The 112,208-nt window shown below is 61.6% G+C and carries 113 protein-coding genes and 5 pseudogenes (2 of these 118 cut by a window edge); 66 read left to right on the top strand and 52 right to left on the bottom strand.

Going from position 1 to position 112,208, the window contains the following annotated elements; translation table 11 throughout:
* On the bottom strand, positions 1 to 104 hold the 5' portion of the coding sequence (locus HYH08_RS11285) for a hypothetical protein (protein ID WP_220010121.1). Its footprint begins 82 nt before the window's first position; 104 of the gene's 186 nt are visible here — the first part of the coding sequence; its start codon is at positions 102 to 104; the stop codon falls past the left edge of the window.
* Positions 105 to 364: 260 nt separating this feature from the next.
* On the opposite strand from HYH08_RS11285, the gene HYH08_RS11290 reads away from it, so the two are divergent.
* From HYH08_RS11290 to HYH08_RS11300, 3 genes are all read left to right on the top strand, one after another.
* Entirely contained in the window at positions 365 to 709 is a 345-nt protein-coding gene (locus HYH08_RS11290; protein WP_220009868.1) for a response regulator, read from the top strand.
* Positions 710 to 956: 247 nt separating this feature from the next.
* The gene (locus HYH08_RS11295) at positions 957 to 1,205 is read left to right on the top strand and encodes a hypothetical protein (protein ID WP_220009869.1); all 249 of its coding nucleotides are present in this window, start codon (positions 957 to 959) and stop codon (positions 1,203 to 1,205) included.
* A 235-nt stretch (positions 1,206 to 1,440) separates the two neighbouring features.
* Positions 1,441 to 1,698 carry a hypothetical protein gene (locus HYH08_RS11300; RefSeq protein ID WP_220009870.1) on the top strand — a complete coding sequence of 86 codons (258 nt, stop codon included), beginning with the start codon at positions 1,441 to 1,443 and terminating at the stop codon, positions 1,696 to 1,698.
* A 44-nt stretch (positions 1,699 to 1,742) separates the two neighbouring features.
* On the opposite strand, the gene HYH08_RS11305 is transcribed toward HYH08_RS11300, so the two are convergent.
* Together HYH08_RS11305 and HYH08_RS11310 are read right to left on the bottom strand one after the other, a co-directional pair.
* Complete coding sequence (locus HYH08_RS11305; protein WP_220009871.1) at positions 1,743 to 1,934, bottom strand: hypothetical protein; 192 nt, start codon at positions 1,932 to 1,934, stop codon at positions 1,743 to 1,745.
* Positions 1,931 to 2,131, bottom strand: a complete 201-nt coding sequence (locus HYH08_RS11310; protein WP_220009872.1) for a hypothetical protein — start codon at positions 2,129 to 2,131, stop codon at positions 1,931 to 1,933. Before HYH08_RS11310 ends, HYH08_RS11305 begins: the two co-directional genes overlap by 4 nt.
* 346 nt (positions 2,132 to 2,477) lie before the next feature.
* Here HYH08_RS11310 and HYH08_RS11315 point away from each other — a divergent pair, with 346 nt between their 5' ends.
* Positions 2,478 to 2,669, top strand: a complete 192-nt coding sequence (locus tag HYH08_RS11315) for a hypothetical protein (RefSeq protein ID WP_220010151.1) — start codon at positions 2,478 to 2,480, stop codon at positions 2,667 to 2,669.
* On the opposite strand, the gene HYH08_RS11320 is transcribed toward HYH08_RS11315, so the two are convergent.
* A complete protein-coding gene (locus tag HYH08_RS11320; protein ID WP_220009873.1) occupies positions 2,647 to 2,850 on the bottom strand; it encodes a hypothetical protein in 204 nt (67 codons plus the stop codon). The genes HYH08_RS11315 and HYH08_RS11320 overlap by 23 nt on opposite strands.
* Before the next feature lie 115 nt (positions 2,851 to 2,965).
* Here HYH08_RS11320 and HYH08_RS11325 point away from each other — a divergent pair, with 115 nt between their 5' ends.
* The 3 genes from HYH08_RS11325 to HYH08_RS11335 all read left to right on the top strand — a co-directional run bounded on the left by HYH08_RS11325 (position 2,966) and on the right by HYH08_RS11335 (position 4,189).
* Complete coding sequence (locus HYH08_RS11325) at positions 2,966 to 3,142, top strand: DUF2934 domain-containing protein (protein WP_220009874.1); 177 nt, start codon at positions 2,966 to 2,968, stop codon at positions 3,140 to 3,142.
* A gap of 187 nt (positions 3,143 to 3,329) precedes the next feature.
* Positions 3,330 to 3,659 (top strand): hypothetical protein, encoded by a 330-nt coding sequence (locus HYH08_RS11330; protein WP_220009875.1) that lies wholly within the window; start codon positions 3,330 to 3,332, stop codon positions 3,657 to 3,659.
* Positions 3,660 to 3,814: 155 nt separating this feature from the next.
* Positions 3,815 to 4,189, top strand: coding sequence for a VOC family protein (locus HYH08_RS11335; protein ID WP_220009876.1), 375 nt, complete (start codon positions 3,815 to 3,817; stop codon positions 4,187 to 4,189).
* A gap of 126 nt (positions 4,190 to 4,315) precedes the next feature.
* Here HYH08_RS11335 and HYH08_RS11340 read toward each other — a convergent pair whose 3' ends face one another.
* From HYH08_RS11340 to ligD, 5 genes are all read right to left on the bottom strand, one after another.
* Positions 4,316 to 5,635: a hypothetical protein gene (locus HYH08_RS11340; RefSeq protein ID WP_220009877.1), complete on the bottom strand. Its 1,320-nt coding sequence runs from the start codon at positions 5,633 to 5,635 to the stop codon at positions 4,316 to 4,318.
* Positions 5,636 to 5,694: 59 nt separating this feature from the next.
* A complete protein-coding gene (locus HYH08_RS11345; protein WP_220009878.1) occupies positions 5,695 to 6,369 on the bottom strand; it encodes an SOS response-associated peptidase in 675 nt (224 codons plus the stop codon).
* A 9-nt stretch (positions 6,370 to 6,378) separates the two neighbouring features.
* Positions 6,379 to 6,792 (bottom strand): hypothetical protein, encoded by a 414-nt coding sequence (locus HYH08_RS11350; protein ID WP_220009879.1) that lies wholly within the window; start codon positions 6,790 to 6,792, stop codon positions 6,379 to 6,381.
* 267 nt (positions 6,793 to 7,059) lie between these two features.
* Positions 7,060 to 7,230 (bottom strand): hypothetical protein, encoded by a 171-nt coding sequence (locus tag HYH08_RS11355; protein ID WP_220009880.1) that lies wholly within the window; start codon positions 7,228 to 7,230, stop codon positions 7,060 to 7,062.
* Positions 7,230 to 8,153 carry a non-homologous end-joining DNA ligase gene (gene ligD / locus HYH08_RS11360; RefSeq protein ID WP_220009881.1) on the bottom strand — a complete coding sequence of 308 codons (924 nt, stop codon included), beginning with the start codon at positions 8,151 to 8,153 and terminating at the stop codon, positions 7,230 to 7,232. Before ligD ends, HYH08_RS11355 begins: the two co-directional genes overlap by 1 nt.
* A 136-nt stretch (positions 8,154 to 8,289) precedes the next feature.
* Here ligD and HYH08_RS11365 point away from each other — a divergent pair, with 136 nt between their 5' ends.
* Together HYH08_RS11365 and HYH08_RS11370 are read left to right on the top strand one after the other, a co-directional pair.
* A complete protein-coding gene (locus HYH08_RS11365; RefSeq protein WP_220009882.1) occupies positions 8,290 to 8,475 on the top strand; it encodes a DUF3606 domain-containing protein in 186 nt (61 codons plus the stop codon).
* 221 nt (positions 8,476 to 8,696) lie between these two features.
* Complete coding sequence (locus HYH08_RS11370) at positions 8,697 to 9,056, top strand: hypothetical protein (protein ID WP_220009883.1); 360 nt, start codon at positions 8,697 to 8,699, stop codon at positions 9,054 to 9,056.
* Positions 9,057 to 9,072: 16 nt separating this feature from the next.
* Here HYH08_RS11370 and HYH08_RS11375 read toward each other — a convergent pair whose 3' ends face one another.
* Both HYH08_RS11375 and HYH08_RS11380 read right to left on the bottom strand, forming a co-directional pair.
* Positions 9,073 to 9,873: a hypothetical protein gene (locus tag HYH08_RS11375; RefSeq protein ID WP_220009884.1), complete on the bottom strand. Its 801-nt coding sequence runs from the start codon at positions 9,871 to 9,873 to the stop codon at positions 9,073 to 9,075.
* Positions 9,874 to 10,136: 263 nt separating this feature from the next.
* On the bottom strand, positions 10,137 to 10,520 hold the full coding sequence (locus tag HYH08_RS11380) for a hypothetical protein (protein ID WP_220009885.1): 384 nt from the start codon (positions 10,518 to 10,520) through the stop codon (positions 10,137 to 10,139).
* Between the two features lie 429 nt (positions 10,521 to 10,949).
* On the opposite strand from HYH08_RS11380, the gene HYH08_RS11385 reads away from it, so the two are divergent.
* From HYH08_RS11385 to HYH08_RS11415, 7 genes and pseudogenes are all read left to right on the top strand, one after another.
* Positions 10,950 to 11,390, top strand: a complete 441-nt coding sequence (locus HYH08_RS11385) for a hypothetical protein (RefSeq protein ID WP_349631415.1) — start codon at positions 10,950 to 10,952, stop codon at positions 11,388 to 11,390.
* A gap of 396 nt (positions 11,391 to 11,786) precedes the next feature.
* Positions 11,787 to 11,984: pseudogene (locus HYH08_RS37875) on the top strand (hypothetical protein); the annotation flags it as partial.
* Complete coding sequence (locus HYH08_RS11395) at positions 11,981 to 12,280, top strand: hypothetical protein (protein WP_220009886.1); 300 nt, start codon at positions 11,981 to 11,983, stop codon at positions 12,278 to 12,280. The pseudogene HYH08_RS37875 and the gene HYH08_RS11395, both read left to right, overlap by 4 nt.
* A 63-nt stretch (positions 12,281 to 12,343) precedes the next feature.
* Complete coding sequence (locus tag HYH08_RS11400) at positions 12,344 to 12,772, top strand: GNAT family N-acetyltransferase (protein ID WP_220009887.1); 429 nt, start codon at positions 12,344 to 12,346, stop codon at positions 12,770 to 12,772.
* A 174-nt stretch (positions 12,773 to 12,946) separates the two neighbouring features.
* A complete protein-coding gene (locus HYH08_RS11405; protein WP_220009888.1) occupies positions 12,947 to 14,221 on the top strand; it encodes a CaiB/BaiF CoA transferase family protein in 1,275 nt (424 codons plus the stop codon).
* A gap of 85 nt (positions 14,222 to 14,306) precedes the next feature.
* A complete protein-coding gene (locus HYH08_RS11410; RefSeq protein ID WP_220009889.1) occupies positions 14,307 to 15,536 on the top strand; it encodes an acyl-CoA dehydrogenase family protein in 1,230 nt (409 codons plus the stop codon).
* A 9-nt stretch (positions 15,537 to 15,545) separates the two neighbouring features.
* Entirely contained in the window at positions 15,546 to 16,103 is a 558-nt protein-coding gene (locus HYH08_RS11415; RefSeq protein ID WP_220009890.1) for a flavin reductase family protein, read from the top strand.
* A gap of 28 nt (positions 16,104 to 16,131) precedes the next feature.
* On the opposite strand, the gene HYH08_RS11420 is transcribed toward HYH08_RS11415, so the two are convergent.
* Positions 16,132 to 17,040 (bottom strand): NAD(P)-dependent oxidoreductase, encoded by a 909-nt coding sequence (locus HYH08_RS11420; RefSeq protein ID WP_220009891.1) that lies wholly within the window; start codon positions 17,038 to 17,040, stop codon positions 16,132 to 16,134.
* 175 nt (positions 17,041 to 17,215) lie between these two features.
* Between HYH08_RS11420 and HYH08_RS11425 the strand changes: the two genes are divergently transcribed.
* From HYH08_RS11425 to HYH08_RS11450, 6 genes are all read left to right on the top strand, one after another.
* Complete coding sequence (locus HYH08_RS11425; RefSeq protein WP_220010123.1) at positions 17,216 to 18,199, top strand: ABC transporter substrate-binding protein; 984 nt, start codon at positions 17,216 to 17,218, stop codon at positions 18,197 to 18,199.
* Between the two features lie 78 nt (positions 18,200 to 18,277).
* The gene (gene ilvD / locus HYH08_RS11430; RefSeq protein ID WP_220009892.1) at positions 18,278 to 19,972 is read left to right on the top strand and encodes a dihydroxy-acid dehydratase; all 1,695 of its coding nucleotides are present in this window, start codon (positions 18,278 to 18,280) and stop codon (positions 19,970 to 19,972) included.
* A 111-nt stretch (positions 19,973 to 20,083) separates the two neighbouring features.
* Positions 20,084 to 20,929: an ABC transporter ATP-binding protein gene (locus tag HYH08_RS11435; RefSeq protein WP_220009893.1), complete on the top strand. Its 846-nt coding sequence runs from the start codon at positions 20,084 to 20,086 to the stop codon at positions 20,927 to 20,929.
* Positions 20,926 to 21,711, top strand: a complete 786-nt coding sequence (locus HYH08_RS11440; RefSeq protein WP_220009894.1) for an ABC transporter permease — start codon at positions 20,926 to 20,928, stop codon at positions 21,709 to 21,711. The genes HYH08_RS11435 and HYH08_RS11440 overlap by 4 nt, the downstream gene beginning before the upstream one ends.
* Entirely contained in the window at positions 21,708 to 22,475 is a 768-nt protein-coding gene (locus HYH08_RS11445; RefSeq protein WP_220009895.1) for an ABC transporter permease, read from the top strand. Before HYH08_RS11440 ends, HYH08_RS11445 begins: the two co-directional genes overlap by 4 nt.
* Positions 22,476 to 22,511: 36 nt before the next feature.
* Positions 22,512 to 23,558, top strand: coding sequence for a 2,5-dihydroxypyridine 5,6-dioxygenase NicX family protein (locus HYH08_RS11450; RefSeq protein ID WP_220009896.1), 1,047 nt, complete (start codon positions 22,512 to 22,514; stop codon positions 23,556 to 23,558).
* On the opposite strand, the gene HYH08_RS11455 is transcribed toward HYH08_RS11450, so the two are convergent.
* Genes HYH08_RS11455 through HYH08_RS11475 form a run of 5 tightly spaced genes read right to left on the bottom strand, consistent with a single transcriptional unit; the run spans position 23,555 to position 29,289 of the window.
* Positions 23,555 to 24,547, bottom strand: coding sequence for a 3-hydroxybutyryl-CoA dehydrogenase (locus HYH08_RS11455; protein ID WP_220009897.1), 993 nt, complete (start codon positions 24,545 to 24,547; stop codon positions 23,555 to 23,557). The two genes, HYH08_RS11450 and HYH08_RS11455, sit on opposite strands and share 4 nt — an antisense overlap.
* A gap of 3 nt (positions 24,548 to 24,550) precedes the next feature.
* The gene (locus tag HYH08_RS11460; RefSeq protein ID WP_220009898.1) at positions 24,551 to 25,639 is read right to left on the bottom strand and encodes an NAD/NADP-dependent octopine/nopaline dehydrogenase family protein; all 1,089 of its coding nucleotides are present in this window, start codon (positions 25,637 to 25,639) and stop codon (positions 24,551 to 24,553) included.
* Positions 25,636 to 27,171 carry a class I adenylate-forming enzyme family protein gene (locus tag HYH08_RS11465; protein WP_220009899.1) on the bottom strand — a complete coding sequence of 512 codons (1,536 nt, stop codon included), beginning with the start codon at positions 27,169 to 27,171 and terminating at the stop codon, positions 25,636 to 25,638. The genes HYH08_RS11460 and HYH08_RS11465 overlap by 4 nt, the downstream gene beginning before the upstream one ends.
* 2 nt (positions 27,172 to 27,173) lie before the next feature.
* A complete protein-coding gene (locus HYH08_RS11470) occupies positions 27,174 to 28,463 on the bottom strand; it encodes an acyl-CoA dehydrogenase family protein (protein WP_220009900.1) in 1,290 nt (429 codons plus the stop codon).
* 7 nt (positions 28,464 to 28,470) lie between these two features.
* Positions 28,471 to 29,289, bottom strand: coding sequence for an alpha/beta fold hydrolase (locus HYH08_RS11475; protein WP_220009901.1), 819 nt, complete (start codon positions 29,287 to 29,289; stop codon positions 28,471 to 28,473).
* Positions 29,290 to 29,489: 200 nt separating this feature from the next.
* Between HYH08_RS11475 and HYH08_RS11480 the strand changes: the two genes are divergently transcribed.
* The 3 genes from HYH08_RS11480 (at position 29,490) to HYH08_RS11490 (ending at position 32,518) form a co-directional block, all read left to right on the top strand.
* Positions 29,490 to 30,251, top strand: coding sequence for an SDR family NAD(P)-dependent oxidoreductase (locus tag HYH08_RS11480; RefSeq protein ID WP_220009902.1), 762 nt, complete (start codon positions 29,490 to 29,492; stop codon positions 30,249 to 30,251).
* A 29-nt stretch (positions 30,252 to 30,280) separates the two neighbouring features.
* Entirely contained in the window at positions 30,281 to 31,117 is an 837-nt protein-coding gene (locus HYH08_RS11485; protein WP_220009903.1) for an enoyl-CoA hydratase family protein, read from the top strand.
* Between the two features lie 150 nt (positions 31,118 to 31,267).
* Positions 31,268 to 32,518 (top strand): flavin-dependent oxidoreductase, encoded by a 1,251-nt coding sequence (locus HYH08_RS11490; RefSeq protein ID WP_220009904.1) that lies wholly within the window; start codon positions 31,268 to 31,270, stop codon positions 32,516 to 32,518.
* A gap of 9 nt (positions 32,519 to 32,527) precedes the next feature.
* Here the strand turns inward: HYH08_RS11490 and HYH08_RS11495 are convergent, their stop codons facing one another.
* Entirely contained in the window at positions 32,528 to 32,986 is a 459-nt protein-coding gene (locus tag HYH08_RS11495; protein ID WP_220009905.1) for a cupin domain-containing protein, read from the bottom strand.
* A gap of 29 nt (positions 32,987 to 33,015) precedes the next feature.
* Complete coding sequence (locus tag HYH08_RS11500) at positions 33,016 to 34,188, bottom strand: ABC transporter substrate-binding protein (protein WP_220009906.1); 1,173 nt, start codon at positions 34,186 to 34,188, stop codon at positions 33,016 to 33,018.
* A 251-nt stretch (positions 34,189 to 34,439) separates the two neighbouring features.
* On the opposite strand from HYH08_RS11500, the gene HYH08_RS11505 reads away from it, so the two are divergent.
* The 3 genes from HYH08_RS11505 to HYH08_RS11515 all read left to right on the top strand — a co-directional run bounded on the left by HYH08_RS11505 (position 34,440) and on the right by HYH08_RS11515 (position 37,278).
* Entirely contained in the window at positions 34,440 to 34,958 is a 519-nt protein-coding gene (locus tag HYH08_RS11505; protein WP_220010124.1) for a MarR family winged helix-turn-helix transcriptional regulator, read from the top strand.
* 148 nt (positions 34,959 to 35,106) lie between these two features.
* Positions 35,107 to 36,798, top strand: coding sequence for a benzoate-CoA ligase family protein (locus HYH08_RS11510; RefSeq protein WP_220009907.1), 1,692 nt, complete (start codon positions 35,107 to 35,109; stop codon positions 36,796 to 36,798).
* Positions 36,799 to 36,819: 21 nt separating this feature from the next.
* On the top strand, positions 36,820 to 37,278 hold the full coding sequence (locus tag HYH08_RS11515; RefSeq protein ID WP_502787823.1) for a RidA family protein: 459 nt from the start codon (positions 36,820 to 36,822) through the stop codon (positions 37,276 to 37,278).
* A 24-nt stretch (positions 37,279 to 37,302) separates the two neighbouring features.
* Here the strand turns inward: HYH08_RS11515 and HYH08_RS11520 are convergent, their stop codons facing one another.
* A complete protein-coding gene (locus tag HYH08_RS11520; protein WP_220009909.1) occupies positions 37,303 to 38,031 on the bottom strand; it encodes a CBS domain-containing protein in 729 nt (242 codons plus the stop codon).
* Between the two features lie 209 nt (positions 38,032 to 38,240).
* Between HYH08_RS11520 and HYH08_RS11525 the strand changes: the two genes are divergently transcribed.
* Complete coding sequence (locus HYH08_RS11525) at positions 38,241 to 40,067, top strand: PHA/PHB synthase family protein (RefSeq protein WP_220009910.1); 1,827 nt, start codon at positions 38,241 to 38,243, stop codon at positions 40,065 to 40,067.
* Here the strand turns inward: HYH08_RS11525 and HYH08_RS11530 are convergent.
* Complete coding sequence (locus tag HYH08_RS11530) at positions 40,064 to 41,038, bottom strand: CHAD domain-containing protein (RefSeq protein WP_220009911.1); 975 nt, start codon at positions 41,036 to 41,038, stop codon at positions 40,064 to 40,066. The genes HYH08_RS11525 and HYH08_RS11530 overlap by 4 nt on opposite strands.
* Positions 41,039 to 41,053: 15 nt before the next feature.
* Complete coding sequence (locus HYH08_RS11535; RefSeq protein ID WP_220009912.1) at positions 41,054 to 42,595, bottom strand: bifunctional aminoglycoside phosphotransferase/ATP-binding protein; 1,542 nt, start codon at positions 42,593 to 42,595, stop codon at positions 41,054 to 41,056.
* Between the two features lie 193 nt (positions 42,596 to 42,788).
* On the opposite strand from HYH08_RS11535, the gene HYH08_RS11540 reads away from it, so the two are divergent.
* Together HYH08_RS11540 and HYH08_RS11545 are read left to right on the top strand one after the other, a co-directional pair.
* Positions 42,789 to 43,622 (top strand): universal stress protein, encoded by an 834-nt coding sequence (locus HYH08_RS11540; RefSeq protein ID WP_220009913.1) that lies wholly within the window; start codon positions 42,789 to 42,791, stop codon positions 43,620 to 43,622.
* A gap of 53 nt (positions 43,623 to 43,675) precedes the next feature.
* The gene (locus tag HYH08_RS11545; RefSeq protein WP_220009914.1) at positions 43,676 to 46,369 is read left to right on the top strand and encodes a bifunctional acetate--CoA ligase family protein/GNAT family N-acetyltransferase; all 2,694 of its coding nucleotides are present in this window, start codon (positions 43,676 to 43,678) and stop codon (positions 46,367 to 46,369) included.
* 9 nt (positions 46,370 to 46,378) lie between these two features.
* On the opposite strand, the gene HYH08_RS11550 is transcribed toward HYH08_RS11545, so the two are convergent.
* Together HYH08_RS11550 and HYH08_RS11555 are read right to left on the bottom strand one after the other, a co-directional pair.
* Complete coding sequence (locus tag HYH08_RS11550) at positions 46,379 to 46,867, bottom strand: phage holin family protein (RefSeq protein WP_220009915.1); 489 nt, start codon at positions 46,865 to 46,867, stop codon at positions 46,379 to 46,381.
* Positions 46,868 to 47,143 (bottom strand): hypothetical protein, encoded by a 276-nt coding sequence (locus HYH08_RS11555; protein WP_220009916.1) that lies wholly within the window; start codon positions 47,141 to 47,143, stop codon positions 46,868 to 46,870.
* 175 nt (positions 47,144 to 47,318) lie between these two features.
* Here HYH08_RS11555 and HYH08_RS11560 point away from each other — a divergent pair, with 175 nt between their 5' ends.
* The 3 genes from HYH08_RS11560 to HYH08_RS11570 are packed head-to-tail and all read left to right on the top strand — an operon-like array spanning position 47,319 to position 50,332.
* Positions 47,319 to 48,455, top strand: a complete 1,137-nt coding sequence (locus tag HYH08_RS11560) for an ABC transporter permease (protein WP_220009917.1) — start codon at positions 47,319 to 47,321, stop codon at positions 48,453 to 48,455.
* A 2-nt stretch (positions 48,456 to 48,457) separates the two neighbouring features.
* Complete coding sequence (locus HYH08_RS11565) at positions 48,458 to 49,225, top strand: ABC transporter ATP-binding protein (RefSeq protein ID WP_220009918.1); 768 nt, start codon at positions 48,458 to 48,460, stop codon at positions 49,223 to 49,225.
* 3 nt (positions 49,226 to 49,228) lie between these two features.
* Positions 49,229 to 50,332 (top strand): ABC-type transport auxiliary lipoprotein family protein, encoded by a 1,104-nt coding sequence (locus HYH08_RS11570; protein WP_220009919.1) that lies wholly within the window; start codon positions 49,229 to 49,231, stop codon positions 50,330 to 50,332.
* A 6-nt stretch (positions 50,333 to 50,338) separates the two neighbouring features.
* On the opposite strand, the gene HYH08_RS11575 is transcribed toward HYH08_RS11570, so the two are convergent.
* Positions 50,339 to 50,656 (bottom strand): c-type cytochrome, encoded by a 318-nt coding sequence (locus tag HYH08_RS11575; RefSeq protein ID WP_220009920.1) that lies wholly within the window; start codon positions 50,654 to 50,656, stop codon positions 50,339 to 50,341.
* 152 nt (positions 50,657 to 50,808) lie between these two features.
* On the opposite strand from HYH08_RS11575, the gene HYH08_RS11580 reads away from it, so the two are divergent.
* From HYH08_RS11580 to HYH08_RS11585, 3 genes are all read left to right on the top strand, one after another.
* On the top strand, positions 50,809 to 51,522 hold the full coding sequence (locus HYH08_RS11580) for a helix-turn-helix domain-containing protein (protein ID WP_220010125.1): 714 nt from the start codon (positions 50,809 to 50,811) through the stop codon (positions 51,520 to 51,522).
* Between the two features lie 97 nt (positions 51,523 to 51,619).
* A complete protein-coding gene (locus HYH08_RS37670) occupies positions 51,620 to 51,754 on the top strand; it encodes a hypothetical protein (protein ID WP_283844124.1) in 135 nt (44 codons plus the stop codon).
* 278 nt (positions 51,755 to 52,032) lie between these two features.
* Positions 52,033 to 52,761, top strand: coding sequence for a Crp/Fnr family transcriptional regulator (locus tag HYH08_RS11585; protein WP_220009921.1), 729 nt, complete (start codon positions 52,033 to 52,035; stop codon positions 52,759 to 52,761).
* 10 nt (positions 52,762 to 52,771) lie between these two features.
* Here HYH08_RS11585 and HYH08_RS11590 read toward each other — a convergent pair whose 3' ends face one another.
* Positions 52,772 to 53,548, bottom strand: a complete 777-nt coding sequence (locus HYH08_RS11590) for a cyclase family protein (protein WP_220009922.1) — start codon at positions 53,546 to 53,548, stop codon at positions 52,772 to 52,774.
* A gap of 299 nt (positions 53,549 to 53,847) precedes the next feature.
* On the opposite strand from HYH08_RS11590, the gene HYH08_RS11595 reads away from it, so the two are divergent.
* From HYH08_RS11595 to HYH08_RS11610, 4 genes are all read left to right on the top strand, one after another.
* Positions 53,848 to 54,819 carry a TRAP transporter substrate-binding protein gene (locus tag HYH08_RS11595; protein ID WP_220009923.1) on the top strand — a complete coding sequence of 324 codons (972 nt, stop codon included), beginning with the start codon at positions 53,848 to 53,850 and terminating at the stop codon, positions 54,817 to 54,819.
* 64 nt (positions 54,820 to 54,883) lie between these two features.
* Positions 54,884 to 55,432 (top strand): TRAP transporter small permease, encoded by a 549-nt coding sequence (locus HYH08_RS11600; protein WP_220009924.1) that lies wholly within the window; start codon positions 54,884 to 54,886, stop codon positions 55,430 to 55,432.
* Entirely contained in the window at positions 55,423 to 56,715 is a 1,293-nt protein-coding gene (locus HYH08_RS11605; RefSeq protein WP_220009925.1) for a TRAP transporter large permease, read from the top strand. Before HYH08_RS11600 ends, HYH08_RS11605 begins: the two co-directional genes overlap by 10 nt.
* 24 nt (positions 56,716 to 56,739) lie before the next feature.
* Positions 56,740 to 57,546, top strand: coding sequence for an SDR family NAD(P)-dependent oxidoreductase (locus HYH08_RS11610; protein ID WP_220009926.1), 807 nt, complete (start codon positions 56,740 to 56,742; stop codon positions 57,544 to 57,546).
* A 15-nt stretch (positions 57,547 to 57,561) separates the two neighbouring features.
* Here the strand turns inward: HYH08_RS11610 and HYH08_RS11615 are convergent, their stop codons facing one another.
* Genes HYH08_RS11615 through HYH08_RS11630 form a run of 4 tightly spaced genes read right to left on the bottom strand, consistent with a single transcriptional unit; the run spans position 57,562 to position 61,846 of the window.
* A complete protein-coding gene (locus tag HYH08_RS11615; protein ID WP_220009927.1) occupies positions 57,562 to 58,260 on the bottom strand; it encodes a molybdate ABC transporter substrate-binding protein in 699 nt (232 codons plus the stop codon).
* On the bottom strand, positions 58,257 to 60,389 hold the full coding sequence (locus HYH08_RS11620) for a xanthine dehydrogenase family protein molybdopterin-binding subunit (protein WP_220009928.1): 2,133 nt from the start codon (positions 60,387 to 60,389) through the stop codon (positions 58,257 to 58,259). Before HYH08_RS11620 ends, HYH08_RS11615 begins: the two co-directional genes overlap by 4 nt.
* A complete protein-coding gene (locus tag HYH08_RS11625; RefSeq protein WP_220009929.1) occupies positions 60,386 to 60,856 on the bottom strand; it encodes a (2Fe-2S)-binding protein in 471 nt (156 codons plus the stop codon). The genes HYH08_RS11620 and HYH08_RS11625 overlap by 4 nt, the downstream gene beginning before the upstream one ends.
* Before the next feature lie 15 nt (positions 60,857 to 60,871).
* Entirely contained in the window at positions 60,872 to 61,846 is a 975-nt protein-coding gene (locus HYH08_RS11630) for a tripartite tricarboxylate transporter substrate binding protein (RefSeq protein ID WP_220009930.1), read from the bottom strand.
* 233 nt (positions 61,847 to 62,079) lie between these two features.
* On the opposite strand from HYH08_RS11630, the gene HYH08_RS11635 reads away from it, so the two are divergent.
* Together HYH08_RS11635 and HYH08_RS11640 are read left to right on the top strand one after the other, a co-directional pair.
* Positions 62,080 to 64,212, top strand: coding sequence for a molybdopterin oxidoreductase family protein (locus HYH08_RS11635; RefSeq protein ID WP_220010126.1), 2,133 nt, complete (start codon positions 62,080 to 62,082; stop codon positions 64,210 to 64,212).
* Positions 64,213 to 64,329: 117 nt separating this feature from the next.
* Positions 64,330 to 65,112 (top strand): enoyl-CoA hydratase/isomerase family protein, encoded by a 783-nt coding sequence (locus HYH08_RS11640; RefSeq protein ID WP_220009931.1) that lies wholly within the window; start codon positions 64,330 to 64,332, stop codon positions 65,110 to 65,112.
* A 46-nt stretch (positions 65,113 to 65,158) separates the two neighbouring features.
* On the opposite strand, the gene HYH08_RS11645 is transcribed toward HYH08_RS11640, so the two are convergent.
* The 3 genes and pseudogenes from HYH08_RS11645 to HYH08_RS11655 form a co-directional block, all read right to left on the bottom strand.
* A complete protein-coding gene (locus HYH08_RS11645) occupies positions 65,159 to 66,454 on the bottom strand; it encodes a site-specific integrase (protein ID WP_220009932.1) in 1,296 nt (431 codons plus the stop codon).
* Positions 66,455 to 67,253: 799 nt separating this feature from the next.
* Positions 67,254 to 67,617: pseudogene (locus HYH08_RS11650) on the bottom strand (SOS response-associated peptidase family protein); the annotation flags it as partial.
* Positions 67,618 to 67,687: 70 nt separating this feature from the next.
* Positions 67,688 to 68,098 (bottom strand): hypothetical protein, encoded by a 411-nt coding sequence (locus HYH08_RS11655; RefSeq protein WP_220009933.1) that lies wholly within the window; start codon positions 68,096 to 68,098, stop codon positions 67,688 to 67,690.
* Between the two features lie 185 nt (positions 68,099 to 68,283).
* Here HYH08_RS11655 and HYH08_RS11660 point away from each other — a divergent pair, with 185 nt between their 5' ends.
* A complete protein-coding gene (locus HYH08_RS11660; RefSeq protein ID WP_220009934.1) occupies positions 68,284 to 68,514 on the top strand; it encodes a hypothetical protein in 231 nt (76 codons plus the stop codon).
* Between the two features lie 255 nt (positions 68,515 to 68,769).
* A complete protein-coding gene (locus HYH08_RS11665) occupies positions 68,770 to 69,093 on the top strand; it encodes a hypothetical protein (protein ID WP_228747752.1) in 324 nt (107 codons plus the stop codon).
* A gap of 1,008 nt (positions 69,094 to 70,101) precedes the next feature.
* On the opposite strand, the gene HYH08_RS11670 is transcribed toward HYH08_RS11665, so the two are convergent.
* Both HYH08_RS11670 and HYH08_RS11675 read right to left on the bottom strand, forming a co-directional pair.
* A complete protein-coding gene (locus HYH08_RS11670) occupies positions 70,102 to 70,389 on the bottom strand; it encodes a hypothetical protein (protein ID WP_220009935.1) in 288 nt (95 codons plus the stop codon).
* A 152-nt stretch (positions 70,390 to 70,541) separates the two neighbouring features.
* Positions 70,542 to 70,772, bottom strand: a complete 231-nt coding sequence (locus HYH08_RS11675) for a hypothetical protein (protein ID WP_220009936.1) — start codon at positions 70,770 to 70,772, stop codon at positions 70,542 to 70,544.
* 380 nt (positions 70,773 to 71,152) lie between these two features.
* Between HYH08_RS11675 and HYH08_RS11680 the strand changes: the two genes are divergently transcribed.
* The gene (locus HYH08_RS11680) at positions 71,153 to 71,362 is read left to right on the top strand and encodes a hypothetical protein (RefSeq protein ID WP_220009937.1); all 210 of its coding nucleotides are present in this window, start codon (positions 71,153 to 71,155) and stop codon (positions 71,360 to 71,362) included.
* A 791-nt stretch (positions 71,363 to 72,153) separates the two neighbouring features.
* Here the strand turns inward: HYH08_RS11680 and HYH08_RS11685 are convergent.
* Positions 72,154 to 72,744 carry a hypothetical protein gene (locus tag HYH08_RS11685; RefSeq protein ID WP_220009938.1) on the bottom strand — a complete coding sequence of 197 codons (591 nt, stop codon included), beginning with the start codon at positions 72,742 to 72,744 and terminating at the stop codon, positions 72,154 to 72,156.
* Between the two features lie 266 nt (positions 72,745 to 73,010).
* On the opposite strand from HYH08_RS11685, the gene HYH08_RS11690 reads away from it, so the two are divergent.
* A complete protein-coding gene (locus HYH08_RS11690; RefSeq protein WP_220009939.1) occupies positions 73,011 to 73,232 on the top strand; it encodes a hypothetical protein in 222 nt (73 codons plus the stop codon).
* Here the strand turns inward: HYH08_RS11690 and HYH08_RS11695 are convergent.
* The 4 genes from HYH08_RS11695 to HYH08_RS11710 form a co-directional block, all read right to left on the bottom strand.
* Positions 73,222 to 73,455 (bottom strand): hypothetical protein, encoded by a 234-nt coding sequence (locus HYH08_RS11695; RefSeq protein WP_220009940.1) that lies wholly within the window; start codon positions 73,453 to 73,455, stop codon positions 73,222 to 73,224. The genes HYH08_RS11690 and HYH08_RS11695 overlap by 11 nt on opposite strands.
* Positions 73,456 to 73,778: 323 nt before the next feature.
* Positions 73,779 to 74,006: a DUF6894 family protein gene (locus HYH08_RS11700; RefSeq protein WP_220009941.1), complete on the bottom strand. Its 228-nt coding sequence runs from the start codon at positions 74,004 to 74,006 to the stop codon at positions 73,779 to 73,781.
* A gap of 621 nt (positions 74,007 to 74,627) precedes the next feature.
* The gene (locus HYH08_RS11705) at positions 74,628 to 75,035 is read right to left on the bottom strand and encodes a coiled-coil domain-containing protein (protein WP_220009942.1); all 408 of its coding nucleotides are present in this window, start codon (positions 75,033 to 75,035) and stop codon (positions 74,628 to 74,630) included.
* Positions 75,036 to 75,402: 367 nt separating this feature from the next.
* Entirely contained in the window at positions 75,403 to 76,389 is a 987-nt protein-coding gene (locus HYH08_RS11710) for a hypothetical protein (RefSeq protein ID WP_220009943.1), read from the bottom strand.
* A gap of 383 nt (positions 76,390 to 76,772) precedes the next feature.
* On the opposite strand from HYH08_RS11710, the gene HYH08_RS11715 reads away from it, so the two are divergent.
* Together HYH08_RS11715 and HYH08_RS11720 are read left to right on the top strand one after the other, a co-directional pair.
* Positions 76,773 to 76,967: a hypothetical protein gene (locus HYH08_RS11715; RefSeq protein ID WP_220009944.1), complete on the top strand. Its 195-nt coding sequence runs from the start codon at positions 76,773 to 76,775 to the stop codon at positions 76,965 to 76,967.
* 168 nt (positions 76,968 to 77,135) lie between these two features.
* A complete protein-coding gene (locus HYH08_RS11720; protein WP_349631416.1) occupies positions 77,136 to 77,342 on the top strand; it encodes a cold-shock protein in 207 nt (68 codons plus the stop codon).
* A gap of 81 nt (positions 77,343 to 77,423) precedes the next feature.
* Here HYH08_RS11720 and HYH08_RS11725 read toward each other — a convergent pair whose 3' ends face one another.
* Positions 77,424 to 77,570 (bottom strand): hypothetical protein, encoded by a 147-nt coding sequence (locus HYH08_RS11725; protein ID WP_220009945.1) that lies wholly within the window; start codon positions 77,568 to 77,570, stop codon positions 77,424 to 77,426.
* 1,025 nt (positions 77,571 to 78,595) lie between these two features.
* Here HYH08_RS11725 and HYH08_RS11730 point away from each other — a divergent pair.
* The 6 genes and pseudogenes from HYH08_RS11730 to HYH08_RS11745 all read left to right on the top strand — a co-directional run.
* Positions 78,596 to 78,862: pseudogene (locus tag HYH08_RS11730) on the top strand (non-homologous end joining protein Ku); the annotation flags it as partial.
* 89 nt (positions 78,863 to 78,951) lie between these two features.
* The gene (locus tag HYH08_RS11735) at positions 78,952 to 79,788 is read left to right on the top strand and encodes a hypothetical protein (protein ID WP_220009946.1); all 837 of its coding nucleotides are present in this window, start codon (positions 78,952 to 78,954) and stop codon (positions 79,786 to 79,788) included.
* Positions 79,789 to 79,852: 64 nt separating this feature from the next.
* Positions 79,853 to 80,053, top strand: a complete 201-nt coding sequence (locus tag HYH08_RS37395; protein ID WP_228747753.1) for a hypothetical protein — start codon at positions 79,853 to 79,855, stop codon at positions 80,051 to 80,053.
* Between the two features lie 16 nt (positions 80,054 to 80,069).
* Positions 80,070 to 80,490, top strand: a pseudogene (locus tag HYH08_RS37400) (hypothetical protein).
* A gap of 268 nt (positions 80,491 to 80,758) precedes the next feature.
* Positions 80,759 to 82,660 carry a putative bifunctional diguanylate cyclase/phosphodiesterase gene (locus HYH08_RS11740; protein WP_220009947.1) on the top strand — a complete coding sequence of 634 codons (1,902 nt, stop codon included), beginning with the start codon at positions 80,759 to 80,761 and terminating at the stop codon, positions 82,658 to 82,660.
* A 109-nt stretch (positions 82,661 to 82,769) separates the two neighbouring features.
* Positions 82,770 to 82,947, top strand: a pseudogene (locus tag HYH08_RS11745) (DUF3606 domain-containing protein).
* Positions 82,948 to 82,972: 25 nt separating this feature from the next.
* Here HYH08_RS11745 and HYH08_RS11750 read toward each other — a convergent pair.
* Entirely contained in the window at positions 82,973 to 83,251 is a 279-nt protein-coding gene (locus HYH08_RS11750) for a hypothetical protein (RefSeq protein ID WP_220010129.1), read from the bottom strand.
* Between the two features lie 1,394 nt (positions 83,252 to 84,645).
* Here HYH08_RS11750 and HYH08_RS11755 point away from each other — a divergent pair.
* The 7 genes from HYH08_RS11755 to HYH08_RS11785 all read left to right on the top strand — a co-directional run bounded on the left by HYH08_RS11755 (position 84,646) and on the right by HYH08_RS11785 (position 96,116).
* Complete coding sequence (locus HYH08_RS11755) at positions 84,646 to 85,608, top strand: ArdC family protein (protein ID WP_220009949.1); 963 nt, start codon at positions 84,646 to 84,648, stop codon at positions 85,606 to 85,608.
* Between the two features lie 97 nt (positions 85,609 to 85,705).
* The gene (locus HYH08_RS11760) at positions 85,706 to 87,817 is read left to right on the top strand and encodes a ParB/RepB/Spo0J family partition protein (RefSeq protein WP_220009950.1); all 2,112 of its coding nucleotides are present in this window, start codon (positions 85,706 to 85,708) and stop codon (positions 87,815 to 87,817) included.
* A 181-nt stretch (positions 87,818 to 87,998) separates the two neighbouring features.
* Entirely contained in the window at positions 87,999 to 92,315 is a 4,317-nt protein-coding gene (locus HYH08_RS11765) for a strawberry notch-like NTP hydrolase domain-containing protein (protein ID WP_220009951.1), read from the top strand.
* Positions 92,315 to 93,376 (top strand): DUF7146 domain-containing protein, encoded by a 1,062-nt coding sequence (locus HYH08_RS11770; protein ID WP_220009952.1) that lies wholly within the window; start codon positions 92,315 to 92,317, stop codon positions 93,374 to 93,376. The genes HYH08_RS11765 and HYH08_RS11770 overlap by 1 nt, the downstream gene beginning before the upstream one ends.
* A 329-nt stretch (positions 93,377 to 93,705) precedes the next feature.
* Positions 93,706 to 94,629: a DUF2493 domain-containing protein gene (locus tag HYH08_RS11775; RefSeq protein WP_220009953.1), complete on the top strand. Its 924-nt coding sequence runs from the start codon at positions 93,706 to 93,708 to the stop codon at positions 94,627 to 94,629.
* Entirely contained in the window at positions 94,626 to 95,219 is a 594-nt protein-coding gene (locus HYH08_RS11780; protein WP_349631417.1) for a hypothetical protein, read from the top strand. Before HYH08_RS11775 ends, HYH08_RS11780 begins: the two co-directional genes overlap by 4 nt.
* 576 nt (positions 95,220 to 95,795) lie before the next feature.
* Complete coding sequence (locus HYH08_RS11785; RefSeq protein ID WP_006018714.1) at positions 95,796 to 96,116, top strand: DUF736 domain-containing protein; 321 nt, start codon at positions 95,796 to 95,798, stop codon at positions 96,114 to 96,116.
* A 272-nt stretch (positions 96,117 to 96,388) separates the two neighbouring features.
* Here HYH08_RS11785 and HYH08_RS11790 read toward each other — a convergent pair whose 3' ends face one another.
* From HYH08_RS11790 to HYH08_RS11835, 10 genes are all read right to left on the bottom strand, one after another.
* Positions 96,389 to 97,030 (bottom strand): HD domain-containing protein, encoded by a 642-nt coding sequence (locus HYH08_RS11790; protein WP_220009954.1) that lies wholly within the window; start codon positions 97,028 to 97,030, stop codon positions 96,389 to 96,391.
* A 182-nt stretch (positions 97,031 to 97,212) separates the two neighbouring features.
* On the bottom strand, positions 97,213 to 98,187 hold the full coding sequence (locus HYH08_RS11795; RefSeq protein ID WP_220009955.1) for a GlxA family transcriptional regulator: 975 nt from the start codon (positions 98,185 to 98,187) through the stop codon (positions 97,213 to 97,215).
* A gap of 220 nt (positions 98,188 to 98,407) precedes the next feature.
* Positions 98,408 to 98,857 carry a cupin domain-containing protein gene (locus HYH08_RS11800; protein WP_220010131.1) on the bottom strand — a complete coding sequence of 150 codons (450 nt, stop codon included), beginning with the start codon at positions 98,855 to 98,857 and terminating at the stop codon, positions 98,408 to 98,410.
* A 399-nt stretch (positions 98,858 to 99,256) separates the two neighbouring features.
* Positions 99,257 to 99,928 carry an HD domain-containing protein gene (locus tag HYH08_RS11805; protein ID WP_220009956.1) on the bottom strand — a complete coding sequence of 224 codons (672 nt, stop codon included), beginning with the start codon at positions 99,926 to 99,928 and terminating at the stop codon, positions 99,257 to 99,259.
* A gap of 75 nt (positions 99,929 to 100,003) precedes the next feature.
* Positions 100,004 to 100,939, bottom strand: coding sequence for an NADP-dependent oxidoreductase (locus HYH08_RS11810; RefSeq protein WP_220010132.1), 936 nt, complete (start codon positions 100,937 to 100,939; stop codon positions 100,004 to 100,006).
* A 126-nt stretch (positions 100,940 to 101,065) separates the two neighbouring features.
* Positions 101,066 to 101,233 (bottom strand): hypothetical protein, encoded by a 168-nt coding sequence (locus HYH08_RS11815; RefSeq protein ID WP_220009957.1) that lies wholly within the window; start codon positions 101,231 to 101,233, stop codon positions 101,066 to 101,068.
* A gap of 121 nt (positions 101,234 to 101,354) precedes the next feature.
* Entirely contained in the window at positions 101,355 to 102,272 is a 918-nt protein-coding gene (locus tag HYH08_RS11820) for an NADP-dependent oxidoreductase (RefSeq protein ID WP_220009958.1), read from the bottom strand.
* A gap of 53 nt (positions 102,273 to 102,325) precedes the next feature.
* Positions 102,326 to 102,871, bottom strand: coding sequence for a carboxymuconolactone decarboxylase family protein (locus tag HYH08_RS11825; protein ID WP_220009959.1), 546 nt, complete (start codon positions 102,869 to 102,871; stop codon positions 102,326 to 102,328).
* A gap of 30 nt (positions 102,872 to 102,901) precedes the next feature.
* Positions 102,902 to 103,582 (bottom strand): nitroreductase family protein, encoded by a 681-nt coding sequence (locus HYH08_RS11830; protein WP_228747754.1) that lies wholly within the window; start codon positions 103,580 to 103,582, stop codon positions 102,902 to 102,904.
* 121 nt (positions 103,583 to 103,703) lie between these two features.
* Positions 103,704 to 104,660, bottom strand: a complete 957-nt coding sequence (locus tag HYH08_RS11835; RefSeq protein ID WP_220009960.1) for an AraC family transcriptional regulator — start codon at positions 104,658 to 104,660, stop codon at positions 103,704 to 103,706.
* Between the two features lie 755 nt (positions 104,661 to 105,415).
* Between HYH08_RS11835 and HYH08_RS11840 the strand changes: the two genes are divergently transcribed.
* From HYH08_RS11840 to HYH08_RS11855, 4 genes are all read left to right on the top strand, one after another.
* Complete coding sequence (locus HYH08_RS11840; protein WP_220009961.1) at positions 105,416 to 106,126, top strand: TetR/AcrR family transcriptional regulator; 711 nt, start codon at positions 105,416 to 105,418, stop codon at positions 106,124 to 106,126.
* 525 nt (positions 106,127 to 106,651) lie between these two features.
* Complete coding sequence (locus HYH08_RS11845; RefSeq protein ID WP_220009962.1) at positions 106,652 to 108,262, top strand: ABC transporter substrate-binding protein; 1,611 nt, start codon at positions 106,652 to 106,654, stop codon at positions 108,260 to 108,262.
* 83 nt (positions 108,263 to 108,345) lie between these two features.
* A complete protein-coding gene (locus HYH08_RS11850) occupies positions 108,346 to 109,746 on the top strand; it encodes an amidase (RefSeq protein ID WP_220009963.1) in 1,401 nt (466 codons plus the stop codon).
* A gap of 291 nt (positions 109,747 to 110,037) precedes the next feature.
* Positions 110,038 to 112,208 carry the 5' portion of a xanthine dehydrogenase family protein molybdopterin-binding subunit gene (locus HYH08_RS11855; RefSeq protein WP_228747755.1) on the top strand. 235 nt of this gene lie beyond the right edge of the window, so 2,171 of the gene's 2,406 nt are visible here — the first part of the coding sequence; the start codon lies at positions 110,038 to 110,040; its stop codon lies off the right edge, out of view.

The following is a 112,208-nucleotide window of genomic DNA, read 5'->3' on the forward strand; positions in this document are numbered from 1 at the left end:
CTGCCATATCTGCAGACGTCCGAACCGAACTGGCCGAGTTCGTGGTGGCCGGAGGAGTAGAACAGTCCCGACAGCACCAGCAATGCGGCGGCGACGTAGTACATCGAAGATCTCTCCGAAGCTTTCGACTTGAGCTTTCGACCTGCGCCCGTGCGGGCGACATGTGCCAGCTTGGCGCGAACAGATTTCATTCCGCCGAATCCCGCTCGTTGCATTTGAATCAAGTTTGCGCCGCCGGCTGAAACATCGCCATCGGCGAGCGCGCTTCGGTGATCCCGTTTGTCCAAAATCGAAAAACCGTTCGCGCAAAAGCCGTGGAACATCCGAAATACGCCTTGGTTAAAAACCGAAAGAGGTTCTTTCGATGAGTCACACCGTTCTGGTTGTTGACGACGACGCCGATGTGCGCGAGGTCGTCGCAAACATGCTGGAAGAGCTCGGGTGCGAGGTCGTCACCGCCGGCAGCGGCGCGGCCGCTTTGGATATGCTGGGCCGCGAGGAAAAAATCTCCACGCTGATCACCGACATCAACATGCCCGGCATGGACGGCCACGAACTCGCCGAGCGCGCGGCGCGGCTTCGTCCCGGGTTGAAGGTTCTTCAGCTCTCGGGCCGCGAACGGAGGCGGGACGGATTTCCGATGATCCGCAAGCCGTTCTCCATGGATGACCTCGCGGAGGTCATGCGGCGGACGACGGGCATTTGTTAGCGCAAGGCGATGCCGTTCGCGCGGCGCGCCCTCGGCCGGCGCGACGAAACACGCCTGAAACGATCCTGAAACCCGATTGTCCTGAACGGCTTGTGCGCTCGCCTCGACCAAACAAGCGAAAAGGAGATCATCATGATCCAGGTCGGTTCGAAGGAAGAAATCGCGTTTTTGCTCATGCTGTTCGGCACCCACACTCAGCCGGTCAAGCGGCCGAAGCCGAAGTCGCGCCAGGGCTGAGGCCACACCCATGCCCGGCTTGGCCGAATGCCAGAGCCTGCTCAGGCTGCTGATCGCACGGGGCGATCCGAAGGCCATCCCGCAGGCCAAGGGGGCCATCGATCAATATCTGAACACTGCGCCGGCCTGCCTGCGCGGGCGCGGACTGCGCGTACTCCAGCGCGACACGCTGGAGCAGCACGGCGCCGCGGTCGGCGTGCAGCGCTCGTTCGCCGAAACGGTCGACGCCTATCTCGCGCACAAGCTCGCGGAGGAGTGAGGCGTCTCACCGGGACGCCGCGCGCAATAGGAACGCTGCGCCGGATTGCTCCATTGTCATGCGTCGGCCCGCCGCCGGGCCGGCGGAGCGGCCCCGGCCACACTGCAGCCCCAAGCCCCCCAGCCGGGGCCGTTTTCCTTGAGCTCCAGTCCCGCAGATCTCTGGCATCGCTCTTGCTGCAAGACGTCTTAATCCCGGCCCGGCCGTTCGGGCTGACCCAGATTGAGGCGATCCCATGCAGTCACCGTCCCGTTTCGAAGCGACCGCGTCCCTGAAGCTCCACGCCCTGATTTCCGACCTGAACTGGCGGATCCAGATGCTCGAGGCCGACATTGCCGAGGAGGAACGCAATGCGGGAAATGCCGACCCTGCGAGCCCCACTTATCCCATGCTGGCCCTGACGCTGCGGGCGCGCCGGGACAATCTGCGCACCTCGATCGCTTTGCTGGAAGGACAGATCAAGCGGACGCCGGAATTGTCGCGGGCGGCGTAGCGCGAGCTTTGCGCGGCGCGAAAGCGGGGCCGTCGCCGAAGCCGTCAGGCCGCGGGCGGCTGCGGCCCCCTCAGCAAGCCGATCTTGCGCGCGAGCTGCCAGACCTCGACGTCGCCGCGCCGCGTCAACTGCTGTGCAAGGTCGAGGGCCGAGGTATCTGACGGCGCCTCGAAGGCGTCGGCGGATCGGAAGACGCCGTCCTCCCCGACAAGGTATGCGCGATATTGGCGGGTCATGTCGGTGCCCTCAGGCCGGGCGAATAGAGCCAGGCGTCGATCTGCATCGCCGTCTCGTTCTGCCGCGCCCGGCGCAGCAGCAAGTCGCGGCGGCGGCTCGGCGCCAGCGCGCGGGCCTCGTCGCGACATCGCGTCGCTTCCTCTGCAAGCCGTTCCTGGAGTGTCCTGATCTGCTTGAAACGACGCCGCTTCAACATGGCGTGCTCCCCTGTTCGAGAGGGGCGGGAGCGCTTCGATGCGTTCTCATCACCGATGGATGCCGGGGGCCTTGCGGTGATGGTTGAATGTACGCCGCATCAGCCGGAGATACCCCATCTTTTGTTAGGCCGGCGGACACATTTTCGCGTTGAGGATGCAACGCGGTTTGCGCCTTTTGAGCCGCTTACTCATTGTTCGGCCCGCCGGCCGATTCGAATGTCCACTTTTGAACCTTCGCGACCTGTGGTAGTTTACCGGGCATCACCGGCCAAGGCTCTGTCCGTAGGCGTCGGTGGCTGAGAGACCCATTGTGCTCCCGCCTGCATTGAGCAAGGGAGCACCGCCATGGCGGGCGACAACGCGCATATCCGGCGCGTCCACGACGAAGCATCCATGATTGCAGAGCAGACCGCGCGGATGCGCGAGATGACGGTGAAGGCTTTCGAGATCCTGAAGATGGCGACGCCCGATACGTTCCTGGGCCGCAAGACCCAGGAGCCGTTTCCCGTCGAGCCTAGCCGCGATCGGAATCCCTGACCGCGAGCGCGATCGCCGCGGCCGGCACGAGGCCGCCGCGCAGCGTCTGCACGCGACCGGCCCGCCGCAGGATCGCCGCGGCCTCGTCGGCGAGGCGGAAGCGCTCCCGCCGCAGCCGCGCCGCCTCCAGCAGCGCGGCATCGGCGCGCTCCAGCAGCGGGTCCGTCGCGGCGTGTGTCATCGGGAGAAAACGGCAACGGGGCCTTCCCGTTCCCGCGGCGTCGTGACGCCGCACAGGAACGAGGCCGCGCGTCCGCGCCTTGTCCGATGCAAGCAACCCGCGAAGGAGACCATCGATGGCGGATGAAGCGCTGATCCGGACCTATGCCTATCAGCTCTGGGAAAAGGCGGGGCGGCCGCAAGGCCGCGACCAGGAGTTCTGGGACGCCGCCAAAGCGGAGGTCGATGCCGAGAGCGAGATCCCCGATCCGTCTGCCGAGCAGCAGCCCAACAAGGACACCCTGCCGGGCTGATGCTGCGCGGGTCGTGCGCAGCGATCGTGCCGCGTGCGCGGCGTCGCGGACCGAATCTGCCGCGGAGAGCTTGCAACCCTCCCGGTCAATTCGCACCGATCCGGCTTCCGCGAATTCACGTCGATGTCAGGCAACCGCCGCGATGCGCGTGCGTTGCCTCCTCATACCCATCAGGAAAGATTGAAAAATGAAAGCGACAGCAATCATCTGCACGACCGTCGGCGCCCTCGCGGCGATCGGCATGGCGACCACGATGCCCGCGCAGGCCCGGCACTGGGGCCCGGGATGGGGCCCGGGTCTGGCGGGCGGCCTCATCGCCGGCGCCGCCATCGGCGCCGCGGCGTCGTCGGCCTACGCCTACGCGCCCGGCCCGGGCTATGCCACTGACGACGGCTACGCCTATGGCGGCTATGCGCCGGGCTATCACCGCTGGGGCCGCAACCGCGCCTACGAGACCTACGGCGTCTACGACGAATCCCAGCACGGCGGGCAGCCGTCTTCCGAGCGGCCGTATTGATCCGGCTGCTCGTGCGCGGCGGGTCAATTTCGGTTTTTCAAAATATCGCTTGACCCGTCGGGCAAAACAGGGCTAGAGTGGCATCGTTGAAGAAGCCCGCGCGGAGCGATCCGGCGCGGGTTTTCTCGTCCTGCGGCCCTTAGCGGAGTGCATCCATGAGCCCGTCCGGAGCCTTGATCGCCATCCTGCCGTGCAACGACCTCGATGCGTCCGAGCGATTCTACAATCGCCTGGGATTTGCGCGCCCGGACAGCGAACGGCCCGCGCGAGGGGAGGAGGACAGCTATCGCATGCTGTCGAACGGGCAGGGCGGCTATCTTCATTTGACCGACGCCGTCGAGGGCTGGCTGATCCCTGGCCGTAATCCCTTCGGGCTCTACCTTTACCTCGAGGACGTCGACGCTGCGGCACGTGAGTTTCAGCAGGTCCCCGAGGACAAGCCGTGGGGGATGTACGAGTTCGCGCTATCCGATCCCGACGAAACGTTGGTGCGGGTGGGATGGCCGACGCGGCTGCGGACGGGGCGATGATCGGCGCGCCGGCGCAGGCGCTCGTTCAAGCCTGCACCGGCGGCTCGCTTCGGTTTTCCTCAGGTTGGTCAGTAACAGAGCGGCATCCCTATAAAATCTATAGTCCTCCTTCGGCCGGACGATGCCTCAGAGTGCAAGTCTTGACGACCCGTCTTCATTCAACGTCGGCAATCCTACCATTTCCAATAATGTTCCTCGATCTTGGGCAGCCAACCAGATCAAGAATCCTTTGTCGACAACACTTAGGCGCAAGTTGCTTCGGTCATAGTCTAAAACGAAGGGCTTAATGTTCTTTTTGGCCTGGAGCGCGGGCACTGACTGCAATGCTTGCGTTAAATTCCCCGGATTTAGAGTGTTGCCTTGAGGGTGCTTGCTCTCAATTCGTGTCCTGATTTGGCGATAGGTAAGCCCGGTTGTTAGCTCGTCGATGGTCGATGTGAGCACCGGATAAAGTAGCCATTTGTACATCTCTAACTGCGTTTCGCCGAAGCCTGCAGCGAAGTTTGTGACGAAAGCTCCATACCGGGCGCTCTGCTCTTGGATGACCTCAGCCACGAGCTTCTGCGCATCAAGTGCCTCGGGAAAGTAGTAGGTTGCATCTTTTGTGGAATGCACATCGTGAAGCTTGCACGCTTTGTAGCAACATTCTTGCACGACGTAGACGCTGTTCAAGCTGTCGGTTATTAGCTGCGCTTTGAAGGCTGCTGGAAACTGAACATTTAGCAATTCTTCTCCACTTTTGATAACACGCTGCAAATCGACTGAAGACCACGCGTCCGCATCAACTGAGATCACCCGACCAGCCAGATCTCCATTGTATACGATCAGCCGGTTTTCTTCGCGCCATACTGCGACAATGATGAAAGTGATCTTGGAGGCCTCGTGAACCGTTTTTAGCGCAAACGCGAATTGTTCCTGGGTTTCTTGCGGAAGGTAGTGAAAATCTTCAAGTACAATCAATTTTTGAAATTCAATGCCCTTTAAGGCTCGTACTAAATCGTTTGGGTCGCTAGCATCCAATTCGATCGGCTCCGTGCGGACTTCTGATTTGCTACCCTTCTCGCCTTCACTTCCACCTTCGACTTCGGTGCCGATGCCGAAGATTTTGAACCCTCCCTTTGCCTTCACACTCAGCTTTGCTTTGCCCTCTACCGTTTTGGTATTCGATATTTCAACCTCACACCCAGCCGCTTTCAATATTGCTTCGCAAAGTTTCGCGATATCCCAATTGTTTTGGCATTGCACTACGATGTAGTCATCGTCGTGTAGGCAGTGACGACGAAGACAGGTTTTGCCTTGCTTGGAACTGCCGAAAATGATGATGTGCTTGTTGCGGGTAATGTTTTCTAACAGCTTGTCGTCGACGTGTTTCCGCTCGACATAGCTAATAGGAATGTCGCGGCTGACGCCGAACACATCGTCAGTCTGATGCTTTTCTAAAGCCATTCCCTTCGTCCCCCGCTAGCTAACACAGGCGTATTTATGAAGGGCGCAACTAATGCTTGTCAAATGTTTGAATTGGGAGCGGGGTCTTCTTTGTTGTTGCCCCGGCGGACGACCTTTAGTGCGTCATCGCGGAGCGGTGTTTGGAGCCGTTTTGCTTCATCCCAAGGCGCCCGAAGCCAGACGTCACGCTCTTCTTTCGTGGTAAGGACCACCGGCATCGCCTTCGGATGAATCGGCTCAACCACCGCATTCGGCGCCGTCGTAAGAAACCCATAGACCTGATGCGGCCCCGGCACCGGTTTTGACTTCGTCCCTCGATCACCATTGAACGTCGTCCAGATGCCAGCAAACGCAAACAGCGGCCGTGACTCCGCCAGCGCGAACCAGATCACGTCTTTTTTCTTCGTTTCCGGATTCGGCTCCGGCGCATATTCGGCGAAGCTGTTGGCGGGCACGAGGCAGCGGTGCTCCGGCTTCAGCCAGGCGCGCCAGTGCGGGGAGGAGGTGTTGCGAATGTTGGTCACGGGCGGGCCGCCGGTGCGGGGCGGGGGCGGCATGCCCCATCGCATCATCACCATCTCGCGTTCGCCGTCCTCGCCATTGCGAATGACGGGCGCCGGATAATCAGGAAACACGCCGGGCATTGGCGCGAGATTGCCTTCGTAGCGGCGGACGATGCGGAAGAGCTCGGCGATGGCGGCCTGGTTTGTCGTGATCGAATAGAGATTGCACATTGCAGTTCCTCAACGCTCGCCCGGCCACCAGGTTGAGGGCGGACTCCCAGTTGAAATCTTCGTCGGCCTGAGCGCGACGAGCGTACTTCGCTTGTAGGGATATCGTCGTATCTCGGAGCAGCTTTTGCACCGCATATAACGTTCCAGTTCGTGGACAGGCGTCGTCTTTGGACGCCTGACAATATCGAGCGCGACAGTCTGATTGGTATTGCACCCGTGACACCGGACCTCAAGGTAGAGGTAGCCGCCATTGATGGCGTCGCCGATCGTCGGCGACGGCTGCGCCGGACCCTTGTAGCCAAGCATGCGATAGTTCCAAGCTTCGCAGGCGAGCCGATCGGCCTCCTTGCGCGCTTGCTTGGCGCGTTCCGCCGACATCTTGATCTGAGTGCCGTAGAGATATTCGCGCGACTTCGTGGTCATGGAAGCATCAAAGCCAAACCGTTGCGGTTGGCAAATTATCGATCCGTAGTGGTGCCCAATGCGAATGCCATACTGGCTGTCGTAGGTGTGGAAAACTTTTCGGCGCACGCCAAAAGCTAATGTTGTGTCGGCTCCTCTTCGACAGGTTCACCGTGTTGGTGCTCCAGCGCCTCGCCAAGGTCGCGACAGTCAAACCGCTCCCCGCAAGTTGGGCAATCCATGAAGTGATCTTCCTCGCTCGTCGGCTGCCAGCCCACAGTACGGAATTTAAACCTCGTCACGAGCCTCTGCCTCTTTTGCCGCCGCATTTACCTTTGCTCGATCGCGTCGTTCTTCCGGTGCGAGCATAATCACCGCTTCGTGCAGCCATGAAGGTATTGTCATCGAGCTGTCGCGCGGCTTTTGCGCCCAGGCCCACCACTGATCAAACGCGTCCATCAGAGGTCCTCCCTCAAGCCCTTGAAAAACGGATGCCGCAATTTGCCCTCGGCGGACTTGGCGCGATACTCGATCTCCGCGAGCAGCTTCGGCTCCACCCAGATGCCCTTATGCGCAATGCGCTTGGCATAGGGTTGCGTCTTCCGAACGAGCGGCTTCAACTTTTTCTGGAGTTCGGCTGCCGACGTCTTGTCGAAGCCGTGATCAACCCTGCCGGCGTAGATCAGGTCATCGCCCTTGCGGCGTCCGAGATACATGCCATCCCATTTGCCTTCGTCGAGCACGAAGCCGGCAATGGTCAGCGTCTCGCGTTGCGCGCAGGTTGTCTTGACCCAGTAGTTGCCGCGCCCGCTTGTATAAGGGCTATTCCGTACCTTCGAGACAACGCCTTCAAGGCCGATCTTGCAGGCGTGGGTGAACATCTCTCGCCCGTCGATCTCGAAACTTTCGCTGAACTGCACATCGGTGCCGGAGACGATCTTCTTGAGCGCGGCCTTGCGCTCGATCAGCGGCAGCTTGCGAAGGTCGCGGCCGTCCAGATAGAGCAGGTCGAATGCAACGAGCACGATCTTTGAGGATGTGCCTTTTGTTTCGTTCTGAAGCACCGCGAAGTCGGTCGTACCATCAGCGGCAGGGACGACGACTTCGCCATCGATGATCGCCGAGCCCGCCTTGATGTGCCAGGCATCAGCGGCGACCTTCTTGAAGCGCTTGGTCCAGTCAAGGCCGCTGCGGGTGAAAACTTTGACGGACTCGTTGGCGAGGTGCACCTGCACGCGATAGCCGTCGAACTTGATTTCGTGAATCCATCTTTCCCCGGACGGCACCCTCTCGATCGAGGTTGCCATGGCCGGTTTGATAAAGCCGGGGAAGGGCGCCTTGACGCCGATCGCCACTGACTTCCGATGACGCTGCGACGCCACTGAACAACTCCACGCAACAAACACTTCGATTCGAATCTTTGCGGCGGGATTCGTTCCGCCGTCTCATGAGGTGCCGGAAGAGCAGAGGGAACCAATTGAATCCCATAGCGTTTCTCACATGCATGGAGGTGCAGCTATGGCGAAAGCGAAAAAGCAGACTGCTCGCGGTCGAAAGCAGGACCGCGCGCGCGTGGCGGGCGGGCAGAAGTACGAAGTCGCGTACGAAGCAAAGAAGACCGGCCGCTCGGCCTCGGCCGTGAAGAAGGCCGTCAAGAAGGTGGGCAGCAGCCGGAAGAAGGTCGAGCGCAAGCTGAGCCGCTGATACCTTGAGTTCGTGAGAGTGGTGGAAGCCGGCCGCGTGAGCGACCGGCTTTTTTGCGCCGTCTTCGCCAAGAATCTCCCCAGCTCAGGAACTGAGTCAGTCACGATGGCATTGGTGCCTGCCGGCTCGCCGCCGAGCTGGCGGAGCGGCCCCGGCCATACCCCCAGCCCCCCTGCAAGCCGGGGCCTGCTCTCGCCACTGCGTAGTTGTGGGAGTAGTGTATGCGTTCATCGCCCTCGATCATCCCGACCGACCGCCTCGACCGGGAGATTTATCTGGTGCTTGAGGACTTTGGCGCGCGCGCCGGCTGCGCCTGGCGCGAGACCGACGAACAGGACACCGACCGCGACACCATCATTCGCGATTTGCTCTCCGGCCAGTACACCTATCCCGTGCGGATCGTCGCCTTCAACGCCATCGAGGGCCACGCACGCGATGCGACCAGCGAGATCGCAGATGCGCTGGCGGAAGCGGCCGCCGATAATGCGGAGATCACTCCGGCACTACAGGCGTTCATCACCGCGAATGCGCAACAGCCTTTCTACTTTCAATTGGCACTCCCTCTGCGTGAATCTGCCTGAGCGATCTTGCATGAGTTTAACGACTGCAGGCCGACGGATCGCGCACCGCTGAGGGAGGAATGAACTCAAGCTTCTTGGTGTCTTTTGCTTCCAGCCAGTAAAATCGGCTCGCTGGATTGACGACGAGCGATCCCGAACTAAAGCTACGAATAATCGCGACGGGGGTACGCGACTGAGTGCCGTCCTCCTTCAAGCAAGCCAATGGAACTTGCACGCGTGCGTTGAGGATATCCTCCCCATCCTGACCGCCGAGGAAATGTGCAAACAATACTGCGCAAGCTACCATTGAAAGATAGAGACCGACTTTTCCCAAAGGCACATTCACTTCGAAGATTGGAGAAGAGACGAACATCAGAAGGACGACAACGATTGAATAAGCCGACACCCTACTGGGATCATCGCCGATCTCTGGATGGGTTTCTCGGAACCCAGGCACGAACATCATGGCGATGGCAAGAAACGACACGATCCCAAACCCCACCCACCCGAACCCGGAAATGCCACTCTTCCGTAACTTCTGCGCCCATTCAGGATACCCGGACATATCGCCCCAAAATGGAATGAGAAGTCGACCCGCGAAAATCGAGATAACAATCGGCCATAGCACCCGCCATTCCGACGCTCTATCCGCCACGGTTGTCGTCGAGATTACGTCAAAGCCGATCGCGTCGCCGTATCCCCATTCGTATGCATAGGCGGCTATCGCTGCGGTCGACACAGCAAACCCTGAGAAGACTGCCCACTCTTTTCCTGGAAAGATGCTGTCAAAAGCACCCGTGCTTTTTGCGGCAGAGTTGGTTTCAGCGGGTTCTGTCACATCAGCCCTCGCGACGCGGGGAGATAGCGTTTCAGAAAAACACAACTAAACTCTATGCGTGATTTGGCAGTTGGTCAAAGAGTTGCTTCTAGCGATCAGCAACCGATTGCGGCGCAGTGTTGAGCGGCAATCTCGGGCTGGCTTGGCGAGCATATTCGTTTTTTCGCAAAAAGTGCTTGACCCGTCGGGCAAAACAGTGCCATAGTGACATCATCGAAAGAGTTCGGTTCAGCCCGCGCGGAGCGATCCGCTAGCGGGTTTTTTCATTTTGGCGACGGAGTAGAACTGGCTTCCTTGGCGCCTTCCGCCGCCATTACCTGGAACGGGGATGCGGGATCGCGCGAGCAGCGGTGATACATCAGAAAGGCGTCGGGAACGTCGACGCGCCGGAGGCCGATCTCGGATTCCGAGACGATCCTGAACTTCGGATCCCCCGCGATCGGCGTGTGCGGAATGAACGCCGGGCTGCCGCAGCTGGTCACGACGCAAAACGTGACCGAGAACTGATCGTCCTCGTTGCGCCAGATCTTCAGGCCATAGCTCTTCGCGCAGTCGCGCTTCCAGACACCGGAGAAATCCGGGGCCTCTTCGGCGAGTGCCGGGCTGGAGATGACGAGCAGGGAGAGCAGAAGGGCGAAGGTTCGCATGGGAATTCCTCGGGCAGACGCGATGGCTCAGGCTTAAGGCCATTCGCGTCGTCCCGGCGTGATGGCCCGCACATGCCGGCGCCGCGAGCAGATGTTGCCGCGGTCGGTGGCGGCGACCGATCGACCGAAGAAAAATTCGCAAAAAACGAAATAGAGCTTGACCCGTCGGGCAAAACAGTGGCATAGTGGCATCATCGAAAAGTTCGTAACACCCGCGCGGAGAGATCCGCCGCGGGTTTTTTCTTACCCCATTTCCGGAATCGGACGGCGCCCCACCCATCGCGGCCACGCTCTTAGCTGATACGCGTTCAGGAAGCGCCGATCGGCGTGCCGCCGTCCGAACCATTCAACGCGTCCGTGCCGAATATTTCCGGCCCTGCGACTTTTTAATACAGAACGAATGACCTTGTTTGTTGAAGGAATTTCCAGATGGATGAACCTGTCTACAAACTCGTTTCCGAAGCCGCTCTCGCAAGAGCCGCAGCTCGTCGAACTTTGAAGCAGCGAACGATTACTGAAATCAAATCCCTGGCGCGGACTCATACTGGTCTTGCGGTCAAAACCCTCGTGCAGATCATGCGCGACACGAACGCGCCCGCCTATGCGCGTGTTACCGCTGCAAACGCGATTCTTGATCGCGGGTGGGGCAAGCCGTTCCAGCCGCTGGCGAGCGAGGAGGGCAAACCCCTGGAGCTCATTCACCGGATCGAACGGGTCATCGTGCATCCCGGCGACAATGTGGTGATGGAAGCTCACATCGAGGAGAGCGTGGAGCGTGCGTCGATCAGCGTTCTCGGTAGCCTCGGGGCGGCACGGAACTTCGAGGACTCACACGACGAGCTTTGGCTAGCCGCGCAAGAGCACGCATAAAAGTTCGCAAAAAGCGAAATAGCACTTGACCCGTCGGGCAAAACAGTGGCATAGTGGCATCATCGAAAAGTTCGTAACAACCCGCGCGGAGAGATCCGCTGCGGGTTTTTTCGTACCCCGTTTTCCCGAATCGGACGGCGGCCCACGCATTGCGGCCACGCACTCGCTTGTACGCGTTGAGGGAGCGCCGATCGGCGTGCCGCCGTCCGAACCATTGCTGGCCGTGCACGCGCGAACGTGCCGGCCTTGCGGCGCCGGGCCCTGTTCGCCCGCGCCGCTGCGGTCTCCGGGCTTGACGGAGATAGGGTTCGCGCCCGAAACGATCGCGCCTCAGTCGCGATCTGCCGCGCATTTTCTTTTTCGTGGAGAGACGATGACCGCCTATCTGATATCGCTCGCGGGTACGAGCCGGACAAGTTGATGGGATATTGCGTGGCGTTCTATTTCGCAAAGCTTCTCGTCTGGGACAAGGTCCTTGGCCTCGGCTCCACGGACGCGCTGGCGGGATTCGCGGCGATCACGGCCAATCTCGTCGTCTCGTTCTACTTCGCCAAGCGCGGTTTCGAGAATGTTGCAAGGATCATCAAGCGGTGAAGATGCCAGACGATGAAATCAGGGCGATCGTTGCAGAGACGCTGGCCGAGCAGCACAGGCTCCAGCAAGACAGCATCGATGCGATCGTCTTGAAGGCGGTGGCGTCAGTGCTGGCCTCTTTCGGAATCGAAGATGACGACCGGAAGGAGCTGCGGGCTGACTTCCAACATTTGCGCCGGTGGCGCAAGAGCGTGGAGCAAGCGCAAAGCTACACTTTCAAGGCCGTCATTACCGTCATCGCCACCGGCCTGATGGGCGCCGTTTGGCTGGGCGTCAAGGTCGTGCTGGGCAAGTGAGTCTTCACTGCGGCAACACCGTTGCGCTTGCTCTCTCGTCATTCCTCACCGCCGGACCGTCTCATGTACAGAATTCGCATCGTTGATCCGTCCGATGACGATATCGCGGACACCTTGGCCGAGCTGCATCAGCTGACGTTCTTCGATGCAGCGGCCATGCCGCGATTCGATCTGGGGGCGTGGTGGCTCGCCTATCACGGCGATGACGCGGTGGCGTTTGCCGGCGCTATGCCATCGACGCACGTCCGAAACGGCGGCTACTTCTCCAGAGTCGGGGTGTTGCAACGGCATTGGGGACGGGGACTTCAACGCAGGTTGATGCGCGCGGTCGAGGCGAGGGGACGGCGTGTCGGATGGGATAGTATCGTCTCGGATACGACCGACAATCCGGTGTCGGCCAATAATTTCATTCAGGCGGGCTATCGGCTTTACGATCCCGAGGTCCCCTGGGCTTGGGCGCATACGCTTTACTGGCGAAAGCAGCTTCGCTGAGCGAGGTTTCCCTCGGCGCGGAACGCAAGGGCCCGGCAGCCTGATGGCTGCTGGGCCCTTTTTGCGTATTGAGGCGATGCCGGCGAAGCACTTGCGAAGTCGGCGGCGCCGCGCTTTAAGTTCACTCTTGCAGGAAATTCGGCAACCATAAGCCGATGTAAGGGAGCGCTGTCCATGCCCACCAAGCCTCAATTGCCGGAACGTTCGCCGCGGGCGACGGGAGGGCCGACCGCGCTCGATGGTCTGCTGGTCGTCGACTTCACGCGGGTCGTCGCGGGACCGGCCTGCACGCAGACGCTTGCCGATTTTGGCGCGCATGTCATCAAGATCGAGAACCCGGACGGCGGCGACGACACGCGCGCTTATGAGCACGCTGAGATTGGCGGCGAGAGCGCCGCTTATCTCAGCTTGAATCGTAACAAGCATGGCATCGTGCTCGATCTCGCCGTGCCCGAAGCCCGCGGGGTCGCGTTGGATCTGATCCGCAAGGCGGATGTGGTCGTCGAGAATTTCTCCAGCGGCGTGATGAAGAAATTCGGCCTCGACTATGATGCTGTTGCGCCGCTCAATCCGCGGCTCGTCTATTGCTCGATCTCGGCTTACGGGCGCACCGGACCATTCGCCTCACGCCCCGGCTTCGATCCCATCACGCAGGCGGAGAGCGGCTTCATGTCGCTCAACGGCTTTGCTGACGGCCCCGCGGTTCGTACCGGCCCGCCCATCGTGGACATGGCGACCGGCATGTCGGCGTGCAACGCCATCCTGCTGGCGCTATTGGCGCGTGATCGGCTCGGCCGCGGACAGCATGTCGAGGTCGCCCTGTTCGATGTTGCCATGGGGATGACCGGTTTCTACGGCATGGCGTATCTGATCAATGGCGAGAACCCGGGCCGCTTCGGTAACTCTCCGAGCGGTACTCCCACCGTGGGCGTCTACGAGGCCTCCGATGGGCCGCTCTATATGGCCTGCGCCAACGAACGGCTCTATCGCCGGCTGGTGGTCGAGGTGCTCAACAGGCCCGATCTCATCACCGATCCGCAATTCGCGACGCGCAAGGCGCGCTCGGAGAACAAGGAGCTCTTGCGAGCCGCCATCGCGGAAGTCTTTGCCAGCGATACCCTCGAGAACTGGATGGCGAAGATGAAGCTGGCCAATGTCCCGGTCGGCTATCTCCGGACGGTTGAGGAGGGGTTCAATGCGCCGGAGGCTCGCGAGCGCCACCGCCTGAGCCGGATTCCCCATCGCACAGCGGAATGGGTGCCTAACATCGAGCCGCCGATCAGCATGAGCGTAACGGCAGCGGTGGATCCCGTAGCCGCCCCTCTGCTGGGCGAGCATACGGAATGCGTCTTGCGAGACACGCTCGGTTACGACGAGCGTCGTATTTCGGAGTTCGCAGAGAAAGGTGTCTTTGGATCCCGAACGCCTTCGACGCCGATGCGGGCCTGAGGGCGTAGAGGGTGGCCTGAGGGGCCGCCTCGGCTTGATTTGGCTGGGTTCCCGCCGCATAAAGAAGTGAACGCGAGGGACTTGAATGTCACCTGGTCAAGAGCCGAGCACAGGTCAGCCGACGGCACGGCAAGCAGCCGATCGCTCCTATGCGGCGATGATGGCGAATGCCCGAGCGCTGATGCCGCGGTTGCGGGAGCGGGCAGCGCGGACGGAGGAGTTGCGGCAGCTTCCTCCAGAGACCGAAAAGGATCTTCACGACGCCGGTCTGTTCCGAATGCTCCAGCCGATGCGCGTCGGCGGTGCCGAGCTTGATTATGTCGCCCTTGTCGACTGCGCTGAGTTGCTAGGCCGGGCAGACGCCTCAGTGGCATGGAACCTCGCTAATCTGGCGAGCCATCACTGGATGCTCGGAATGTTCGAGCAGAAAGCGCAGGATCTGGTGTGGGGGCGCGATCCCGACACGCTGATCGCGTCCTCGTTCATTTTTCCCGCGGGGCGCGCTACGAAGGCAGAGGGTGGGTACCGGCTGCACGGCAGCTGGCCGTTCTCCTCCGGCGTTGCCTCTTGCGAATGGAACATGCTTGCAAGCGTCGTTTACTCCGACGACGAGGCTGACGGCATCGAGTATCGAATCTTCTTGCTGCCGAAAGGCGACTACAAGGTGCTGGACACCTGGAATGTCGCGGGGCTGCGCGGGACAGGCTCCTGCGACGTCGAGGTCAAGGATGCCTTTGTAGCCGATCACATGACGGTTGCCGTCGGCGATCTTGCTGGCGGCCCGACGCCCGGGAGCAGGGTCAATCCCAATCCGTCGTATCAACTGCCGGTGTTTTCGCTGTTTCCCTACGTCCTGTCGGGGGTCGCGCTCGGAAATGCGCAAGCGTGCCTTGACGATTATGCCGAGGTTGCACGTCATCGTATCTCGACCTACAACCGCGCCAAGCTCAGCGATTTCCAGAGCACGCAGATCAAAATCGCGGAGGCTTCGGCCAAGATCGACGCTGCGCGCCTGATCATGCGTTCGGCCTGCATCGACGCCATGGAAGACGCGCGGCGAGGTCATATTCCAGACATGGCCCGCAAGACCAGGTACCGGCGCGACGGAGCCTTCTCGGTCAATCTTTGCACAGACGCGGTCTCGATGCTGTTTGCAGCGAGCGGGGCTCGCGGCCTATTCACTACGGGTGTGCTGCAGCGGCAATTCCGGGATGCCCACGCGATCAACTCGCATCTCGCCTTCAATTTCGATACGGCCGGAACCAATTATGGACGCGTGGCGCTGGGCCTGCCGTCCGAAAATCTCACGCTGTGAGGCCGGCCGATGAATGACCTGCAGAAGCAGCCAGCCGTCCCCGATCCCGCCAACGAGCTCGCAAGCGACAGCTCGTCAATCGACCCGCGCGATTTTCGCAACGCACTTGGCGCATACGGAACGGGCGTCACGATCATCACCGCGACCGCTGCGGACGGAAAGCCTTACGGCATCACCTGCAATTCGTTTGCCTCGGTCTCCCTGAATCCGCCCTTGGTGCTCTGGAGTCTTGGAATCTATTCATCGAGCCTGACGGTGTTTCAGAACGCCAGCCATTTCACCGTCCATGTGCTCGGCACCTCACAGCAGGCGCTCGCCAACAGGTTTGCAAAATCGTCCGAGGACAAGTTCGCCGGCGTCGGCTGGACGCCCGGCCTCGGCAACGCTCCGGTGCTCGCCCAAAGCGTCGCCAACTTTCAATGCCGCTCCGTCAACCGCTATTATGGCGGCGATCATGTGATCTTTCTCGGCGCGGTCGAGGCCTATGCTTACAACACCGGGGAACCGCTCCTGTTCGCGCGTGGGACATACGGCCGCTTCCTGGCCGACGATGAACGCAAGAAATAGCTGTAACCCTGCGGGTCGGCTCGACAGTTCAGCGCTCTGCCGCTGAAAGCTTGTAGATCTCCAGCGCATCCGCTTCCGCCCCTCGTGCGGCTTTGGCCAACCTGAAGATTTGTCCCGCAAGAGACGCCATCGGTACCGGCGTCGAGGTCGACTGCGCGACGTCGGCAACCGTATCGAGGTCCTTCAGCATCGTGGCGATGTGCCCCAGCGGCGGCGAGTGAATGCTCTGGGCCATCCGCGGCACGAACAGCTGAAGCGGAATGGAATCCGCAAAGCCGCCGGCGAGCGCTTCGGGCAACCGGTTGGCGTCAATTCCTGCGTTCACGGCGAGGCGCGTTGCTTCCGCGAGGACGGCCATTGCACATCCGACGATCACCTGATTGCAGAGCTTTGTTGTCTGGCCAGCGCCGGTCGGGCCCATGTGGGTGAACCGGCGGGCCATGGCGAGAACGTAAGGGCGCACTCTCTCGATATCGGCGGCATCGCCGCCGGCCATGATGGCAAGCGTGCCTTCCTCGGCACCCTTTGTGCCACCTGACACGGGTGCATCAATCCAGCCTGCGCCGTTCGCGTCTTTCAGTCGCGTCGCGAGGGCGCGTGCGGCGTCAGGATGGATCGACGAGAAATCGACGACGAGCTTGCCTGCACCGGCGGCCGTCGAAAGTCCTTCGGCTCCGAAGATCACCTCTTCCACGGCGGCAGCATCCGTCACGCACATGAAGACGATGTCGGACCCAGCCAAAATCTCGCGGGGGCTAGCTGCGCGTCTGGCACCGGCCTCGACGAGCGGCGCGACCTTGCCTTCCGAGCGATTCCAGACGCTGACCTGATAGCCGGCCTTGAGCAGGCGCCGGGTCATGGGTGTTCCCATCAGTCCCAAGCCGATATAGCCGAGTCGCTCTGCGCCTTGCGGGTTTGCCTTGCTCGCGTCAGCCATAGGTTGCCTCCTCCTGTCGCAGCGCAACGGCGCGACCACCGCCTCACCATACATGGCGCATCCTGCGGCGAAACCTGCCTGCTTGCATGGCTTGCCTGATTGTTTGAACCATGAAACATTTAGGTTAGCCGGGTTGGGTGGCGCCGGTCGGCGCCGGAGCAACGGAGTGGGCGCGATGCGAACGGTTTCGAGATGGATGCTGGCAATAGGGGCGGTTGCGGCCGTGATTGCCGGAGCAAGTCCCTCACGGGCGCAGCAGACGATCCGCGTCGGCTGGACCATCCCGGCTGAGGAATCCAAATATTGGATGATGCGTCGCCCGGCCGAATTTCCCAATATCGGCAAAACCTACAACATCGAATGGACGCAGTTTCAGGGCACGGCGCCAATGACGCAGGCACTGGCGGCCGGCGCCCTGGATTGCGCGACGCAGGCGCCGCTGTCGCTCTCGAACGGTGTGGTTGGCGGCAATCTCAAGGCCTACATCGTGGCGCAGCACGTCTTCGAGAAGCCCGGCGGTTTCTCGGTCTATTGGGCCGTCATGGACGACTCGCCGATCAAGACGATTGCGGATCTCAAGGGCAAGACGGTCGGCATTTCCGTGATCGGCGGCGGCACGCAGGGGCCGTTCAACTTGCTCCTCAAGCAGAATGGTGTCGATCCCGCCAAGGATATCAAGCTGGTCGAGGTTGGCTTTGCCGTTTCCGAAGATGCCTTGCGCCAGGGCCGTGTCGACGCGGTCAACATGAACCAGCCGTTTGCCGCGCGCGCAGAAGCCAAGGGTGGCACACGGAAACTGTTCTCGCTGTCCCAGGCCATGCCGAACATCGTGCACATCCTCGAAGCCTGCCGTGCCGATTTCGTCGACAAGAACCCGGAGCTGGTCAAAGCTTATGTCCGCGACATCACGTCAGGCATGAAGAAGGCGCTGGCGAACCGCGAAGAGACCTTGAAGGTGGTCAATGAAGTTCTGAAGGCACCAATTCCGGTACTCGAGACCTACTTGCTCAAGGACAATGACTTCGGTCGAGACCCCGGTGCTGCGCCGAACTTCACTGCAATCCAGAAGATGTTGGACATCTACGCGGAGACCGGGATGTTGCCGAAGCTGGACGTTGCGCAGTTCAAGCATCCTACGATCGTTGCGCCGCTGGAATAGGCGACAGAGTGAAGTATCCGAACGAAGAGATCGCGGCGTCCTGGATCATTCGGGACGTTGCATGAAGAAGATGCACGTATGAAGAAATTGCGATCACGGGTCACGACGGACGGCCTCGACCGGGCTCCGCACCGCGCGTTCATGCGCGCCATGGGTCTCGACGATGCTGCTATTGCAAGGCCAATGGTCGGCGTCGTCAGCATGAAGGGCGAGCAGACGCCGTGCAACATGACCCACGATTTCCAGGTGGCCGCGGCCAAGACGGGAATCGAGGAGGCCGGCGGTACGCCGCGTGAGTTCTCGACCGTGTCGGTCTCCGACGGGATCAGCATGAATCACGAGGGAATGAAGTTTTCCCTGTTTTCGCGCGAGCTGATCGCCGACTCGATCGAAGCCGTGGTTCATGGGCTCGCTTATGACGCGCTGATCGGATACGGCGGGTGCGACAAGACGCTTCCCGGCGTGATGATGGGCATGGTCCGATGCAACGTGCCGTCCATCTTTATCTATGGCGGAAGTTCGCTGCCCGGACGGGTGGATGGGCGAACCCTCACGGTGCTCGACTCCTACGAGGCCGTCGGCAGCTTCATGACCGGCGAGATCGACGGCGCCACGCTCGAGCGGATCGAGCGCGCCTGCCTGCCGACCATCGGCGCGTGCGCCGGTCAGTTCACCGCGAACACGATGGGGATGGTATCGGAGGCGATGGGGCTGACCATTCCCAACGTTTCGATGGTCCCCGGTGTTTATGCCGAACGCGCGCAGATCTCGCGCCGAGCCGGCCGACTGATCATGGAGATGCTGGCGCGCGGCGGGCCGCTGCCGCGCGACATCGTGACGCGAAAATCCCTGGAGAACGGTGCCGCGATCGTGGCAGCCACTGGCGGTTCGACGAATGCGGCGCTGCATCTGCCGGCAATTGCGAACGAGGCCGGCATTGCCTTTACGATCGACGACGTCGGGGAGGTTTTCGCGAGGACGCCGTTGATTGGGAACTTGCGGCCCGGAGGCAAGTACACGGCGAAAGATGTCTACGATATCGGTGGCGCGGCCGTTGTGATCCGTGAGTTGATCCAGAGCGGCCATATCGACGGCAGTTGCCTGACGATTACAGGGCGCACGCTTGCCGAGGAGTATGGCGCGGCCAATGCCCCCGACGGAGAGATCGTTTACGCGGTGAGCGCGCCGATCATGCCGGATGGCGGCGTGGCGGTGCTGAAGGGCAACCTCTGCCCGGACGGTGCGGTCATCAAGGTCGCAGGTTTGAAGAGCCAGTTTTTCGAAGGCGTGGCGCGTGTTTTCGAAGACGAGGAAGCTTGTGTCAAAGCGGTTCGGGACCGCAGCTACAAGGCGGGCGAGGTTCTCGTGATCCGCAATGAGGGCCCGGTTGGCGGCCCCGGCATGCGCGAGATGCTTGGTGTCACGGCCCTGATCTACGGGCAGGGTATGGGAGAGAAAGTCGCCCTGATCACCGACGGTCGATTCTCCGGCGCCACCCGCGGCATGTGCATCGGCTATGTGTCGCCCGAAGCGTTCGTTGGCGGCCCGCTTGCGCTTGTTCGTGACGGAGACAGGATCCGGATTGACGCGGCGGCCCGTCGCATGGACGTGCTGATCGACGAGCAGGAACTCATGACGCGCCGCCGTGACTGGACACCACGTGCGCCGCGCCATCGGGCAGGCGCACTTGCCAAATACGCGCGACTGGTCGGCCAGGCGCCGGGTGGCGCAGTGACGCATGAGGGCCCCGCTGAATGGCCCTGGTTCGAATGATGAGCCGCTGGGGGCGAAAGCGACCGCCGGTCTGGCAAGTTTCTTGCTAAGCTCGTGTCGCTGATACGGACATTCAGCAATGGCTTGCGCGCGAGTGAATTGAGAGGCGGAATGAAGGTAGTACCTTCGAGGTCGAACGAATGGGTGAGATCGGTGACGCCACCAAAGCCGGCTTCCGCGATCATCGAGATCGACCGTGTCTCGCAGGTCTTTCAGACCTCGGCCCGCAAGCATCATTTGGCGCTATCGGAGATCTCGCTGACGATCGAGGAGGGGGCCTTCGTCTCCATTCTTGGTCCATCCGGCTGCGGCAAGTCGACACTGCTTTACATCGTCGGAGGTTTCGTTAGCCCGACCAGCGGTGCAGCGAGGATCAAGGGGCAGGCCATCACGAGGCCGGGTCCGGATCGCGGACCGGTATTCCAGGAATTTGCGCTGTTTCCCTGGAAGACCGTGCTCGGCAATGTGATGTACGGGCCGCTTCAGCAGGGTGTGAGAGCCAGCGAGGCCGACGCGCAGAGCCGTGCGCTGATCGAGATGGTCGGGCTCAAGGGCTACGAAAACTTCTATCCCAAGGAACTGTCGGGCGGCATGAAGCAGCGCGTGGCGCTGGCCCGGACGCTCGCCTACCATCCCGAAGTCCTGCTCATGGACGAGCCGTTCGGTGCGCTCGACGCTCACACAAGGACGCGCTTGCAGAACGATCTCCTGAACATCTGGGAACGCGACCGCAAGACGGTGCTGTTCGTCACCCATTCCGTCGACGAGGCTGTCTTCCTGTCGGATAAGGTCGTGATGATGTCGAAGTCGCCCGGCCGCATCCGGCAGGTGATCGACATCGATCTGCCGCGGCCGCGGCGCCGCAATGAGTTGCTGCTCGACCCGCGCTATCAGAAATACGTCGTCGACATCGAGCGCATGTTCGACGAGAGCGACAAGGCCGGTTCTCCTTCATGATGTCGCCGGCGACCTTGACCCGACGGATTGCTCCGGCGCTGGCCTGCGTGGGGCTGCTAATGGTGTGGCAGGTCGCTTCGCTCGCGCTGAAGAACGACAGCTTTCCAACCGCCATTGAGGCGATCCGCGCGATCCCGGACATCCTTGGTGACAAGGAATCCTTGATCAACATCCTGGCCTCGCTGCGCCGTATGGCAATCGGGTTTGGCGTGGCGGTGCTCTTCTCGATCCCCTTGGGCCTGTTAATGGGCCGTAGCCGAGCGGTCGCGGCCTTCTTCAATCCGCTTCTGATGATCATCTATCCGGTGCCAAAGGCAGCGCTGATGCCGATCATCATGCTGTGGCTGGGCGTCGGTGACGTCACCAAGACGCTGGTCATCTTTCTCGGCGTGAGCCTGCCCGTGATCTATCACAGCTTCGAGGGCGCCAAGGCGGTCGAAGAGAAGATGCTGTGGTCGGGCGCCGCCATGGGGCTCTCGCCGTTGCAACGTCTGGTCCGGATCGTATTGCCGGCGGCGCTGCCGGAGATATTGACCGGTTGCCGAACCGGTCTGGTGCTGGCGCTGATCACGATGATCACCAGCGAAATGATCGCCCGCCAGTCCGGCGCCGGAAACATCCTCTTCAATGCGCTCGACATGGGCCAGTACGACACCGTCTTCGCGATGATCATCATCGTGGGAGCCATGGGCATTTGCCTCGATGCGCTCTTCGATCAGGTCCGTGCCAGGCTCGTGCGCTGGTCCGAGCCGCAATTCGACATGCCGCTGAGCTTCTCATGACATCGCGTCTGCTCCCAACGAATGTCCTCCTCGGGCTCGCGCCGATCGCGCTGGTAATCGCGTTGTGGCAGGGCCTCGTATCGTTCGGCTTTGCGCCAGCCGCTTTGCTGCCGCCGCCGGGATTCGTCTTCGGCCGGCTGCTCCAGCAACTCGTGACCTGGACGTTCCAGCAGGAGATCGTGGCAACACTGATCCGCTTGTTTGCGGGCTTTGCAATTGCGGTCGTGCTTGGCGTGGGTATCGGCATTGCGGCTGCTGCCAGTCCCGCAATCAACGCCGTGGTCCGGCCGATCGTCCGAGTCCTGGCGCCGCTGCCCAAGGTCGCGCTCTATCCGGCGCTGCTGTTGCTGCTCGGCTTCGGTCACGGCTCCAAGATCACATTGGTCGCCGCGGATGCGCTGTTTCCCATTCTGTTGTCCACCTACTATGGCGCCTCGACCGTCGAGCAAAAGCTGATCTGGTCGGCGATGGCCGCGGGAACACCGCGCTATGAAATCCTCTTCAAGGTGGTGTTGCCGGCGGCGATGCCGTCGATTCTGACCGGATGCCGGATCGGCCTTGTCATTTCCTGCATCGTGGTGTTTCTGGCCGAGATGATCACCTCGACGGACGGGTTGGGGCACGCGCTGGTCACGGCGGCGCGCACCTTCCAGGCCGTCGACATGTTCGTGCCACTGATCACGATCTCGCTGCTGGGTTTGATCCTCAACGGCCTGCTCGGGGCGGTGCGCTCGTACCTGTTACGGGGTTTTCCCGAAGCGTGAACTGACCAAAAAGAAACAAGACCGGGAGTGGACACCATGCTGGCTGATCGCATCGAGGCAAAATGGATCGACGCGTTTTGCGAGATCTTCGAGCGTTGCGCCGTCAAGGCCGGGGATACCGCCGCGATCCTCTCGGAAACGCAATCGCGCGCACTGAACGTGCATCTGGCGGAGCTCGCATTGCTGCGGATGGGCGCGCGGCCGTTTCATGTGGTGATGCCGACCCCGCGCAATCGCAACATCGTTCCGGTTCGCTCGACGGGAGCGAGTGAAGCGATCCAGAAGCTTGGTCCGGTGATCAGTGCGCTTCAGCAGGCCGGCTTTGTGGTGGATTGCACCATCGAGGGCTTGATGCACGCCGTGGAGACGCCCGAGATCCTCAAGGCGGGTGCGCGCATCCTGGTGATCTCCAACGAACATCCCGAGGCGCTGGAGCGGATGGTGCCCGATCCCGCGCTCGAAAAGCGCGTTCGCGCTGCGGCGAAGATGTTGCGCGGGACCAAGCGGATGCGTGTGACCTCAAGAGCCGGTACGGCGCTCGATGTCGACATGGTGGGCGCATCGACGGTCGGCGTGTGGGGCTGGACCGACAAGCCCGGCACGCTGGCTCATTGGCCGGGCGGCATCGTCGTCAGCTTTCCCAAGAGCGGAACGATCAACGGCACGCTGGTGATGGCCCCGGGCGACATCAATTTGACATTCAAACGCTATCTGACGTCGCCAGTGAAGATGACTTTGAAGGACGATTACGTCGTCGAGCTGGATGGCGAGGGCACGGATGCCGCGATGATGCGTGCCTATCTCGCCGCCTGGGGAGATCGTGAAGCCTACGCCGTGTCGCATGTCGGATTCGGTATGAACCCTGCTGCGCGCTACGAAGCGCTGTCGATGTACGACCAACGTGACACCAACGGTACGGAGATTCGCGCCGTCTCCGGCAACTTCCTGTTCTCGACCGGCGCGAACGAATTTGCCGGCCGCTACACCGCGGGCCATTTTGATCTGCCGATGATGGGAACCACCATCGAGCTCGATGGCGTCGCGGTGGTGCGGGACGGCGTGCTCCAGGACGTCTTCGGCTAGTTGCCGTCGAGCACCGGCGGGCGCGCCAGCTCGAAGTGCCGAAGCAGATCGACCATGGCCTGGAGCCGCTTGACCCGATAGGCATCGACATCAAGGCCGGAATAATCGAGAAAGCCTGCGCCCGTTCGCAGGCCGATCCGCCCCTCGTGCATGTTGCGCGAAATGACATCCGGCGCACGATAGCGATCGCTGCCGAGTGCGCCTTCGAGATAGCGGCTGGCGTAGTACAAGATATCGCCGCCGCCCCAGTCGATGAATTCAAGCAGACCGAGCACGGCGTAGCGGAAGCCGAATCCGTAGCGGATCGCCTTGTCGATCTCCTCCGCGCTGGCGACGCCTTCCTCGACCATGCGCGCGGCCTCGTTCATCGCCAGCGCCTGGATGCGCGGGACGATGAAGCCGGGTGTCGCCGCGCAGACAACCGGCACCTTGCCGATGCCCTCCAGCAGCGCCTTGACCTCGTCGATGACGGGGGGATCGGTGGCCTTGCCGGGCGAAACCTCAACCAGCGGGATCAGATAGGCCGGGTTGAGCCAGTGCACGTTGAGGAAGCGGCGGGGATTCACGATCGCGCTGGACAGATCGTCAACAAGAATGGTCGATGTGGTCGAGGCGATGATCGTATCGGGGCCGACCTGCTTCGAGGCGGCCCCTAGCACCTCGCGTTTGAGCTCGACGACTTCAGGGACGCCTTCGAACACCATGCCGGCATCGGCCAAGGCGGAGCCACTTTGGTTGGCGGGCACCACCGAGACCCGGGCGATGAGCGGGTCAACATCTGCCTCGGTCAGCAGTCCCAGCTTCGACAGACTTGCAAAAGTCTTCCTGACCTCACCGAGCGCATCCGCCTCCAGTTTGATGAAGTCTTCTGCCGAGCGGGTCTTGATATCGATCATCGTGACCGTGTGGCCCGCATAAGCAAACGCGACGGCAATGCCGCGCCCCATGCGGCCGGCTCCGAGACAGGCGATCTTGGCGCGACCGGTCATCGATCAGAATCCGTTGCGAAGCAGTGTCTGCAATTCGGCCTTGCCCAGGTTGCCAAGACCAAGCGTGTCGAGCATCCGGCCGCCTCGCGTAAAATCGTCGTCGCAGATCGCGCCGCCGATGGCCAGGAAAGCCTTCGCCAGGGGCGTCGCAACGCCCGCTACGCGGGCGACGGATACCAGCAACGATAGCCCAAGCCGCAAATCTTCCCGCATGTAGCGGTGCTCGGTCAGAACAATGCGTTCGCGCCAGTCGCCGGAATCCGTCAGCCGGTCATGCGAGCCGCGACCATACATCCAGATCTCGCCTTCCTTGGCATAGTGATGGGCAAGCGGAAAGTGCGGCGCGCCGTATCCGAGCGCCTCGCGCACGGCGATCCGTTCGGCGTCGAGCGCGTCGGTGACCCGGCGGATCGCGGCTTGCGTTCCTTCCTTGTGGATATCCCAACGCTCGAAATGTTCGATCGGCCCCGCATTCATCACGATCAACGGCGGGTGGATGATGGGACCAGCGTTCATCAGCGCGCCGGATAGCGCGTCTCCACAGGGCTCGATCGCATCGGGGAAGGCGCGACCGATCACTTCGAGCGCGTGCGGCGCCTGATCGAGCGGGAAGACGCCGACCGGAAGCCGTTTGGCGCGGATCGTGATCGCAACCTCGAACGGCCCATGCTTGCGGGTGAGCCACGGTAGCGTGCCAGTTTCGGCAAAGCTCACCTTGGCACGGTTGCCGGCATCGCGTGCGGCCTGCGCGAAAATCATCGAGCCGAACGTCGCCGGTGGCAGGAACACCACCTGGCCATCCCGCAAATGCGGAGCAAGCCCGCGGGCGATGTCTGCTTGCGCGAAGGCCGGGGCAGGGCACAGGATCAGCTCGGCGCCGCTGGCGGCCTCGCCGATATCGGTCGTGACAGACGCGAGCTTCACCTCGTGACGGCCGTTATGATCCTTGACCAGGATGCGCGAGCCCGCGGCACGATGTGCCGCGACCTGCTCCGCGTCGCGACGCCACAGCCGGACCTCATGTCCCGACAGCGCAAAATCGCCTGCGGCCGCGAAAGAGCCGTTTCCCCCACCCAGAACTGCAATCTTCAAGACGCGTCTCCTTGCGTGCGCGACTGCGCATCAAGCTGCTTCAGCAGAAAATGCTGAACCTTGCCCAGCGCGGTGCGCGGCAGGTCGGTGACGAAGACGATGTCGCGCGGCACCTTGTAGCGCGCGAGCTGTGCCTGAATGTGCGCTCTCAGCTCATCCGCCTCGAGCCGGCATCCGGGCCGCCCGATGACATAGGCGATCGGCACTTCGTCCCAGCGCGGGTCTGGTCGGCCGATCACGGCGCATTCGCTGACATCGGGATGCTCGAGCAGGACGCGCTCGAGCTCGGCCGGATAGATGTTCTCCCCACCGGAAATGATCAGGTTCTTCTTGCGGTCCCGGACCCAGAAATAGCCGTCAGCATCGGACAAGCCGATGTCCCCGGTGCGATACCAGCCGTCGTGCAGCGCATCGCGCGTGGCGTCCGCATTGCCCCAATATTCGAAAAATACGTTGGGACCGCGCACCGCGATCTCACCCGGTGCGCCCGGCGGCACTTCTGCGCCGGTCTGATCAATCACCTTCGCTTCGCAGCACAGGCCGGCAAGACCGGTCGATCCTATACGGGAGCGATCTCCACCAAGGCGCGTGTAGACCGCAATGGGACAGGTCTCGGTCGAGCCGTAGACCTGAAGCACCGGCACGCCGCGAGCGACAAAGCGGTCGATCAGGTGCTGCGGCACGATAGTCGAACCGGTGGCGAGCGCCTTCAGCGATGACAGATCGGTGAAGGCCCAGTCGGGATGCTCGCTGAGGGCCTGGATGATCGCCGGCACCATCACGGTCAATGTTGGCCGCTCCCGTTCGATGGCTGCCAGCGCAGAATCCGGCGTGAAGCGGGCCTGGATTGTGACAGTCGCGCCAAGCTGAAGCGCCGGCGTGGTCTGGATGTTGAGACCGCCGACGTGGAAGAACGGCAGCACGGTCAGCACATGATCGTCCGACGTCATGTTGTGCATGTGCTGGCTCATGACGCCGTTCCAGAACAGCGCTTCCTGGCGCAGCACTGCCCCCTTGGGACGTCCGGTCGTCCCCGACGTGTAGACGATGAGAAGCGGGCAGGCGAGATCGGTGTGCGGATTGCGGCCGCTGCCCTCACTGCGCTCCAGCAGCGCTTCGAATGTCGTGCCGTGCGGCGGCGCGAAATCGAAGCCGACGATGGCGGTCCCAGGTGCTGCTTGCGCAAGCTCCGGGAGGACTCTCGCAAAAGCTTGCTCGAGCACCAGCACCTTGGCGCCCGCATCGTCGAGAATGAAGAGTTGCTCGGCAACGGCCAGCCGCCAGTTCAAGGGCACCAGCATCGCCCCCAGCCGCGCGCAGGCATAGAGCAGAACGAGATAATCCGGCCGGTTCAGGCTCAGGATCGCAACGCGGTCGCCCCGACCGACGCCGAGTTCCTGCTTCAGGGCCGTCGCGGTCCGCTCGATCCGCGCGGCGAATGCCGCATAGCTCAGCCGCTTCCCCTCGAAGGCAATGGCCGTCTTGTCTGGCGTGAACGCCGCGTTGCGGTCGATCAGACTACAGAGGTCCACCGTCAGTCGTCCGTTTCGCCGGCCTCGTACAACGCCTCGCGTCCGATCCGGTCGAGGCACAGCTCGGCCGTCCAGGGCAGCATCAGCGAGCCGCAGCGGCTGTCACGATAGATGCGCTCCAGGGGGAGCGATCGAAGCATGGCCTGGCCGCCGCAGGTGCGGATCGAGAGTGCTGCGAGCTCATTGGCGCCTTCCATGACGGAATATTGCGCAGCATAGGCGCGCAGCACCTGCTCTTTGCTTGGATTGGCGCGAGCCTCGGTTACGGCCTGGAACCAGATCGCCTTGATCTGCTCGAGCTTGATCTGCATTTGGGCGACCGCGATCTGCTTGGTCGGATACATCCGCCGCTTGACCGGCGGCACGCCCGGGACCTCGCCGCGCAGATAGCGCACGGTGAAATCATAGGCGGCCTGGGCGAGGCCCATATAGGTCGGCGACAGCGTCAGGAACATGTGCGGCCAGCGCATCGCGGCCTGGAAATAGACCCCGCGCGGCATGAGTGCCGAATCCTCGGGCACGAACACGTCCTTGAACAGGAGCGTCCGTGAGACGGTGCCGCGCATTCCGAGCGGGTCCCAGTCGCCGACGACGGAAACGCCTTGCGACTTCGCGGAAATGGCGAGGTAAAGCGTATTGCGGCGGGAGGCCTTCTCGCCTTCGCCGATCTCGGTGCAGAGCACGCCGTAATAGTCGGCGTGACCGGAGAGCGATGCAAAAATCTTCTTGCCGTTGACGATCCAGCCGCCCGCGACGGGCTTTGCCTCGGTGCCGAAAGCAACGCCGCCAGCGGCTGCCGCGCCACCTTCCGAGAAGGGCTGCGAGTAGATCGCTCCGTCTTCGATGATGCGCTTGTAGTGGACGGCGCGCCGCCGCTCGTGCTCGGCGCGGGTCTCCCCATCCATGTCGAGATCGTCGGCGAGCGGGCCCGACCATAGCGTCGAGCAGACATGCATGTTCCAGGTCAACGCCGTCGCGCCGCAATAGCGGCCGATCTCGGCGGCTGCCAGCGCATAGGTCTGGTAGTTCGCGCCGAGCCCGCCGTGCTTCTTGGGAACGGCGATGCCGAGCAGGCCGACGCGATGCAGGTCGCGATAATTCTCCGTCGGAAAGATCGCCTCGCGATCGTAAGTCGCTGCGCGGGCCGCGAACACGCTCTGTCCGATCTCGCGGGCGCGGGCGATGATGCCGGCTTGTTCGTCGCTCAGGCGAAATGCGACCGGATCGAAGATCGGAGCATCAAGCGCAACCTGGCCTGCTGCACCGATGGTCTTGCTGACTGGTATGGTCATCGCTCGTTCATCCCAGTTTTGCGGCGACGGAATCCAGGAACCCGCCGAGAGCCTGATCGAAGGCGTCAGGTCGTTCAAGGTTTGCCAGATGACCGGTGCCGGCCAGCTCGACATATCGGGCCGCAGGAATGTAGGTCGCGGTCTTGGCCATCATGGGAGCGGGCGCATTGTTGTCCTTGGAGCCGGACAGCAACAGTGTCGGCACCGAAATGTCCTTGAGCGTGCTGCGCTGGTCGAACCCGATCAAGGCCAGCATCATGGCGCGATAGCTCGCCTCCGGCACGCTTGCCATGCACTCGCGCGCGAGTTCCATTCCTTTCGGATCGGGGTCGTCACCGACCAGCTCTTTCACCAGCGATGGCGCCAACGATTTCATCGTCTCACCGCGGTCGAGCGGCCCGAGCCGCGCCGCGATGAACGATTTCTGCCAATCGCCGTCGGCCTTGCCGAAGGCCGGGCTGGTCTGCGCCAGGACGATCGCACGTGCCAGTTTCGGCGATTGCACCAGCCATTTCTGCACGATCATGCCGCCGATCGAGTGGCCGACCAGAATGGGGTTCGCCGCACCGATTTGCGCGATAAATTGCTGGAGCGCATCAGCCAGGGCAGCGATGCTGACGCTGGCGAGCGGGGCCGATCCGCCATAGCCCGGCATGTCCCACGCGATCGCGCGAAAACGGTTGCCGAATGTGGCAAGCTGTTGCCGCCAGGCCCGCGCGGCGCCGCCGATGCCGTGCAGGAAAATCAAGGGTGTCGCGCCAGGATCGCCGGCGGCTTCATAGGCGAAGCGTCCGTCGTTTGTTATCATCGGCGCAGGCTGCGACACGCGACATCCTCTTGCTTGGCCCTGTGATGCTAACAGGCCTGTCGGCGATGGGAAGCGATAATTTTATACTTAAAGCAATTTTCGGGCCGGTCGTCACGGCGCAGCTGCTTGCGATGGCCCCAGCGGACGCTTCGTTGCAAAAGCTTGAAGTTTAAAATATATCGAAGCACAGGCCAGCAGCCAATTCAGGGAGATGATGCATGTCCGGTTTGCCGCACTCGCCCCACGCGCTGGTGACCGGAGGCGGCCGCGGCATCGGTCGCGCGATCGCGGCATCACTCGTCGGCGCCGGCGCAACCGTGACGGTGCTCGGACGGAATGCTGCGACTCTCGAACAGGCCGTCAGCGCCGGGGCGGCGCATTTTTACGCCGTTGCCGATGTTTCAGACGAAGCTGCGCTCAAAGCCGCCGTCGCTGAGGCGAGCGCGCGAAAGCCGATCGACATCCTGGTTGCGAACGCCGGCAGTGCCGAGTCCGCGCCATTCGCGAAATCGGACAGCGCGATTTTTACGCGCATGATGGACGTCAATTTCATGGGCGTTGTCCATGCCGTCCGTGCCGTGCTGCCGGGAATGAAGGACCGCCCGTATGGCCGCATCGTCGCGGTTGCATCGACGGCCGGGCTCAAGGGCTATGCCTATGTAAGTGCCTACGTCGCTGCCAAGCACGCCGTGGTTGGCCTTGTGCGTTCGCTTGCGCTCGAGATGGCGAGCAGCAACGTGACGGTGAATGCGGTCTGCCCCGGATTCACTGACACCGATCTGGTCGCCGGGAGCATCGAGAATATCATGAAAAAGACGGGGCGAACCCGCGAGCAGGCGATCGCCGAACTCGCCAAGCATAATCCGCAGGGGCGGCTGATCTCGCCTCAGGAGGTGGCCGACGCCGTGCTGTGGCTGTGCGGCGAGGGCGCAGGTGCGATCACCGGTCAGGCGATTGCCGTTGCAGGCGGCGAAATCTAGCGGCCAGGAACCAAGGAAAAGGACATCGCATGAGCAGACCAGCCAATCCCGTCACGGTGCCGCTTGTGGACTATTCACCGCAGCATTTCCTGCTGGCGGTGGTCGACGGTGTTGCGACCGTGACGCTCAATCGCCCTGAAAGAAAGAATCCGCTGACCTTCGAGAGCTACCGTGAGCTCACCGATTTCTTCCGCGCCTGCGCATTCGACGACGAGGTCAAGGCCATCGTCGTCACCGGCGCCGGCGGCAATTTCTCCTCGGGCGGCGATGTGTTCGAGATCATCGGCCCGCTCGTGAAGATGGACACGAAGGGGCTGACCGCCTTCACTCGAATGACCGGCGATCTCGTCAAGGCGATGCGGACGTGCCCACAGCCGGTCGTGGCCGCCGTCGAGGGCATCTGCGCCGGCGCGGGCGCGATCATCGCCATGGCATCCGACATGCGCCTTGCGGCGAGCGGGGCCAAGGTGGCATTCCTGTTCAACAAGGTGGGTCTTGCCGGCTGCGATATGGGCGCCTGCGCGATCCTGCCGCGGATCATCGGGCAGTCCCGCGCCTCCGAATTGCTATACACCGGCCGGTTTATGACCGCGGAGGAGGGCGAGCGGTGGGGCTTCTTCAGCCGCATCGTGACACCCGAACAGGTGCTGCCTCAGGCGCAATTGCTGGCAAAGCAAATCGCCGAAGGGCCTAACTTCGCAAACACCATGACCAAGCGGATGCTGGCGATGGAATGGGCAATGTCGGTGGAGGAAGCCATCGAGGCCGAAGCGGTCGCTCAAGCCCTCTGCATGACTACGGCGGATTTCGAGCGTGCCTTCGAGGCCTTTGCCAACAAGGTCAAGCCGGTGTTCCGGGGCGACTGAGCCCGGCTTTGCGCCCAATTAAGGCTAAGCCTAAAAGCTGGGCCGAGACCGGGCCGAGGACAGGGCGGAGGCGACAAAGCCGCTTGCGGCGGAGTGACCGCCCGTGCGACGTTAACCCCGTTGCCTGTGTATTGAGTGGAGTTGAGGGCGATGAAGGCGATTATCGTCGGTGGCGGTATCGGAGGTCTCACGACGGCGTTGATGCTGCGTGCGCGCGGCATCGGATGCGAGATTTTCGAACAGGCGGATACGATCCGCGAGCTCGGCGTCGGCATCAACACGCTGCCACATGCCATGCGCGAGCTTGCCGGTCTCGGCCTGCTCCAGAAGCTCGACGACGTCGCGATCCGCACCGATCAGCTCTACTACCTTAATCGTCACGGCCAGGAGGTCTGGCGTGAGGCCCGGGGTGTCGACGCCGGTCACGACGTGCCGCAGTTCTCGATCCACCGCGGCCGCCTGCAAGGCGTCATCCATCGTGCCGTCGAGGAGCGGCTCGGAGTGGAGGCAATCCACACCGGTTGCCGCCTCGGCGCGTTCACGCAGGATGAGGGCGGGGTCACGGCGTACTTCTTCGATCGTGCCGGGGCGCATATCCACACCGCGCGGGGCGATATTCTGATCGGGGCGGACGGCATCCATTCGCGCGTGCGCGACACGCTGTTTCCGAACGAAGGGCCGCCGTGCTGGAACGGCCTGATGCTGTGGCGCGGTGCGCGCGATTGGCCGCTGTTCCTCACCGGCAAGTCGATGATCGTGGCCGGCGGCCTCAATGCCAAGGTGGTGATCTATCCGATCGCGGAGGGATCGAGCCCCGCGAGCCGCCTCACCAATTGGGCGGTGCTGGTGAAGGTCGGCGAAGGCAATGCGCCGCCGCCACGAAAAGAGGACTGGTCGCGGCCGGGACGGCGCGAGGAGCTGATGCCGCATGTGGCGCGCTTCTCGGTGCCCCATATCGACGTGAGGAGCCTGATCTCGGCAACGCCCGAATTCTACGAGTATCCGACCTGCGATCGCGATCCCTTGCCCTATTGGTCGTCGGGGCGCGTCACGCTGCTCGGCGATGCCGCGCATCCCATGTATCCCGTCGGCTCCAATGGTGCCTCGCAGGCGATCCTCGACGCACGCTGCCTCGCCGATGCGCTTGTGCGCGCCGAGCATCCGCGCCAGGCTCTGGTCGAATATGAGAAGAAGCGCCTACCGATGACCGCGGACATCGTCCGCTCGAACCGGCGCGGCGGCCCCGAGGGCGTCATCGATGCCGTCGAGCAACTCGCCCCCGACGGCTTCGACAATGTCGACAACGTGCTGAGCTATTCCCAGCGCGAAGCGATCGTGCGCGGCTACGCCACCAAGGCCGGCTTCGCCGCGGTGCCGGGCCTTGCCGCGGTGCGCGCTTAGCCCTCGCCGCTAGCCGGCGCCGGGAGGCGGCGGCAGGAAGTGGATGTTGAACTCGGCGGCCATGGCCACCACGTCCTCGGGCTTCTGCTCCTTCATGTTGTGCAGGCCCCAGAACAGGTCGAACAGCTTTTTGGTCGGTGAGACCCAGAACAGCACCTTGGCGGTCTGGTCCGACTTGTTGAAGATGCCGTGCGGCACACCCATGCCGAGGCGGATCAGGTCGCCCGGCGTCGCCTGCGCCTCGGAATTGCCGAGCACGAAGTCGAGCTTTCCTTCCAGCATGTAGAGATACTCATCCTGGTCGGGATGAATGTGCGGCGGCACGAATGTGCCCGGCGGGAGCGTCGCATGCCAGGAGAAGCTGTGCTCAGTATTGCTCTTTGGCACATAGGTCTGGCCAAGGATGTTCCAGGAGATTCCCTGGATGCCCTCGTTGGCCCGGGTGATACCCGTGATTTCGCTCTTCATTGCACTCCTCCCTTGACGCGACGCGCGCCTTAGTTCGCCTTGCAGTCCTTGGCGTAGCGGTCGCCGTAACTCTCGAAAACCTTCTGGACGATCTCGGTCTGGAACTTGCCGTCCGGACGCTTGGCGACCTTGGTCAGGTAAAAGTCCTGGATCGGATAGCCGTTGTTGTTGAATTTGAACGAGCCACGGAGCGAGGTGAAGTCCGCTTTCTTCAGTGCTGCGCCAACCGCGTCCTTGTTGGAAAGGTCGCCCTTCACGCCTTTGATGGCGCTGTCGATCAGCATGGCGGCGTCGTAGGCCTGGAACGCATAGGTGCCGGGCACAACGTTGTAGGCGGCTTCATAGGCCGCGACGAACTTCTTGTTCTGGGGATTGTCGAGATTGGGCGCCCAGTTCGCGCCACCGAACATGCCGACGGCCGCGTCCTGCTGCGCCGGCAGGGTCGATTCATCCACGGTGAAGGCTGAGAGCACCGGAATGCTGTCGGCAAGGCCGGCCTGCTTGTACTGTTTGACGAGATTGACGCCGAGGCCGCCTGGCATGAACGTGAAGAGAGCATCGGGCTTCTGCGAAGAAATCTTGGACAGCTCCGGCTGAAAATCCAGCGTGTTGAGCGGCATGTAGGATTCTTCGACGATCTCGCCCTTGTAGTCGAGCTTGAAGCCCGCCACCGAGTCCTTGCCGGCCTGATAGTTCGGCACCATCAGGTACATGCGCTTGTAGCCGCGATCCTGCGCCACCTTGCCGAGGATCTCATGGACCTGGTCGTTCTGGTACGACGTCACATAGAAGAACGGGTTGCAGTCCTTGCCGGCAAAGGTCGACGGGCCGGCGTTGGGGCTGATCAGAAAAGTTTTCGATTCTGTCACGGGCCGATGGATGGCCTGGAGGATGTTGGAGAAGATCGGGCCGACCACGAAGTCGACCTTGTCGCGCTCCAGAAGGCCCTTGACCTTGGTCACCGCCGCATCCGGTTTGAGTTCGTCGTCGACGACGACGACCTCGACATCGCGGCCGCCCATCTTGCTGCCGAGGTCCTTGACCCCGAGTGCAAAACCGTCGCGAACCTGCTGGCCGAGCGCCGCGGCTGGGCCCGACAGGGTCACGATCACGCCGAGCTTGATCTTGTCCTCGGCGAGGGCAGGGCTCATTGCGGTGCCGAGCAGTAACGCGGCTGCGGCCAAGGTCGATTGCGTCTTCATGATCTGTCCCTCGTAACATCAGGGCTTGCACTGCAAGCCGCGTACTCCAATCCGAGCTTATGCCGATGATGGCCGCCGCGGCAAGCAAGGCCGGCGCATCGCGTCATCGCTGGCGGCGTGCATGCAAACGTCGCGCCAATTGCTTGAAGCTTAAAGAATTTGGCCTGCGGTCGATTGTTGCAGCTTTAGGCTTGCGGCCAGCGCGGATTTATTTGAAGCTCAAAACGTTGGGGGAATCCGTGCCGGCGCCAATGCCGGCCGTGAGTGATTGCACCGAAATGCTCGATTCCGAGACCAAGGCCGTCGAAACGCCGGAAGACCATGCCGAAGAGCTTCGGCTGTGGTTGCGCCTGCTCACGTGCACCACCCTTGTCGAAGGCGAAGTGCGTGGCCGGCTGCGGCAGCGCTTCGACGTCACGCTGCCTCGTTTCGACCTGATGGCGCAGCTCGACAAGGCGCCCGACGGCATGACCTTGTCCGACGTTTCCAAGCGCATGATGGTGTCCAATGGCAATGTCACGGGACTTGTCGAGCGTCTGGTGGAATCCGGCCATCTCGATCGGCGCACCTCGGAGACGGATCGCCGGGTCCAGGTGATCCGCCTCACGAAACTCGGCCGTGCCGAGTTCCGCAGGATGGCCGCAGAGCACGAGACATGGATCGCCGATCTCTTCGCCGACCTGACGCCTAAGGACGTGCGCGAGCTGATGCGTCTCCTCGCCAAGACCAAGGCGTCGGCGCAAAAATCGGCGGCGCGCCGCCGGCCTTAGACCCGCAGTCGGAGTGGTCGCCGATCCCTCCTTGCCGCAGGAAAAAGCATGGGATGCCCAAAATCCGCTATTGCGCCAAATTGTTTTAAGCCTAAAATGTTTCCCTGTGAGTGCTGCCGGGTGCTTTCCATGCGCAAAGGAGCGTGCGATGGCCAACGCCGCCAAGGTTCAGGTGACGGGCTCATGTGGCGATGACGCTGCAACAGCCCACGTCGACACATTCGCACGGCAGAATCTGCCGCCGCGCGAGCTCTGGCCCGAGTTTCGTTTCACGCGGCCTGAGCTGCAATATCCGCTGCGATTGAACTGCGTCAGCTATTTCCTCGATCGCTGGGTCGACGAGGGCCATGGCGATGCGCCCTGCGTCATCAGTCCTGCCGTCAGCTACAGCTATCGCGAGCTGCAGGCGCTCGTGAATCGTATTGCCAACGTTCTTGTCGGCAAGCTGGGCCTCGTGACCGGTGGACGTGTGCTGCTGCGCTCGGCCAACAGCCCGATGATGGTCGCGACCTATCTCGCGGTGATCAAGGCCGGCGGCATCTGCGTGGCGACGATGCCGTTGCTGCGCGCCAAGGAACTATCCTACCCGATCCAGAAGGCGGAGATCACGCTGGCGCTCTGCGACGGCAAGCTTTCCGACGAGATGGAGAAGGCGAGGCTGGCTGCGCCCGGTCTCAGGCACGTGGTCTATTGGGGCAATGGCGCCGCCGACTCGCTCGAAGCCTTGATCGCGGATGCGAGCCCGGAGTTCAAAGCTGTCGACACCGCCTCCGACGATATTTGCCTGATTGCCTTTACGTCGGGCACGACAGGCGACCCCAAGGGCACCATGCATTTCCATCGCGACATGCTGGCTGTGTGCGACGGCTACGCGCGCAACATCCTGCGCGCCGAGCAGAAGGACCGCTTCGTCGGCTCGGCACCGCTCGCCTTCACCTTCGGATTCGGCGGCGTGCTGTTTCCGATGCACATCGGCGCCTCTTTCGTCGTGCTGGAGAAGACGACACCGGACGATATTCTGAACGCGATCGAGCAGTACAAGACCACGGTCTGCTTCACCGCGCCGACGGCATATCGCGCCATGATCGGCAAGCTTGCCGGCCGCGACATTTCCTCGCTACGGAAGTGCGTCTCCGCCGGCGAGACGCTGCCCAAGCCGACGTTCGACGCCTGGCTCAAGGCTACCGGCATCAAGTTGATGGACGGCATCGGCTCGACCGAGATGCTGCACATCTTCATCAGCGCGACCGAGGACGAGATCCGTCCGGGCGCCACCGGCAAGCCGGTGCCGGGCTACGAGGCAAAGATCGTCGATGACGCCGGCAACGACGTGCCGCCGGGCACGATGGGCCGGCTCGCGGTTCGAGGCCCGACCGGTTGCCGCTACCTCGCCGACGAGCGGCAGCGCAAATACGTTCAGAATGGCTGGAACATCACCGGCGACACCTACCTGATGGATGCCGATGGCTATTTCTGGTACCAGTCGCGCTCCGACGACATGATCGTGTCGGCCGGCTACAATATCGCGGGTACCGATGTCGAGGCGGCGCTGCTGACACATCCGTCCGTGGTCGAGTGCGGGGTGGTTGGTGCACCGGACGAGGCGCGGGGGATGATCGTGAAGGCCTATGTCATTGCCGCGCCTGGCGTGACGCCTGATGCGAAGCTTGCAACCGAGTTGCAGGACTATGTCAAACGCGAGATCGCGCCGTACAAATACCCCCGCGCGATCGAGTTCGTGACGCAACTCCCGAAGACCGAGACGGGCAAATTGAAGCGCTTCGCCTTGCGGCAGATGGCGCAGGCTGCCGCGACGTCACCGGGCGTTGCCGCAGAATGAGGGAAGGGTGGTGAATTGTCCGTGACGACGCCGAAAGGTCCGCTGCTCGCGGTGCTACCGACCGGAGCCGAGAATGACGCGGGTTCGACCGTGAAGGTTCTTCAGCCGTCCGGCTGGCCCGCCCCGAAAGGCTATGCCAACGGGATGGCTGCGGAGGGGCGGATCGTCGTCACAGGGGGGGTGATCGGCTGGGACGCCCAGGAGCGCCTGGCGGACGGCTTTGTCGCGCAGGTGCGTCAGACCCTGAGCAATATCGCTGAAATCCTGGCCGAGGCCGGCGCACGTCCCGAGCACCTGGTGCGCCTGACCTGGTACGTCGTCGACATGGACGAGTACCTGGTGAATTTGAAGGAGCTCGGTAAGATTTATCGAGCCGTCTTCGGTGCACATTATCCGGCAATGGCGCTGGTTCAGGTCGTCCGTCTCGTCGAGAAGGCGGCGCGCGTCGAGATCGAAGCCACCGCCGTCATTCCCCGCTGATCCATATTCGGCCTGCGGCTCGCCCTAGCTTGCTTTGGCGAGGTCATCGTCCTCGGGCGAGTTCAGATAGACGCCCGACATGGTGTCGACCCAGCAGAGATGGTCGTGCACCTTCTTCACGCCTTCGACATTCTCCGCCGCGACGACCGCAGCCTGGCGCGCCCGCTCTTCGGTGATGACGCCGCTGAGATGAACGATGCCGTCGCGGACGATCACGTTCAGTCCGAACGGGCACCAGTCGTTCTTCTCCATGGTGTCGATGATGCGGCTGCGAATGTGATCGTCGTCGGCCGTTGGATCCGGCACCTCGCGGGCAAGGCCGGCCACCGCCTGGAGCAAATTGGCGCGGGATACGATCCCGACAACCTGGTTGCCGCGCACTACCGGCAGGCGCTTCACGTTGTTCCGTTCCATGAGATCGACGATCTCCGCGAGCGCAGTATCCTCGGTAATGGTGACGGGCGAAACGGTCATCACCTCCGAGACCTTGCGGCCGTGCTCGTGGACGAAGTCGCTGGCCGATTTGCCCGGGCCGAGAATGAACCGCAGCCAGCGTCCCCGCTTGCGCCCGGTGCCGATCTCGCTGCGGCGGATGAAATCCCCTTCCGAAACGACGCCGACCAGCTTGCCGGTGCCGTCGACCACCGTGAGGCCGCTGATATGCCGCTTCAACATGATGTTCGCGGCCTCGACGATGCTGGTGTCGGGAGTGACCGAGATGACCGACCGGGTCATGATCTGATGGGCGCGCATGGAGAACTCCGCTGGCTTTCGAATTTCGATACGTGAAGCCTAGCTCTGTGGCCGGCGGCCGGCTTGACTCAAATCAAGCGAACCAGGCCGCTTTGTCCCGGTTGCGCAAATTGTGACGCGAGCTGGATTTGATGCAGCTCAACGCATATCGGAAGCGTCGCCATATCCTGCTGCCAACTTGGAACAGAAGCCTGCAGGAACGGTCAGCCATGAGCGTCGTGAAGATTTTGCCACGGGCAGAGGAGCAGCCGCAGCCTTTGGCCGCCAGCCCGGCCGTGGAAGCCGCTCCGGCGAGTGTCGAAAAGATCCCGGAGAGGCCGGGCAACACCGATGCCCTGCCAGCACCAGAACCCTATTCCCTCGACCGGGCGTTCCACGCGATGCTGGCCCGCTTCACGGGCGGGATTTCGCCCGTGGCTTTATCGCTCGCCTGGCTCGACTGGAGCGCACATCTCGCCGCGGCCCCGCAGCGCCGGATGGAGATTTCCCGGAACGTGCTTCGCGACGCCGGCCAATTCGTGGAAGCCGCCGCGCATGCGACGTCCCGGAAACCATGGTCCGTGATTCAGCCGCAAAGGCGCGATCGTCGCTTCAGGGAGCCGCAATGGGAGCTCGCGCCGTTCAATCTTCTGGCGCAGGCGTTTCTCCTCACGGAGCGCTGGTGGCACGATGCCACGACCGGCGTGCGTGGCGTGTCGCACGCAAATGAAGCTATCGTCGAGTTCTCGGTGCGCCAGATGCTCGACATGATGGCGCCGTCGAATTTCGCGGCCACCAATCCGCAGGTTCTGGAAAAAGCCTTCCAGAGCGGCGGAGAGAATTTCGTGTTCGGTTGGCAGAACTGGTGCAGCGATCTGATGCGCATGCTCTCGATCTCGAAACCTGCGGGCGACGGGCAGTTCATCGTCGGCGAGACCGTGGCGGTTTCGCCCGGGAAGGTCGTCTATCGCAACGATCTGATCGAGCTGATCCAATACCATCCGACCACCGCGCAGGTACGGCCCGAGCCGATCCTGATCGTGCCGGCCTGGATCATGAAGTACTACATCCTCGATCTGTCGCCGCAGAATTCCCTGGTCAGATATCTGACCTCCCAAGGTTTTACCGTGTTCGCGATCTCCTGGCGCAATCCGGATACGAAGGACCGGGATGTTGCCTTCGACGATTATCGCAGGCTCGGCGTCATGGCCGCGCTCGATACAATCGGCCGGATTGTGCCCGGCCGGAAGGTTCATGCGCTCGGCTACTGCTTGGGCGGCACGCTGCTGTCGATCGCTGCCGCGGCCATGGCGCGCGACGGCGATGACCGTCTCGAGACAATTACGCTCCTTGCCTCTCAGACCGACTTTACCGAAGCCGGCGAATTGACGCTCTTCATCAACGAGAGCCAGGTCGCCTTCCTTGAAGACATGATGTGGCAGCGCGGCTATCTCGACACCACACAAATGGCCGGTGCGTTTGCGCTCCTGCGCTCCAACGATCTGGTCTGGTCGCGTCTGTCGCGAGATTATCTGATGGGCGAGAGCGCGCCGTTGAGCGACCTGATGGCCTGGAACGCCGACGCCACGCGGCTGCCTTACCGCATGCACTCGGAGTATTTGCGCAAGCTGTTCCTGGACAACGATCTGGCCGAGGGCCGCTATCGCGTCGAAGACCGCAGCGTCTCGCTGTCCGACATTCATACGCCGATGTTCGTTGTTGGCACGCTCGTCGATCACGTTGCACCGTGGCGGTCCGTCTACAAGATCCATTATCAGGTCGACGCGGACGTGACCTTCCTGTTGACCAGCGGTGGCCACAATGCGGGCGTCGTCGCGCCCCCTGACGAGCTTGGGCACAGCTATCAGGTCATGACCAAGGCTGCGGATGCACCTTATGTCGGCCCCGACGAGTGGCTGAAGCTGGCGCCGCAGGTCGAGGGATCATGGTGGCTGAAATGGGCCGAATGGCTGGCGGCACGTTCAGGCGAGCCCTGTGTCCCGCCCCGGATCGCCGACGATCTGCCCGACGCGCCGGGAGACTACGTCCACACCTAGTCTTCGGGCTCCGTATTTGGCGCAAGGTCCGACGAGCGGAACGGCTTGGCCTTGTCCAGCTTCCGGTAAGCTTTCGAGGCGGTTCGCAGCAGCTTGTTTTCCCGCTTGCGGTTGAGGAAGCGAATGTGAGCCCCCGGAACGGCTTCGTTCAATGACGCCGCCAGCGTCTGTCCGCGCGCATCGTCGTTCAACTGGCCGAGCGACTTTTGCGCTTTACGTAATTGCTTGAGGATCGACTTCTGCTTGGCCAGGGATTCGTCGGCAAACAGTTCCTCCAGCGACTCGACCGAATAGGTGAGCCGCTTGTTGAGAAGACGCAGCTTGTGCCGTTTCTCGACGTCGAGCTTGCGGAGTTTCCGTGCCTTCTTGAGCAGCGTCGCTTCCCATTCGGCGAGCTGGGCCGCCGCGTGGTCGGCGAGCGAGCAGCGGCGCAGCCTGATGGCCTCCTTGCTGCGCCGGGTCGACCAGGGGCCGCTTTCAATCCAGGCCGACGTCTGCTCGACCAGGCGGCGATAGCGCGCCGATTGCAGCGCACGTGTCAGCAGGCGGTGGCTCTCCGCGCGCTTCTCGTCCCAGTGCCGGAGCTCGGCGATCACGTCGAGCTCGCCGCCGCTCTCGGCGATGACCCGGTCGATCGCCACGTCGAGGTCGCGGACCATGCCGAGCTGGCCGTTCAGCCATTTCAGCTCGGTCCAGACCGTCGGCCGTAAGGCGTCATCGACCATGGGCGAGAAGAAGCGGATGGCGGTGCGCAAATGTGTCAGTGCGATCCGGATCTGATGCAGCGCCTCCGGGTCGCCGCGACACGTGCCGTCGTGCTGGGCGAGGACGGCGTCGAGGTGGCGGCGGGCGATGATCCGGAACGCCGTATCGCAGGCCATGCCGGGGCTGAGCCGGACGGGCAGCGCGTTGCGCCGCCTCGGTGGCTTGGCGCGCGCGGCCGCCGTCGAGCTCGTGGTGGGTCGCGACATCCTGGTCCGCGTCAATCAGATTGCCTTATTGCCCTCGGAGATCGCGTCCCGGCAGCTCCGGAGCGTCTGCTCTTGCGTCCCGGATGCATCGATGCTTGCCCAACCGATGTGGCCGATATTATAGTGCTCCTGCTGCGCGGCAACCTCTTGCGTGGCGTCGGATGCGTCTCCCCGACGGCTTCCGATTCGCGCCTGGCGCGTGGCGAGGTCCGCAATCAGGAATAATCCACGCAGTGGCACGTTGCATTCGCGGGCCAGGTCGGCAAGTTCGTCCCGTTCGGACTCGCGTGCAAAGACAGCGTCGACGATTGCGGAATGGCCTTGTGCCAGCACCTCTCGGGCGCGATGCAACAGCACCTCGTAGACCTGTGCCGTCACCTCGGGCCGGTACGTGGAGGGTGGCAGCCGGTCGGTGTGTGCCACCCGAAACAGCTGCTTGCGAATGACGTCGCTGCGTAGCACGACGGCTCCTGGTTGCGGCGCGATGTCGGGTGCGAGCGCACGGGCGAGGACGGATTTGCCGGTGCCGGATAGTCCGCCAACCGCGATCAGGCGCGGCGCGGGTGGGCGGATCAGATCCAAGGCGAGATCGAAATAGCGGCGTGCGTGGCGAGCAACACGGGTTTGGTCGGCATCGGGCCGGGCCAGGCGTGCCAGCGTCACCTGGGCGCGGATGCCGGCGCGAAGCGACATGAACAGCGGCAGGACGGAGAGCGCGTCGAGATTTTCGGCCGGTGTGCAGGCCAGATATTGGTTCAGGACGATGTTGGCTGCGACGCGCTGGTCGTGATGCAGCAGGTCCATCAGCATGAAAGCGAGGTCGTAGAGCACGTCGACGGTTGCGATTCGCGGGTCGAACTCGATGGCATCGAACAGGACGGGCTGATCGCCGATCGACACGATGTTGGCGAGATGCAAGTCGCCATGGCAGCGGCGCACGAAGCCCTGACGGCCGCGATCTTCGAGCAGTGGCTGCAGGCGCAGCAACATCGCGTGCGAGGCTTCGGTGAGCCGCTCGATCTCTTTAGCCTCGATATGGTTGCCCATTAGGAGGCCGTCGCTGTTCGCGACGATGAGGCCGGGGATGGAGGCAACCCATGCCTTGGCGTCGGCATGGGGCGCCGCCGCATGCGCCGCCGCGATGGCGTCAGCAGCAGCCGAGGCAAGGTTCGGATCCAGCGGGCCTGCTTTCGCCAGATGGTCCAGCGTGCGGCTTTCGTCAAAGCGCGACATCTCGACCGCATACTCGACCGGCCGGCCGCTTCCGTCGACCTTCAGCGACCCGTCCGCTTCTTCGGTGATGGCGACCACGCGGTGGTAGATCTGCGGCGCCAGCGGCCGGTTGATCCTGATCTCCTCCTCGCAGGCAGCCTTGCGTTTCTCCAGCGTCGAATAATCGAGGAACGGAAACCGGACGGCCCGCTTGATCTTCAGCGCGCGGGGCCCGTCGAGAAAGACCGAAGCCGCATGCGTATCGATCCGCCTCACTTCCGGATGGTTGTCGGAATCGGTGAGCGCCGCAAAGATCCGGTTCTGGGTCGCGGAATCGTCTGTCATCCCTGCTGGCACGTCCCAATGCGTCGGAAGGCGATGCGGCCGCCAACCCAATTTAATGCTTAGAATGCTGTCGCCGCCAGTCCTTGACTTCGATCAATGCGCATCTCCCGGCCGGCAGAGTTGCCCGGGCTTGATGAGGATCAAGCATCCCCGAGAAAAGCCGGCCTATGCTGGTCGTTAAGGAGAACCCCCGATGCCCATCAAGGATGTCTTTCTGCCGCTCGTCGGCCAGCCCCGGGGGCCAGCCCTTGCCGCGATCGAGAAATGCGTGGCTGTTGCCGCCGACCTCGGCGCCAGGATTTCTGCGCTCGCCCTCGAGGACGAGGTTTTCGTGCGTCCGAAGGTGATGCTCCCTGATGATGCGGCTTCCGTTGCGACCGACGCCGCGGTTGCGGATATGCAGGTGCTCCTGAATACATTCACCGGTGCCACCGCCCGCGCCAACATTCGCGCTCAAAGCCGATCGGCCAAGGTTCCTGCAGACCAGATCGCAGCGATCCTGGCCGAGCATGCGCGCTTCAGTGATCTCACACTGTTCCCTGTGAAGCCGCATGACAGCCAAACGGAGCACATCGTCGAAACGTTCCTGTTTGAATCCGGGCGGCCGGTGCTGCTGTGCCCGGAGCAGCATGCGGATGCGCTGCGTCCGGAATTCGAGACCATCATGATCGCCTGGGACCACTCCGCGCGCGCGGCACGCGCCGTTGGCGATGCGATGCCGATCCTTCAGGCGGCAGCATCGGTTCGCGTGCTGACCGTGACGGACGACAAGACCGACGCGATCGTGCAATCCGGAGCGGCTCTCATCAGCCATCTGAGGGAACACGGCGTCTACGCGTCGTTTGAGACGGCGAAGGGCAGCGGCAGCTCGATCGGCAAGGTGCTCGGAAGCTGGGCAAATTCCAATGCCGTCGACGCGATCGTGATGGGCGCCTATCATCATTCGCGTCTGAATGAGATCGTCTGGGGTGGTGTGACAAAGACCGTCATTGGCCAGCCACCGTGCTGGGTTATGATCTCGCACTAGGCCTGTCGCGGCCTGATCGCCCAACCACCGGAACCGCCAGCGCGCATTTGTTCATGTCCACTTATCGTTTGAAGAACCTGCTGTCGCCGCGTTCCGTGGCGCTCGTCGGGGCGAGCGCCCGTCCGGTCTCGGTGGGACGCGCCGTTCTGGAGAATATTCGCAACGCCGGATTCAAGGGACAGTTCGGCTTGGTCAATCCACGCCATGCCGAGATCGGCGGCGTCGCTTCGGTGAAGAGCCTGGACTGGCTGGGCTTCGTGCCCGAGCTCGTGGTCATCACCGCGCCGGCGCGGGAAGTTCCCGACATCATCGACCAAGCCGGGCGACGCGGGTCGGCCGGTGCCCTGATTGTCTCGGCAGGGCTCGGTCATGGACCGGGATCCCTGCAAGAGCAAGCCATCGCCGCAGCCCGCAAATACGGCATGCGACTGATCGGGCCGAATTGCCTCGGCATCATGATGCCCGGCGTCAGCCTCAATGCCAGTTTTGCCGCGCATATGCCGGGGGCGGGCAATCTCGCGCTGATCTCGCAATCCGGCGCGATCGCCGCCGGCATGGTGGACTGGGCCGCGCAACGCGGCGTCGGCTTCTCAGGCATCGTCACAATCGGCGACCAGATCGACGTCGATATTGCCGACCTGCTCGACTATTTCGCGATGGATCACAACACCCGCGCAATCCTGCTCTACATTGAGGCGGTCAAGGATGCGCGCAAGTTCATGTCGGCGGCGCGAGCCGCTGCGCGAATCAAGCCGGTCGTTGTGGTGAAATCCGGCCGCATGGCCCAGGGCGCCAAGGCGGCCGCGACCCATACCGGAGCGCTCGCGGGCGCTGATGCTGTCTATGACGCGGCGTTCCGCCGCGCGGGCGTCCTGCGGGTCTCTGACCTCCGCGAGCTGTTCGACTGCGCCGAGACGCTCGGCCGCGTCGAATCGCCGGCGGGAAAGCGCCTGGCCATCCTGACCAATGGCGGTGGCATCGGCGTTCTCGCCATCGATCGGTTGGTCGAGCTCGGCGGAATTCCAGCGTCGATCTCGACGGAAGCCCGTAAGAAACTTGACGACGTGCTGCCGCCGACCTGGTCCGGGGCCAATCCGGTCGACATCGTCGGCGATGCCGATGCATCGCGCTATGCGGCGGCGCTGGAGCTGCTGCTCGCTGATCCCGACAACGACGCCGTCCTTGTTCTCAACGTGCAGACCGCGATCGCCCCGGCTGCAGACATCGCCGCAACCGCGACGGAGCTGGTCGGAAAATATCGCAAGCAGCAGGGCCGATGGGCAAAGCCCGTACTGGCCGCCTGGGTCGGAGCCGATCAAAACATCATTCAGACGCTCTCTGACGCAGGCATGCCAAACTATCCGACCGAAGACGATGCGGTGCGGGGCTTCATGCATCTCGTGAGACACCGGGAAGTGGTGGAGGAGCTGAGCCAGGTTCCCCCCGCGATGCCCGATACGTTTGTGCCTGACGCACGGGCTGCGAGGCAGATCGTGGCCGCCGCGATTGCCGATGGCCGCAAATGGCTCGAGCCCGTCGAGATCAAGCATCTGCTCGAGGCCTATGACATCGCGATGGTACCAACCTATGCGGCCGCTGATGTCGAGCAGGCGGTGGCCCGTGCGAACGAGATATTTGCGCAAGGCGAGACCGTCGTGCTGAAGATCATGTCGCGCGATATCACCCACAAGTCAGACGTCGGCGGTGTCGTTCTGAACCTGACGACGCCCGACGCCGTGCGCTCAGCTGCCGCGGACATCCTCGCGCGGGCACGGAAGCTGCGCCCCGAAGCCCGCATCGAGGGCCTCATCGTGCAGGCGATGGTCGTCAAGGCCAAGGCGCGCGAGCTGATCCTTGGTCTTGCCGACGATCCGACCTTCGGCACGGTCATCGTGTTCGGCCGGGGCGGCACGGCGGTGGAAATCATCAACGACAAGGCGCTGGCGTTGCCGCCATTGGACCTGCAGCTTGCCCGTGACCTGATCGGCCGCACGCGTGTGTCGCGCCTGCTGAAGGCCTATCGTGACGTGCCAGCGGTGAAGGCCGACGCGGTCGCCATGGTGCTGGTCAAGCTGGCCCAGATGGCGGCCGATATCCCGGAGATCCGGGAATTCGACATCAACCCGTTGCTGGCGGACGAAACCGGCGTGACGGCAGTCGATGCCCGTGTCGCGGTGGGGCCGCCGCAGCGAAAATTTGCAGGCTCCGGACCTGCCAATTTCGCCGTTCGCGCCTATCCGTCGCAATGGGAGCGGCGCCTCAAGCTCAAGGATGACTGGCGCATCTTGGTGCGGCCCCTACGCCCCGAGGACGAGCCGACCATCCATGAGTTCTTGCGTCACGTGACGCCTCACGACCTTCGCCTGCGCTTCTTCGCGCCGATGAAGGAATTTACCCACGAATTCATCGCGCGCCTGACCCAGCTCGATTATGCGCGCGCGATGGCCTTCATCGCCTTCGACGAGACGACGGGCGAGATGGTGGGCGTGGTCCGCCTTCATTCGGACTCGATCTACGAGAGCGGCGAATACGCGATCTTGCTGCGGTCCGATCTCAAGGGCAGGGGGCTCGGATGGGCCCTGATGCAGCTGATCATCGACTATGCGAGGTCGGAGGGGCTGAAGACCATCTCGGGTGACGTGCTCAAGGAGAACACCGTGATGCTCGAAATGTGCCGGCAGCTTGGCTTCGAGGTCAAGCCGGATCCGGCCGAGCCTGATCTCTGCGACGTCCGGCTCAAGCTCTGAGCGCGCTGTTTAGGAGCGCGCTTCAGTCGACGTTTCAGCGGCGGTCCCCTTGGCCGACGTCCGCAGGCTTTTGATGATAATAGCGATCAGCGGCACCAGCACCGGCACGATCGTGCTCAACGGATGATGTACCGCGTCCGACACCTGGGCCTGGAGCGCGCGTGCCTCAAGCTGAAGGGCCTCGATGGACGAGCCGTGAATTTCGTTGGCGAGTTCAATATCGCGGCCGGACGCAGGACGGCCGGCGATGACGAAGAGAATCGCCGCGATGACGAAGTTGATCGCACCAAGGACGGCGGCCGCGGCGATTGCGCTCCAGATCTGAACGAGCGCAAAATAGGCCGACAACTCCAGCATCAAGAGCCCGAATGCAGCGATCAGCGCTGCAAAGGCGCGCAGGCCGAGGCCCATCAGGAGATGGCGCAGCCTGATGTCCGCGATGATCCTGTCGGAGCGCCACAGCACGCGCAGATGTTTGACGACATTTTCCGTATTCACCTAGTGTCTCCTCAGCATGAAACCGACCACTACGCCGAGTGCGAAGGCCGCGGCGAGCGACGCGATTGGGCGGTCCGCGATGAGGCCCTGAAGTTGCTCCTGCTCGTCGCTGACGGTCTCGCCGAGCTCGGCCAGCGCGACCTTTATCTGGTCGGCCAGGGCTTCCGCCCGGTCTTTCGAGCTGTCGAACATTTCCTCGCCGGCGGTGCTCAAGAGGCGTGTGACGTCAACCTTCAATGCCCGCAATTCGTCGCCCATTCTGTCGCTGTCGAACATGGATTTGATGCCTCCATTGAATGGACCGAACCTAGGACCGGCCGGCGGAACCGGGCTTGATTTGCGTCAAGAGACGGCGCCTCGGCATTGGTCTTGAGACAGGTCAAACCGGCCGCCACATGCTGGCCTAGAAATGGCGGCTGAATGGGGACCAATTGCCCCGATGAGGTGATGCGTGAACTCCGAACCGCTGCTGCTGGCCACGTTCTCCGGCGATGCGCTGAAATTGCGCCCGGAAGGGCCGTGGACCGCAGCCAACGTGTCGGCACTCGAAACGCTGTCCCGTTCGGTCGGCGCGAATGTCGATCGATCCCGCGCTGTGACGCTGGATTTGTCGGGCGTCAGCGCGCTCGATACGCTTGGCGCCTGGGTTCTGGAGAAGCTGTCGCGCCGGGCCGCGTCGTCCGGCAGATCGGCGGAATTCGTCGGCGTCGCCGATCATTTCAGCGGCCTGATGGACGAAGTACGCCAGGTCAACCGTCATACGCCGGCGCCTGTCGCGGCGCAAAATCCGGTTCTGCTCAGGCTCGGCGATCTCGGCAAGTCCACGGTCGGCGCGGGCGAAGACATCACAATCTTCCTGCAAATGCTGGGCGCATTGTTTATGGCCGTGATCGGCGTGCTGCGCCGGCCACGATCGCTGCGGCTGACCTCGCTGGTCTATCAGCTCTACCGTATCGGGTGGCAGGCCATTCCCATCATCGTGCTGATCACCTTCCTGATCGGTGCGATCATCGCCCAGCAGGGATTCTTCCATTTCCGCAGGTTCGGCGCAGAGTCCTACACCGTCGACATGGTCGGCATCCTTGTGCTGCGCGAGCTCGGTGTGCTGATCGTCGCCATCATGGTCGCGGGGCGCTCGGGAAGTGCATACACGGCCGAACTCGGCTCGATGAAGATGCGCGAGGAGATCGACGCGCTCTCGACCATGGGGCTCGATCCCATTGATGTCCTGATCCTGCCGCGCGTTGCGGCGCTCGTCATCGCACTGCCGATTCTGACCTTCATCGGCTCGATTGCCGCGCTTTATGGCGGTGGCCTGGTTGCGCAGTTCTATGGCGATATGGGGCCAGCGATCTACATCGCGCGGCTGCATGAGGCCATTTCCGTCACTCATTTCGAGGTAGGCATCCTGAAGGCGCCGTTCATGGCGCTGGTGATCGGGATCGTGGCCTGTAGCGAGGGATTGCGCGTTAAGGGCAGCGCCGAGTCGCTGGGCCGCCAGACCACGACGTCGGTGGTGAAGTCCATCTTCCTGGTGATCGTGCTCGACGGCCTGTTCGCGATCTTCTTTGCCTCGATCGGAATGTGACGATGGACGCGTCGCAAGAGGAGTTCGCAATCCGCGTCCGCGACCTCGTGGTTGGCTTCGGCCGGCAGACGGTGCTCGACCATCTGTCGCTCGACGTCCGCCGGGGTGAGATCCTCGGGCTCGTCGGTGCGTCCGGCGGCGGCAAATCGGTGTTGATGCGCACCATCATCGGCCTCATCCCGCGCCAGGGCGGGACCATCGAAGTCATGGGACAGCCGGTCGGCGGCCGCAAGGAAGGCGCCGCTACGACATGGGGCATCCTGTTCCAGCAGGGCGCGCTGTTCTCTTCACTGACGGTCCGGCAGAATGTCCAGTTTCCACTGCGCGAAAATCTCGTGCTGTCGCAGGAACTGATGGACGAGATCGCGATCGCCAAGCTGGAGATGGTGGGCCTGCAGGCGCGGGACGCCGACAAATATCCGGCCGAACTGTCCGGCGGCATGACCAAGCGCGTGGCGCTGGCGCGCGCCCTCGCGCTCGATCCGCCAATTCTCTTTCTGGACGAGCCGACCTCCGGCCTCGATCCGATCGCTGCCGGTGATTTCGACGCGCTGATCGGGACGCTTCAGAAGACGCTGGGGCTGACCGTGTTCATGGTCACGCATGACCTTGCGAGCTTGACCACCGTCTGCGACCGCGTCGCCGCGCTCGCCGACGGCAGGATCGTCGCGATCGGCCCGATGCGCGAATTGCTACAATCCGAGCATCCCTGGGTGCGCGCCTATTTCCACGGCAAGCGCTCGCAGATGTTGCAACACGAAATGAGATGAGACATGGAAACCCGCGCGCCCTACGTGCTGATCGGAAGTTTCGTGCTGGCCGCGATCATCGCGGTGTTCGGCTTCGTTTATTGGCTGAACAACACCGGCGGCATCGGGCCGCGCACGTCTTACCACGTCCAATTCCAGGGACCGGTGCCGGGCCTCTTGGTCGGCGCCGGCGTGCTGTTCAACGGCATCCGAGTCGGCGAGGTGACCCAGCTCGGCCTTGCGACTGATAATCCGCGGTTCGTCAACGCAACGATCTCGGTGGCGTCCACCACGCCGGTGCGCACCGACACGAAGGTCGGGCTCGAGTTCCAGGGGCTGACCGGCGTGCCCGTGGTGACGCTGGAGGGCGGCATGATCGTCGCCAAATCGGGTGAGCCCCTGACCTTGATTGCGGAGGCCGGTGCTGGCCAGAGCATGACGCAGGCCGCGCGCGATGCACTGCGTCGGGTCGACACCGTGCTGGAGGACAATTCCGGCCCGCTAAAGGACACCATCGCCAATTTCAGGACGTTCTCCGACGGGCTCGCACGCAACACCGGCAAGATCGATGGCATTCTGGCTGGCCTGGAGAAAATGACCGGCGGCGGCACACCCGCGCAGAAGGTCACCTACGATTTGCGCACGCCGCAGAATCTCGGGCCGGCCGGCAAGACACTGTCTGCGTCGCTGGCCATCCCCGAGCCGACCGCGGTCGCAATGCTCCAGACCCAGCGCATGCTGTTCTCACCCAGCGGCGACAATCCGGGCTTTGCCGAATTCCTCTGGGCCGACAGCATTCCAAAGCTGGTGCAGGCGCGGCTGATTGACAGCTTTGAGAACTACGACATCGCCCATGCGCCTTTGCGGACGAGCGACCTCGGGCAGGCGGACTACCAGCTCCTGATCGACATCAGGCGCTTCCGCATCGCCACCGACGGCGAAGCGCGAGTCGAGATCGGGCTGTCGGCGCGGATTGTCGACAAGAGCGGCAAGGTGGTCGCCTCGCGGCTCATCGAGACCAGCGAGAAGCTCGACAAGGTCGAGCCGGGCGCAGCTGTCACAGCGTTCGACACCGCCTTCGCCCGAATCGCCGGTGAGTTGATCGGCTGGACCGTGCAGGCGGTGTAGGAGCGCCTATTCCAGCGTCTTCAGGTAGGCCAACAGATCGTGGATCTGGTCCGGATTGAGTTCGAAGACGGGCATGCCGGGATGACCAGTCGAGATGCCTTCGGCCAACGCCTCCTCGAGGGACTCGATCGGATAGCGGTTGTGCAGCGTGCGCAATGGCGGTGCGATCCTGAGCGGGCTGTTCGAGACCCGATCGATCGCATGGCAGCGCGCGCAATTCGCTCCGGCAAAAGCCTTGCCGCGCTGCTCGGCAGTCTGAGTCGCGAGTGCAGGCGTGACCAGAAGCAGCCCAATCAGACCGTGGCGCAGCGTGGCTTGCAGCATGTAAAGCGATCCCCTCGAACTCTGGACGCAGAATAAGTCGGGGATGTCGGGCAAAATTGATCTGGGTCAACTGGCTTTGGCGCGGTGCAGTAAAATGCAGCCGGCGCGGTAGATTTTGCCTGATGCAGGGCGGCCGGCGCTTGGAGCGGTGGATGAAGCCTTCGATGGTCACGATTGAACCGAGCGGGCATTTCTGTAGCGATTGCGCCGTACGCGGATCGGCGGTCTGTGCGTCGCTGGATGCGGCCGAACTCAGGGAGTTCGAGCATCTCGGGCGCCGCGTCCATTTCGACGCGGGCGAGACCGTGTTCTCCGAGGAGGACATCACGACTTCCTTCTACAACGTCCTTGAAGGCGTCATGCGGCTGTACAAGCTGCTGCCCGATGGTCGGCGGCAGATTGTCGGGTTCGCGCTGCCTGGCGATTTCCTGGGGATGAATTTGTCCGGCCGCCACAATTTCTCGGCCGATGCGATCGGCGGCGTCACCGTGTGCCAGTTCGCAAAGGTGCCGTTCAACCGTTTCATCGAGGATCGGCCGCATCTGCTCCGGCGAATCAACGAGCTGGCCATTCGCGAGCTGAGCCAGGCGCGCGACCACATGGTTCTGCTCGGCCGCCGCTCCGCGGACGAGAAGGTCGCGACCTTTCTGCTCGGCTGGCGCGAGCGTCTGGTCTCGCTCGAGGGGGCGTCGAACACCGTTCCGTTGCCGATGAGCCGCCAGGACATTGCCGACTACCTCGGCCTGACCATCGAAACCGTCAGCCGCACCTTCACCAAGCTGGAGCGCCGCGGAGCGATCGAGATCATCCATGGCGGCATCAGCCTACTCGACCCGGTCAAGGTCGAGACCCTGGCGGCGCCCTGAAGCCTGACCCGGCCCCCACACTCCTAAATTTTGATCCCGATCAATGCCGCCCGGCGCCCGTCGCCCATAGTGCCCAAAATAATCAGGGGAGGGCATCATGCCGACCGACGCGCTGCTGGTGACGATCATCGTCGTGGCTATCTTTGTCGCATTCGCCGGGGTTCTAGCCTGGGCAGACCGGCAAACCAGCCCAGGCCGGCTCGATTCGGGCGCCGGGCGCAAAAGCTCCTGAGACCCTTCCCTATTAGCGGTTCAGCACCGCTTGCGTTCTCCGGTAAGCCCGTGGTCGCTCGGCAGCGCCTCAGCGCCTCAGCGTAAGATGCCGCGCGAGGGCTGCAACTCTGCATCGACGGAGACGCATTGGCGCATCTTCCGGGTGCGGCCTCGCGCCTGACCGCGGCATTTTCGCCGTATTTGGCTCAAACCGTGTGCATGCTTTCCGGTTGAAAAGCCTGCTAACACTGACTACGCAGGAACAGCAGTGCCTCGCAGTCTTAGGAGCCCAGCGGCGTGCCTCAGGACAAGACCGGCGACCCCCGACAGTCGGCGGGTAACAAATTATCGGTCCTGCGTAAGCACCCGATCTTCGCGGATCTGGAGCCGGAGGCGCTTGACCAGCTTTGCCGCTATGCCAAACACGCCACGGTGAAGCGCGGTGCGACGATTGCCGCCAAGGGCGATCCCGGCAACAATCTGTTCGCGGTGATCACGGGAACGGTGAAGATCTCCTCTTCGTCGCCCGATGGGCGGAATGCCATTCTCAATCTGATCGGTCCCGGAGAAATCTTCGGCGAGATCGCCGTCCTCGATGGTGCGCCGCGTTCGGCTGATGCGACCGCCAATACCAATTGCGAGCTCTACATCATCGACCGCCGCGACTTTCTTCCGTTCGTGAAGAGCCAGCCGGCGCTTGCCATGAAATTCATCGAGCTGCTCTGCGCGCGCCTGCGCTGGACCAGCCAGCAGGTCGAGCAGGTGATCCTGCAAAACCTCCCGGGCCGGCTCGCCAGCGCTTTGCTCGGTCTCACCGAAGAGCGCAAGCTCGACTCCGGCAGCGGCACGCTCGCCATCACGCAGCAGGAGATCAGCGAGATGGTGGGGATGACGCGCGAAAGCATCAACAAGCAATTGCGCGTCTGGGCCGGACGCAACTGGGTTCGTCTCGAGCACGGCGCCATCGTCGTTCTCGATACCGACGCGCTGCGTGAACTCGCCGAGAGCGGCCTCGACGGCGAGTGAGCCCTTGTCGCTAGCTGTCGATGATGGCGACCGCCCGGGTCCAGCCCGCGGAGGCGCGTTCGATCTTCACCGGAAAACATGAGACCGTGAATCCGGTCGATGGCAGCTTGTCGAGATTGTGCAATTTCTCGAGATGGCAATAGCCGATGTGCCGGCCCGCCTTGTGGCCCTCCCAGATCAGTCCGGCATTTTTTGTTTCCGCATATTTCCGGGCGGTGTAGACGAACGGCGCATCCCAGCTCCAGCCGTCGGTGCCGGTCAGCCGCACGCCGCGTTCGAGCAAATACATGGTGGCTTCATAGCCCATGCCGCAGCCGGAATTGACGTAGTCGGCCTGGCCGAATTTGGCACCGGCACTGGTGTTGACGACGACGATCTCCAGCGGCGACAGCGTGTGTCCGATCCGCTTCAGCTCCGTCTCGACATCGGCGGCGCTGGCGACATAGCCGTCGGGCAGATGCCGGAAGTCCAGCTTGACGCCGGGCTGAAAGCACCATTCCAACGGGACCTCGTCGATCGTCCACGATCGCTCGCCGCGATTCATGGTTGGATGGAAGTGCCAGGGCGCGTCGAGATGCGTGCCGTTGTGCGTCGACAGCGAGACCTGCTCGACCGCCCAGCCCTGTCCGTCGGGCAGATCCTGCGCCTTGAGGCCGTCGAAGAACTGCAGCATGCGCGGCAGGCCTTGGCTGTGATCGATATACTGGATCGTCGGATGATTGCCCGGCGGATCGGCGGTCACGTCGTTTCGAAGCGGCACGGAAATATCGATCAGCTTCCGCGGCATGGCGTTTCCTCGCGATGTTTTGTTGCGTCGCATTTTGGGCAGGCGCTGCCAATGGCGTCAAATCACGCGCCGGTGTGGACCTATTCGGACAAACGGTAGCCAATGTCGGTTGCGGTCCCGAACGGGTGGGGACCGATCAATGCAACTCCAGCATTGATCGATGCCGCATTTGGCTTGGACAGAGAATGCCGCCCGCCCTAGGGACGACATTGGCGCTTGACTTCACACCGGAAGTGGAGCGACCCAAGGCGGCCCGCAGCATCTGCCCAATAACATAATCACCTCAGGAGGAAGCCTCGATGAAGACACTCACCAGTATCATTGCAGCCGCTCTGCTGGCGATCTCAGCGCCCCTGGCGACCGCACGCGATTTCCGCTCCGCCGACATCCACCCCGCCGATTATCCGACCGTCGAAGCGGTCAAGTTCATGGGCAAGCAGCTCGCGGCGGCGAGCGGCGGCAAGCTCGGCGTGAAGGTGTTCCCCAACGGCGCCCTGGGCTCCGAGAAGGACACCATCGAGCAGCTCAAGATCGGCGCGCTCGACATGATGCGCATCAACGCCTCGCCACTGAACAACTTCGTGCCCGAGACCATCGCGTTGTGCCTGCCCTTCGTGTTCCGCGACACGCAGCATATGCGCACCGTCCTCGACGGACCGATCGGGGATGAGATCCTGGCGGCCATGGCGCCCGCAGGCCTGATCGGCCTTGCCTATTACGACAGCGGCGCCCGGTCCATCTACACCGTCAAGGCTCCAGTCAAGTCGCTCGCCGACCTCAAGGGCCTGAAGATCCGCGTCCAGCAATCCGATTTGTGGGTCGGCATGATCCAGAGCCTCGGGGCCAACGCGACGCCGATGCCTTATGGCGAGGTCTACACTGCGCTCAAGACCGGCCTCGTGGACGCCGCCGAGAACAACTGGCCCTCTTACGAGTCCTCACGCCACTTCGAGGCCGCCAAGTTCTATAACGTCACCGAGCACTCGCTGGCGCCCGAGGTTCTCGTGATGTCCAAGACGGTCTGGGATACGCTGAGCAAGGATGATCAGGCGATGATCCGCAAGGCGGCCAAGGAGTCGGTGCCCGTCATGCGCAAGCTCTGGGACGAGCGTGAGCAGGCCTCCCGCAAGACCGTCGAGGCGGCCGGCGTCCAGGTCGTGACGATCGCCAACAAGCAGGAGTTCGTCGATGCGATGAAGCCGGTGTACGACAAGTTCGCCGGTGACGAGAAGCTGAAGAGCCTCGTCAAGCGTATCCAGGACACCAAGTAAGAGCAGCGGGATCGGGTCCGGCGTCGCTGCGAAGCGACATCGGATCCGTGGGAGGAGGCGCGGGATGACAGACCCACATGTTGCCAGCCACGAGCAGGAGGCCGCCGGACGCTCGTCGACCGGCTTGCTGTCGCGGATCAATGCCGTCGTCGCGCGCCTCGGCATGTATCTGTCAGTGACGGGGCTGCTCGTCATCGTCACCATCGTCTTCTATCAGGTGTTCGGACGGTACGTGCTCAACTCCAGCCCGACCTGGACCGAGAATCTTGCGCTGGTTCTGATCCTCTATGTCACGCTGATCGGCGCTGCTGTCGGCGTCCGCGACGCCGGACATATCGGCATGGACAGTCTGCTGGTGATGCTGCCGGACCATGTTCGCGAGAAGATCGAGCTCCTGATCCACGTCCTCGTCGCCGTGTTCGGCATCGCGATGGCCTATAACGGCTGGATCCTCGGTGCCTCGGTCGGAACCGTAAAAATTCCCAATCTCGGCCTGCCCGAAGTGATCCGCTACGTGCCGCTGATCGCCTCCGGCGTCCTGATCGTCTCCTTCTCGATCGAGCACATCATTGCTCTCCTGCGCGGCGAAGAGGTCGTCCCCTCATGGAACTGATCATCCTCGGCGCCACGTTCTTCGGCTTCCTGATCCTTGGCGTCCCGGTCGCCTTCGCGATCGGCCTCTCGGCGATCTGCACCATCCTCTACGAAGGCCTGCCGGTCGCCGTCATCTTCCAGCAGATGATGTCGGGGATGAACATCTTCTCGTTCCTGGCCATTCCGTTCTTCGTCTTCAGCGGCGAGCTGATGCTGCATGGCGGCGTCGCCGACAAGATCGTGCAGCTCGCCAAGAACCTCGTCGGGCACATCCGCGGCGGACTCGGCATGTCGAACGTGGTCGCCTGCACGCTGTTCGGCGGCGTGTCCGGCTCGCCTGTCGCCGACGTCTCCGCGATGGGCGCGGTGATGATCCCGATGATGAAGAAGGAAGGGTTCGACACCGACTACGCCGTCAACGTCACCACCCATGCCTCCCTGGTCGGAGCCTTGATGCCGACCAGCCACAACATGATCATCTATGCGCTCGCCGCCGGCGGCAAAGTCTCGATCGGCGCGCTCATCGCGGCCGGTCTGCTGCCGGCGCTGGTGCTGATGGTGTGCATGCTGGTTGCGGCCTACGCGGTGGCCGTGAAGCGCGGCTATCCCGCGGGCAAGTTCCCGGGCTGGGCCGAGGTGTTCCGCTCTCTTGCGGCCGCACTGCCGGGCCTTCTGATCGTCGGCATTATCCTTGCGGGCATCCTGTCCGGTGTCTTCACGGCGACCGAATCCGCAGCCGTCGCGGTCACCTACACGATCCTGCTGACGTTCTTCATCTACCGCACCATGACGCTGCCGAACTTCCTGCGCGCAGCTGCGAAAGCTGTGAAGACCACTGGCGTGGTGCTGCTGCTGATCGGTGTCTCCACCATGTTCCAGTATCTGATGGGCCTCTACGAAGTCGCCGATTTCGCCGGCGACCTCATGAGCAAGGTGTCGACGCAGCCCTGGATGATCTTCCTGCTGATCAACATCATCCTGTTCGTGCTCGGCACGTTCATGGACATGGCCGCGACGATCCTGATCTGCACGCCGATCTTCCTGCCGATCGCGATGAAGGCAGGCATGGACCCCGTGCAGTTCGGCATGCTGATGCTGATCAACTGCGCGCTGGGGCTGAACACCCCGCCGGTCGGAACGACGCAGTTCGTCGGCTGCGCCATCGGCGGCATCTCTGTCGGCGCGGTGATGCGCACCATCCTGCCGTTCTACGCCGCGCTGATCGCAGCCCTGATGTTCGTGACCTACGTCCCCGCATTCTCGCTGTGGCTGCCCCGTCTGCTGATGGGTTACAAGGGATAGCAGCAACACAGGGAGACTCCGTCCGTGACTGACTATCGCAAGCTCTTCGATCTCACCGGCAAGACGGCCGTCGTGCTCGGCGCCGCCTCGGGCATCGGCAAATCGTCGGCCGAGGCGCTGGCGGGGCTCGGGGCCCGAATCGTCTGCGCCGATCGTGCGCTTGACGCGGCGGAGGCGACCGCCGCCGGCATTCGCGACAAGGGCGGCTGGGCTGAAGCTGCCGCGTGTGATGCGGCGAGCGCTGGGGACGTTAACGCGCTCGCCAAGATCGTGATGCAGAAATTCTCGCGGCTCGACATCGCCGTGACGACGCCCGGGCTCAACATCCGCAAGACCATTCTCGATTATACCGAGGAAGATCTCGACCGGGTCCTCAACCTCAACGTCAAGGGCACGGTGTGGTTCTTCCAGGCCTTCGGCCGCATCATGGTGGCGCAGAAGGGCGGCAGCATCATCGCTTGCTCCTCGGTGCGCGCGGTGACCATCGAGCCCGGCCTTGGTGTCTACGGCTCGACCAAGGCGGCGATCGGCCTTTTGGTGAAGGGCTTTGCCTCCGAGGTCGGCCATGCCGGCGTGCGCGTCAACGCGATCGCCCCCAGCATTGCCGAGACCGCGCTGACCGGCCCGTTCAAGCAGCGGCCGGATATCTATAATCTCTATGCCGGCCACACCGTGTTCAACCGCTGGAGCAGCGCCGACGAGGTTGCGACCGCCGTTGCCTATCTCGCCTCGGATGCCGCGAGCTATGTCAGCGGCAGCACATTGTTCGTCGACGGCGGCTGGACCGCGGTCGACGGCCCGCCCACCGGTCTCACCCAATTGCACAAATAGGGCGGTCATTCGCATCTAGCCGGCAAAGCCCACGCGCTGGCGCAGATTCCTATGCTCTACGCCGGTCAGCAGCGCGATCAGGGCCGCAGCCTCCTTCGGATGCGCAGCCCGCGCAGTCACGCCGGCCGTGTACATCGTCACGAGCTCGCAGCCGGGTGGCAGCGAGCCTGAGAGTGCGATGCCGTCGGTCGCGATGATCTCGGTGGCCTGGGTACATCCGATCGGCCGCGTCGCGGTGGAGGCGGCAAGCTCCCGCATTGCGGTCGCGCCGTTCGGAAAGATCTTTAGGCGCGAGGCGACCTCATAGGCAATGCCGAGCTGGTCCAGCACTTTGGCGACGTGCTGCCCTGCGGTCGATGCCTTGGTGTCGGGAACGTAGATGGCATCCGCAGAGCGCAGGACCTCGCGCAAATCTGCCTCGTTCTGCACCGTCACTCTCGGATCTCGGCTGCGGACCGCCAGCGCGGTCTCGACCTTGCCGATATCAGCGATCGAGGAGGGGACGACCAGCTTCTCCGCGTCAAGCTTCGCGAGCAGCGCCTGCGTCAGGATGACGAGGTCGGCCGATGTGCCCGCGCGCAGCTTGTCGGCCATAATTCCGACCGCGCCGAACGAGCCGTCGATACTAAGGCCGGTCCGCGCCTTGAAGGCGTCAGTGAGGCCGCGCACCAGGCCTTGGGCCGCGCCGCCGCTCAAGATGGTCAGTGTCGTCACGATGCAAGCTCCATGGCTGCGATGATCTTGTCGCGCGTGAAGGGCAGGTCTCGCACGCGAACGCCGAGGCAATCATAGATCGCATTCGCGATCGCAGCCGTCACCGGCCCGTGCGCGGCCTCGCCGGCACCGACCGGTTCGATCTCCGGCCGCTGGATGATCTCGACATCTACCGCCGGCACCTCGCTGAACCTCAGGATCGGATAGTCCGTCCAGGACGTCGACGTAATGTGGGTTCGGTCGAAGCGGACGCGCTCCTTCAGCACCCAGCTCGTCGCCTGGATCGCGCCGCCCTCGATCTGATTGATGACGCCGTCCGGATTGATGACCTCGCCGACATCGACCGCGAGCGTCAGCCGCCTGACTCGGATGTCGTCTGCACCTTCGATCTCCGCGATCGCGGCACAATAGGCGCCCGTATTCTTGTAGCGGGCAAAGCCGACGCCGTGACCGATGCCGGCTCGTTTCTCCGGCTTCCACGCTGCGCGCCGCGCCGCGGTGCGGATGATGTCCTTCGCGCGCTCGTCGCGCAGGTGACGCAGGCGAAACGCGACCGGGTCCTCGCCGCGCAGGGTCGCGATCTCGTCGAGCATGGACTCGATCGCGAACACATTGCCTTGTCCTCCCAAGGTCCGCAGCGCCGAGGTGCGGACCGGCATAGTCAGCAGCCGGTGGCTCGTGATCGCCCAGGCCGGCAGGTCATAAAGCGGAACGGAGTTGCGGTCGCCGCCGCCGCCATTGGCGGCCGGCGGGTTGGTCGAGATCATGCGCGGGTAGGGGTTCTCGATCTCGCTTGCCGCAAGCAGCGCGGGCTGGGCCGCACGCCCGGGCCGCGCCGCGTGGCCGTTGCTCCAGATCACATGGCGCCAGCCGACGATCTCGTCGTCCGCATCCAGATCGGCCTCGATCTCGATCGCCATGGCGGCGCCGAACGGTGCGTGGGACATCTCGTCGTGGCGCGACCACTGCACCCGCACCGGACGGCCGCCGGCTCCTTTCGCCAGCAGCGCGGCATCGAGCGCGACGTCATCGGCCGCATTGTGCCCATAGCAACCGGCGCCCTCCATGTGCTCGACGACGATGTTTTCGGCCGGAAGCTTCAGCACGATCGCGAGATCTGCGCGCAGCAGGTAGACGCCCTGGCTGTGCGTCCAGACATGGACACGATCACCGGTCCATTGTGCGATCGCACAGGACGGCGCGATCGAGGCATGGGCGATGTAAGGGCGCGTATATTGTCGCCGCAGGGTTTTGACCGGTTTGTGCGTTGTCGCTGCGGCCTTGGTGTCAATGACGGTCGTTTCGACAGGCTGGCTCTTCAGGAAGCCGGCGAGATCATCTTCATCAGGCAGGGGCTGGCCCGCCGACCAATGCGCGCCCTTGCGCAAAGTCTTTAATGCGGCTTTCGCCGCTGCCTCGCTGTCAGCGACCACGCCGGCAAAGCCGCCATCGCGAATGATCGCGATGAGCCCAGGAATGGCGCGCGTGGCATCTTGGTCGAGCGCCGTCAGCCTCCCGCCCGGAACGTCCGGCCGCAGCACGCGTCCATGCACCAGCCCTGGCAGTGCAAGGTCGTGGATGAAACGTGGCCGTGCGAATACCTTGTCGGGAATATCGACCCGCTGGGCCGAATGTCCGGCGACGGCGCGCTCGGCAATGCTCTTCGCGATTGCGCCTATGGTGGCGTCGTGGTCGAGCGAGACATCGCCGGCCAGCTCCCAATAGCTGGTCCTGACATTGCCGGGACCCGAGATCTCGCCGTCATCGATATTAAGTAATGCCGCATCGACACCGAGACGCTCCGATGCAGCAGCCAGGAAGCGCTGGCGCACCTCGGCACAGGCGTGCCGCAGCGCGCGGCCGGATTGCTGGATCGACAGGCTGCCCGAGGTGACGCCTTCATTCGGGCTTATCGCGGTCGAGGCGCGGATCATCTCGATCCGGCCAACATCGACATCCAGCTCGTCCGCGGCGATCTGGGCCAGGGCCGTGACGATGCCCTGGCCGATCTCGACCTTGCCGGGTGAGATCGCCACGCGGCCTTCGCCGGTGAATGTCACCCAGGACGAGAGCCGTGGATTGGCCGCCAGGCTGGCCGGCAGTTGCGGGGCAGGGGATGGCGCGCTCATGATGCCGCCATCTCCGAGGCTGCCCGCAGCACGGCGCGCACCATGCGGTTGTGCGATCCGCAGCGGCAGAGATTGCGATCGAGCGCCGTTCTGACCTCAGCCTCCGTCGGCGAGAGATTGTGCTTCAGCAGCGCCGCCGCGCTGATCAAAATCCCGGAGACGCAATAGCCGCATTGCATCGCCTGCTCGGAGATGAAGGCGCGTTGCAGCGGGTGCGGCGCGTCCGCCGTGCCGAGGCCCTCGACCGTGACGACATCCTTGTCTGCCACCGACCACATCGGCATGTCGCAGGACGTCATCGCGCGGCCATCGACCATGACGTGGCAGGCCCCGCATTCACCGGCTCCGCAGCCGAAATGCGCACTGGTGACGCCGAGCCGGCCGCGCAGCACGTCGAGCAGCGTTCGATCGGGATCGATGTCGACGGCCATCGCCGTTCCGTTCAACTGGAATTCAATCACAGACATTCTCGATCCGCAGCCTTACGACTTGTCGAACTTCTTGACGACGTCGGCCCATTTCTCGATGTCGCCGCGCAGGAACTTTTCGAACTCCTCCGGCGTCATCGACATGGGCACGGCACCCTGTTCGGTCCAGAGCTTGACGATGTCGGGCCGCTTCACCATTGCGTTCACGGCGGCATTGAGCTTGTCGATGATGGGCTTCGGCGTGCCCGCCGGCGCCATCAGGCCGAGCCAGATCGTCGCCTCATAGCCGGCGACACCGGCTTCACTCGCGGTCGGCACCTTCGGCAGCACCGCGGAGCGCTGCTTGCCGGTGGTCGCGAGCGCACGGACCTGGTTCTCGCCGATGTTCGGCGCCATTGCCGGGACGGCATCGATCATCATCTGCACCTGCCCGCCGATCACGCCGCTGCGCGCCTCGCCGCTGTTGCGGTAGGGCACATGGACCACGTCGATGCCGGCCATGGCTTTGAACAGCTCGCCGGCCATGTGATAGGGCGTGCCCTGGCCGGAGGAGGCGTAGTTCAGCTTGCCCGGCTGCGCTTTGGCGAGTGCGATGAAGTCCGCCAGCGTCGTCGCCTGGATTTGCGGGTTCACCACGATGACGAGATCGGAATAGTTGACCGGTGCGATCGGCGCAAGGTCACGCATCAGCTCGTATTTGCGCTTGTCAGGTGTCAGCAGCGATTCGTTCGCGGTCTGGGTGTTGGACATCATCAGCAGCGTGTAGCCGTCGGCCGGCGATTTCGCCGCCTCCACCGTGCCGATGACGCCGCCCGCACCGGTGCGGTTCTCGATCACGAAGGGCTGGCCAAAGCTGTCCTGGAGCACGTTGCCGATTAGCCGGGCCGCGACATCGGCCGGCCCCCCGGCGCCGAAGGGGACGACGATCCGGACCGCGTGGTTGGGATAGTCTTGCGCAAGGGAGGGGGCCGCGGAGACTGCGGCAAGCACGCCGGCGGCCAGCGCCGGCATAAGACGTCGGGCTACCATGCCCACCTCCCTGATGTCGTTTTGTTGGCCGGCACTGTAACGGCAGGGGAGGCGGACTGTCGACGCCTCACAAAACCGGCCATCGCCGGAATATCCGGCGGCCTTCGGTGTGATCCCGCCCGATTTTGCGGTCGCGGCAGGAACCGGCCGCGCATGCGCCTTGAGCAATTCGCATGGGAAATGCCGGCAAAATGCTCTCGGCGGGCTGGTATTTTGGTGTTACGAACTGGGACATGAACCAGCACGCCAAGTTCGAAAACAAGATCGAAAACAAGATCGAAATTCGCCATTCGACCTGTCCGCATGATTGCCCGTCGGCCTGCGCGCTCGATATCGAGGTGGTCGAGGGACGCAGCATCGGACGCGTCCGCGGTTCGAAGAAGCAGACCTATACGGCCGGCGTCGTCTGCGCCAAGGTCGCGCGCTATGCCGAGCGTATCCATCATCCTGAAAGGCTGATGTATCCGCTGCGCCGGACCGGTGCGAAGGGCTCCGGGCAGTTCGCGCGGATTTCCTGGGACGAGGCGCTCGACGAGATCGGACACCGCTTCAATCAGGCCGAGCGCGAGTTCGGCGCCGAATCGATCTGGCCTTACTACTACGCCGGCACGATGGGCCTCGTGATGCGCGACGGGCTCAACCGTCTGACGCATGTGAAGAAATATTCGCGCTTCTATCAGACCATCTGCGCCAATGTCGCGCGCATCGGATTTGCGATCGGTACCGGCAAGATTGCCGGCGTCGACCCGCGCGAGATGGCGCTGTCCGACCTCGTGGTGATCTGGGGCACCAATCCCGTCAACACCCAGGTCAACGTGATGACGCACGCCGCACGCGCTCGTAAGGAGCGCGGTGCCAGAATCGCGGCGGTCGATATCTACGACAACGAGACCATGAAGCAGGCTGACATCAAGATCCTGCTGCGGCCCGGCACCGACGGCGCCTTTGCCTGCGGCGTGATGCATGTCCTGTTCCGCGACGGCTACGCTGACCGCGCCTACATGGACAAGTACACCGACTGCCCCGCCGAGCTCGAGGCGCATCTGAAGACGCGGACGCCGGAATGGGCCTCCGCGATCTCTGGCGTGCCGGTCGCGGAGATCGAGGCGTTCGCGAAACTGGTCGGCGAGACGCAGCGGACCTTCTTCCGCCTCGGCTATGGCTTCACCCGGTCGCGCAATGGCGCGACGCAGATGCACGCGGCGCTCTGCATTCCCGCGGTGACCGGCGCCTGGCAATATGAAGGCGGCGGCGCCTTCTTCAACAATTACGCGCTCTGGCATTTCAACGAATCCATCATCGAAGCCCACGACGCGATCGATACGACGACGCGCGCGCTCGACCAGTCGCAGATCGGCCGGATCCTCACCGGCGATGCCGAGGCCCTGCTCGGCAAGGGCCCGGTCAAGGCGATGCTGATCCAGAACACCAACCCGATGACGGTGGCGCCGGAGCAGGCACTGGTCCGCCAGGGTTTTGCCCGCGAGGACCTGTTCGTCGCGGTGCATGAGCAGTTCATGACCGAGACGGCGCTGATGGCCGACATCGTGCTGCCGGCAACCATGTTCATGGAGCACGACGATCTCTATTACGGGGGCGGTCACCAGCACATCTCGGTCGGGCCAAAGCTGATCGACCCGCCCGGCGAATGCCGCTCCAACCACCAGGTCTTGCAGGCGCTCGCGCCGCGGCTTGACGCGACGCATCGCGGTTTTGAGATGACGCCGCGCGAATTGATCGACGCAACGCTGAAGCTGAGCGATCACGGCGACATCGCCGGCCTCGAAGCCGATATCTGGCGTGATCTGCAACCGGACTTCCGCACTTCGCATTATCTCGACGGCTTTGCCCATGCCGACAGGAAATTCCACTTTAAGGCGGATTGGGCGCATCCGCCGTTCGGCCGGACGATGGGCGATTTCGACAAGATGCCTGATCTGCCCGACCATTGGGCTGTCATCGAGCACACCGACCAGGCTCATCCGTTCCGCCTCGCCACCAGCCCCTCGCGCAGCTTCCTCAATACCACCTTCAACGAGACGCCGTCCTCGCAGGCGCGCGAAGGCAAGGCGAGCGTGATGATCCACCCGCTGGATGCGGCGGCACTCGAGATCGCCGATGGTGATGCGGTGACGCTCGGCAATGCCAGGGGCGAGACCACGCTGGTGGCCGCGCTTTTCGAGGGCGTGCGGCGCGGCGTGCTGATCGCGGAGTCGGTGCACCCCAACAAAAATCATATCGGCGGCCGCGGCATCAACACCCTGACCGGCGCCGACACGATCGCGCCGATCGGAGGCGCTGCGTTCCACGACAACAAGGTCTGGATCCGGAAAGCAGCTTTGGCTTCAGGCGCGCTCGCGCGCTGACTTCCTGCCAATTTGTGTCGAGGCGCTAAAGCGGCACGACCTTACAGATTGCCCTTGCACCCGTCGTTCGAGCTGCCGCAAATGGTTGCCAAACGGGAGCAAGGAAGCGAGCGTGCCATGACCGACACTACAGCCGTCATCACCGAAAAGCGCGGGCAGGCGTTCTGGATCACCATCAACCGGCCGGAGAAGCGCAACGCGCTGAACGGCGACGTCATTGCCGGCATCACCAAGGGCTACCGCGACGCGCATGACGACAAGGATGTCCGTGTCATCGTGCTGACGGGGGCGGGCGACAAGGCGTTCTGCGCCGGCGCCGATTTACAGAATTCCGGCGCGGCCTTCGCGATGGATCATTCCAAGCCGAATGTCGACTATGCCGACCTGCTGCGCCTGTCGCAGAACGCGACCAAGCCGGCGATCGCGCGGATGGGCGGCGCCTGCATGGCCGGCGGCATGGGCCTGCTCTGCATGACCGACATGGCTGTCGCGGCCGATCACGTCATCTTCGGCCTGCCGGAGGTGAAGGTCGGCGTGTTCCCGATGCAGGTGCTGAGCCTGTTGCAGTCCATCGCGCCGCCGCGCCTCGTCAACGAATGGGCGCTCACCGGCGAGCCGTTCGACGCGAAGGCCGCGCAGGCTGCGGGTCTGCTCAACTACGTCGTGCCCACGGCCGAACTCGACGCCAAGGTCGACTGGCTGATCGGCCGCATCGTTGACAAATCCCCGACCGCGATCCGCCGCGGCAAATACGCCATGCGCGCCATCGCCTCGATGTCGTTCGACGAGAGCATCGCCTATACGGAGAGCCAGATCGCACTGCTGGCGATGACTGAGGATGCGAAGGAGGGGCTGAAGGCGTTCAGCGAGAAGCGCAAGCCGGTCTGGACGGGAAAGTAGGTTAGGATTTCATCGCGAGCGGGTAGTCTGAGTCCAGCGACGCGCGCTAATCAGAGGGAAGGTTGGCATTTAATCGAACAAGAAGTGATCTTATCCGTTCCTGGCGGCGCTTCTTTGTGGCTGTGATCAACTGCTTGCCGGTACGTTTGGCGTAGGTTGGTAGTTGGCGGCTCGATCGATGTCGACCCGCAGCGCGCAACTCCGCGTCCGTGAGGTCGCTGTCGGCGCCTTCCGTGAATCCCCCGTGCCGGAACGACGCAAACGAAAGTTCCTTGCGAAGGCCAGCTTCCGAAATTATCTCCTTTACCACGCTACGCAGATAACGCAGGTCCTTGCGTGGGGTAATCCATGGAAGCGGGGTTGCTGACCGGCGATGCGCGTGGTCACGTCGAAAGACCAGGCCCGGGGTAGAATCCTTCGAGATTTCGTCCAGCTCAGTCATCAGTTCAGGAAATAGAGGGACTCCAGCTTCGTCGAACAACGGCCACCAGGCTTCCTCTCCATTCTTTGGGTGCACGATCCTGACGCTGTTTGGCCGTTCGCTCGGGCGATAGTGCGAAATGTCGAAGGCACCGAACACGTGCTGTTCGCGCTGTAACCATTCCCACGCCAGCAGAGCGGCAGTTCCGATTGACCGGTAATCAAGCTTCCTTGCGGCAGCTCGGAAGGCGACAAGTTCATCCCAAGTAGCCGTGGGTGTCGGCCGTATCGGTCGCCCAGGCGCACGAGACCTTAGTCCCATGCGCGAAAATGGATTGCTGGCAGGTACGATCTTTTCTTGGGCACGTTGGCCAACGAACCAGGCGCGCCGGCAGCATGCCATAGCCATATTGGCATAGCGGCGACGCTCCCGGACGATCACGTCTCCATCGCTGCTGACTTTTGAAGTAACTAGCAGCTTCCCATAAACTGCGTCTACGAAGGCTTTCGTGAAATCGGACAGTTTCTTTGATCCCGCCCGATTTCCGTCCTTCAACTCATGACTGGCGAAGAGCTCGAGACTCCTCCTGTACAAGCGTTGGGTGTTGCTGTCGAGTTCTGCCCACTTCTGATGAGCTTGGAAGACTCCGACTAGCCAATCGAACGTGCCCGGTTCGGGAGAGACGGGGATTATGTCACTTAGTCCTTGCGATCGCCAACTCTCGAATGCGGGTAAGAGGACCTGCTCGACCCGCTCGACGGCATTGGCATAGTCGCTCCCTAAAGGTTCGGGCCTCAATTCGCAGCCCTGCCGACGAGCCCAGCTTGGCGGTGAGAAATAATAAGCAACTGTATTGTTCGTCAGCAGCTTTTGCCGACAGTATCGAGGAAGCCTAGGCTCAACCGATATCATACCAGACATAAAAGATCCTCCTGTTCCTTTGTTTCCCTTCTTCGAGGTGGCGCTGCGAACTGATCCATTATCGCCTTCGACCAAACCGGCTGCCGTAGCCTTCCTGTTCTGCGACAGCTGACCGGCGGGGGGGCGTCGCCGCGGCAGATCGCGCGGCCCAGTTCAGCTGTGTCGTCAAAGTCTAGGTAGGCAGCCGCCAGGTCTGCTCTCATCATTGCAGGCCAACTTCCAGCAGGTGGGTAGCGAGCAGGCAGTGGAGTACGCGGCGAGAGTGGGCGGCCTGATCTCATTGATAGTACCCGCAGCTGAATTCGACGAACCACGACATTCAATTGGAAAGGTCCAAACTGATCTCTCCGGGCGTCGTGATCGATCAACGGGAGTTGCAGTCGATCACAAAAGGGAGTGTTACAATTGAATATTTTGCTTCTCTACTGCGCAGTGCGGTCTGGCGGAGATAGGTTAGATTAGCGCAATAAAGAGAAGGCTTGGCGTGCTGTTATGAGGGTAGCCATTCTGATCGGCGAACATCCTGCAGGGGAAATGCTTCAGTGTTTCCGTTCTCGGTCGTCGTCGTGGAGCCACTAACAGGCAGTCAACTGCTCTAGATGAATCATCAATAGCCCTTCCGATAAATTCACAGCAAACTTGCACAGAACTGATCCGATCGTTATCAGGTGTCGGAATGTTTGTCGTGCGTTACCAGACTGGCTCTGTTGAACGCAGCGCAAATTCGGACATTTGGTGGGCTGCCCTCCCATCGACTAACCGGTCATGCCTCGCCGCCTCGTTGCGTGTGCTAGCCGTCAACTACGCAGCGATGCTCCGGGCCCAGCCAGCGCGTCCAATGCTTCGACTTCACGTTTCGGATGTTGGTGGTGCCGCTGTCCGGCTCATCCGCCGCAGCTCCTTGAAATCTCGACTGTCTTACCTTTTGTCTGCAGCTTTTCCGCGCGTTTCTTCGTCGCGTCCATGAGCGCCTTCGACGACGAGGGCATACCCCACCGCGCGGTCGCGAGCTCTCGAGCATTGGCGCCATTGCGCACGATCGGAGCCTTGTAGTCGGGGAAGACGCCAGGCATGGGCGCGAGATTGCCCACGTAACGATTGACGACGCGGAACAGCTCGCTGATCGCCGCCTGGTTGGCGGTGATGCTATAGAGATTGCACATCGTCAGGAGGCCTTCTTGGAACGCCGGGAGGGCGCTTCCGGCTGTGGGGTGCCTGCCGGATGCAAGCCGATCAAGTCGGGCCGACGTTTTTTACGGAGGGACTGCTGGCAAGGGCTGCAATATAGAAGTTCCGCATCAGCGCGACCTGCCGGTCGCGCGGTTGCACCACCAATGCAAGATCGATGATTTCGGTGTGCTTGCAGTGTTCGCAGCGGACTTCGAGGAGCGGAAAGCCGCCGGCAATAGCGGCCGCGATTGTGGGAGAAGCATGATCGAGCTCTCCGATGAAAAGCGCGGTGTTCCAGGCTGCGCAATCGAGCGCATAAGCCTTGGCCCGGGCGGCGTCCGCCGCGGCATGGGCTTGGGCCGATTGCTCGATGAGGTTTGCGAACGTCACCTCTGCCTTGTGAATCTCGCGGGCGAAGTGCTTACGGTCCCCGCCCGACATCGGCGGCGGTTTGATGATGCGAGCGGCGGACATGGTCGGCAAGATATGAGGAGGGAGGCGCTAGAGCCAGCCGCTGGGGCTAGTGCGCTTGGTGGCCGAACACGCAACGGGTAGGTCAATGGCAACATGATAGATTTTGATTTACCGAATTTTATGCTTGTGCCGTCGGGCAAAACAATGGTTCATAGGATGCTGGCTCTAACATGAGGACCAGCACAATGCCGGATCAAATCGAAGCCGCTTCTGAACTGTCGAAGATCGCCAAGCTCAACGGTGATTTTCGCAGAAACTACGGTTTGCTCCTTGGAGCCTTTCTGTATCTGCGTTCGATCAGCGCTGCGCGCGGCCGGGTTTGGCTGTGGTCTGCCTTGTCCTCAATCGTCGGTTCGCTCGCATTGAGCTGTATCGGAAAGCACGCTTCATCTTGGTTTTCAGGCTGGCTGGAGTAAGCTGTATCGGACCACAGGGGCGTTCCATGGGAACTGCGCTCACTGTCCAGAATGCAAGATTGCCTCGACGTCGGGAGACTTGGCGATCGCAGCGCAATACCCGCGTTCAGCCGCCTGGCTAGCCGGAAGGCAGCGACCTACTGCGCATCGTGGGTGTGGTGTCCGGGGTTTGATGACGTATGGGTATGCTACTGACAGCGACAATTGGCCCGGTAGGCTGGGCTTCTGATGCAGCCAATGGTTCAGAAGATGAGAATGTTGGCAGTTGCTGCCTTCCTGCTACTGCCGACTGGCTCACTCACCGCCGGGGCGACCATCGTCGGTGCAGGTTCGCAATCGTGCTCGGCCTGGACCAGCAGAACCAAGAACGCCGTAGTAAAAGGCGCTTTCGAGTCCTGGGTTGTTGGGTTCATCAGCGGTCTGAATGTCAGCAGCGATAGAGAAATTATCGGCGGCGGCGATTTTTTAGCGATTGTCGCTTGGATGGATCGGCGTTGTAAATCCAGTCCGACCGACCAAATAGGGATTGCGGCCCTTGATCTTGCGATGCAGTTGGCCGGAAGCGCAGCAAAACGCTGACCCGCGCCGGTTCACGCTGGCGGCCTCCACCTCTAAACAGAGCCGCGTGTGTCCCCCACGGCCCCGCCTAGAAAGCAACACTGACAGTTTCTTGCAAGCAACGGTCTAAGATCGCAGACAGGTTGGCCCACGATGTGCATAGGTCCGGTGCCGCGTCGATCGTGCGGAACGTCGCGGTGTCGGTCGCAGGAGCAGTCGTAATTCTACTCCTGCGACCTTCACGTCCGAGGCACTCCCGGCGCCCTTATCCGCAATTGGACCGGCAGCCGAGAGCATTGGGGGCTGGAGACCCAACGGTGCCACGTTCGCGCTCTATGAGCAATCCAGCTTCAGTGGTTCTACGGACTCCTTTTTCGGAACGGGGTATTCTATTCAAAGAACATCGGCGTAACTTCTCGGCCGCGGCTCGGTGGGTTGGACCGCGTTGCGGCTTTTAAGCTGCGGCGAAACCCAATCATTTTTGCGACGGGGAAATTTTTGAGTATCCATGCTCTTATAGCGACCATGTTGGAGCGAGAGTTGGCGGCGCGCGGAGTGCGATCACTTGGACATTCCGATTGCATGTCGATCGTACAAAATATTCTCGTGCGCTTGACGGACCTGGATCGGGAATTAGCCTTGCGACCCGGCGAGCAACGCTAGTGCTCCCTGCGGCTGGGAACGCGCGCGAGCTACTGCGCGCCGTGGTGTGGAGAAGTCTCTAGCCGCCGGTTCGCGCTGGCGGCCCTACCTCTTCAATCACGTCATATTCGAAAGCGACGCCTTCCTGATCATTCTGCTCGAACTAGGTTTCCGCGGCGTCCACTATAGCGAAAACCTTGATGTGATCCTTGTCACCGACCTGCGGTGTTCACCTAAATAAAAACGCTCATAGAGATTCTCTTCAGCTTTCGGCGTCACCGCCGGAGAGGCAGCCCCGGCTAGAGCTTTGCGGGGATAGGCTGGAACCGCTCGTAGCTAAATCGCTCCTTTAGCGCTTTAGCGGTCGGTCGCTCCATATATGCTGCGTCAGTCCAAAAGAATTCGTTCACAGCCTTCCGCCTTGGCGAGATCCATTGCTTCTACCGTAAAGTGCTGACCTGCGAGCAACATCGGACCGCGCGGAGTGGGTATTCCTCCTAGCGCATGAAAAACTACGCGCCCGGTGACAACGCCATCGGGGAATTTGAGGACGAACGCATATCTCGCCACATTAGGATTTGCAGCGTATTGCTTGCCAAGCTTCTGACCAAGTACCTTCCTCATCGAAGTAACATCGGCCGGAACATCGCGCATGATAGCTGGTTTGAGGCCCATCTGCGTGTTGCTCTATTTTAATGCCACCTTGCCGAGACGTCGATGAGCCTAAGTCAGCTGCTAGCCCCGTGGCTGACCGCCGAGCTTGGCTGGCAGCGTCCGCTTCCGAGGGTTGAGCGGCCTCGTGGAGCTGCCGCGGGGCGCCTTTCACCCTAAGCCGATCTTCTTTGAACGCACTTCTCAGAACAATTCAAGCAGCGGGACGTGCCCTCAATCAAACCGCCGTGCTCGCTGCAAAGCTTGGCCGCTTCCCCAGCCAGCAAATGCAACTTCATGGCGAAGTCGATGAACTGGGACTGCTTGAATGGATGGCCGGCTATTCTCCTGGCATTGGCCTCGGCGTCGTTTGCAAGCGTGCGCAACCTATCAATTGCTTCAATCATTTGGGCAGTCCTAAAAATGTGCTCGTGAAACGCAAAATCAGGACAATTCAACATCGACACGGGGAAATGCGGAACCGGAGTTTCAGGTTAACAGTCGGTTCTCGTTAATTCAAATCATTGGCCACGCCAGTCTCCCTTGCGGGAGCGAGCGCTCGCCTGAGAGGTGTAAGGCGAGTGAACGTCGGCTATTGGAAAGGATTGCTGGGGCCGCGCTGGCTGAATTTGTAAAGAACATCCCCTCGTGCATTATTGACCGCGACCTTGTTACTTATAGCGAGTGCGGGTGCTGTTAGCCTTTTTTTAAGAATGAGGTTGGCACGCGCAGGGATGGCTCTCTAAGTTGATGAAATTTCATCCATCAGCCCCGGGGATTAATACAAGTGAACTTCGAATTGCAAACGGTATCCATTGATCTTCTGAAAAAGGTGGCCAACGTCACAATTAGGGCGCCGGGCAGCGGCCCTATCCACGACGACACATTGGTCATTATCCAGTTTCCTTTTACGCCGTTTGTTGAGCAGGGAGCGGAAAAAGAGCGCGCTGTCGCTGGGGCGAAAGAAGTGCTTGAGAAGATTCTGGCGCAGATCTGAGCGCATCAGCGCCCGCGCGCGTACCGCTTCGCAGCGCTAGCGTACTTTTTGGGCGGCCAGGGATAGGCGGAGAAGAGCAACGAATATCGCCATCAAGTTCGCTGCTGTAGGCCAATGCGCAGGCTCATATTGAGAGGCGCCTTCGGCACCTTCTGCACAGATCGTTAACGTCTGCCGCGTTCAATAGTCCCCACCGGGAGAATGCACTCTTCCGGCAGGTGAACGACGGCCTCACGCAATGGGCACAACGCGTGAGGCCGTTCGCTTGTCGGCAGGGAGGCGCTGCCTTTGCGCGGATCAGCCGAGCCGGATCAGTCCAGCCTGCAGAAGAAGTAAGACGGTCGCGAGGCCGCAACCACACTGTGCCTGGCATGGTTAATTTCGAGTTGACCGCCTCAAAACCATTTCAGCCCTCGTGGTATTTCCGCAGATGGCCAGCTCGAAAACGGTGGATGTCGCGATCGACGCGGCCGGCGGGAACGATTGAGGGTTACGCCATACGCAGATACTCCACTCACCGGTTTGAACTGTGTCCGGCCAGTCGGCAATGCGAGTCGTCCGATGTTCGAAAGGAAAGGCGGCCCCGGCTCCTTCAGGTCTGGGAGGTTAGGGGACTTTCGCTGCTCCGATTGTGCTTGCCACAACGCCGGCCGATGCGAGCAAGGTTAGCTGGGCGCCTGAAGAGCCGGACGACTTGCTCGATTATCCCTGACCTACGCTGACGGAATCCACATCAAGGTTCTGAAGCGGTCCGAAAGCCCGCTTGTTGCCGCCGTACCTAAGGGGCGTGACTATCGTCCTCGTTTCCCAAATGATGCGGGTCTGGATGTGGGTTGCTGGCCAACTTGCTTTTGTTGATTGGCCAGAAGCTCGGCGATCAGGTTGTCGGCGTTGGAAAATGCTGGCACGGTTGGATCCGGTTCGGAAAGCTTTGCGAATTTGTCTGACGATCGTTGGTTTGCGAAAGCAAGGATGATAACCGCGATGGCGCCACTAAAGAGAAGCACCCAACCCCAGCCAAAACCTACGGAGTTCGCCAATACTTTGGCTATGCTCCCGAAAGGGTTGCCCTTCATCGATTGATCCAGCTTTGCTCTGGTGTCTGCGAGAAGGGCAGCGATCTTAACCAGAGTCATGAGCATCCAGATCAGGGCCGCTCCAGCAACAACTCCTGTTGCTCGCCGATATCCTGTCAGAATCAACGCAACAATTCCCATCGCGCTGATGACAATGAAAATCCCATCGCCGTTGCCACTCATGACGTAGCTGAGCGAGCCAACTACCGGGAGAGTGACTATTGGACAGAATGCCCCGGCTGCCATTACGAGGGCGGCCAGAATGACCGCGGAATCCAGTGGCGTCAGTTTCTCAAAATCAGTCATTGATCGGCCTCCGCGACTACTATTTTGGTCACGAAGAGCTTACCGCGGGCTTTCAAAGCTAGATTGCTGAGTACCTAACGATTCGCTCACACGTTGATTCAACGGGGCGCCGGAGCAGCGGTGGAACTTGAGATCTGCTACCGTTGATGGCCCAGGCGGTACACCGATCCTCCCAAGGCACTCACGGGTGATGGCTAATGAAACCGCCTGTTTACCTGAAATGGCGGTTCCGCATTTCTCCGGAATTGTGTCGATATTGAATTGCATTGACGGTGCGCCAAACGAGCACGTTTTATTTAGGGCCGCCGCAAATGATTGAAACAATTGATAGGCTGCGCAAGCTTGCGAACGATGCCGAGGCCGATGCTCGGAAAATAGTAGATCCGGTCGCGCAGTCCGAGTTCATCGACTTCGCGATGAAGTTGCGTTGGCTGGCCGGAGAAGCAGCAAAGATCTACGGCGTCGGTGCGCGCGGAGTCAGGGGTTAGGTCCCTGGGTTGAACCGCCACGCTTTGACAGTAACCGGGATTTTCTCGAGATCATTTTTCTCAAGTCTAAGCGCTCCTGCTCAAGACTCTTTCTCTGCCCATCCATGTCGTGCCCACCATGTTCGAGGACATCGATCAAGATCGCCTGATTGTTCAAATAAACTTTCTTTTCAGCGATCTGACGCGCGAGAGTTGCAATTTCGTCGTTGCTATCTTTCGACATGATGGAATCTCTTAACCGTATGATTAGCGGTAAAGATTTCAGCCTATACAATCATGCTTGCAAACTGGTTACCCCGCTGGGAGCGCCCTTATCTTCCACTCCCTCAGGAGGAATGCCCTAGGGCCAAAGAATTGGATCAAAGTGTATCCCACGCTTCAACATCTCGGTGCGGGGGAGTTCGGCGCGTTGCTTGGCAGCGTCACCCAATAATCGGTAGGTCAGATCTGTCTGCCGACCGGCATCCACCCGCGGGCGGATACTTTCGTAAAGCATTCGAACAGATCTTCGCTCAGGCTGCAGAGTGTCTGCGCCCGATAAGTCGATTAGCCCAGCGCCTCCTTCACAACCCGATAACGCGCAATCTCCATCCCCACACTATCCAGAACCAACACGACGGTGTGGGCACTGTGGTCGAATTCCGGATCGCTGGCGATGTCGCGCGCGACACGAGCGCCGTACTGCCGCGCAAGGTCGGGCGAGCCGAACATCTCGCCCGTATCGTCCGGCTGTAACTGCCCATTGTGGAAAATCGGAAAATGGTACCGCTGCACACATAGCCTCCTGTTAGGCTCTCATGCGTCATTCTGGGCTCTAGACGAAACCGTCAGAAAAGACAGGGGGACCCGCCACCCCCGTATTCCGTAAATCCAAGTCTCAAAGTTGCGAGGCACTGCGGCTTGCGCTCTCGCTGCGGTTGCGGAATTATCTCCGCTGGCAAAACCGGTCCGACCTTCGAGGGTGTGGCCAGCCGGCAGCAAAAAATCGGATCAAGTGGGTTCGCTTCCGGATGCACTGCTAAAGTCCAGGGCCTGTAGCTCAACATTTAGGCTATCGCCGAGGCGTAAGGGAAAAGCATGGTAAAGAAGCGCGTGGAAGGCAACGTTCTATCGTGGTTGGTTGTGGAGGCATTGCAGGACGTCGGTTCGAATTCAAGAATATCTGTCGCAGTTGTCCCTGAAGAACGAACCAATTGGCGGATTGTTATCGCGGGGCACTCGCGGCGGTTTCTTACGAAGGATTTGAAGAAGCGGCTCGCTAAGATAGAGCGGGATCTTCAGTCTGAATATGAGTTGTCAGTCTAGGTGAGAGCCGACCGCTCACGACGGTCTGGTTGCTGATTCAGGTCCGGCAAGGCCCGCAAAGCGAAGTTGGCAGCAGATTGCAAAGGTCTACTACTTGCTTCGCCTGTTCTTTTGTTGCGCCGGTGAGGTTGGCGGGTTCGCCTCAGCCTTCGAAGACGCGAGCGCATCAACTCGTCCGCTAATCGAGCCCAGCTGATCCGCAAGGAGCTTCCTCTCTCCTTGTTCGGCGGCGAACCTGCGTTCAAGATCGGTCACCTGCTCACTCAACTTTTGCTGGGTGCCTCGCACTTCATCCGTAGTTTTCTGAAGCGCAGCGATCGCCTGTCGAATGGCATCGAGGTTTGGCTCCTGCCGAGAAGCGTTTTGAGTCGCCTGCAATGCCTCAATCCTTTGATTCGTCCAGAAAATGCCACCGGCTGCCGCGACTGCGACAAAAGCAACGAGCACCCACGGAAAGATCGATCTGCGCGGCCTACTCGTGTGGAGATCTTCGTTCATGCTCAAGCGCCTTCGTTCGGTTGAGATGCATATCACTTAGTTCTGCGTAGCCAACGCCTTCTGTCGATCACGCAGCGCTGTCAATTCCTTGAGCATCTTCGCTTGCTCCTCGGGAGACATTGGGGACGGCCTACGCGGAATATCCTCAACGTCCATATAGGCCCCCTTCGATTTCGGCTGCCCGACCCGGCCCTTGGTTGCGTTACCCCAAGCAGGAACCGTTGCAATAGTGCATGTCATAAAGGCCGCGGCGATCACGATCGAGCTACGATTGAACCAAGGCATAACTGGTTCTTTTTCAGCTCTTTTTGGCAAGCTCGTGGCGTTCCTGGCGGAACTGAGAGCTCGCACCGCTTAAAAGCGCTCATTAGAAGCGATAGCCAGCGACCAAGTTCACCGAGGGCGTGTAGTAAAACGTCCACCCTGTGCCGGGCGTCGCATGCCCAATCAATTCTGCTTCGGCCCGCAGAAACAGCGCATTGAAATTGCGTTCGATGCCTCCGCCGAGCAGCGCAGCGGGTGCATAACCGTTCAGAAGTTCAAAGCGGGTGATGACGCCATTTGACTGCGAGCCACAAGCGACGGCATAGTAACCAACATAATCTCCGGATAAGCGCTGTCCCTTAATGGTCGGATTGTTGCAATAAACTGACTTTGAATCGTCGGACAGCGAATACGATTCCGTCTTTTCAACCCCAATGCCCGCTTTCGCATACAAGAGCCACTCGCTGAGAGCGTAGCCTGCGCGAACCGAGACGTCCGCTGCAAACGGTCTGCGATAAACTGCGGTGTTCGACAGAGCTGAGCTGAGAGTCACGCGGTCGGTCGAAATCATCTGCCTGTCTGGAGAACAAGGCGAGCACGACCCGATCCATATAGGCAAGATATTCGAATACGCAGGCCACAGCACCGTGTCAGAGGCTTTGGCGAAGCTGTAGCGGCCCCGTGCTTCGAGCCCCAGCAGCAGGTTCCGTTCCACTACATTGTATCCGGCGAGAAACCCCACTGATGGCCCCTGCACAGCGCCGCCCGGAGCATTTGGCGTCGCTGCCCCTGCACAGGGGACGTAGCCAATGATTGGGTTCGGCAGTGCGGATTCTGACGCGATGTCGTATCCGCCCACAACTCCCACATACGCTCCCGAGAAACGCGATCGGGATGGTACGGCGGCGGCTTGCTTTTCTACCAAGCCCGGCCCGGCAGTAAATGCTGGCTTCCTATGTTCGATTCGAGCGGCAGCATCGTAACAAGCCAGTCGCTCCTTTGGCGCCTTTAGCTGCGCACAGAATCTTAAATCCTCGGAAATCTCAGCCCATGCCGGTATCGCAGCAATTGCTGCGACGGTTGCAATCAAAGTCGCCCAGATCCTCAAAGCCGCCCCCTACGACGTTTAGGGGAACTCGATCACAACTTGGGCGAGAGAGCAAGGTGTCAGCGCGGCCGAGCTTGCGGTGTTCGCAACTTCGTATCGTATCATCTTTGGGCGCCTTGTTGATTCCGTATAGCGCCGCCTCGTACTGCTTGCTGCGTGCGAACAGGGATTGTACTTCGTGCGCAAAGCATCAGGCTGCGCACCGTCCCCAAGAGACGATCGATGGTTCGATCGATCTGCGAAGTATCTGCTGAGATAGATGTTAGAAGCTGGTCGGTATCGTAGAATACCCAATGGCAAATTGCGCGCGCAAGGTGGCGTGCTATGTGCTAAACGGCGGCCCGAAACATGATGGAGTCGCGAGCTTGGCAAAGAAGACAAAGAAAAAGGTGAAAACGTCTTTTCGACGCGAATGGACGAAGGACGACTTGAAGATCCTTAAGTCAATGGCAAAACAGAAGGCTGGCGTTACGAAAATTTCTAAGGCGTTGAAGCGTAGCGCTGCCGCCACAAGGATGAAGGCGTCTCAATTGGGTGTTTCGCTGGATGCGCGCGGCTAGGCGCCTGCCGCGAAGTCGGGGGATTGACATGTGTTTACCCTTGCCTCGCCCCGACTCAGGCGTGCTCTTGCGCGAGCGCAATCCTGCGCGACGTGGAGGCGCGTTGACAGAAAGTCGTGTTTTGCTGGAAATGGGGACTTTACGGTTTCATGAATTGGAGAAAATCGCGTGGCGATGGGGACGGTTAAGTGGTTCAACCCGACGAAGGGGTTTGGCTTCATACAGCCGGACGATGGAGGCAAAGACGTTTTCGTACACATAAGCGCAGTGCAAAAGGCGGGTTACCGCGACTTGATCGAAGGCGCACGCGTTAGTTACGAACTAAGGGCAGGCCGATCAGGCAAAATGTCAGCTGAGGACTTGCGGATCGGCTGAGATCGCAGTTTACCGCTCGACACGCACCACGGACAACGGATCGACTTGGTGGGCCCGGGCCGCTGTCCCTATTCCGGCGGCTCAGAGCCCTCGCGAAAGCAGCATATCTATCTGCTCGCGGCACGCTGCAATGGCCTTCTCCTGATGCCCTGCAATAGAATCCACGAAAGTCAGTCCGCCGTCTTTGATCGGAAATATCGTCCAGCGCCAAAGGTCGTCGCCGATCATCTCGACTTTGAACTTTATCCCACGATATCCGTAAGTTGCTATGATGCAATCGTGATGCATTGATCGGGCCAATTAAGGTGTTCAAGCACGGCGGTCGCGAAGGACCTTAATACCAAGAGATAGTGGTCCGGCTAACTATCGCTGCGAGACTCGGCGCAATTCAAAAATAAAGCCGCCGGTGAGACGGGCCGCGGCTTTGAGCCAGCAGGATCTGCCCGTTGAGCGTCGGGCGCTGGCGTTGTTATGTCTTCGCTAGCGCTCAGAGGTTCAATGTAGACAAACCCTCTCATCCATAAACCCCCGCCAGAAAGCGGATGGCGAAATAGGCGCCTGCTGCGACGATCGCCGTCATGCTGATTGCGAGGAGGACCCGCTACGTTTCGTCCATGGTGTCTCGCAGATAAAACCAGCTCCCTTAATTTAGGTAACCGCAGGGTCGAGCGGAACCGAACAATTGCTCCACAACCGATCATGTGGGCGGCGCGCCAGGCCAATATACGAGAGGTCGTGCTGACGGGCCAATATTCAGCCTTAAGGGCCTTCCTGTTGCTGAATGCTTTTTAAGCCCCAGTACAAGCCAGCCAGCGTCCCCAAGCCCACCACAACCTACGCAAAGGCGTGCGATGGCGATACGCTCAGCCGGAACAGAAGCAGATCTCGCGTGTCAGAAACGTGCCGCTATCGACGCATTCTGGCGCATGTTTCTGCGTTTGTGCTCACCGAGCGCTAACCGCCTGCTCTTCCCAAAAGCCTATAAAACAAGGGGAAAGCTGGTGCTGCCAGACAGGATTGAACTGTCGACCTCTCCATTACCAATGGAGTGCTCCACCCGTTTGGCGTGGTCTCGCGCCGCGCAGGTCGAAAGCTGACCACCAAATGACCCTGTTTATCGTATACGCTTTCATGGATATGGACATCGGAGCCGAGCTTGTTCGTCTTAGAAAGGATAGACCGGCGAGGAGGTCGAAAACGAGGACATCGTCAAGGGCTACAAGGTTGATACGGATACGTTCATCGAGGTGACCAAGCTCATCCATCAAAAGCGCGCCGGTAAACCTATCACCGCGAAAGCGCGTCCTCGCGGTGAGAACGTCGTGGACCTGATGGACGCGCTACGCAAGAGCGTCGGACGAGAGACAACGGGGCCGAGAGAGGCACCGAAGAAGACAGCCAAGAAGCCGCGCAAGGCGGCGGGCGGGCAGAAGGAAATGTTGATGCCGATCACCGGTAAGGCGGCAAAGGAGGGCGCGGCGAAAAAGCCGGTTGCCAAACCGCAGCGGAAGTCCGTCTAGGTTCTTTCGTTCCGGGCGTCCCGCGTGTCGAGGAATGGCTGCGGCGCGGCAAGACGGGAGTCTCGACCAGCTTCGCTCCATCCGTGCTGATGGCGTCCTTCATCACCTGGATGTCGTTGCTGCTGATCGGCTTCGGCCTGATCGTTCATGGCCTAGGGGACTGGTTCTCGCCGCCCGCCGACAGTTTCGAACAGGCCGCCTTCATCGCGGGCAGTGCGCTCGCTACTGTCGGCCTGTCTGGCATCGAGGCGAACGGGCCGGCGCACTGGGTACTGGTCGCGGCGAGAATTTGCGGTCTGGCGGTGCTCACCATGGCGGTGACGTACCTGATCGAGGTGCAGGAGGGAGTTTCCCGGCGTGATCGCGGTGTGCTCAAGATAACGACCACCACCTCCGGTCACCCGCCCTCGGCGATCGGGATGTTGGAGCGCTATGCCGATCTCGACGCGTCCGAGGAAATGCGCCGAGCCCTGTACGATGGCCGGGACTGGTGCGCCTCCATGCTACAAAGCCATGCTTCGCACCCTTCTTTGATCTACTTCCGGTCAGTCGGCACGGGCGCCGGCTGGCCGGGTGCGCTTGGCACCCTCATGGACCTCGCCCTGATCCTCGAACTTCTGATCGACGATCCGAAGAGCCGGGCCGCCGCCCTCCTGCTGCGCGACGAGGGATTGCGTCTGGTCCGCGATATCGCTGGGCTGATCGGCCTTGAGCCAAGAAGCGCCCGACCGACGACGTCCGAGGTCGATGCTGTCTGCAGACGACTTTCTGCGGCTGGGTACAGGCTCAAGTCGGATCCCGACCTTCGAGCCTTCGCGGCGAGGCGAGCGGAGCACGCCTGCTGCATCGACGCGATCGCCGCCCATCTCGGCACGCCGGCGGCGCCGCTTCTGCCCGGTCCCGCGCGCATCGCAAGCAAAGATTAACATGTATGAATCCCAAAGCTTGACAAACCGGGATAAGATGGGACTTTCCCGGATGGGGGCACCCATGTTCGACACGGCAACTACCGCGCTTTTGCGCGCGGTCCTCGATGAAGTCTGTGCTCGCGTCTCGCAGCGTGAGATCAGTGCTCGTACCCACGTGGCCTCGAAGATCCTGGAGGCTGCGACCGGAGGCGAGGTCTCTCCCGAGGGCCTAAGGCTGGTGGGTCGCGATGCGCTCTCGCAGGCGCCAACGATGTGGCGTTGATCCGGAGGGTGGGGGCGTGAACTTCCAGGTCACAGTCCTCAAGATCCTGGCGGCATACCCGGATGGGTTTGCCGTGATGGAGGACCTTAAGCGCGACATGGCCATCCTGGCGACCAGCGGACGAGATTGGGCCGAGCGGACCAAGCGTCTTGCGTCGCGGGTGCCGGACCTCGACATCTGGTCTCAAGGGCTGGTCGAACGCATAAGCGGGGGATGGAGACTGACTTCCAAAAGGACGGGAGGTGCTCGAGTTCATGGAAGCCCGGCTCTCGCCGGAGCCAATCCAGGCAGTTGCGGTCAGCGAGACTACCCTGCCGGTTGTCGAACAAGCGCCGGTTCCTCCGCTGCGGCAGCCTGCGGACCGAGCTAAGCGGCGGCACGAACGCCGAGAACGCCGCCGTGAGGCGCGCGAAAGAGCCAGGGCAAACGCCTCCTAGTCAAAGAAAAAGCCGCCAGTGAAGCTGGGCAGCTTGATAGTCCCGGACGGTTGATCGCCTCCGTGTCTCGCCTCGTTCGCAAACGTTCGGCATCAGATTCGGGGCTTTTGAACCAACAAAATCAACGTAGTTACTCCTTGGTTTCCACGCTGGTCACCGGTGCGGTGAGGGGCGCCATCAGTATGCGACCGACTATCTTAACGCAGCTCTTAGTCTTTTCTGATCAACTCCGCTGATAAACCACGCTCATCCAAGTAGGATAGCTACCGTGCAGCGTCAGATGGAGGGACGATTGCCTCGCCCGAGCGGCAATCGAAGGCGGCTCGCGCAACTTCTGTCGGCGCTTCGTTACGACCTGTCCTGGCGATTTGCCCGTCCGGGCGCGTTCAGGCAACGGTTTGAACAGGCGATTGCGAACCTGCCGCAGGGCATCTGCCTTTATGACTCTGACGACCGGCTACAACTTGTCAACGAACAGTTCTGCCGAATCTATAACCAGCCCATGCATCGACTGCGCACTGGTATGAGACTCTACGACGTGCTCGCCGACAGCTGCGCGCTGGGCAACTATCCAGGCCGCAGCGTGGACGAGATCTATTCAGCACGCAAGGAGTTCATAGATCGACGAGAAAAAGGGATATTTCTCCAGGAGCTCGGCGATGGCAGGCAAATCGCGATACATCATCAGCCCCTTCAAGACGGCGGCTGGGTTTGCACCTACGAGGACATCACCGAGCGACGAAAAGCAGAAGCTAAGGTCGAGTTTCTGGCGCACCACGACAGCCTGACCGAGCTCCCAAATCGGCGACTGTTCACCGAACGGCTCGATCATGCGATCGCGCACTCGAGCGCTAGCAAACCATGTGCTTTACTTTGCCTCGACCTAGATGGTTTCAAGGATGTGAACGACCGGCTAGGACACGCTGCGGGAGACATCCTCCTGAAGAATGTCTCGATGCGCCTCAAGGATAGCATCCAAACAGGCGATACGTGTGCACGGCTTGGCGGCGACGAATTCGCAGTCCTGCTTCCTGGCTCATCGGCGGGCGAAGCCGTGAACGTTGCGTATGAATTGGCAAGGTTGCTTCGCCAACCGTATTTTCTCGGCGCTTTCGGAACTGCAGATGTGGCCGTGAGTATCGGCATCGCGATCCTACCGGATCATGCTCAGAGTCCGGAGGAATTGATGTTGAGAGCTGATCAGGCCCTCTACAGGTCAAAGAATGCGCGGCTCGGCCTTCCGGTCGTCTTCGAAAAGAAATGGGCTGTGTCACCCGCGGACGTCAGGCCAAGGCGTTCCTCGGAAGGCGGAGGCACTCGCTACGGATATTCGTCACTCGCTTCCGATCTTGCTCTCGCGCTTCAACGCGGCCGCGAGTTATACCTGAACTATCAGCCGATCTACGATGCCCGGAACGGTCATCCGGTCGCTGTTGAAGCGCTCGCGCGATGGAATAGCCCAGATCGCGGCCACGTTTCGCCACTTGAATTCGTCAAAGTTGCCGAGGAGAACGGGCTGATCGATGGGTTGTTGGAATGGGCCCTAGCGACAGCGTGCCGGGAAGCCTCCAACTGGGATAGTGAGTTGAAGCTCAGCATCAACCTGTCGCCACTGAATCTCGATTCTCCTCTGTTGATCGAGATGATCGAACGTGTGCTGGCGGATACAGGCTTTCCAGCGCAGCGGTTGATCGTTGAGCTTACTGAAGAGACCGCACTTGAACACTCACCAGACAGGCTGGAGCGCTTGCGGAACTTGTCCATTCTCGGAGTTGAAATCTGGCTTGACGATTTTGGTTCTGGGTTTGCCAATTTTGAATACCTTCAATATTTGCGGTGTGACGTTCTCAAAATCGCTCGGAGTTTTCTCGCCGGGTACGAGAAGCGGGAACCGTTGCTGCGCGGAATGATCGGGCTCGCTCACGCGTGCGGATTGAAGGTCGTGGTCGAGGGCGTCGAAACTGAAGAGCATCACAACCTACTGTGGGGTCTCGGCTGCGATTTATTGCAGGGGTACTGGCTGGCGAAACCTCTGGGAGCAGGTGAACTTCATGCGGCACTCCGGCCAATTCTCCCGCCATATCACGAAAGCCGCTCGATCATTCCGGACGCCAATGATGATCGGACTCGAGGACGGCTTCCTAAGAGACGAGTTGATAACCGCCCGTAAGCCTCCTGGGGCTTTCAGTTGCCGACAAATTCTCCTCCGACCATGGCGCTTAGCACGATGTCGGCGAGGCGCCACAGCGCCCGCCACATGACTGTTCCGGAACCGCCGAATCCTTGTTGCGTTGCCTGAACTCGGACGAAAGAAGGACCGCGCGGGTGGCAGGCGGGCAGGACTACGAAGTGCGGTACGAGGCGAAGAAGACTGGAAAGGCGGCGACGGCGGTGAAAAAGGCTGTCAAAAAGGTCGGCAGCGCACGCAAGCGTGTGGAGAAACGGCTAGGCCGCTGAGTAGGAGACGGGCTGGCGTCGCTGTTTAGCGTCGGTCCTCCTCGTCAGGGGCGCATTCTGGGCAGCTATCACCAATCGAGTCCAGCACGTCGCGGACCGCGGCCTCCGCTGCTTGAGGGGAGACGTCTGCTGGCGGGTCCTGACGGGCGATATCGAAGGCGCGCTCTCGAGCATGGGGATCGGCGCGGTCTTGCATCCAACCGTGCTCCTCGCACTCGCGGATGGCGCCTGCTTCGTTCAGGACGTTGATCGCCCATCCGCGCAGGGTGCGGATGGCCAGCCGTCTCCGCTTGGTCATCAGCATCGAAAGGTTCTTCCACGCTGAGACGAATCGTTTGGTCGCGTAGACGTTCACCGTCTCTAACACACGACTGGGATTCGGGATCGTGGGATCTCGTGATTTTTCGAAGGCGGAATATTCAGCTTGGCGAGGTGCTAGGGTGGGCAAGAACGAACTGAAGAAACCGCCTTTTCGATACATCAGAGGTCCGAACTCAGGTGGTCGCTCCTTGTCCGTTTTGCGCGTGCGGCTGTCGCCGCACCGGGCTCTCGTGAACCGAGCCGCGCAGCGTCTCGGCCTTGCGGCTTCGATCCCTCGCGCACGAGCAGATCACGCCCTCGCAGGGCAGAAATGAAAAACCGGACCTTTATGCAGCAGCCACCTGCACAAAGGTCCGGCCTTATCTAGCGTGCCGCGACACCGAACGGCTGCAAAGGACGCTTCATATCCTTTGGGAGGTCTCGCTTTTCGTCCGGGTTGCGACCCGGAGGCGGCAATAATCTGTAGCCGATACGACTACTTCTTTTTCTTTGAAGTCTTCTTTGCCACCTTCTTGGTAGCTGCCTTCGCGGTCTTCTTTGCCTTCTTCGCTTTCTTGGCCATGTCGTCCTCTGTAAGAATTGGCTCTCAGTGAACATACCCACGCCGTGCATAGACATGCGCACGAGTGAGACGTTATCACAAAAGCAAAATTGATACCAAGGCAACGTGAATCCGCATTGGGTCGCTCGCCGGAGGCACTCGCTCTCGGGTCCCGCCGTCATTGCATTCCGGCGTCGCTATCACTGCCCCGAGCTCGGGTGCCTTTTTAACCGGTCTCGCGACTGCACTCGGTCCCGGGTCCCGCCGCTACGCGTCGGCGCTATGCTGACCCTCCTGCGGGTGCCTCTTCCGCGTCCGCGAGTGGTCTTCGCTGTCGCTCCGCCCACAGGCCTCTCTTCCATAATTGTGAGACTCTGTGAAAATGTCGGACGGTTCTCGTATTCATTGCCTGCATCACGTTCGCTCAGGTTTTGGCGCGTGCGGGGAGGGCCGCACCGGGCTCTCGTGAACCGAGCCGCGCAGCGTCTCGGCCTTGCGGCTTTGATCCCTCGCGCTAGAGCTTTGGTGCTCCTCGCCGGGGGCACTCGGGAAAGGGGCTCGCCTGCGGCGATCGCTATCACTGCCCCACTCCCGGGCGCCGCTATTGAACCGGTCTCGTCGCTGCACTCGGACCCGCGTGCCCCTTCGGGTCGCTATGCTCACGCTCTCCGGGTGCCATTTTCCGTTGCGGCGATGCGCCCTTGGGCGCACGCCTGATCGCGAATGAGGCCATCGGTAGATGGCGCAAGGGCTGAGAGTAAGAGTGCAGGCTGGTTTTTCCGTGACGGGTTAGAAGTTGCGAGAGAGGCTCGCGGCGCCCGTCGCGGAGACCCGCGATGTCAAACACTACTGCTCGCGCGCGCGCCGGCCAGGACCGGGCAACCCTCTATAACGAAATCACCGACAAGATCATTGCCGAGCTTGAGGCCGGACGCGTGCCCTGGGTCCAGCCTTGGGGCACTGCCGCGGCAAGGGCACCCTTGGCGATGCCGAAAAATGCTTCGACCGATCGCTCCTACAGCGGGATCAACGTCCTTCTGCTTTGGGGAAGCGCGATCGAGCATGGTTACAGCGGTCAAAGCTGGCTCACGTTCCGGCAAGCGCTGTCGCTTGGAGGCCATGTGCGTGAGGGGGAGCGTGGCACCGCGGTGGTCTACGCCGACCGTTTTGTCCCGCGTGATGAGAAGCGGCGCGCCGCCGAGACTGGCGACGAAGCGCAGGCCATTCCATTTCTCAAGCGATTCACCGTCTTCAACACTGACCAATGCGCCGGACTCCCCAACGAGATCGCTACCGCGGCTCCGCCATCGCCGCCAGGTCTGATCGAGCCCACGGTGGAGGCTTTGATCAAGGCCACCGGGGTCTCCTTTCGGATTGGTGGCGATCGCGCATTCTACGCACCGGCCGAAGACTTCGTGCAGGTCCCGCCGCCGCAGGCCTATTTCGAACCCATCAACTGGCACCGCACGGCCTTGCATGAACTCGGTCATGCGACTGGGCATCCCTCGCGCCTCAACCGCGACCAGAGCGGATCCTACGGTACGAAGAAGTATGCCTTCGAAGAACTGGTCGCCGAGTTGAGTTCCGCGTTCAGCTGCGCGTCGCTCGGGATCGTCCCGACCGTGCGCCATGCTGACTATATCGGCTCCTGGCTTGAAGTCCTGCGCGAAGACAATCGGGCCATCGTGCGGGCCGCCTCGCAGGCGAGCAAGGCCGCAGACTATTTGCTCGACTTCATTCCCAAGTCCGTTGAGCCCGCGTCGCTGGATTCGGCTGTCGCCGATCCCGAGCCGGCGTGATGCTCGGCCTCGCGCGAGAGTGAGAGGAGGGAAGGCTGTTCACGACGGGTTGGAAGCCGAGAGAGAGTCTCACGGCCGCCCGTCGTGGAGAGCCGAAATGACGAAAGCCGTACAGAAGATCACGCTGTCGCCTTCCCGGGACATTCCGTTTAACAAGCTCATGCTCAGCCAGTCGAACGTTCGCCGCGTCAAGGCCGGTGTCTCGATCGAGCAGCTAGCCGAGAGCATCGCGCAGCGTACGCTCTTGCAAAGTCTGAGCGTCCGGGCCGTCGTTGATGCAGATGGCAACGAGACCGGCATGTTCGAGGTGCCGGCAGGCGGCAGGCGCTATCGGGCTCTCGAGCTCCTGGTGAAACAGAAGCGGATGTCCAAGACGCAGGCGGTGCCGTGCGTCGTCCGCGAAGGGGGCATCGCCGAGGATGACTCGGTGGCGGAGAACGACGAGCGGGTCGGCCTGCATCCACTCGATCAGTTTCGGGCCTTCCAGACGCTCCGCGACCTCGGCATGAGCGAGGAAGACATCGCCGCCCGGCACTTCGTGAACCCTGCGATCGTGAAGCAGCGGCTGAGGCTGGCGTCGGTGTCGCCGAAGCTGCATGAGGTCTATGCCGAAGACGGCATGACGCTCGAGCAGCTCATGGCGTTCTCGGTCACGGCCGATCACGCCCGCCAGGAGCAAGTCTGGGAGAACGTCAGCCGCTCCGGCTACGACGAGCCATACCAGATCCGCCGCATGCTCACTGAGAACACAGTGCGCGGGTCCGATCGCCGGGCGCAGTTTGTGGGCCTCGATACCTATCAGCACGCGGGTGGCGGCGTTCTGCGGGATTTGTTCGAGCACGACGACGGCGGCTGGCTTCAGGACGTCGTGTTGCTCGACCGCCTCGTGACCGAAAAGCTCAAGGCCGAAGCTGAGACGATCGCGGCCGAAGGCTGGAAGTGGATCTCGGTCGCCGTAGAGTTCTCTTACGGTCACACTCAAGGGCTACGAGAAATCGAGGGCAAACCTGTCGATCTCTCGCCTGAAGAGCAGGCCACCATCGATGCCCTGAACGCCGAGCAAGCCAAGCTGGAAACCGAATATCAGGATGCAGACGAGCTGCCCGACGAAATCGACCGGCGTCTCGGCGAAATCGAGGAGGCACTGGCGCCATTCGAAAACCGGCCGATGCACTACGATTCGACCGAGATCGCCCGAGCTGGCGTCTTCATCAGTATCGATTCCGAGGGGCGCCTCTCGGTGGCCCGGGGTTACGTCCGGCCAGAGGACGAGGTGCCTGATTGCGACGTCGGGCAAGACACCGGTGCGTTGTCGACCGAAGGTCAAGAAGAGGGCGCTTCCGTCCAGCGCACAGTGATCGCGGTCGCGGGTAGTGCTCCCGATGCTGAAGAAGATGATGAGGATCCGGCCAGGCCTCTGCCGGATCGGCTGATCACCGAGCTGACGGCACATCGTACGCTGGCATTGCGGGATGCACTGGCAGAAAATCCTGCGATCGCGTTCCAGGCGGTGCTGCATAATTTCGTGCTGACGGCCTTTTACCGGTTCGCATCGTCCGGTAGCTGTCTTGAGATCGGCCTTCGCACGCCGAACTTTCCAGCCCAAGCTCCGGGGCTGAGGGAAAGCGTCTCTGCCAAAGCTGTCGAGGCGCGGCATGAGGCCTGGAAGGCACGGTTGCCGAAGAGCGAGAACGATCTCTGGGATGCGCTGACGGCTCTCGATGGTGGTGCACAGGCGTCGCTGTTCGCCCACTGTGCATCATTTGCGGTGAATGCCGTCTATGAGCCGGCCAACCGCTACAATCAAGGCCGTGTCTCCGCTCACGGTGTCCGCACCCGTTTCAACCAAGCTGATGTGCTGGCGCGCGCAGTCGGGCTCGACATGGTGCGGGCTGGCTGGCGGCCGACCGTCGACAACTATCTCGGCCGGGTCACCAAGCCGCGCATTCTGGAGGCGGTGCGGCAAGCCAAGGGCGAGCCGTCGGTACAACTGATCGACCATCTGAAGAAGGCTGAGATGGCAAAGGAGGCCGAGCGTCTACTCGATGGTTCGGGCTGGTTGCCGGAGCCGCTGCGCCTCATCGATCCCGATGCGGCGCCCGTGACGCAGGAAGGCGAAGCAGGCCCTCTGCCCGAATTCCTCGCCGACGACGAGGATCGGGAGAACGCCGGCGACGATGACCCGCTACAGCTCGACGCGGCTGAGTGACACAGAGCGGGATGGCTTCGGCCATAACGCAGTTGCTTGGGGACCGGTGTGCAACGCCGGTCCCCCATTTTTATGGGCGAGGCTGAGAGGGAGAGCAGGGCCGGGAAGGCTTTGAGCCGTTAGGTGAAAGGAGAGCGCCTGATGGTTCGACCCGTTCCCGCTCTCCGAAGGAAATCCTGTCATGACCGAATCTCTCGCGGGCGGCGCTGCCGCCGCGCCGCTCTCGATGCGTGCCGCTGCCACTCTCACCACTGCCGCCCTCAAGGCCGCCCGACAGATCTTGACTGATCTCGAACGCGGCCGTCGCATCGATGCCGCAGTCCTGCGTGGCGCCATGGAGGCTGCCTTCGGTGCCTCGGACGCGGCCGGCGCCTGGAACTGGAAGACCGCCTATGATGTCTGCGAGGCGGCAACCGTTCTCTTCCTGCGCAAGTTCGGTCCGGCCATCCGCGCCAAGGCTGGCTCGACGGCTGCCATGCTGCCAATGCTCGCGAGAATCGCGAGCTGTCTGCCGACCCATACGCGGCGCTCCGAGGACAGCCAGGCGCTCCAGCAATTTTCGACGCCGATCCCGCTTGGGCTGGCCGCATGCACCGCAGCCGGCATTACGCCTGCCGACCGCGTTCTGGAGCCATCCGCTGGGACCGGCTTGCTCGCCATCCTTGCCGAGCTCACCGGCGGCTCTCTGATGTTGAACGAGTTGGCTGAAGGCCGCGCGGCGCTGCTAGATCAATTGTTTGCCGACGTTGAGGTCACGCGGTTCGACGCCGCGCAGATCGATGATCATCTCGACGCGAACGTTGCGCCGAGCGTGGTTCTGATGAACCCGCCGTTCTCCGCGGTAACGAATGTCGATCGACGGATGGCAGACGCCGCTTTCCGGCACATCGCTTCGGCGCTCGCGCGCCTTTGCGACGGTGGACGCCTCGTCGCCATCGTTGGCGCAGGCCTTGCGCCGGATAACCCGGCGTGGCTAGAGGCCTTTGTTCGCCTCCAGGAGCGCGGACGGGTCGTGTTCTCGGCCACGATCGACGGCGCCGTCTACGCCAAGCACGGCACTCAGACGGACACAGGGCTGCTCGTCATCGATAAGTTGCCCGCCGCCGATCCGAAGGCTTTTCCCGCCTCTCAAGGCATGGCGGGCGATGTCGCCACCTTGCTCGAGTGGGTGACGCAGCACGCGCCTCCGAGGCTACCCGTTGCCGTGCCGGTCGTGGCCGACATCGTTAGGCGCCCTGCGATGCTCCGATCGGCCGGCGCCATTGCACCAAGCCCCTCGCCGACTTCGCGGAGCGCGCCGGAAGGTGTGGAACTTGCGTACGAGACCGTCGAATGGTCGCCGCCGGAAGGCGCCCGCCTCACCGATGCGCTGTATGAGGAGTACGGATTGCAGTCGATCCGTATTCCCGGATCGTCCGCACATCCGACCAAGCTCGTGCAGTCGGCGGCGATGGCCTCCGTTGCACCACCGAGGCCCTCATACCGTCCGCACCTGCCTTCAAGTCTGGTGGCAGATGGAGTTCTGTCGGACGCCCAGATCGAGAGCGTCATTTATGCTGGCGAGGCGCATTCCGAATTTCTCGCGGGCTCCTGGACCGTCGATGCGACCTTTGACCTTGTGGCCGCCGCGCGCGACGACGCAGAAGATGCCGTCCGCTTTCGCCGCGGCTGGTTCTTGGGTGATGGGACCGGCGCGGGCAAGGGACGGCAGGTCGCCGGCATCCTGCTCGACAATTGGCTCAAGGGCCGCCGCCGTGCTGTCTGGATCAGCAAATCCGACAAGCTGATCGAAGATGCGCAGCGCGACTGGTCCGCGCTCGGCATGGAGCGACTGCTCGTTACGCTCCTGTCCCGGTTCCGCCAGGGCACACCGATCCGGCTTTCGGAAGGCATCCTTTTTTCCACCTATGCCACGCTACGCACCGACGAGCGTGGCGAGAAGCTTTCGCGTGTCAGGCAGATCGTTGAATGGTTGGGCTCCGACTTCGACGGAGTGATCGTCTTCGACGAGAGCCATGCCATGCAGAATGCGGTCGGGGGCAAGGGCGAGCGCGGTGACCAGGCGGCTTCTCAACAGGGGCGCGCAGGCCTGAGGCTCCAGCACGCCTTGCCCAATGCTCGCGTGGTTTATGTGTCGGCGACGGGCGCCACCACAGTCCACAACCTCGCTTATGCCCAACGCCTCGGCCTTTGGGGCGGTGCCGAGTTCCCATTCGCCACACGTGCCGAGTTCGTCGAGGCAATCGAGCAGGGTGGGGTCGCGGCGATGGAGGTGCTGGCGCGCGACCTCAAGGCGCTCGGCCTCTACGCCGCTCGCTCATTGTCCTATGAGGGCGTCGAGTACGAACTCGTGGAGCACCAGCTTACGCCGGAGCAGGTTCGTATCTACGACGCCTATGCCGATGCGTTCAGCATCATCCATAACAACCTCGACGCGGCGATGCGGGTCGCCAACATCACCGGCGAAACTGGAACGCTGAACGGGCAGGCAAAATCCGCGGCGCGATCCGCCTTCGAGAGCGCCAAACAGCGCTTCTTCGGTCATCTGCTGACCTCGATGAAGACGCCGTCGCTCATCCGATCGATCGACCGCGATCTCGACGCCGGCCATGCCGCCGTCATCCAGATTGTCTCAACGGGCGAAGCGCTGATGGAGCGCCGGCTCGCCGAGATCCCGACCGAAGAGTGGGGCGACGTTCAGGTCGACATTACCCCGCGCGAGTATGTGCTCGACTACCTCGCACATTCCTTTCCGGTCCAGCTCTACGAACCCTTTACCGACTCGGAGGGCAACCTCGGCTCTCGGCCTGTCTATCGCGACGGACAGCCAGTCGAGAGCCGGGAAGCTGTCGCAAGACGCGACCGTTTGATCGACAAGCTCGCCTCCTTACCACCGGTACCGGGTGCGCTGGATCAGATCGTCCAGCGTTTTGGCACCGACATGGTTGCCGAGGTCACCGGCTGCTCGCGCCGCATCGTGCGCAAGGACGATCGGTTGGTGGTCGAAAATCGAGCCGGTTCAGCCAACCTCGCGGAGACCTCGGCTTTCATGGACGACGTCAAGTGCATCCTTGTGTTCTCCGACGCGGGCGGCACGGGGAGGAGCTACCATGCCGAGCTGTCGGCTCGGAATCAGCGGTTGCGCGTGCATTACCTGCTCGAGCCCGGTTGGAAGGCCGATGCTGCGATCCAGGGCCTCGGCCGCACCAACCGGACCAATCAAGCGCAGCCACCGTTGTTTCGTCCGATTGCCACAGACGTGAAGGCCGAAAAGCGCTTTCTCAGTACCATTGCCCGCCGGCTCGACACGTTGGGAGCCATTACGCGCGGCCAACGTCAGACCGGAGGACAGGGCCTGTTCCGGCCCGAGGACAATCTCGAAAGCCAGTACGGACGTGATGCATTGCGTCAGCTCTACACGCTGCTCGCGCGCGGCAAGGTCGACGGCTGCTCGCTTGGGAGGTTCGAGGATGCGACCGGCCTGAAATTGACGGATGCCAACGGGCTCAGAGATGACCTGCCGCAGATCACGACATTCCTGAACAGGTTGTTGGCGCTCACTATCGACCTGCAGAATGTCCTGTTCACCGCCTTTGAGCAGCTCTTGACCGCTCGGATAGAGGGCGCTGTCGCGTCGAGCACCTACGACCTCGGGCTGGAAACGCTCCGTGCCGAAAGCTTTATGGTCACGGACCGGAGGACAATCTATGTCCATCCGCGCACAGGCGCCGAGACGCGGCTGCTCAGCATCGTCCAGCACCAGCGTAACCATCCTGTTGGATTGGATGACGCCCTTGCTCGTCTATCCAATCATGCTGTCTTGCTGATCAATGAGCGCTCGGGACGGGCCGCCGTGCAGGTTCCGGCCCCGAGCATCATGCTCGACGACGGCGAGATCGAGCGCCGCGTCCGCCTGATCCGCCCTATGGAGCAGCACCAGGTCCCACTGAACATGATGGCGGAAAGCCATTGGGTCGAAGCTGATCGCGAACGTTTTGCCGCGGCCTGGCTGGCGGAGCTTGCCGAGGCGCCTGAGTTCACGGAAAGCACGATCCACGTCGTTGCGGGATTGCTGCTACCCATCTGGAAGCGCCTGCCGAACGAATCGACTCGCGTCTATCGGCTTCAGACCGATACGGGCGAGCGCATCATCGGCCGCAAGGTTTCGGCCGCGTGGGTCGCAAGCGTCCTTGCGTTGGACGCGCCTGCGCTGACACCGGGCGCTGCCTTTGCCGCGTTGATGGAGGGACGAACGGTCCTCGACCTCACGGAGGAGCTCCAGCTTCGCCGCGTCCGGGTGATGGGCGCGTACCGTATCGAGCTGTCGGGTTTCAACGACACGATGCGCGATCACCTCCGGGCTTACGGTCTCTTTGGGGAGATCATTTCCTGGAAGCTCCGCATGTTTGTACCTACGGACGGGAGCGGCGTCGAGATCCTGTCGAGGGTGCTCGAAACCTATCCGGTGGTGCGCATCAGTGAGCGGGAGGTCGCCTGATGTCCCGCGATGCTTCCGAACTAGCACGCCGCCTCTCACGCGAGGCTGAGGCGGTGTGCCGACACTATCTCTCCAATGGCAGGCGGGCGGGGCGGTACTGGCTGGTCGGCGACGTCCACAACACGCCGGGCCGCTCGTTGTTTGTACGGCTGTACGAATCACCGAAGGGCGCCGCCGGCAAGTGGACCGATGCTGCAACGGGCGAACATGGTGATCTCCTCGACATCATCCGCGAAAGTATGACCTTGCGAGACTTTCGCGAGGTCGCCGAGGAAGCGAGGCGGTTTCTAAAGCTGCCTCGTTCAGAAAAGCAATTCGCTCAGAAACCCATTCGTTCAGTCGCGCCGGCCGGATCGCAGGAAGCCGCTCGTCGGCTCTTTGCGATATCAAGCCCGATTGAAGGGACATTAGCCGAGGCGTACTTGCAGCGTCGCGGAATTGCTTGCATCAACCATGGTGGCAGCCTCCGCTTCCACCCGCGCTGCTACTACCGATCGGACGAGCATTTGCCGACTGAAACCTGGCCGGCGATGATAGGCTCTGTCACGGACATCGAGGGACGGATCACCGGCGTGCATCGCACCTGGCTAGATCCATACGGCTTTGATCGCGTGCGGCTCGGCAAGGCCCCAATCGACACGCCACGACGGGCCATGGGCGACCTGCTTGGTAACGCCGTTCGCTTCGGTATGGTGGACGACGTGCTCGCTGCGGGCGAGGGGATCGAGACCATGTTGTCGCTGCGTTATGTACTGCCGACCTTGCCCATGACTGCTGCTCTCTCGGCTAATCACCTCTCAGCCATGTTGCTGCCGTCTGGCCTACGCCGACTCTATATCGCCCGTGACGCAGACGCCGCCGGAGATGCCGTACAGGCTATTCTCACCCAGCGCGCGCAAGAAGCCGGCGTTGAAGCGATCACATTGTCGCCCCGGCTGGGCGATTTCAACGAAGACCTGCACATCTTCGGTCTCGAGCCCCTGCGAGCAGCGTTGCGGCTTCAACTCGTGCCAGAGGACGTCGTCCGCTTCCTGCATTCGGCGATAGTAGCCGCAGAATAGGCCGGTGCTTCGATCGACGTTTATATGTCGGTTATAACGCGGCCATTGCCGGAAGAGGACGCGACCTCGGCCTTCTAGAGGGCGATCGGACGGCAAGCGGACCGGGCCGGCAATGGCTACGCCCGGCTATTTTCCGCCGCGCGCAGGCGATGGCAAGACACATTGGCCATCTGCCGGGCGCGCTTTGCATCGCGAAGCAAAATAGTCGGCCTCCGCCATCCTCCGCTGCCGCTTCGGCCCTTGCGGGTTCTGGCCCGCTCCGCCCGCCGTCTGAGTGATCGCCACGAAGGCCGCGATGGGCGCGGCCGATCCGGCAGAGGATCCCTCCAATGACCGACCACGACGACGTTGAACAGCTGCACGCCCCTTCTCCAACTGACCACGTCCTCACCGAACTACAGCTCTTCGGTTACCGTCCCTTCGACGATCAGCCTGACCCACGACCGCTCCCCGATGGCAAGATGATCGCTGGCGCCGTCGCCGATGTGTTCGACGCCCTGGTCGCGACGTTGAGCGACACGCGGCTCGAGCCGGACCTGGGCGATCTGCTGTGGTCGACCGTCAACTTGTTCCATCGAGCCGCCGACCGCATCGAACGGCATCTCGACGACAACGAACAGGCGCAGCAGAAGAGCCAGCGCGAGCAGAATGGCTCCGAGGTAAGATCAGTCGAGCTCGAGCGCTTGACGGCCGAAGGCATCACTTTGATCGAGCGCCGCAACTGCTTAGAATTCTTCCGCGACCAGGCCATCGAACGCTATGAAACGCACACCGGATCATTCTGGCGCCCTCGGTCGGGATCGCTGGTGAACCACCGAACGCTGACTGCCGCAATGATCGACTCCCGCGACTTCATCGCAGCCAAGCGTCGCACTGAAACCGAGGTCTTGTTGCCGCCAGGACCAAAGATCGCACTTACCGGCGGGCTCGACTTCAATGACCACCTTCTCATCTGGGACCGCCTCGACAAGGTCTACGCCAAACACTCTGACATGGTCCTGCTCCACGGCGGCTCGCCCAAAGGGGCGGAGCTTATCGCTTCCAAATGGGCGACCACTCGCAAGGTGCCACAGATCGCATTTAAGCCCGATTGGACCAAGCACGCCAAGGCGGCGCCCTTCAAGCGCAACGACGCCATGCTCGAACTCCTGCCGATCGGCGTCATGCACTTCCCGGGCACGGGAATCCAGGACAATCTCGCTGATAAGGCGAAGCGGCTCGGCATTCCCGTCTGGAGGTTCGGCGGCGCGTGAGCGCCGCCTTCTCAACTGAAGTCTTCGAGGCGAAATTGCTCACGCCGCAACTCCGCCTCCTTTCGGTCTCATATCCAGAGTTGCGCCGTGGTGGTGGTGGAAGGCGCAACTGGTACATCTATGCACATGGAGCCACCACCATGCTCGCCATTGGGCTTGTTCTCAACACACTCGGCATCGGCTTGTTCTGCTGGGCGATCTTTGCGCTCGCTGTGTATGCCTTGCCGTTTTTCGTCGCGCTGAGTATCGGGATAACGGCGCTTCAGAGCGGCGCCGGCCTCATCGGCGCGCTGGTTCTCGCAACGGCCGGCGGTGCGCTGACGCTCCTTCTCGGCCAAGTCGCCTTTGCTGTTACTCGGTCCTTGGCCTTGCGCATCGCGATCGCGACAGCATTCGCTATTCCCGCTGCCGTCGCCGGCTATCATGTGGTGTCCGCCGTGTCCCAGATCGGGGTGCCTTCGCTGGCTTGGCGTGAGGTCTTCGCTTGCTTGGGCGCGGTTTGCATTGGCGTTACGTCATGGACGCGCTTGATGGTTTTGGCGGAGACCCGCCCGTTAGAGCCGGGTGGGGTGGTGGAGAACCCGTCCTAAGCAGATGTTACGGCCGCGTGGCCCGGGGGGATGACCGTTTCCCGCCATCATCGTCGAACAGGTTCGCGTAAATCGGCGCGGTGAACGGGGGATGATCGATACCTGAGCGCGGGAGAGGCAGTCCTCCTCGGAACTCCTCGATCAAGCTGCCGGCATTCGGTCTGGCCCCACGCAGCCGCGGCAGAGCGATGTTACCCGATCCGTTCTTGAGAGACGATGCCGCCATTTGCAGGAGATTGTTTCTCTTTCCGCGCTGAATCGTTCCGACCTCTTGTTCGTCAAAACCGAGATAGCCACGCTTCTTAGAGTGGTTCAGCACGCGGACGCACGTGGCCTCGTTGATGGCTTGATCTGGCCGAAGACCGGCTTCGCCTCGATCGTCTGAGCCGCAACGCCGTTGATGCGACTTTCTTCCCCTGGGCTTCGCCCATTCCTCGCGAGGCAAGAAAGTCGCCACAACGGCGTCCTCCGCTGCGCTCCGGCCCGCGAGCGGGTGCGTCGCCGATCGTCTTCGGCCTGCAGATCGCCATCGAGGCCGCGGTGGTCGCGGGCTCGAAACACACTAGGAGAAGTGACATGGCTAACATCGGTTCTTTCAAGAAGGTCGGCAACGAGTTCCAGGGCGAGATCGTGACCCTGAGCCTGAAGGCCAAGGGCGTCCGCATCGTCGCCGAGACCAACCGATCCAACGACAACGCTCCCAGCCACCGCATCTATGTGGGTCGCGCGGAGATTGGCGCAGCTTGGTCGAAGCGTTCCGAGGAAGGCCGCGACTACCTCTCGCTCAAGCTCGACGACCCCTCGTTCAACGCGCCGATCTACGCGAACCTGTTCGATGACGAGGGCGGTGAAGGCTACACCCTGCTCTGGTCGCGGCCGCGCAAGACCGGCGAGTAAGAGCGCCCCACCAAGCCCCGTCCGGTCCGCCGGGCGGGGCTTCTTAAAAGACTTACGCACAGGGTAGCGCCATTTCGCAGCTGCCTGCTGCGAAATTGCGCTGTGTCTCTCTGAGGCCCGCTCATCGCGACAGTGCGGACCAGATTTGCCCAATGAGGGTTTTCCACATTGTGACCCTTAGCAGAACTTTCAGCGTCGCGAGATGTCCGCTTTGCGCCAGCGGCCATCGATTCCAGATCTGCACCGTCCGGCGAACCGGGAGCAACAACGTCTCAGTGCGGCCACGCTGAGCCAAGAATGATCGAGCAGAAGTTCTGACGGACATAGTTCATGTCCTTGAGCGCGAGGACGTCGGCCTTCACGTTTCCAAACGTCGTCAGCGGCTTCTTGATGATGCCGTTGGCGAAGTGATCGATGATGTTCTCCTTGAAATTTGTCTCGCGCGGATGATGGACGCAGACATGGTCGCGCTGTTCATGCGTGAAGTCGTGATAGGCGATGCCGAGCACATCCATCTCCACGCCGGCGGTCACCAGCGCGATGCTCGGGCGCATATGCTCGGGGATTCCGGGCGTCGTGTGGAGCGCGATCGCGGTCCAGACGTCCTCGATGTCACGCTCGGGCACGCCGTAGCTTTTCATGAAGTTGCGGGCGGCATTGGCGCCGTCGACCTCGAAGCGCAGATCGGGGCTCGAATATTTCTCGGTGAGGCCCATGTCGTGGAACATGGCGCCGAGGTAAAGCAGCTCCGGGTCATATTTCAGCCCACGGCGCTCGCCCGTGAGCGCGCCCCAAAGAAAGACACGGCGACTATGGTTGTAGAGCAGGTCGTCTTCGGTATCGCGCACGAGCTGCGTGGCTGCGCGCGCGATGGCGCTGTCCGGCACGCGAATGCCGGCGATGATCTCGGACATGGAGCAATCTCCTCGGCTGGATAGCGGCTGGTTGCTTGTCGGAATTAGGCAACAGAGCTCTGCTCCGGACAACGAGCGGGATGCTACGGATCAGGACAACCGCACGTCGTTTCCTGACAAAGGGCCGCTCGGAGCTTCAGGGCAGTAGGAGCCCGCAGTTTCGTCCTCGGATAGCCCGCGAACTATTCCGGTTCTGCTCGCCGGAAGCTGGCGCGATATTGGACAGGGGTCACGCCGAGACGGGTGCTGAAGACAATCCTCATCCGATCCGCAGATCCGAAGCCGCAATCGAAGGCAATGGCCTTCAGCGGTCGGTCGCTTGCTTCCAGCATCATGCGCGCGGCATCAATGCGGGCGCGCTCGATGAATTCGTGCGGTGTGGTCCCGGTCACCTGCCCGAAATGCCGAGCCAGATTCCGGGGGCTCATGCCGGCCACAGCGGCAAGCGACTCCAACGTATGGCGATCCCCAATATTGGCCATGACATGGTCCTGGATGCGTGCGATGGGCGATTTCGGATCGGCAGGTGCCGTGAGATAGGGACTGAACTGCGATTGTCCGCCCTGGCGCTGGGCAACGACAACCAGCCGCTTGGCGACCTTGAGCGCCGTTTCCGCGCCGTGCCGCTGCCCGACGAGCGCCAAGCCCAAATCTATCCCCGCAGTCACACCAGCCGCGGTGATCAACCGTCCATCGCGGACATAGATCAGATCCGGTTCGACTCTTGCCTTCGGAAACCTTGCCGCCAGCGTCTGTGCATCCTGCCAATGGGTCGTGACTCGCCGATCGTCGAGGAGGCCGGCATAGCCGAGCACAAAAGCCCCTGTGCAGATCGATCCATAGACGCTCGAGCGCCACGGCAGTTCCTTGACCCACTGAAGCAGGCAGGGTTCGGGCTCCACTTTCGGTGGCGTCGGAGTGCCGGCCACCAGAACGATGTCGAAGCCGCCCGCCGCCTCCTCGAAGGTCAGGTCGGCGACCATGCGTATGCCGTTCGACGCGCGCAGCGGATTGCGGTGAGCAGCAACCAATACCGTTTCATAGCGGTCCGCGCTGCTGAGAAACGTGTTTGCCTCGCTGAACACGTCCATCGGCCCCGCCACGTCCAGCGCCTGGACCCCCTCACAAACGACGATCGCGACGGTTTGTACCGGCACCTGCTACTACCTCTCCGCTCCGGTGCCGTATTATGCAGGTAGTCCGGACCGTGCAAAAGGCCCGGCGCGATCCGGGAGGCAACAGAACGAACATTCCTGCATCCGGGATCAAGCAGGCGCTTTGGACTTCTATTGGTCGATTTTTGCTCTCCCACCGGCCAACCCGCCCCTTGTAGCTCGAAAAAATACCGTCACTGCGATAGGCGGATTTGGCTCGCCATTATTGCGATCCCGGCGCCTTGTCTGGCGTGGTCAGGGGTTCGTCCTTGGAATTGACAACGAAGACTGCCAGTAAGCTGGCGGGCTCTTTGTCGCTCGCATTTTCACTGATCTGGTGATGTGAACCGGGCATTTCATAAAAGCTTTCGCCCGCGTGATAGATCTTCGCGGGTTCGTCGCCGACTTGACTGCGGACGGCCCCGGACAGCACATAGGCGTAGATAAAAGCTGTCGCTGCATGGTGATGAGCGAGTGATTTGGCTCCGGGAGGATAGGTCACCGTCACAGCAACCAGTCTCTTTCCTTCTACATTCGGCAGCGCGTGCGCGAAGGCGACTTTCACCTGCTCCCGGTCCTGGACCTTCGCCGGGGAGGCTCCTAGGGCGATTGCTGCTGCTATCAGCGGGACGGCGGCCGTTCGCCGTGCTTTTCTCGCTGCTTTTGCCGACATGTTTGATACGGCACCAATTCCACACGGAAATCCACTGATCGACATCATCGCACTTCCTCTTCTAACGAGTTCACGCAGCCGCTTGAAACAAGGACGCAGAGCCGAACCGATGGTCATGGTGAAGCTTCCGATGAGAAGCCATCACCGCCGCCATCACCTTCGGCCTGATGTGCTGCTGCCGCTGAGCAGCACCGACAACAGAGCTGCCGTAGCAAATTCCGCAGCTACCCAGCCGAGCTGCTCTACCGCGCCATTAGCAATGACCACAGCGCCCGGCGCGACACCCATCGCGCTGCCGAGGCAGAGCGCCCAGTATTAGCCAAAATGAGGAAGGCCAGCGATTCGGCGCTGATAGCTTGCGCGCGACCGGGAGTGAGCTCTTGGAGCACAGGACAGGTCCTAGTCATGATGGTGAAGCTTGTGCGGGAAATCCGGGAATGGCGAAGCAGCAATCAGGTCGCAGGCGTTGGGGCTCTTGAACCCCGGGATGAAACGTTCGCAGACGGCGGCGTTGACGGTGCCATACGTGGTCGCTGGCTTGTGCGCAAAACCGGCAAAGTACTCCTGAATGAAGCCTTCTTTGAAATTTGTGCGAGGGTACTTGGCGACGATTTCCTCGCGGAGTTCTGCAGGAAATTGCTCGTACCCCACTCCAATGACATCGAGAAGAACACCGGAATTGAGGAGCGCTACTTCAGGACCCATGTACTTCGGGATCCCGGGGGGGGTGTGCAGCGCGATTGCTTCCCAGACGGTCTGCACCTGATCGTCAGCGATGTTGTGGGTACTAAGAAACTGCCTCGCGGCATTTGCGCCATCGACCTCGAAGCGCTCGTCTGGGCTCGAGAACTTCTTGATCAGGCCGAGATCGTGAAATGCGGCGGCGACGTACAGAAGCTCACGGTCGAAGTGCAGATTCCTCAGACGCCCCTGCTCAGTCGCGAACAAGTAGACGCGGATCGAGTGATTAAAGAGCAGATCGGTGGAATGTTCGCGCAGGATGTCCGTCGCCTCTTTCGCGAGTAGGGAATCGGGAATGACGAGAGCATGGGCGAGAGTTGGGGTTGTCATCGTTGCGTCCTTTCAAGAGTTACTGTTGGGTTTGGCTGCGCATTACGCGCGAGCGCAACTGCGAAATTACGCTGATCAACTCACTCCGACGTCGAGCACGATCTTTCCTTTCGGCTGAGGCCGTACGCGTTCCAGCATCAAATGAGCTTCGCGCGCATCCGCGAGGGGTAAGACTGCCCCCACGTTTGTTCGCAGCTTTCCGTCATCGATCAAGCGACCGATCTTCGTCAGATATTGGCTCGTGACGTTGACCAAAAAGAAGGCGGCTTCAACACCGTAGCGCTTTGCAATATCCTGATCCGGGCGGGACACTGCCGAGATCAGCTTGCCGCCGCGACGAAGGACCTGGAATGAGCGGTCTTGAGTTTCGCCGCCGACCAGATCAATAACAGCGTCCACGTCCTTTACTTTTTTCTCAAAGCGCTGGGTTCGGTAATCAATCACGGTGTTTGCGCCGAGGTCACGCACGGCGGAAATATCGGCCGTCGATATGGTCGCGACGGTTTGCACGCCCGCGTGACGGGCCAGTTGAACCGCATAGGATCCCACGTTACCGGCCGCTCCCTGAATGAGCACGGTTTGAGCTGCTTTGAGTTGGGCGTGATCAAATAATGCCTGCCATGCGGTGACGGCAACGACAGGAACGGAGGCGGCTTCAACGTGGGTTAGCGAGGTTGGCTTAGTCGAAACCATTCCTGCGGATGCAACAGCGTATTCGGCGTAAGCCCCGACAAACTGCGGGTTCGTAACACCGTACACCTGATCTCCCACAGCTAACTCGGGAACGTCAGGGCCCATGGCGACGATTTCGCCGGAGAGATCCGAGCCCAGAGTCAGGGGAAGCGGTTGCGGCAAAGCGCTCTTGCCAGCCCTGATCCAGCCGTCCCATGGTCCAACTCCAGCGGCTTTGACTTTGACCAGGACCTCGCCAGGGCCGGGCTCGGGCCGTGGAACGCGCTCGAACTTCATGATCTCTGGTGGCCCGAACTCGCGAACGCGCCAGGCCATCATTGTTGAAAGAGCTTGCTCTTCGCTGGCGTCAGGAATGAAGCTGCGCGTATCCATTTGAGGCTCCTTGAACTTAGCTCGTCATAATCGCCGTTTACCTTATGGAGACTTCTCGGCTCCATTCCTTTGCTACCAAATCAAAGCAGCCAAGCTCACGTTCGCCATCGCGACATTCGCGACGGCTTCATCACGTCGCTTCCAGGCGCTTTTCGGGTTGCGGACTTCTTTGACTATGTTCGCTTCGGGAAAGTGCCAGGGGTCCCATGGATCGTCTCCAGGCGTGACGGCCTTGTCCATATGTGGCCACCGAGCTCTGGTTTACGCAACGAACCCGATCCTACGGATCAGGACACCCGCACGTCGTTTCCTGACAAGACAACCTCGCTCGAAGAGCGGAGCCCTCTCTCTGCCCAGGCTCTTATGAGCGGACCTGAATGATCGGCTTGCCCTGGCGTCGCTGAGCCGAGTTGAAGGTGACGATAGCATCGTCGAGGGAGGAGACCTTTCCGATGTTTGTCCGCAGTCTTCCGTCCCGCACCCTCTGGACGATCTCGCTCAATTGGCCACGATCGGCCTCGACGACGAAGTCGATGGCCAAACCGTCCACCGGCCGAGCCTCCGCCGGGCCGACGACACTCACCAGCGTGCCTCCGGCCCTGACAAGGTCTGCAGACTGCTTCTGGATGTCGCCGCCGATGACGTCAAATGCGAGATCGACCCCACCGACGTCTTTGAGCGCATCGTTCTCCAGGTCGACGAATTCGTTCGCGCCGAAGTCGAGCGCTTTTTGCCGGTCGGCCGCACGTCCTGTTCCGATGACATAGGCACCAGCCTCTCGTGCGAGTTGAACCACGATGGAACCGACTGCGCCGGCCGCGCCATGCGCAAGCACGCTCTGACCCGCCTGAAGACGGCCGTGCTGGAAAAGCCCTTGCCACGCTGTCAGACCCGAGATCGGCAGACTCGCGCCCACCTTGAAATCGACGTCACCCGGCAATGGCGCGAGATTGCGCGCCTCGATGGCAATATATTCAGCGAGGGTGCCATCGCGATACCAGTCGGCAAGGCCGAATACGCGCTGCCCCACCGACAGTCCCGTCGTGCCGTAGCCAAGAGCGGTGACTATGCCCGCGAATTCGTGCCCAGGGATCGACGGAGCTCTGTTGTGCTCGCGACGATCGGTCCACGTCGAGGGCCACTCGAGTTCCGTCGGAACGAATCCCGATGCGTGAACCTCTACGATGACGTCGTTGATCGCTGGTTGAGGTTCGGGCCGTTTCACCAGCTTCATCCCGGCAAACCCGGCAGCCTGGTCCGTCACAACAATCGCTTTCATCTTCTGCTCCTGTATGTGTGGTGTTTTTCAGATTCCGAACTTCCCGACCGTGCTCAGAGCGAACCGGCCGGTACCACCGCGGGGAAGTCCTTGTCGGGATGGAACACGTTGTTGAAGAAGTTCGTAAGCGAGTACATGGCCACAAGCGCGACGATCTCCATGATGTTCGCATCTGTGTAGCCCGCATCGCGGACGGCTTGCAGATCGGAGTCCGTGACATGGCCACGGCTCTCGATGATCTTGCGTGCAAACTGAACGGCGGCATCCCGCTTTGGATCCTTGGCGTGCCCCTTTCGGGCGAGAACAATGTCCTCGGCCGGCAGCTTGGCCATGCGCTCCGCCGTGAAGCTGTGCACCGTCAGGCAGTAGTCGCAGCCGTTCACTTCGGAGACCGCAAGGCCGATGCTGTCGCGGGTCTTGACGTCGAGCGCCTTGCTCAAGGAGCCGAGCAGAGCGGCCCATGCGTTGAACGCGATCGGGCTTTGCGCGAAGGTCGCCATCATGTTTGGCGTGAACCCGATGTTCTCAGTGAACCTGTCGAGGGTCGGTTTCGAAGCAGCCGGAACGTGTTCCGGCTTCAGAGCAGCAGCTCTGGCCATGATATTCTCCTTGAATGGCTTCGGGGTTGGTTATGCGAAGTGCAGCACATCGGCCACGGGCAGGCGCGGCTTCTGCGGCCAGTTGCCGGGCCGCTCCGGCCCGACGGTCAACAGCATGACCGGGATTTCGTCTTCGGCCAGGCTGAACTCTCTGTGCACGCCCTCCGCATCGAAGCCGATCATCGGTGTCGACCCCAGGCCTAGCGAGCGGGCTGCATAGACAATAGCTGCGGCGCCGAAGGTAGCGGAGCGCACGGCCTCGTCGCGCTGGCGCTGCGGATGATCGTCGTACAGACCGCGCGCGGGCCCCTCCCATTCCGGCACCACATGTGCCGGCATGATTCCGGCTTGCACGACCGGGGCCAGGCGCTCAGGAACGGTGCTGGCATCAGCCAATTGGCCGATGATAATGAAGGTAACGGCTGCTTCGGTGATTGCGGGCTGATTCCAGGCGATCGGAAGCAGCCGCGCCTTCGCTTCGCTTGAGCGCACGGCGATGAAGCGCCAGTTCTGCAGATGGAAGGATGTCGGCGCTGAAGTACCGATCCGCACCAGATCACGGATCTGATCATCACTCAGGGTGGCGGTCGAGTCATAGTACTTCGCAGCACTGCGGCTCAGAATGGTTTCGATCACGGCGTTCGTCGGCAGCGGCCCCGCGAGCCAGCGGGAGGTTTCGCGATCGGCAGCAGTTGTAGCGGTGTCGTGCATTGGGTAACTCCCTCATCAAGTGGATAACGGAGCCCCAATCTACTAATGGAGTTGATGATTTCGAGCCTCTATTGGCTCAAAATAATGCTCAAAAGGATCATTATGGCGGGTCCTCTATAGCCTACTCGCCGCTCTGCGCCAGTCGGCGCCATTCCCCTGGCGTCATCCCCATTCTCTCCGCAAACACACGCCGGAATGCCGAAACGGATTGATAGCCGACCATCTCAGCCACAGCTTCCGTGCTGATCGTTGGCTTCTTAAGCTCGTTGGCGGCCATGCTCATGCGAAGATCGGTCAACAGGTCGAGGGCGGAGCGGCCTAACTTGTCCTGAAACTGGCGCATGAATGTCGCGCGTGACATGCCGCATAGATCGGCCAAATCGGGAAGCTTCCAGGGTCGCGCCGGATCCGCGAACATCGCCGCAATGGCGGCTGCCAATCTCGGATTGCCGGCAAGGGCCAACAAGCCTTCGGTGGATTTGCCGGCTCCGCTCGCGGCGCGGAGAACCAGAGTGAACAGGACCGAAGAAAGCGCGTTCAGAATGGCGCGTCCTCCCGCTCTGTCCCCTGCAGACTCCATTCGCATCAGGGCGACCAGTCCGGAAAGTTGACTCGATGCCGACTCGACGTCCTTTTCTCTATGGTTCTCCATAGCCCGCACGACCAGATTTGCCGGCAGGTAGTTGCGGATCAATCGATCATGGGGCGGCACGACGAAAAACCGTCCGCACAGCAGGTCGAGTTGCTCACCCGGTCCATCGTTCTCGCTCAACATCCATCCGGCTGAGCCCCTGCTTTGGCGCGTGCTGATCGGCGTTTCGCCGCTCCCGTCGTGCAGCATGTGCGACGAACCGTGAGGAAGCAGCACGATATCCCCGCTCCCAAGCTCCTGCACCGTTCTCGAATCCGGCTCCTCGAAAATGGCACGGCCCTTGACGATGACATGGTAGGGGATCTCGTTCGCCGCCGCCTTGGGCCAGATAACACGCCATGGTGCGCCGTAGGCGCAGCGGACCTCGAGCTGGCCGGTAACGGTGATGATTTGCAGGAGGTGACTCAACCAGTCGACTTGAAACATAAGACCTCGCGGACGTGAATCGCCGACGTAGCATATCAATATAGCGACGACTTCGACGAAACGCCTGGCGTTCCGTCCTCATTGATCGCGGCGATGAAGGCCGGAACGCCCACTTGCTGATTGCCTCCACATCGGCGGTGAGTTCAGTCAGCATCAATGCTCACTTGAATTGGGTGCTCGGGACTCGCGCAGAAGGTCCTGCGCCGTATTGCATGACGACCAGATTTTATCTCAACAGCAGCTTCCCCCGATGTTCAAAGCGCTGCTTGAACTCGCCTATCGGCAGACCTTGGACGGCCTCGATCTGGCTGACAGCGGATATCCGTTTGCCGGATGGTGCCGATGCGAGTGATGGATATTTGCGGGCGCGGCACCAAAAAGTGGAAGTCGGCTCATCGCCCGGGCCTGACCCTAGCTCAAAGGGCCTAGAGGTCTGCTTCCGGTAGGTGACCTGAACTGGGCGATGTGAGCGGGCCAAGGCAGCTTTTGACCCAGAACGGACGTTCCGAAGGCTGCAAGCGCGGTCTGCTACTCAGCACTAAGCAGACCTCCCTCGACTGTCCGAGCTGATAAACTTTCATACGAGAACTTATCAGTTCGGGATAAACCATGAGCAGAGATTTTCGTCACGAGGGGCCAAAGCGCGCGGCGAGTTCTCCCTTGATTGACGCAGGAGAATTTTTTGTTGGTGGAGGCTTCGCACCATTCAAATTCGTGTTTAAAATACTAATAAGAGATCCCCGAGCCCGAAAAGAATGTCGGTTAGCCGCCCTCAGCGTGACAGAGAGATAAAGGACCGGATTGCCGCGGCGGCCGAACACGTGTTCGCCGATATGGGGATCGAAAGAGCAACCTTGCGCGACATCACTGCGCGGGCGAAGGTAAACGTCGCTGCGGTCAGCTACTATTTCGGCTCAAAATCGGAACTCGTACACTTGGTGTTCGATCGACTTTCGACGCGGCTGAATGAGAAGAGAATTCGCGATCTCGATGACTGCCTGGCAGCTGCGAAGATGGTGGGGCAACGGCCGAAGCTCCGATCGATTCTCGACATCTTCATACGGCCATATCTCGACGGAAAGAGTGGGCGGTTGTTCGCCCGGATGATTCTGCAACATCGGCTGGCCCCGTCCGACGTGACGCAAGCTATCGTCGCCGCTCATTTCGACCCGATGGCTCGTCGCTTCATCCGCGCAATTGCGGATGCTTGTCCGGATCTAAATGCCAAAGTCTTCTTTTGGCGCTATGTTTTCATGATCGGATCGGTGGTTTACGCTGTCGCCGACACGAGCGTTCTCGAGCGAACTGCGTCGTTATCTGATGGTCAGGTCCAGGCCCAAAGCGCGGGAGAAATCGCCAGCGCCCTGCTGGATTTCCTTGAAGCCGGCATGACGAGTCAACCGCATGACGGAGCTCGGTTTCCTGGACCGCCGTCGAAGGCGCGGAAACCATCTCGCCGAGGATAGGGCGCGGGCTCATTAAGGCGAAAGGGGGCATCATGGCCATGGTCATCAGGCGACATCGCCCCAACCTTCAGACGAGGCAGCAGTTTGTCGGCAAGTCGAACGTCGCGCGCCTCACCAGCGCTTAGCGCCGGTCGATTCGGTGATCAAGACAGCTCGCCTGGGCTGTCGCATCTCGAATGCTTGCTTCTGACCGCGGGCTGAACCGCGGAGGCTTATGGCCAGCGGTGATGTTTACCGCGTTATCCCGCCATCATCATCGTAGTGCCGCGGATTTGCTGCGCGGACTATCGGCGTAAGCAGATGAAGAAGGACGATCTCGAAAGAATTTCGGACGACTGAACATAGCGGCTCCGAAAATCGACGCTAACATTGAAGAGCCTCGGTGGGGCAGTCGAGCGAAGTCCCGATATCGTTTGGATCACGTGCAAGACCTCTGTCTTGCGCCCGAGCGTAAGCGCGCGGCTTCGAATAACAAGGCCGTCCTGCCCCGTACAAGGCGAGGTTTATGAGATCCAAGAGCGTTGCATGATTAAGCCCCACAGACCGATAACTGCATTCCTGTTGGTCCTCATGCTGTCGACCATAGCGCAATTCAGCCCGATCGATTCGGCAGCCTTTGCAACCGAGAAAGTCATAAGGGCGGTCATGCACTCGGATCTTCGTGTTCTCGATCCGCTGTTCACCACGGCCTATATCACGCGTGACCATGGCTACATGGTCTATGACACGCTCCTCGCGACCGATTCGAATTTTCAGATCCAGCCGCAGATGGCTGATTGGACGGTGTCCGATGATCGGTTGACCTATACGTTTAGGTTGCGCGACGGCCTCAAATGGCATGACGGAGGCCCGGTGACGGCGGAGGACTGCATAGCTTCGCTTAACCGCTGGGCTCGCTCGGATGCAATGGGGCAGAAATTGATGGAGTACACGGCAAGCCTCGAGGCTGCCGACGCCCGAACGATCATATTGAAACTGAAGCAGCCATACGGCTTGGTGTTGGAATCCATCGGAAAGCCCTCGTCCTTCACGCCGTTCATGATGCCTAAGCGTTTAGCGGAAACGCCTGCCGGTCAGCAGATGGCAGAGCAAGTCGGCTCGGGACCGTTCAAATTCGTGCAGTCGGAATTTCAGCCTGGCGTCAAAGCGGTGTACGTCAAGAACGATGATTACGTGCCGCGGAAAGAAGCGCCAAGCTGGACCGCAGGCGGCAAAGTGGTGAAGGTCGACCGCGTTGAGTGGCTGACGATGCCGGACGCGCAGACTGCGGTGAACGCGCTGCAATCTGGGGAGATCGACGTGTTAGAGGTTCCCCCTTTAGACCTGCTGCCAATGCTCGAGAGCAATCCGGAGTTAACCCAAGGGGTCCTCAACAAGTCCGGCCTGCAAGCGCAGATGAGGATGAATTTTCTAATACCCCCATTTGATAACGTCAAAGTTCGCCGGGCTGCGCTCCTGGCATTGAACCAAAAGGATGTCCTCGACGCCGTAGTGGGAAATCCTGATTACTATAGAATTTGCGGGGCCGTGTTTGGCTGCGGGACGCCGCTTGAGACCGATGCTGGTGCCGAGAGCTTGGTCAAGGGTAACGGCATGGCGGAGGCCAAGAAACAGCTCGCGGCGTCGGGGTACGACGGCACCCCAATCGTGATGTTGGCGGCAAGCGACAATTTATCCGTGAGAAGCCAGCCTCTCGTCGTATCGCAATTGCTCCGTGAGGCCGGGTTCAAGGTAGATGTTCAGACGTGCGATTGGCAGACCGTTGTGATGCGGCGCGCGAGCCAGAAGCCTCTGAAGGAGGGTGGTTGGAACATCTTTTTCACCAACTGGGTCGTCAGTGATCTGGTCAATCCGGTCATCAATGCTTCCATCGCTGGTCGGGGAACGAAAGGTGGGTGGTTCGGCTGGCCCACAGACCCCGAAATGGAGCGGCTTCGCGATGCCTTCGCTCGCGCGACCTCGCCGGAGGAGCAGAGAAGGATTGCGGTCGAGGTGCAGAGGGAAAATTTCGATCAGGTCATTGCCATTCCGCTCGGGCAATTCGCCTTACCCAGCGCATGGCGAAAGTCGATCACCGGACTGCTTGACGGACCTACCGCTCCAACTTTCTGGAACGTCAGTACGGGCGAACGATAGTCAATCCTCGTCTTCAAGCAGTCAAAACGGATCGTAGTGGGCGCGGCATTCGCGGGTCCGTTGCAGCAGTAAATGGAGAGTACATGACCAGCCTGCCGGGCGATCTCTGGAAATGGGATGGTGTTGATCTGGCAAAGGGGATCAGGACCGGCCTCATCTCCAGCGTGGAGGCCGTAGACTCTTGCCTGCGGCGGATGTCCGAAGTGAATGGAAAGCTGAATGCCGTTGTGGTCGATCTTTCCGAACAGGCCCGTTCAGATGCCAAGGCAGCCGACGACGCCGTCCTTCGAGGTGAGGAGCTGGGTCCCCTGCACGGCGTTCCTATTACGATAAAGTTAAACGCTGACGTCGCAGGGCAGGCGACGAGCAATGGTGTTGTGGCCTTCAAGAACAACATTGCTGAAGCGGATGGGCCTCCTGCCAGAAACCTGCGTCGAGCCGGCGCCATCTTTATCGGGCGCACGAACGTACCTGAATTCAGCATGCGTGGAGATACCGTCAACGACCTCTTTGGTCGAACGCGTAATCCCTGGTCGGAGAAATGTACCGCTGGGGGCTCGAGTGGCGGCGCCGCCTCAAGCGTTGCCGCCGGTATTACTCCGATTGCGCACGGCACCGATCTGGGCGGGTCGATCGTACAGCCAGCATTTTGCAATGGCATAACCGGCTTAAGACCGAGCGCCGGCAGGGTCGCGGGATTTTCAGCGCCTCGTCCGGCGTCGGCCGATTTCATGGCTGCGCACGGCCCGCTCGCCCGCAGCGTCCGCGATGTGCGAATTGCGTTTGAGGCCCTGATCGGGCCCGACCCGCGTGATCCCTGGTGGACGCCTGCTCCCGTGAAAGGACCTGACCTTCAACGACCGCTCAAAGTCGCGATGTGCATCGATCCCGGGCACGGCGGTCTTCATGCCGACGTCGAAGAGGGTCTGCGAGAGGCGGCGGCTCGGTTGAGAAAAGCGGGGTACGTCGTCGACGAAGTGAACGAGCTGCCGAATTTCGCAGACGCCGTCCATGCTTGGCGGGTTCTACAGCGATCAGAAGGCCGGTTCTTCTTCTTACCAAACGTTCGAAAGTACGGCGGAGAGGACATCAAACGGATCGCTGAAGCCGGGGTGGGCCGTCAACCTGCGCCGGACCTCGAAGCCTACGTGATGGCTCTATCCAACCGAACGACGTATCAGCGCAATTGGGCAATGTTCATGCAGGAATATCCCCTTATCCTGTGCCCTGTCCTGACAACCCGCGTGCCGGAAACCGATTGGGATCTGAAGAATCCTGAGGAAAGGGCGGCTTCGCTTCCAACGACGCTGGCAGTGCCCCTCCTCGGACTTCCGGCATTGTCCGTGCCGATTTGGGCGCGGAGCGGACTACCGATCGGTGTTCAATTGGTGGCACAAAGGTTTCGAGAAGACATTCTGCTTGATGCTGGTGAAGTCGTTGAAGCGGGTGCGCCAAAGATGACCCCTTTGGATCCGCAGTTCTGAGACCGGAAAGCGAGTCGAGGCAGTCCTTGAGCCCATTGCGTCGCCGTCTGGCGGCCAGGTTCGAACCCGAAGTGGGGGAGATTTCGCGGGCGCTCTGCTGGACCTCTTTGAAGCCGGTTTGATGAGAGAGCCGGGCGATGGACCCAAATTCTCCTGGATCACCGCTGAAAGCGCGCAAATCCTCCCGTTGAGGTGCTGTGCTTCGGCAGGCTCAAGTCTGTTCTTGCCAAAGTTAAATTCGTGTTTTAAATATGCGTTTAACAAGAGCTTATCGGGCGAGGAAATCGAGGATTGCCACATTCGTTGGAAGGCAGCGCCAAGGGGCCGGTCTCGGGCGAGCGCGGGGGCTGGGTCGGGAAAAGCGTCAGGAAGAAGGACGCTCATCGCTTCGTGACAGGTGCGGCAGACTACGCGGCGGACCTCATTCGTCCAGGAACGCTGTACGTTTCCTTGCTAAGAAGCCCACATCCACATGCCTTGATCCGGGAAATCGATATCGCGCAGGCGTCGCGTGCCCCAGGTGTCGTCGCCGTCATGACCGGCGCAGGTATCCGCGCGCTGACGAGGTCGATGCCGACGCGGGTGCCGCGCGAGCGCTTTCCAGGCCCAACAGACGTCTGGTGCCTCGCCGTAGAGGAAGTGATCTATGTGGGGCAGCCCATGGTTGCGGTGGTTGCCGAGCGGCAGGCCGACGCCGAAGCCGCCAAAAGCCTGATCCGAATAGAATATGAGTTGCTGGACCCTGTTCTCGAGGCCCAAGCCGGCGCCGAGTCGATCTCGCCCACGGCGCGTCGCGAATGGAGCACCAACGTCGTGTTCCAGGACAAGATCAGGCAGGGTGACGTCGATGCTGCGATGAGCGGCGCGCACTGCGTCGTTTCCGGCTCCATGAGGTTCGGCTCAGGCACCTCTGCGCCGATGGAGTGCCGCTGCTACGTGGCCGACTGGAATGCCAGATCCGGCCGGCTCACCCTTGAGGGCACCATGCAGCAGCCGCATCCGACCCGGTGGCTGTTGTCGCAGGCGCTTGATCTGCCGGAGACGAGTATCCGTGTCGTTGCGCCATCGATGGGCGGCACATTCGGTCTCAAAATGGTTGGTCATCCCGAAGAGGTGATCGTGTCCGTTTTGAGCCGGCATCTGGAGCGGCCGGTCGCGTTTCTGGAGGGGCGGGATGAGTGCTTCCTGGCCAATGCGCGCGAGCAGCTTCACGAATTTCAGATCGGCGCGCAGGCGGACGGCAAGATCATCGCATTCCGCGACTTCGTGCGGGCCGATGTGGGAGCCATCGGGGCGGGCGGCGGCTGGCTGATGGCATTCGTGACGCCGACGGTCTTTCCGACCGTCTACGACATCCCGAACGTGGCGGTCGATTCTCAGGTCGTTACGACCAACAAGCCTCCGTGGCAAGGCGTACGCGGTTACGGGAAAGAAACCGCCAACGTCGTCATGGAACGTGCGGTCGAGCTCATCTCGGCGGAACTCGGGATGGACCCGCTCGAAGTCCGACGGCGCAATCTCGTACCAGGCAGCGGCTTTCCGCATCGGCTGCCGTCGGGTCTCAATGTCGACAGCGGCGACTACGAAGGCGCGCTCGATCAACTCGGCGGTCTCTTCGAGAGCGAGCGTTGGATGGCGAGGAAGGCAACTCCAAACGGCGGTCGCGGCATCGGCATAGGCTATGCTTTCGAGTTGACTCCGGAGGGAGCTTCCTTTCCTGGATCAATGCCATCAGGTTTCGAGACCTCGATGGTGACGCTTGATCCGACCGGAACGGTGAGGGTCGCAACCAGCGTCACGTCGCCCGGCAGCGGCAACGAAACGGGTATCGCACAATTGGTCGCCGATGTGTTCGGCCTGCATCCAGATCGGGTGACAGTCACGCAGGGCGACACCGACATCACCCCGTTCGGCGGCGGCAACACCAGCAGTCGAAGCCTGATGTTCGGAGGTGTGGCTTCCGTCCTGGCAGCTCGCGATTTGCGGGACCGGATCGCGATCTGCGCCGCGACCCTGCTGCAGGCCGATCCCGGCAAGATGGAATTCACCCGGGGCAAGATCGCTGTCTCAGGCGAGCCGGATCGTTCGCTGGCATTCGAGCAAGCGGTGGCGACGATCTACACGCAAGCCTATTCGACCGCGAAAGACGTGGAGTTGCCCTTGCAGGTTACGCGAACCTACCGATCGGGCAACGTCCGTCACACGCCTGATGAATGGGGGCGGATCAGCTCGTATCCGTCCTTTCCCTACGCTGTTCACGCCGCGGTTGTCGAAGTGGACACTCAGACAGGCTGCGTCAGCGTGCTGGACTACGCTGCCGTCCATGATTGCGGCGTTGTCGTCAATCCCGGGTTGGTGGAGGGGCAGTTCAAAGGCGCGGTCGCAATGGGCATTGGAGCAGCGCTGTGGGAGGAGCTTCTGCACGACATCGACGGCAGCACGCGCACGACCCGCCTGAAGTC

Origin of the sequence: Bradyrhizobium sp. BR 10289 (assembly GCF_019455385.1) — a bacterium.
GTDB lineage: Bacteria > Pseudomonadota > Alphaproteobacteria > Rhizobiales > Xanthobacteraceae > Bradyrhizobium.

Coding starts and splice junctions, on each gene's coding strand:
- HYH08_RS11290 (WP_220009868.1), top strand. CDS start 365: ATGAGTCACACCGTTCTGGTTGTTGACGACGACGCCGATGTGCGCGAG.
- HYH08_RS11295 (WP_220009869.1), top strand. CDS start 957: ATGCCCGGCTTGGCCGAATGCCAGAGCCTGCTCAGGCTGCTGATCGCA.
- HYH08_RS11300 (WP_220009870.1), top strand. CDS start 1,441: ATGCAGTCACCGTCCCGTTTCGAAGCGACCGCGTCCCTGAAGCTCCAC.
- HYH08_RS11305 (WP_220009871.1), bottom strand. CDS start 1,934: ATGACCCGCCAATATCGCGCATACCTTGTCGGGGAGGACGGCGTCTTC.
- HYH08_RS11310 (WP_220009872.1), bottom strand. CDS start 2,131: ATGTTGAAGCGGCGTCGTTTCAAGCAGATCAGGACACTCCAGGAACGG.
- HYH08_RS11315 (WP_220010151.1), top strand. CDS start 2,478: ATGGCGGGCGACAACGCGCATATCCGGCGCGTCCACGACGAAGCATCC.
- HYH08_RS11320 (WP_220009873.1), bottom strand. CDS start 2,850: ATGACACACGCCGCGACGGACCCGCTGCTGGAGCGCGCCGATGCCGCG.
- HYH08_RS11325 (WP_220009874.1), top strand. CDS start 2,966: ATGGCGGATGAAGCGCTGATCCGGACCTATGCCTATCAGCTCTGGGAA.
- HYH08_RS11330 (WP_220009875.1), top strand. CDS start 3,330: ATGAAAGCGACAGCAATCATCTGCACGACCGTCGGCGCCCTCGCGGCG.
- HYH08_RS11335 (WP_220009876.1), top strand. CDS start 3,815: ATGAGCCCGTCCGGAGCCTTGATCGCCATCCTGCCGTGCAACGACCTC.
- HYH08_RS11340 (WP_220009877.1), bottom strand. CDS start 5,635: ATGGCTTTAGAAAAGCATCAGACTGACGATGTGTTCGGCGTCAGCCGC.
- HYH08_RS11345 (WP_220009878.1), bottom strand. CDS start 6,369: ATGTGCAATCTCTATTCGATCACGACAAACCAGGCCGCCATCGCCGAG.
- HYH08_RS11350 (WP_220009879.1), bottom strand. CDS start 6,792: ATGACCACGAAGTCGCGCGAATATCTCTACGGCACTCAGATCAAGATG.
- HYH08_RS11355 (WP_220009880.1), bottom strand. CDS start 7,230: ATGGACGCGTTTGATCAGTGGTGGGCCTGGGCGCAAAAGCCGCGCGAC.
- HYH08_RS11365 (WP_220009882.1), top strand. CDS start 8,290: ATGGCGAAAGCGAAAAAGCAGACTGCTCGCGGTCGAAAGCAGGACCGC.
- HYH08_RS11370 (WP_220009883.1), top strand. CDS start 8,697: ATGCGTTCATCGCCCTCGATCATCCCGACCGACCGCCTCGACCGGGAG.
- HYH08_RS11380 (WP_220009885.1), bottom strand. CDS start 10,520: ATGCGAACCTTCGCCCTTCTGCTCTCCCTGCTCGTCATCTCCAGCCCG.
- HYH08_RS11385 (WP_349631415.1), top strand. CDS start 10,950: ATGGATGAACCTGTCTACAAACTCGTTTCCGAAGCCGCTCTCGCAAGA.
- HYH08_RS11400 (WP_220009887.1), top strand. CDS start 12,344: ATGTACAGAATTCGCATCGTTGATCCGTCCGATGACGATATCGCGGAC.
- HYH08_RS11405 (WP_220009888.1), top strand. CDS start 12,947: ATGCCCACCAAGCCTCAATTGCCGGAACGTTCGCCGCGGGCGACGGGA.
- HYH08_RS11410 (WP_220009889.1), top strand. CDS start 14,307: ATGTCACCTGGTCAAGAGCCGAGCACAGGTCAGCCGACGGCACGGCAA.
- HYH08_RS11415 (WP_220009890.1), top strand. CDS start 15,546: ATGAATGACCTGCAGAAGCAGCCAGCCGTCCCCGATCCCGCCAACGAG.
- HYH08_RS11420 (WP_220009891.1), bottom strand. CDS start 17,040: ATGGCTGACGCGAGCAAGGCAAACCCGCAAGGCGCAGAGCGACTCGGC.
- HYH08_RS11425 (WP_220010123.1), top strand. CDS start 17,216: ATGCGAACGGTTTCGAGATGGATGCTGGCAATAGGGGCGGTTGCGGCC.
- ilvD (WP_220009892.1), top strand. CDS start 18,278: ATGAAGAAATTGCGATCACGGGTCACGACGGACGGCCTCGACCGGGCT.
- HYH08_RS11435 (WP_220009893.1), top strand. CDS start 20,084: ATGAAGGTAGTACCTTCGAGGTCGAACGAATGGGTGAGATCGGTGACG.
- HYH08_RS11440 (WP_220009894.1), top strand. CDS start 20,926: ATGATGTCGCCGGCGACCTTGACCCGACGGATTGCTCCGGCGCTGGCC.
- HYH08_RS11445 (WP_220009895.1), top strand. CDS start 21,708: ATGACATCGCGTCTGCTCCCAACGAATGTCCTCCTCGGGCTCGCGCCG.
- HYH08_RS11450 (WP_220009896.1), top strand. CDS start 22,512: ATGCTGGCTGATCGCATCGAGGCAAAATGGATCGACGCGTTTTGCGAG.
- HYH08_RS11455 (WP_220009897.1), bottom strand. CDS start 24,547: ATGACCGGTCGCGCCAAGATCGCCTGTCTCGGAGCCGGCCGCATGGGG.
- HYH08_RS11470 (WP_220009900.1), bottom strand. CDS start 28,463: ATGACCATACCAGTCAGCAAGACCATCGGTGCAGCAGGCCAGGTTGCG.
- HYH08_RS11480 (WP_220009902.1), top strand. CDS start 29,490: ATGTCCGGTTTGCCGCACTCGCCCCACGCGCTGGTGACCGGAGGCGGC.
- HYH08_RS11485 (WP_220009903.1), top strand. CDS start 30,281: ATGAGCAGACCAGCCAATCCCGTCACGGTGCCGCTTGTGGACTATTCA.
- HYH08_RS11490 (WP_220009904.1), top strand. CDS start 31,268: ATGAAGGCGATTATCGTCGGTGGCGGTATCGGAGGTCTCACGACGGCG.
- HYH08_RS11495 (WP_220009905.1), bottom strand. CDS start 32,986: ATGAAGAGCGAAATCACGGGTATCACCCGGGCCAACGAGGGCATCCAG.
- HYH08_RS11500 (WP_220009906.1), bottom strand. CDS start 34,188: ATGAAGACGCAATCGACCTTGGCCGCAGCCGCGTTACTGCTCGGCACC.
- HYH08_RS11505 (WP_220010124.1), top strand. CDS start 34,440: ATGCCGGCCGTGAGTGATTGCACCGAAATGCTCGATTCCGAGACCAAG.
- HYH08_RS11510 (WP_220009907.1), top strand. CDS start 35,107: ATGGCCAACGCCGCCAAGGTTCAGGTGACGGGCTCATGTGGCGATGAC.
- HYH08_RS11520 (WP_220009909.1), bottom strand. CDS start 38,031: ATGCGCGCCCATCAGATCATGACCCGGTCGGTCATCTCGGTCACTCCC.
- HYH08_RS11525 (WP_220009910.1), top strand. CDS start 38,241: ATGAGCGTCGTGAAGATTTTGCCACGGGCAGAGGAGCAGCCGCAGCCT.
- HYH08_RS11530 (WP_220009911.1), bottom strand. CDS start 41,038: ATGTCGCGACCCACCACGAGCTCGACGGCGGCCGCGCGCGCCAAGCCA.
- HYH08_RS11535 (WP_220009912.1), bottom strand. CDS start 42,595: ATGACAGACGATTCCGCGACCCAGAACCGGATCTTTGCGGCGCTCACC.
- HYH08_RS11540 (WP_220009913.1), top strand. CDS start 42,789: ATGCCCATCAAGGATGTCTTTCTGCCGCTCGTCGGCCAGCCCCGGGGG.
- HYH08_RS11545 (WP_220009914.1), top strand. CDS start 43,676: ATGTCCACTTATCGTTTGAAGAACCTGCTGTCGCCGCGTTCCGTGGCG.
- HYH08_RS11555 (WP_220009916.1), bottom strand. CDS start 47,143: ATGTTCGACAGCGACAGAATGGGCGACGAATTGCGGGCATTGAAGGTT.
- HYH08_RS11565 (WP_220009918.1), top strand. CDS start 48,458: ATGGACGCGTCGCAAGAGGAGTTCGCAATCCGCGTCCGCGACCTCGTG.
- HYH08_RS11570 (WP_220009919.1), top strand. CDS start 49,229: ATGGAAACCCGCGCGCCCTACGTGCTGATCGGAAGTTTCGTGCTGGCC.
- HYH08_RS11575 (WP_220009920.1), bottom strand. CDS start 50,656: ATGCTGCAAGCCACGCTGCGCCACGGTCTGATTGGGCTGCTTCTGGTC.
- HYH08_RS11580 (WP_220010125.1), top strand. CDS start 50,809: ATGAAGCCTTCGATGGTCACGATTGAACCGAGCGGGCATTTCTGTAGC.
- HYH08_RS37670 (WP_283844124.1), top strand. CDS start 51,620: ATGCCGACCGACGCGCTGCTGGTGACGATCATCGTCGTGGCTATCTTT.
- HYH08_RS11590 (WP_220009922.1), bottom strand. CDS start 53,548: ATGCCGCGGAAGCTGATCGATATTTCCGTGCCGCTTCGAAACGACGTG.
- HYH08_RS11595 (WP_220009923.1), top strand. CDS start 53,848: ATGAAGACACTCACCAGTATCATTGCAGCCGCTCTGCTGGCGATCTCA.
- HYH08_RS11600 (WP_220009924.1), top strand. CDS start 54,884: ATGACAGACCCACATGTTGCCAGCCACGAGCAGGAGGCCGCCGGACGC.
- HYH08_RS11605 (WP_220009925.1), top strand. CDS start 55,423: ATGGAACTGATCATCCTCGGCGCCACGTTCTTCGGCTTCCTGATCCTT.
- HYH08_RS11620 (WP_220009928.1), bottom strand. CDS start 60,389: ATGAGCGCGCCATCCCCTGCCCCGCAACTGCCGGCCAGCCTGGCGGCC.
- HYH08_RS11625 (WP_220009929.1), bottom strand. CDS start 60,856: ATGTCTGTGATTGAATTCCAGTTGAACGGAACGGCGATGGCCGTCGAC.
- HYH08_RS11630 (WP_220009930.1), bottom strand. CDS start 61,846: ATGGTAGCCCGACGTCTTATGCCGGCGCTGGCCGCCGGCGTGCTTGCC.
- HYH08_RS11635 (WP_220010126.1), top strand. CDS start 62,080: ATGAACCAGCACGCCAAGTTCGAAAACAAGATCGAAAACAAGATCGAA.
- HYH08_RS11640 (WP_220009931.1), top strand. CDS start 64,330: ATGACCGACACTACAGCCGTCATCACCGAAAAGCGCGGGCAGGCGTTC.
- HYH08_RS11645 (WP_220009932.1), bottom strand. CDS start 66,454: ATGTCTGGTATGATATCGGTTGAGCCTAGGCTTCCTCGATACTGTCGG.
- HYH08_RS11655 (WP_220009933.1), bottom strand. CDS start 68,098: ATGTCCGCCGCTCGCATCATCAAACCGCCGCCGATGTCGGGCGGGGAC.
- HYH08_RS11660 (WP_220009934.1), top strand. CDS start 68,284: ATGCCGGATCAAATCGAAGCCGCTTCTGAACTGTCGAAGATCGCCAAG.
- HYH08_RS11665 (WP_228747752.1), top strand. CDS start 68,770: ATGTTGGCAGTTGCTGCCTTCCTGCTACTGCCGACTGGCTCACTCACC.
- HYH08_RS11670 (WP_220009935.1), bottom strand. CDS start 70,389: ATGGGCCTCAAACCAGCTATCATGCGCGATGTTCCGGCCGATGTTACT.
- HYH08_RS11675 (WP_220009936.1), bottom strand. CDS start 70,772: ATGATTGAAGCAATTGATAGGTTGCGCACGCTTGCAAACGACGCCGAG.
- HYH08_RS11685 (WP_220009938.1), bottom strand. CDS start 72,744: ATGACTGATTTTGAGAAACTGACGCCACTGGATTCCGCGGTCATTCTG.
- HYH08_RS11695 (WP_220009940.1), bottom strand. CDS start 73,455: ATGTCGAAAGATAGCAACGACGAAATTGCAACTCTCGCGCGTCAGATC.
- HYH08_RS11705 (WP_220009942.1), bottom strand. CDS start 75,035: ATGAACGAAGATCTCCACACGAGTAGGCCGCGCAGATCGATCTTTCCG.
- HYH08_RS11725 (WP_220009945.1), bottom strand. CDS start 77,570: ATGATCGGCGACGACCTTTGGCGCTGGACGATATTTCCGATCAAAGAC.
- HYH08_RS11735 (WP_220009946.1), top strand. CDS start 78,952: ATGGCGTCCTTCATCACCTGGATGTCGTTGCTGCTGATCGGCTTCGGC.
- HYH08_RS37395 (WP_228747753.1), top strand. CDS start 79,853: ATGTTCGACACGGCAACTACCGCGCTTTTGCGCGCGGTCCTCGATGAA.
- HYH08_RS11750 (WP_220010129.1), bottom strand. CDS start 83,251: ATGCTGATGACCAAGCGGAGACGGCTGGCCATCCGCACCCTGCGCGGA.
- HYH08_RS11755 (WP_220009949.1), top strand. CDS start 84,646: ATGTCAAACACTACTGCTCGCGCGCGCGCCGGCCAGGACCGGGCAACC.
- HYH08_RS11760 (WP_220009950.1), top strand. CDS start 85,706: ATGACGAAAGCCGTACAGAAGATCACGCTGTCGCCTTCCCGGGACATT.
- HYH08_RS11765 (WP_220009951.1), top strand. CDS start 87,999: ATGACCGAATCTCTCGCGGGCGGCGCTGCCGCCGCGCCGCTCTCGATG.
- HYH08_RS11770 (WP_220009952.1), top strand. CDS start 92,315: ATGTCCCGCGATGCTTCCGAACTAGCACGCCGCCTCTCACGCGAGGCT.
- HYH08_RS11775 (WP_220009953.1), top strand. CDS start 93,706: ATGACCGACCACGACGACGTTGAACAGCTGCACGCCCCTTCTCCAACT.
- HYH08_RS11785 (WP_006018714.1), top strand. CDS start 95,796: ATGGCTAACATCGGTTCTTTCAAGAAGGTCGGCAACGAGTTCCAGGGC.
- HYH08_RS11790 (WP_220009954.1), bottom strand. CDS start 97,030: ATGTCCGAGATCATCGCCGGCATTCGCGTGCCGGACAGCGCCATCGCG.
- HYH08_RS11800 (WP_220010131.1), bottom strand. CDS start 98,857: ATGTCGGCAAAAGCAGCGAGAAAAGCACGGCGAACGGCCGCCGTCCCG.
- HYH08_RS11805 (WP_220009956.1), bottom strand. CDS start 99,928: ATGACAACCCCAACTCTCGCCCATGCTCTCGTCATTCCCGATTCCCTA.
- HYH08_RS11810 (WP_220010132.1), bottom strand. CDS start 100,939: ATGATGGCCTGGCGCGTTCGCGAGTTCGGGCCACCAGAGATCATGAAG.
- HYH08_RS11815 (WP_220009957.1), bottom strand. CDS start 101,233: ATGGACAAGGCCGTCACGCCTGGAGACGATCCATGGGACCCCTGGCAC.
- HYH08_RS11820 (WP_220009958.1), bottom strand. CDS start 102,272: ATGAAAGCGATTGTTGTGACGGACCAGGCTGCCGGGTTTGCCGGGATG.
- HYH08_RS11825 (WP_220009959.1), bottom strand. CDS start 102,871: ATGGCCAGAGCTGCTGCTCTGAAGCCGGAACACGTTCCGGCTGCTTCG.
- HYH08_RS11830 (WP_228747754.1), bottom strand. CDS start 103,582: ATGCACGACACCGCTACAACTGCTGCCGATCGCGAAACCTCCCGCTGG.
- HYH08_RS11835 (WP_220009960.1), bottom strand. CDS start 104,660: ATGTTTCAAGTCGACTGGTTGAGTCACCTCCTGCAAATCATCACCGTT.
- HYH08_RS11840 (WP_220009961.1), top strand. CDS start 105,416: ATGTCGGTTAGCCGCCCTCAGCGTGACAGAGAGATAAAGGACCGGATT.
- HYH08_RS11845 (WP_220009962.1), top strand. CDS start 106,652: ATGATTAAGCCCCACAGACCGATAACTGCATTCCTGTTGGTCCTCATG.
- HYH08_RS11850 (WP_220009963.1), top strand. CDS start 108,346: ATGACCAGCCTGCCGGGCGATCTCTGGAAATGGGATGGTGTTGATCTG.